The organism is Aeromonas sp. WP2-W18-CRE-05, assembly GCF_014168615.1.
Lineage (GTDB): Bacteria > Pseudomonadota > Gammaproteobacteria > Enterobacterales > Aeromonadaceae > Aeromonas > Aeromonas caviae.
The window spans coordinates 1,747,472-1,862,814 of sequence record NZ_AP021917.1 but is presented as its reverse complement, the minus strand read 5'-3'; the positions used below and the strand labels follow the sequence as shown (position 1 = coordinate 1,862,814).

General features: G+C 57.2%; 92 protein-coding genes, 4 tRNA genes and 4 pseudogenes (2 of these 100 running past the window's edge). 51 read left to right on the top strand and 49 right to left on the bottom strand.

The window, feature by feature from the left end; all coding sequences use genetic code 11:
- The 7 genes from H7R73_RS08890 to H7R73_RS08860 form a co-directional block, all read right to left on the bottom strand.
- Positions 1-562, bottom strand: partial view of a relaxase/mobilization nuclease domain-containing protein gene (locus H7R73_RS08890; protein ID WP_182951668.1) — the beginning only. 1,178 nt of this gene lie to the left of the window's left edge; the window shows 562 of its 1,740 coding nt (coding positions 1-562); its start codon is at positions 560-562; the stop codon falls past the left edge of the window.
- Between the two features lie 244 nt (positions 563-806).
- Entirely contained in the window at positions 807-1,568 is a 762-nt protein-coding gene (locus H7R73_RS08885; protein ID WP_103243960.1) for a lytic transglycosylase domain-containing protein, read from the bottom strand.
- A 3-nt stretch (positions 1,569-1,571) separates the two neighbouring features.
- Positions 1,572-1,919, bottom strand: a complete 348-nt coding sequence (locus H7R73_RS08880) for a DUF736 domain-containing protein (protein ID WP_103243959.1) — start codon at positions 1,917-1,919, stop codon at positions 1,572-1,574.
- Between the two features lie 46 nt (positions 1,920-1,965).
- Positions 1,966-2,511 (bottom strand): S26 family signal peptidase, encoded by a 546-nt coding sequence (locus tag H7R73_RS08875; RefSeq protein ID WP_103243958.1) that lies wholly within the window; start codon positions 2,509-2,511, stop codon positions 1,966-1,968.
- Between the two features lie 175 nt (positions 2,512-2,686).
- Complete coding sequence (locus tag H7R73_RS08870; RefSeq protein ID WP_001809438.1) at positions 2,687-3,718, bottom strand: IS630-like element ISAhy2 family transposase; 1,032 nt, start codon at positions 3,716-3,718, stop codon at positions 2,687-2,689.
- Between the two features lie 227 nt (positions 3,719-3,945).
- On the bottom strand, positions 3,946-5,523 hold the full coding sequence (locus tag H7R73_RS08865) for a methyl-accepting chemotaxis protein (protein WP_103243957.1): 1,578 nt from the start codon (positions 5,521-5,523) through the stop codon (positions 3,946-3,948).
- 83 nt (positions 5,524-5,606) lie between these two features.
- On the bottom strand, positions 5,607-6,881 hold the full coding sequence (locus tag H7R73_RS08860; RefSeq protein WP_011191341.1) for an IS4-like element ISApu2 family transposase: 1,275 nt from the start codon (positions 6,879-6,881) through the stop codon (positions 5,607-5,609).
- Positions 6,882-7,037: 156 nt separating this feature from the next.
- Between H7R73_RS08860 and H7R73_RS08855 the strand changes: the two genes are divergently transcribed.
- From H7R73_RS08855 to H7R73_RS08840, 4 genes and pseudogenes are all read left to right on the top strand, one after another.
- Positions 7,038-7,409: a hypothetical protein gene (locus tag H7R73_RS08855; RefSeq protein ID WP_004099020.1), complete on the top strand. Its 372-nt coding sequence runs from the start codon at positions 7,038-7,040 to the stop codon at positions 7,407-7,409.
- Between the two features lie 317 nt (positions 7,410-7,726).
- A pseudogene (locus H7R73_RS08850) lies at positions 7,727-8,056 on the top strand (IS4 family transposase); the annotation flags it as partial.
- A gap of 103 nt (positions 8,057-8,159) precedes the next feature.
- Positions 8,160-9,581, top strand: coding sequence for an IS66-like element ISKpn15 family transposase (locus tag H7R73_RS08845; RefSeq protein WP_043155065.1), 1,422 nt, complete (start codon positions 8,160-8,162; stop codon positions 9,579-9,581).
- A pseudogene (locus H7R73_RS08840) lies at positions 9,578-10,537 on the top strand (IS4-like element ISApu1 family transposase); the annotation flags it as partial. The gene H7R73_RS08845 and the pseudogene H7R73_RS08840, both read left to right, overlap by 4 nt.
- Here the strand turns inward: H7R73_RS08840 and H7R73_RS08835 are convergent.
- Positions 10,520-11,941 carry an IS66-like element ISKpn15 family transposase gene (locus tag H7R73_RS08835; RefSeq protein ID WP_043155065.1) on the bottom strand — a complete coding sequence of 474 codons (1,422 nt, stop codon included), beginning with the start codon at positions 11,939-11,941 and terminating at the stop codon, positions 10,520-10,522. The pseudogene H7R73_RS08840 and the gene H7R73_RS08835 overlap by 18 nt on opposite strands.
- 287 nt (positions 11,942-12,228) lie before the next feature.
- Here H7R73_RS08835 and H7R73_RS08830 point away from each other — a divergent pair, with 287 nt between their 5' ends.
- Entirely contained in the window at positions 12,229-15,114 is a 2,886-nt protein-coding gene (locus H7R73_RS08830; protein WP_182951667.1) for an SIR2 family protein, read from the top strand.
- A gap of 220 nt (positions 15,115-15,334) precedes the next feature.
- Here H7R73_RS08830 and H7R73_RS08825 read toward each other — a convergent pair whose 3' ends face one another.
- Entirely contained in the window at positions 15,335-16,375 is a 1,041-nt protein-coding gene (locus H7R73_RS08825; RefSeq protein ID WP_101613896.1) for an IS481-like element ISAs19 family transposase, read from the bottom strand.
- A gap of 188 nt (positions 16,376-16,563) precedes the next feature.
- Positions 16,564-17,940: a cysteine--tRNA ligase gene (cysS, locus tag H7R73_RS08820; RefSeq protein ID WP_103260359.1), complete on the bottom strand. Its 1,377-nt coding sequence runs from the start codon at positions 17,938-17,940 to the stop codon at positions 16,564-16,566.
- Between the two features lie 191 nt (positions 17,941-18,131).
- Between cysS and H7R73_RS08815 the strand changes: the two genes are divergently transcribed.
- The 16 genes from H7R73_RS08815 (at position 18,132) to H7R73_RS08735 (ending at position 39,841) form a co-directional block, all read left to right on the top strand.
- Positions 18,132-18,629: a peptidylprolyl isomerase gene (locus H7R73_RS08815; protein WP_010675220.1), complete on the top strand. Its 498-nt coding sequence runs from the start codon at positions 18,132-18,134 to the stop codon at positions 18,627-18,629.
- Positions 18,619-19,305 carry a DUF4269 domain-containing protein gene (locus H7R73_RS08810; protein WP_103260360.1) on the top strand — a complete coding sequence of 229 codons (687 nt, stop codon included), beginning with the start codon at positions 18,619-18,621 and terminating at the stop codon, positions 19,303-19,305. Before H7R73_RS08815 ends, H7R73_RS08810 begins: the two co-directional genes overlap by 11 nt.
- Positions 19,306-19,318: 13 nt before the next feature.
- A complete protein-coding gene (lpxH, locus tag H7R73_RS08805) occupies positions 19,319-20,044 on the top strand; it encodes a UDP-2,3-diacylglucosamine diphosphatase (RefSeq protein WP_103260361.1) in 726 nt (241 codons plus the stop codon).
- 128 nt (positions 20,045-20,172) lie between these two features.
- Entirely contained in the window at positions 20,173-20,421 is a 249-nt protein-coding gene (locus H7R73_RS08800; protein WP_010675223.1) for a GlsB/YeaQ/YmgE family stress response membrane protein, read from the top strand.
- A 157-nt stretch (positions 20,422-20,578) separates the two neighbouring features.
- Positions 20,579-21,214, top strand: coding sequence for an acrylate utilization transcriptional regulator AcuR (acuR, locus tag H7R73_RS08795; RefSeq protein ID WP_103260362.1), 636 nt, complete (start codon positions 20,579-20,581; stop codon positions 21,212-21,214).
- 52 nt (positions 21,215-21,266) lie between these two features.
- The gene (acuI, locus tag H7R73_RS08790; protein WP_103260363.1) at positions 21,267-22,250 is read left to right on the top strand and encodes an acrylyl-CoA reductase (NADPH); all 984 of its coding nucleotides are present in this window, start codon (positions 21,267-21,269) and stop codon (positions 22,248-22,250) included.
- A 557-nt stretch (positions 22,251-22,807) separates the two neighbouring features.
- A complete protein-coding gene (locus tag H7R73_RS24385) occupies positions 22,808-24,097 on the top strand; it encodes a methyl-accepting chemotaxis protein (protein WP_103260364.1) in 1,290 nt (429 codons plus the stop codon).
- A 699-nt stretch (positions 24,098-24,796) separates the two neighbouring features.
- Positions 24,797-26,071, top strand: a complete 1,275-nt coding sequence (locus H7R73_RS08780; RefSeq protein WP_011191341.1) for an IS4-like element ISApu2 family transposase — start codon at positions 24,797-24,799, stop codon at positions 26,069-26,071.
- Positions 26,072-26,639: 568 nt separating this feature from the next.
- Complete coding sequence (locus H7R73_RS08775; protein WP_019706001.1) at positions 26,640-27,587, top strand: IS30-like element ISAs2 family transposase; 948 nt, start codon at positions 26,640-26,642, stop codon at positions 27,585-27,587.
- A 4-nt stretch (positions 27,588-27,591) separates the two neighbouring features.
- Positions 27,592-30,276, top strand: coding sequence for a class I SAM-dependent DNA methyltransferase (locus tag H7R73_RS08770; protein WP_182951666.1), 2,685 nt, complete (start codon positions 27,592-27,594; stop codon positions 30,274-30,276).
- 56 nt (positions 30,277-30,332) lie between these two features.
- Positions 30,333-32,351: a DEAD/DEAH box helicase gene (locus H7R73_RS08765; protein ID WP_182951665.1), complete on the top strand. Its 2,019-nt coding sequence runs from the start codon at positions 30,333-30,335 to the stop codon at positions 32,349-32,351.
- A gap of 1 nt (position 32,352) precedes the next feature.
- Positions 32,353-33,603: a GIY-YIG nuclease family protein gene (locus H7R73_RS08760; RefSeq protein ID WP_182951664.1), complete on the top strand. Its 1,251-nt coding sequence runs from the start codon at positions 32,353-32,355 to the stop codon at positions 33,601-33,603.
- 45 nt (positions 33,604-33,648) lie between these two features.
- Positions 33,649-34,830, top strand: coding sequence for a hypothetical protein (locus tag H7R73_RS08755; RefSeq protein WP_182951663.1), 1,182 nt, complete (start codon positions 33,649-33,651; stop codon positions 34,828-34,830).
- Positions 34,831-34,918: 88 nt separating this feature from the next.
- The gene (locus H7R73_RS08750) at positions 34,919-36,082 is read left to right on the top strand and encodes a site-specific integrase (protein ID WP_182951662.1); all 1,164 of its coding nucleotides are present in this window, start codon (positions 34,919-34,921) and stop codon (positions 36,080-36,082) included.
- A 354-nt stretch (positions 36,083-36,436) separates the two neighbouring features.
- Positions 36,437-36,892: a hypothetical protein gene (locus H7R73_RS08740; protein WP_182951661.1), complete on the top strand. Its 456-nt coding sequence runs from the start codon at positions 36,437-36,439 to the stop codon at positions 36,890-36,892.
- A gap of 60 nt (positions 36,893-36,952) precedes the next feature.
- Complete coding sequence (locus H7R73_RS08735) at positions 36,953-39,841, top strand: hypothetical protein (protein WP_182951660.1); 2,889 nt, start codon at positions 36,953-36,955, stop codon at positions 39,839-39,841.
- Between the two features lie 385 nt (positions 39,842-40,226).
- Here the strand turns inward: H7R73_RS08735 and H7R73_RS08730 are convergent, their stop codons facing one another.
- From H7R73_RS08730 to H7R73_RS08645, 18 genes are all read right to left on the bottom strand, one after another.
- Positions 40,227-41,273 carry a DUF3800 domain-containing protein gene (locus H7R73_RS08730; RefSeq protein WP_182951659.1) on the bottom strand — a complete coding sequence of 349 codons (1,047 nt, stop codon included), beginning with the start codon at positions 41,271-41,273 and terminating at the stop codon, positions 40,227-40,229.
- A gap of 75 nt (positions 41,274-41,348) precedes the next feature.
- Positions 41,349-43,676, bottom strand: coding sequence for a P-loop ATPase, Sll1717 family (locus H7R73_RS08725; RefSeq protein ID WP_182951658.1), 2,328 nt, complete (start codon positions 43,674-43,676; stop codon positions 41,349-41,351).
- A 583-nt stretch (positions 43,677-44,259) separates the two neighbouring features.
- Positions 44,260-44,679, bottom strand: a complete 420-nt coding sequence (locus H7R73_RS08720) for a DUF2787 family protein (protein ID WP_182951657.1) — start codon at positions 44,677-44,679, stop codon at positions 44,260-44,262.
- Positions 44,680-44,741: 62 nt separating this feature from the next.
- Positions 44,742-45,347: a hypothetical protein gene (locus tag H7R73_RS08715; protein WP_182951656.1), complete on the bottom strand. Its 606-nt coding sequence runs from the start codon at positions 45,345-45,347 to the stop codon at positions 44,742-44,744.
- Between the two features lie 122 nt (positions 45,348-45,469).
- Positions 45,470-45,772, bottom strand: a complete 303-nt coding sequence (locus H7R73_RS08710; RefSeq protein ID WP_025201450.1) for a YkvA family protein — start codon at positions 45,770-45,772, stop codon at positions 45,470-45,472.
- A complete protein-coding gene (locus H7R73_RS08705) occupies positions 45,765-46,121 on the bottom strand; it encodes a hypothetical protein (protein ID WP_182951655.1) in 357 nt (118 codons plus the stop codon). Before H7R73_RS08705 ends, H7R73_RS08710 begins: the two co-directional genes overlap by 8 nt.
- A gap of 147 nt (positions 46,122-46,268) precedes the next feature.
- A complete protein-coding gene (locus H7R73_RS08700; protein WP_182951654.1) occupies positions 46,269-47,474 on the bottom strand; it encodes a tyrosine-type recombinase/integrase in 1,206 nt (401 codons plus the stop codon).
- Positions 47,475-47,824: 350 nt separating this feature from the next.
- Positions 47,825-47,911: transfer RNA gene (locus H7R73_RS08695), tRNA-Leu, on the bottom strand.
- A gap of 41 nt (positions 47,912-47,952) precedes the next feature.
- A tRNA-Cys gene (locus tag H7R73_RS08690) sits at positions 47,953-48,026 on the bottom strand.
- A gap of 34 nt (positions 48,027-48,060) precedes the next feature.
- A tRNA-Gly gene (locus tag H7R73_RS08685) sits at positions 48,061-48,136 on the bottom strand.
- 179 nt (positions 48,137-48,315) lie between these two features.
- Positions 48,316-48,870 carry a CDP-diacylglycerol--glycerol-3-phosphate 3-phosphatidyltransferase gene (pgsA, locus tag H7R73_RS08680; protein ID WP_010675229.1) on the bottom strand — a complete coding sequence of 185 codons (555 nt, stop codon included), beginning with the start codon at positions 48,868-48,870 and terminating at the stop codon, positions 48,316-48,318.
- Between the two features lie 213 nt (positions 48,871-49,083).
- Positions 49,084-50,937, bottom strand: coding sequence for an excinuclease ABC subunit UvrC (uvrC, locus tag H7R73_RS08675; RefSeq protein ID WP_103260398.1), 1,854 nt, complete (start codon positions 50,935-50,937; stop codon positions 49,084-49,086).
- A 110-nt stretch (positions 50,938-51,047) separates the two neighbouring features.
- Positions 51,048-51,692, bottom strand: a complete 645-nt coding sequence (gene uvrY / locus H7R73_RS08670) for a UvrY/SirA/GacA family response regulator transcription factor (RefSeq protein WP_010675231.1) — start codon at positions 51,690-51,692, stop codon at positions 51,048-51,050.
- A 210-nt stretch (positions 51,693-51,902) separates the two neighbouring features.
- A complete protein-coding gene (gene kdsB, locus H7R73_RS08665; RefSeq protein ID WP_103260399.1) occupies positions 51,903-52,664 on the bottom strand; it encodes a 3-deoxy-manno-octulosonate cytidylyltransferase in 762 nt (253 codons plus the stop codon).
- Positions 52,661-52,858, bottom strand: a complete 198-nt coding sequence (locus H7R73_RS08660) for a Trm112 family protein (RefSeq protein ID WP_010675233.1) — start codon at positions 52,856-52,858, stop codon at positions 52,661-52,663. The genes kdsB and H7R73_RS08660 overlap by 4 nt, the downstream gene beginning before the upstream one ends.
- A 111-nt stretch (positions 52,859-52,969) precedes the next feature.
- Positions 52,970-53,968 (bottom strand): tetraacyldisaccharide 4'-kinase, encoded by a 999-nt coding sequence (gene lpxK, locus H7R73_RS08655; protein ID WP_103260400.1) that lies wholly within the window; start codon positions 53,966-53,968, stop codon positions 52,970-52,972.
- Positions 53,968-55,737 carry a lipid A ABC transporter ATP-binding protein/permease MsbA gene (gene msbA / locus H7R73_RS08650; RefSeq protein ID WP_103260401.1) on the bottom strand — a complete coding sequence of 590 codons (1,770 nt, stop codon included), beginning with the start codon at positions 55,735-55,737 and terminating at the stop codon, positions 53,968-53,970. The genes lpxK and msbA overlap by 1 nt, the downstream gene beginning before the upstream one ends.
- 134 nt (positions 55,738-55,871) lie before the next feature.
- Positions 55,872-58,100: a DNA internalization-related competence protein ComEC/Rec2 gene (locus tag H7R73_RS08645; RefSeq protein WP_182951653.1), complete on the bottom strand. Its 2,229-nt coding sequence runs from the start codon at positions 58,098-58,100 to the stop codon at positions 55,872-55,874.
- A 28-nt stretch (positions 58,101-58,128) separates the two neighbouring features.
- Here H7R73_RS08645 and H7R73_RS08640 point away from each other — a divergent pair, with 28 nt between their 5' ends.
- From H7R73_RS08640 to H7R73_RS08630, 3 genes are all read left to right on the top strand, one after another.
- Positions 58,129-58,647, top strand: coding sequence for a DUF2062 domain-containing protein (locus H7R73_RS08640; protein WP_043153874.1), 519 nt, complete (start codon positions 58,129-58,131; stop codon positions 58,645-58,647).
- Positions 58,641-59,135: a DUF2062 domain-containing protein gene (locus H7R73_RS08635; RefSeq protein WP_039040273.1), complete on the top strand. Its 495-nt coding sequence runs from the start codon at positions 58,641-58,643 to the stop codon at positions 59,133-59,135. Before H7R73_RS08640 ends, H7R73_RS08635 begins: the two co-directional genes overlap by 7 nt.
- Positions 59,136-59,250: 115 nt before the next feature.
- Positions 59,251-60,756, top strand: a complete 1,506-nt coding sequence (locus tag H7R73_RS08630) for a helicase HerA-like domain-containing protein (RefSeq protein WP_049636852.1) — start codon at positions 59,251-59,253, stop codon at positions 60,754-60,756.
- A 79-nt stretch (positions 60,757-60,835) separates the two neighbouring features.
- Here the strand turns inward: H7R73_RS08630 and H7R73_RS08625 are convergent, their stop codons facing one another.
- The 3 genes from H7R73_RS08625 to H7R73_RS08615 all read right to left on the bottom strand — a co-directional run bounded on the left by H7R73_RS08625 (position 60,836) and on the right by H7R73_RS08615 (position 64,395).
- Positions 60,836-62,026 (bottom strand): amino acid aminotransferase, encoded by a 1,191-nt coding sequence (locus tag H7R73_RS08625; protein WP_182951652.1) that lies wholly within the window; start codon positions 62,024-62,026, stop codon positions 60,836-60,838.
- A gap of 135 nt (positions 62,027-62,161) precedes the next feature.
- Positions 62,162-63,103 carry a hypothetical protein gene (locus H7R73_RS08620; RefSeq protein WP_164882859.1) on the bottom strand — a complete coding sequence of 314 codons (942 nt, stop codon included), beginning with the start codon at positions 63,101-63,103 and terminating at the stop codon, positions 62,162-62,164.
- A 218-nt stretch (positions 63,104-63,321) separates the two neighbouring features.
- Positions 63,322-64,395: a porin gene (locus tag H7R73_RS08615; RefSeq protein ID WP_182951651.1), complete on the bottom strand. Its 1,074-nt coding sequence runs from the start codon at positions 64,393-64,395 to the stop codon at positions 63,322-63,324.
- 254 nt (positions 64,396-64,649) lie between these two features.
- Between H7R73_RS08615 and H7R73_RS08610 the strand changes: the two genes are divergently transcribed.
- The 9 genes from H7R73_RS08610 (at position 64,650) to H7R73_RS08570 (ending at position 78,400) form a co-directional block, all read left to right on the top strand.
- A complete protein-coding gene (locus tag H7R73_RS08610) occupies positions 64,650-66,677 on the top strand; it encodes a type I restriction-modification system subunit M (RefSeq protein ID WP_182951573.1) in 2,028 nt (675 codons plus the stop codon).
- Positions 66,674-67,165: a restriction endonuclease subunit S gene (locus tag H7R73_RS08605; protein WP_182951650.1), complete on the top strand. Its 492-nt coding sequence runs from the start codon at positions 66,674-66,676 to the stop codon at positions 67,163-67,165. Before H7R73_RS08610 ends, H7R73_RS08605 begins: the two co-directional genes overlap by 4 nt.
- 78 nt (positions 67,166-67,243) lie before the next feature.
- Positions 67,244-68,665 (top strand): IS66-like element ISKpn15 family transposase, encoded by a 1,422-nt coding sequence (locus H7R73_RS08600; RefSeq protein WP_043155065.1) that lies wholly within the window; start codon positions 67,244-67,246, stop codon positions 68,663-68,665.
- A 24-nt stretch (positions 68,666-68,689) separates the two neighbouring features.
- Entirely contained in the window at positions 68,690-69,523 is an 834-nt protein-coding gene (locus tag H7R73_RS08595; RefSeq protein ID WP_197971179.1) for a hypothetical protein, read from the top strand.
- A complete protein-coding gene (locus tag H7R73_RS08590; protein ID WP_182951575.1) occupies positions 69,524-72,781 on the top strand; it encodes a type I restriction endonuclease subunit R in 3,258 nt (1,085 codons plus the stop codon).
- Between the two features lie 4 nt (positions 72,782-72,785).
- On the top strand, positions 72,786-74,054 hold the full coding sequence (locus H7R73_RS08585; RefSeq protein ID WP_182951576.1) for an ISL3-like element ISKpn25 family transposase: 1,269 nt from the start codon (positions 72,786-72,788) through the stop codon (positions 74,052-74,054).
- Between the two features lie 418 nt (positions 74,055-74,472).
- A complete protein-coding gene (gene dinG, locus H7R73_RS08580; RefSeq protein ID WP_182951649.1) occupies positions 74,473-76,560 on the top strand; it encodes an ATP-dependent DNA helicase DinG in 2,088 nt (695 codons plus the stop codon).
- A 213-nt stretch (positions 76,561-76,773) separates the two neighbouring features.
- Positions 76,774-77,433 carry a YccT family protein gene (locus tag H7R73_RS08575; protein ID WP_039040268.1) on the top strand — a complete coding sequence of 220 codons (660 nt, stop codon included), beginning with the start codon at positions 76,774-76,776 and terminating at the stop codon, positions 77,431-77,433.
- Between the two features lie 70 nt (positions 77,434-77,503).
- The gene (locus H7R73_RS08570; RefSeq protein ID WP_182951648.1) at positions 77,504-78,400 is read left to right on the top strand and encodes a histone deacetylase family protein; all 897 of its coding nucleotides are present in this window, start codon (positions 77,504-77,506) and stop codon (positions 78,398-78,400) included.
- An 89-nt stretch (positions 78,401-78,489) separates the two neighbouring features.
- Here H7R73_RS08570 and H7R73_RS08565 read toward each other — a convergent pair whose 3' ends face one another.
- Entirely contained in the window at positions 78,490-79,638 is a 1,149-nt protein-coding gene (locus tag H7R73_RS08565; protein ID WP_182951647.1) for an MFS transporter, read from the bottom strand.
- Positions 79,639-79,934: 296 nt separating this feature from the next.
- Positions 79,935-80,885, bottom strand: coding sequence for a ribosome biogenesis GTPase YlqF (gene ylqF / locus H7R73_RS08560; protein ID WP_182951646.1), 951 nt, complete (start codon positions 80,883-80,885; stop codon positions 79,935-79,937).
- Positions 80,886-81,226: 341 nt separating this feature from the next.
- Here ylqF and H7R73_RS08555 point away from each other — a divergent pair, with 341 nt between their 5' ends.
- The 7 genes and pseudogenes from H7R73_RS08555 (at position 81,227) to rnk (ending at position 87,588) form a co-directional block, all read left to right on the top strand.
- Complete coding sequence (locus H7R73_RS08555; RefSeq protein WP_182951645.1) at positions 81,227-82,618, top strand: alkaline phosphatase; 1,392 nt, start codon at positions 81,227-81,229, stop codon at positions 82,616-82,618.
- A gap of 12 nt (positions 82,619-82,630) precedes the next feature.
- Positions 82,631-83,512: pseudogene (locus H7R73_RS08550) on the top strand (alkaline phosphatase); the annotation flags it as partial.
- A 94-nt stretch (positions 83,513-83,606) separates the two neighbouring features.
- Positions 83,607-84,881 (top strand): IS4-like element ISApu2 family transposase, encoded by a 1,275-nt coding sequence (locus tag H7R73_RS08545; RefSeq protein WP_011191341.1) that lies wholly within the window; start codon positions 83,607-83,609, stop codon positions 84,879-84,881.
- A gap of 12 nt (positions 84,882-84,893) precedes the next feature.
- Positions 84,894-85,409 (top strand): annotated as a pseudogene (locus tag H7R73_RS08540) (alkaline phosphatase); the annotation flags it as partial.
- 50 nt (positions 85,410-85,459) lie between these two features.
- Entirely contained in the window at positions 85,460-86,143 is a 684-nt protein-coding gene (locus tag H7R73_RS08535; RefSeq protein WP_182951644.1) for a hypothetical protein, read from the top strand.
- An 81-nt stretch (positions 86,144-86,224) separates the two neighbouring features.
- On the top strand, positions 86,225-86,959 hold the full coding sequence (locus tag H7R73_RS08530; protein WP_180898882.1) for a substrate-binding periplasmic protein: 735 nt from the start codon (positions 86,225-86,227) through the stop codon (positions 86,957-86,959).
- 233 nt (positions 86,960-87,192) lie between these two features.
- On the top strand, positions 87,193-87,588 hold the full coding sequence (rnk, locus tag H7R73_RS08525) for a nucleoside diphosphate kinase regulator (RefSeq protein ID WP_010675253.1): 396 nt from the start codon (positions 87,193-87,195) through the stop codon (positions 87,586-87,588).
- 108 nt (positions 87,589-87,696) lie between these two features.
- Here the strand turns inward: rnk and H7R73_RS08520 are convergent, their stop codons facing one another.
- The gene (locus H7R73_RS08520; RefSeq protein ID WP_182951643.1) at positions 87,697-88,824 is read right to left on the bottom strand and encodes a GGDEF domain-containing protein; all 1,128 of its coding nucleotides are present in this window, start codon (positions 88,822-88,824) and stop codon (positions 87,697-87,699) included.
- A 461-nt stretch (positions 88,825-89,285) separates the two neighbouring features.
- Here H7R73_RS08520 and H7R73_RS08515 point away from each other — a divergent pair, with 461 nt between their 5' ends.
- From H7R73_RS08515 to H7R73_RS08505, 4 genes are all read left to right on the top strand, one after another.
- Positions 89,286-90,074, top strand: a complete 789-nt coding sequence (locus tag H7R73_RS08515) for a transporter substrate-binding domain-containing protein (protein ID WP_182951642.1) — start codon at positions 89,286-89,288, stop codon at positions 90,072-90,074.
- A 99-nt stretch (positions 90,075-90,173) separates the two neighbouring features.
- A complete protein-coding gene (locus H7R73_RS08510) occupies positions 90,174-91,118 on the top strand; it encodes an amino acid ABC transporter permease (protein WP_041201654.1) in 945 nt (314 codons plus the stop codon).
- On the top strand, positions 91,102-91,224 hold the full coding sequence (locus tag H7R73_RS24380; protein ID WP_267894995.1) for a hypothetical protein: 123 nt from the start codon (positions 91,102-91,104) through the stop codon (positions 91,222-91,224). Before H7R73_RS08510 ends, H7R73_RS24380 begins: the two co-directional genes overlap by 17 nt.
- Positions 91,208-91,951, top strand: coding sequence for an amino acid ABC transporter ATP-binding protein (locus tag H7R73_RS08505; protein WP_010675257.1), 744 nt, complete (start codon positions 91,208-91,210; stop codon positions 91,949-91,951). Before H7R73_RS24380 ends, H7R73_RS08505 begins: the two co-directional genes overlap by 17 nt.
- A gap of 123 nt (positions 91,952-92,074) precedes the next feature.
- On the opposite strand, the gene H7R73_RS08500 is transcribed toward H7R73_RS08505, so the two are convergent.
- Positions 92,075-92,446 carry a hypothetical protein gene (locus H7R73_RS08500; RefSeq protein ID WP_041214885.1) on the bottom strand — a complete coding sequence of 124 codons (372 nt, stop codon included), beginning with the start codon at positions 92,444-92,446 and terminating at the stop codon, positions 92,075-92,077.
- A 178-nt stretch (positions 92,447-92,624) separates the two neighbouring features.
- Here H7R73_RS08500 and H7R73_RS08495 point away from each other — a divergent pair, with 178 nt between their 5' ends.
- Positions 92,625-93,464: a sterol desaturase family protein gene (locus H7R73_RS08495; RefSeq protein WP_182951641.1), complete on the top strand. Its 840-nt coding sequence runs from the start codon at positions 92,625-92,627 to the stop codon at positions 93,462-93,464.
- A 66-nt stretch (positions 93,465-93,530) separates the two neighbouring features.
- Here the strand turns inward: H7R73_RS08495 and H7R73_RS08490 are convergent, their stop codons facing one another.
- The 9 genes from H7R73_RS08490 to tadA all read right to left on the bottom strand — a co-directional run bounded on the left by H7R73_RS08490 (position 93,531) and on the right by tadA (position 104,703).
- Entirely contained in the window at positions 93,531-94,940 is a 1,410-nt protein-coding gene (locus H7R73_RS08490) for a basic amino acid/polyamine antiporter (protein ID WP_103260413.1), read from the bottom strand.
- A 9-nt stretch (positions 94,941-94,949) separates the two neighbouring features.
- Entirely contained in the window at positions 94,950-95,852 is a 903-nt protein-coding gene (locus tag H7R73_RS08485; RefSeq protein WP_042879565.1) for a homocysteine S-methyltransferase family protein, read from the bottom strand.
- Between the two features lie 294 nt (positions 95,853-96,146).
- Positions 96,147-96,689: a hypothetical protein gene (locus tag H7R73_RS08480; RefSeq protein ID WP_042017561.1), complete on the bottom strand. Its 543-nt coding sequence runs from the start codon at positions 96,687-96,689 to the stop codon at positions 96,147-96,149.
- A gap of 18 nt (positions 96,690-96,707) precedes the next feature.
- On the bottom strand, positions 96,708-98,027 hold the full coding sequence (locus H7R73_RS08475) for a hemolysin family protein (RefSeq protein ID WP_041213150.1): 1,320 nt from the start codon (positions 98,025-98,027) through the stop codon (positions 96,708-96,710).
- 241 nt (positions 98,028-98,268) lie between these two features.
- The gene (gene phoU, locus H7R73_RS08470; protein WP_029314752.1) at positions 98,269-98,979 is read right to left on the bottom strand and encodes a phosphate signaling complex protein PhoU; all 711 of its coding nucleotides are present in this window, start codon (positions 98,977-98,979) and stop codon (positions 98,269-98,271) included.
- Between the two features lie 179 nt (positions 98,980-99,158).
- Complete coding sequence (pstB, locus tag H7R73_RS08465; RefSeq protein ID WP_010675264.1) at positions 99,159-99,977, bottom strand: phosphate ABC transporter ATP-binding protein PstB; 819 nt, start codon at positions 99,975-99,977, stop codon at positions 99,159-99,161.
- A gap of 104 nt (positions 99,978-100,081) precedes the next feature.
- The gene (pstA, locus tag H7R73_RS08460; RefSeq protein WP_045524164.1) at positions 100,082-101,731 is read right to left on the bottom strand and encodes a phosphate ABC transporter permease PstA; all 1,650 of its coding nucleotides are present in this window, start codon (positions 101,729-101,731) and stop codon (positions 100,082-100,084) included.
- A 17-nt stretch (positions 101,732-101,748) separates the two neighbouring features.
- Positions 101,749-103,986: an ABC transporter permease subunit gene (locus H7R73_RS08455; RefSeq protein ID WP_182951640.1), complete on the bottom strand. Its 2,238-nt coding sequence runs from the start codon at positions 103,984-103,986 to the stop codon at positions 101,749-101,751.
- Positions 103,987-104,154: 168 nt separating this feature from the next.
- Positions 104,155-104,703: a tRNA adenosine(34) deaminase TadA gene (gene tadA, locus H7R73_RS08450; protein ID WP_080770013.1), complete on the bottom strand. Its 549-nt coding sequence runs from the start codon at positions 104,701-104,703 to the stop codon at positions 104,155-104,157.
- A gap of 378 nt (positions 104,704-105,081) precedes the next feature.
- Between tadA and H7R73_RS08445 the strand changes: the two genes are divergently transcribed.
- The 4 genes from H7R73_RS08445 (at position 105,082) to aceA (ending at position 109,238) form a co-directional block, all read left to right on the top strand.
- Positions 105,082-105,158 (top strand) — tRNA-Pro (locus H7R73_RS08445).
- A 256-nt stretch (positions 105,159-105,414) separates the two neighbouring features.
- Entirely contained in the window at positions 105,415-105,555 is a 141-nt protein-coding gene (locus H7R73_RS08440) for a hypothetical protein (RefSeq protein WP_010675269.1), read from the top strand.
- Between the two features lie 692 nt (positions 105,556-106,247).
- Positions 106,248-107,855, top strand: coding sequence for a malate synthase A (aceB, locus tag H7R73_RS08435; protein WP_182951639.1), 1,608 nt, complete (start codon positions 106,248-106,250; stop codon positions 107,853-107,855).
- A gap of 69 nt (positions 107,856-107,924) precedes the next feature.
- The gene (aceA, locus tag H7R73_RS08430) at positions 107,925-109,238 is read left to right on the top strand and encodes an isocitrate lyase (protein ID WP_182951638.1); all 1,314 of its coding nucleotides are present in this window, start codon (positions 107,925-107,927) and stop codon (positions 109,236-109,238) included.
- Between the two features lie 190 nt (positions 109,239-109,428).
- Here aceA and H7R73_RS08425 read toward each other — a convergent pair whose 3' ends face one another.
- From H7R73_RS08425 to upp, 4 genes are all read right to left on the bottom strand, one after another.
- On the bottom strand, positions 109,429-110,391 hold the full coding sequence (locus H7R73_RS08425) for an IS1595 family transposase (RefSeq protein ID WP_182951637.1): 963 nt from the start codon (positions 110,389-110,391) through the stop codon (positions 109,429-109,431).
- A 93-nt stretch (positions 110,392-110,484) separates the two neighbouring features.
- Positions 110,485-111,186, bottom strand: coding sequence for a DnaA inactivator Hda (hda, locus tag H7R73_RS08420; protein WP_010675272.1), 702 nt, complete (start codon positions 111,184-111,186; stop codon positions 110,485-110,487).
- Between the two features lie 102 nt (positions 111,187-111,288).
- Positions 111,289-112,317: a DUF2066 domain-containing protein gene (locus H7R73_RS08415; RefSeq protein ID WP_104454387.1), complete on the bottom strand. Its 1,029-nt coding sequence runs from the start codon at positions 112,315-112,317 to the stop codon at positions 111,289-111,291.
- A 141-nt stretch (positions 112,318-112,458) separates the two neighbouring features.
- Entirely contained in the window at positions 112,459-113,085 is a 627-nt protein-coding gene (gene upp, locus H7R73_RS08410; protein WP_005302745.1) for a uracil phosphoribosyltransferase, read from the bottom strand.
- A 176-nt stretch (positions 113,086-113,261) separates the two neighbouring features.
- Here upp and purM point away from each other — a divergent pair, with 176 nt between their 5' ends.
- Positions 113,262-114,299, top strand: a complete 1,038-nt coding sequence (gene purM, locus H7R73_RS08405) for a phosphoribosylformylglycinamidine cyclo-ligase (RefSeq protein WP_010675274.1) — start codon at positions 113,262-113,264, stop codon at positions 114,297-114,299.
- A gap of 32 nt (positions 114,300-114,331) precedes the next feature.
- A complete protein-coding gene (gene purN, locus H7R73_RS08400; RefSeq protein WP_010675275.1) occupies positions 114,332-114,970 on the top strand; it encodes a phosphoribosylglycinamide formyltransferase in 639 nt (212 codons plus the stop codon).
- Positions 114,971-115,084: 114 nt separating this feature from the next.
- On the opposite strand, the gene H7R73_RS08395 is transcribed toward purN, so the two are convergent.
- A protein-coding gene (locus H7R73_RS08395) for a Nif3-like dinuclear metal center hexameric protein (protein WP_010675276.1) crosses the window boundary here: on the bottom strand, positions 115,085-115,343 show its 3' portion. Its footprint extends 503 nt past the window's final position; only the last 259 of its 762 coding nucleotides appear in the window; its start codon lies beyond the right edge, outside the window — the gene reads right to left on this strand; the stop codon is at positions 115,085-115,087.

The following is a 115,343-nucleotide window of genomic DNA, read 5'->3' as shown; positions in this document are numbered from 1 at the left end:
TGATATGGACATGTGGATTATCCGTGTTCCAGTGATCGACGCCGACCCAGTCGAGCTTGGTGCCGAGGTCTGTCTCCATCTGCCCCATCAGCTCGCGGGCGAAAGTCTTGAGGTCGGACATCTCGGTCGCGTCCTCAGGTGAGACGATGAAGCGGAAGTGATGTCGGTCGTCCTGAGTGCGCTCGGCGAAAGCCTTGGCGTCGGCCGCCTCCGTCTCCGGCCCGAACAACTTCGCCTTCTCCCCATCCCGGGTGACGCCTTCGCGCTGCAGATAGCTGAGGTGGGCGTTGAGCGGCGCCGAGCGAGCGGTGTGCCGGACGACGCGCGTCTTGATCACGGTGTTGCGCGATCGGTTGGTGAGCAGTCGATTGGCCTGGACGGTCGCTCGCTGGCCGCGCCCGAAACGCGAGCGGTTGCCCGAGCTGATCTTGCCGGAGCGCGAGACCCTGCCGCCGGCACGCTGGGCGGCGGCGAGGGCCTGGGCGATGAAGGGCCGCGTTTGCTGTGCGCGGGTGGAGCGGATACGGCCTGGCCGGATGCGGAAGTCGTCCTCGCCGCTCATGGCCGAGGCTCCGCACATCGCGCAAACGCGCGGAAATCCCTCGCGAAATGGCGAATGCGCAGGCTGCGTCGATCAGGCGCACCTCGCGCCAATTCGCCATAAGTCTCTGAAAACACACGACCGCACCAAGCCGCACATCGCGCGCTTTTATCTCGCCATCGTGCGGTTGTGTTGCCTGCTCTCCGTCCTCGGACCGCCATCCCTGCGCCAGAGCACGCCATTCCACGAAATGCCGCGAACACCGTCATCGCGGCCCCCGATCGGCGTTTCGGGCGACAAACAGGCCTGCGGATTGCGGAGCGATGGCTGTGACATCGCGCACCGGAATGGCGGCCGGAGTGTCCTCGGAAGCGCCATTGTTGGACGTCGGAACGGCGGTCGTCGCGTGTTCGGACTGCGCGATGAAGAGCGGAGACCGCGTCCAGGCGTTGGGATCGGCTGCCGCGACCGTAACGGGAGCAAGCGCGTCTGCGCCGCCGATGACGGGTGCGAGCGCGGCGACATAGGCGCGAGTTTCGGCCGGCAAAGGACGGCCGGCGAGATACTCTTCATAGCGGCCGGGACCAGCATTATAGGCCGCGAGAAACCCCGGCGAACCGTAGCGGTCGTGCATCTCGCGCAGATACGCAGTGCCCGCCAGAATGTTGTCGCGTGGATCGTAAGGATTCGCGCCGAGCCGGTGACGGACGCGCAGATCGGCCCATGTGGCGGGCATGACCTGCTTCAGTCCCATCGCGCCGGCCGACGAGATCGCCCGCACGTCGCCAGCGCTTTCGATGCGCATGACGGCACGAATCCAGTGCTCTGGAACGCCGAACCGTTGCGCTGCCTCGGTGATGAATGTGGCGTAGGAATCGGCGCGAGAGGGCCCCTCGACCGACACCGTCTGCGCAGTCGCGGTGGCGCAAAGCGGCGCGGAAAGCAGGAGGCCGGAAAGGAGAAGGAGGGCTGTGCGCCGGGCGGCGTTGGACCGCCCGACGACAGCTTTGAGGTGCGGAGCCGACATCGCTCAGTCCCGCTCGGCCCGCTTGGGCGGGCGGTTCCAGTGCAGGCCCCAGGCGGACTTGTCGTCGGCCGACTGGAAGAGGTTGGCGCGGATCGGATGCCCGAAGGTCGGATCATCGATCTGAAGCGAAACGTAGTCGCCGGCCTTCTCGCCGGTGCGCTTCCAGCCGGCGCCGATCTCCGCGCCGGTTTCGTTGTTCATGCTGTCGAGCACATGGACGCGGAAGTCGGGCGCGTTCTCGGCATCGGACGGTTCGGCCGGAACGATGATGATGTCCTGGTGCAGTGACAGCGTCGTCAGGTGGCCGACGAAGCCATCATTTTCGCGCGTGAATTGACCGATCACGGACATGGGTCGTCTCCTTCAGATTGCGGTGGACAAGGTCATGGGCGTGCCGTCACCGCGTCGGCGCGCGCCAGACGAAGCGGCCATCGCCGTCCTCGTCGGTGTAGAGGGGTGTGGCCCGGCCGATGACCGAGTTGGCGGGGAGAGGCCCGAAATAGCGGCCGTCGAGGCTGTCGCGGACCTGCCAGTTCATCAGGAACAGTTCGCCGTCCGCGACCATGCGGCAGCCCTGCCAGATCGGCAGCGAGCGACCGCGACGATCGCGGTCCAGCGCATCGCCCATCGGCACGGCATCGACCGTGATGGCGAGCCCGGTTCTGCACACACGTTGCCCGGGAAGCGCAGCAACGTGCTTCATCAGCGGAACGCCGCGCGGCAGATATCCGCCATCCGAAAGGAAGGTGGCGAGCGGCTCTGGCGCGCGCACGGCGACCAGATCCGTCACGTCGACCCGGCCGGGTTCGCCGATCGCATACAGACCGATCGGCGTGCTGGCCGAGGCATTCCAGACCAGCTTTGGTGCGAATGACGCGATCGACGTGATGCCGAGCAGCGATACGGCGGCAGTCGTCGCGAAGGCATAGCCGAGGCGGGTCATGCGTCAATCTCCCGGCGCAGGAGGAAGGCGCGATGCTGCTGCATGTCATAGGCGCGGGGCGCTTCACCGACCGTCAGACGGTTGTGGGGGAACCGCAGAATTCGGAAAAAATCGTACGCTAAGCTAACGGTGTTCTCGTGACAGCTCTTTGACTAAATAACTGATCCCAATAGTGCTACACCTTCGCTGTGCCATAGCCATTCCCCGGGAAAGGAGACACGGTATCCATGAAGTGTTTCACTCGGGCCAGCAGGTTTGCCATCCCTCTGCATTGATGATTGCGCGTGATGGTTTCATGTAACTTGTGCCATAGCCGTTCTATGTGATTAACCCAAGGGCTGTAAACTGGCTGGAACACCAGGCAGAACTTGGGATTCTTCTTCAACCATCGCTCGGTCTGTTTGCTTTTGTGAATGATGTAGTTATCGAGGATCAACGTGATGGTTTTGGCTCGTCGGTAGTGGTGGCGCAGCTTTTCCAGCATGGCAATAAACAGCGATGAGTTTTTCTTGATCCCGCTGACGTAAAGTACCCTTCCGTTGCCTGCGTGGAGAACGCCTGCCAGATAATGCTTGGCATTCTGCCCCGGTGTGACAACCCGCTTTTGCTGCGCTCTGAACATCCAGTCGGCTCCTAATTTGGGATTGAGGTCTATATCGACTTCATCCTCATAAAACACCGGATTATCGGCATCACAGCGGGCCAGCGCGGCGTCGATATTCGCCATTTTTTCCTGATAGGCTGGGTCTTTTATCCGCAAGGTCGGCACGGGCCTGCGCCAGACAATGCCCATACGAGGTAACCATCGGCGGAGCGTGGAGGCTGCCACATTTAGCCCTGTTAACCGATTGATTTTTATAGCCAATAGTTCAGTACACCAACGGCTGCGCTGATAACCAAAATCTTGCGGAGAAAACTGCATGAGCAGCACCAGTAAGGTGACAATCTTGGCGATAGGTAAGACTGGGGCACGGCCAGCCGGTAAGGCTTCTAGCGCATCTATGCCTTCATCTCGATACCACCGAAGCCAACGACCGATGGTCGAGCGCGCAGCGCCGGTAAGGTGATGAACATCGGTGATCGTGCGTCCTTCATGTAACAGCAAGATGGCCATCAAGCGACGAGCATGTCCTTTATCACGGGTGGCATGGATGATTTTGTGAATGCGGCGCCGTTGTGGTCGTGGCAGAGGTGGTAGGATAGGCATCAACTCAGTCCTTTGGGTGTGGCTTGTTTTGTTTAGCGACTAATCAGATCGCACAAACTGGACTGAGTTCCCTTCCTCCGGTGATCTACTATTCGGAACAGCTATTTAGGCTTTCTAAGGCCATTCTGATAGCCCTGACTTCCTGAAAAGCCATGGCTAAAATTTGTGCGGCTAAAAGGGATAACCGATGGTAAAGTAAGTTATCCCTGTCGAGATACTGAAAAGCGTTATCCTCGTTTTTCCCAAAACTGTTTTGCCAGTTCGCTCAGAGCGCTAGTTAACTGAGCGACAGATTTCGCACTTTGCAAATTATTCTGCCCGGTCTGTACATTGGTATCAGCAGCATCGCGTATATTGATAATACTGCGGTTTATGTCTTCACTTACTGCTCCCTGCTGCTCGACCGCAGTCGCTATTTGCGCGTTCATGTCGGTAATTTCGTTAACGCGTTGGCCAATTCCATCAAGAGCTGTAGCTGCTTCCTCTGCGTGAGCTACACTCGTGTGCGCTTGCCGACTACTTTGCTCCATGACTGTAACAGCGGATTGCGCTCGCTCTTGTAGAGCGCTGATCATGCTTTGAATATCCGTTGTCGATTGCTGTGTGCGAGCAGCAAGACTGCGAACCTCATCGGCGACAACAGCAAAACCACGCCCCTGCTCACCAGCACGTGCGGCCTCAATTGCTGCGTTGAGTGCCAACAAATTCGTTTGCTCGGCGATCCCTCGTATAACGTCAAGAACTTTTGATATCTCGTTACTTTGACCTTCAAGCTCATGAATAACCTGAGCGGCTTGCCTAATTTCACCTTCAAGGGCAGTGATTGACTGGCTTGTGTAGGCTACCAGACGCTGGCCAGATGCCGTCTCAGTGTCTGCTCTTCCGGCCGCATCTGCAGCATGCTGTGCATTGCTCGCAACCTCTTGAATGCTTGCCACCATTTGGTTTACTGCCGTTGCTATTTGATCTGTCTCTGCCTGCTGCTCAACTGTAAGTACATTGCTTGACTCAATATCCTTTAGTAGGCCTCGGGTGTGTTCGCTAAGCCGATTTGATGCATCACCTATGCGACCTACTATGGCGCCTGTTTCAGCTTGCATCATTCGTAAAGCAAACTCTATTTGGCCAAACTCATCGGTGCGCCCAGTGTAGAGGGATTGACTTAATGGGTTATTGGAAATATTCCTGGCTCTTTCAACCAGTCTTCCAAGAGGAGAGAGAATAGCCAAAACACTAACAGAGCTTAAGCTTCCTGACATTAAAGTGGCTAACAATAAGCTGCTTATTGATGTATCAGTAAGCATGCCGGCAGCCATTGCGCTTGATATAATACTACCCCATATGAGCAAGAGTATTTTCACGGAAAAGCTAGCAGCCAATTTCGGCCTCGCGGCCTTCCCGCTTCTCAATTGAGCATATAATTTTTCCGCAGCCAAAACCTGCTCAGGTTCAGGCTTGGTCCTTACAGACTGGTATTCAACAATCGAACCATTCTTAGCTATTGGCGTTACATAAGCACTTACCCAATAGTGGTCGCCATTTTTACAGCGATTTTTTACTAGCCCCATCCATGAGCGGCCAGATTTTAATGTACTCCACATATGCTCAAATGCAGCAGGCGGCATATCTGGGTGTCTTACGATGTTGTGAGGCTGGCCTAATAGTTCTTCCTCAGTGAAACCACTGATTTTAATGAAGTCAGGATTAACGTACGTGATATGGCTTTGAGGGGAGGTAGTCGAAAGAATATTGGCATCTTTTGGGAGTTCTAAGTTTCGACCCGTCACTGGTAAATTCTGGCGCATAAGAACCTCAAGGGTTGGCTGTTTTATTTTATTGTTTTCGGCATTAAGCCCAATTTCTTGAGCGTTACGACATGTACAGAACCTTAAGCGGCAAGCGAATTAATAATACCGTCTAACGTGTTGTTTTGCTTGGATTTTCTCTGCCTACTCTTTTTGCCGTTTTTGGATAAATACACCATTGCCCACTCCAACTTCTCTGTTATTTCCTGCCACGCACCATGGATGATGCTCGCCAATATCGGCATTAACCAAAGCGCGCTGTTTTTGGCAATCTTCAGCATCGATAACTCCGCGCTGCCAATCAGCGTCAGCGCCAGCCGACGTTTGACCAGCAAGGCCAGCAAACTAGCCCAGATCAAGCCTTCCGCTATCGCTTTTTGTCGTGTCGCGAACGCCTTCAACCGGTTATGTGATTTCAGCTCTTTGAACAACAGTTCGATCTGCCAACGGCAACGATACAATGCCATCACCTTCTCGGCTGGCCATCGCTCACGCGGAAGATTGGTCATCCATATACAGAACCGTTTTTCCTCTGCAAACCAACGTCTTATGAGTCGATATTTATACTTTCCCGAACTCACATCCAGATCCAGAACCTCGGCTCTGCAGCTTCTCCGATCGATATCCTTGAGCTTTTTTCCGAGTAACTTGGGCATTTCCCTGCCGTCCTGTCGGTAAGCTGCCTGTACTTTGGGATTGAGATTTTGACTCCCTCTGACCAGATAGCTTCCTTTGGCTTTGGTCACATCAGCAAAGTACTCGCGGCTGATGTAACCGGCATCCGCCAATAACAGTTTGTTATTTAACGAATTTGCGGCCGGAAGATGCTTGCGCTCCGATTCGGTATCCGCCGTGATACTCATCGATATCGGCGACTGGTCCAGCAAGGACATGGTCATATGACACTCTACCGCAGCGGGGCTGTGCTTATTGAATCGGCCCGGGAAATGTTCTGCCAATTGCGGATGTAACGCGAATGACGACCCGTCCTGCAGCAGTACCTGCTCAAAGCCTGCCAGTCCGTGGGCGTCCGGTAGACACTCCTTGAGGCGTAAGGCGATGGCTCGTTCAACCAGTGCGCGCATGAACAAGGGAAAACCCTGCTTGCGTAACTGGTTGTGAAAGGGTTTATACGCTATTTGGTCAGTATCATGGAGCTGCAACGCATTGAAATGGCGATGCAAACCAGCAATACCATCCACCTTGTCGCAACCAAGCCCTGAGAGCAGAGCCGGGAGTAGTCTCGCAGGCTGGATATCCCGGAGTCGCTGACAAAAACCGGTAAATTTACCGATCCGGTTGAGTTCAGAAGAGCTAAGAAGTTGCTTGAGGTACTGGGTTGCATTGATAATAGTCATGGCTTCGGGCGTGTCGGTTTTTTTTTGCGATTAAATCAGATCACAAACGAAGCCTTTTTTCTATCTATTTCAATTGGTTGTAGCTAAAGATCCTGTACATGACAGGTCACTGCAGCGGCCAAACTGTTGCCACATCTCAGTTCAGGAGGAAACGCAATGACTCAGGAAAGGATCCAGACCCGCTACCCACTCGGCGGCCCCTTCGCCACCCAGGCTGAGCTGGAGCAGGCCATCACCCAGGCCATAACGACCCACAGACAAGATTTCTTCCCTCTGCTGGAACGGCTGGTGGACGTGGGGGACACCCGGGTCAACCTCAGTCAGGAGAACCCGCTGCGGGTGCTCAGCATCGAACTCGCTGACGGCCGTGAAGGAGTGGCCCATATCAACTACGAGTCCAACTTCGCCGAGAGCTGCCTGATTATCAACGAATACGACCAGCACCAGACCAGCCTGGCCTTTCGCCTCGACGGGGATGCACTTATCTTCGACGTCGAACTGCCGATCGCGTGGAATTTCAATAACTGAAGATTCAGCGGTGTAATGCCGCCTGGTTGCTACACCCGGTCAGCCAGCTCCCCTCACCCTAACCCTCTCCCAAAGGGAGAGGGGATCAGCCCGTGCCAACCTCCAGCCGTGGTAGTCACTCCATACTCTGCTGTTATTTCAGGCGCCTGTAATCTTCCCCATATGGCTGTCATCTGAATAGCAATATCCAGCATATAGCCACCATAACCCTCACTCATGTACAGGATCTTTAGCGGCAACCAATTGAAATAGATATAAAAAAGGCTTCGTTTGTGATCTGATTTTATCGCCAAACAAAATCAACACGCGCGAAGCCTATGACTATTATCAACGCTAATTACTATCTGGAGCAACTCTTGGCTCCCGCCGCACTCGAGCGCATTGCTCGGCTCTGCAAGTTTTGTCTGCGTCAGCGTGCCATTACCCCAGCCATGCTCGTACCTGCACTGCTGCGGGCCATGGGAGGCGACCAGGTCAATGACATTGCCGGTTTACACCGCCATTTCAATGCCTTGCAACTGGTAAACACCCATCAGGTTTCTTACAAACCGTTTCACAATCAGCTGCGCAAAGAGAGCTTTGCCCTGTTTATGAAAGCCCTGGTCGAGCGGGCCATCGCCTTGCGTATCGACCATCAACTCAAAGCGTAAGTATTCACCGGAACAGTATTGACACAGGAAAAATGAGACGATCGTCTCTTGATCCCACTTTCCTGCTTGCTTGATCCTGCTCCTTAGATACGCTCCCCCCATGAGCAAAAACACCATGCATTCCGCGGGAATGCCCACCACTCTGGAGCAGGCCAACGAGCTGATTTATAAGCTCCTCGACCGCATCGCCGAGCTGGAGGACCGCCTCAATCAGCACAGCGGCAACTCCTCCAAGCCGCCTTCCAGCGACGGCCCCGGTGCACCGCCGCCGGCCCGCAAGCGTCCGGCGTCCGGCAAGCAACGGGGGGCGCAGCCCGGTCACAAGGGACATCGCCGCGAGCGGCATCCGCTTGATGCCCGCCTGACCCTGGTCCCGCATTACCCTGCCGCCGATTGCGCTTGCTGTGGCGGGGACATGGTGGCCCATGCCAAACCCTATCAGGTTCATCAGGTGTTCGAGCTGCCCGAGGTGAGCTATCTCGTCACCGAACACCAACTGTATCGTGCGACCTGCTCACGGTGTATCGGCACGACCCAGGCCGCACTGCCAGACAACGTCAGCAGCAGCCAGATGGGGGCCAATCTGCTCAGCTACATCGCGCTGCAAAGCGGCCAGTTTCACCAGAGCGTCAGCCAGATACAGCAGCAGCTCAAACAGCATTTCGGCCTGAGTTTTAGCCGGGGCGCCATCAGTGAGGCGCAGGGGCGGGTGAGTGCCATGCTCACCCCGACCTACCAGGCCATCAAGCAGCAGGTGCAGACGGCCACCCACGTTCATGCCGATGAGACCCGGCATCAGCGGGGTGGAGAGCGCCGCTGGATGTGGCTGGCGCTGAGCAAGATAGCCGTCTGCTTCATGACGGCCTATGGCCGTGGTCAGGAGGCGGCCAAGCGGCTGCTGGGCGCCGAGTTTGACGGGGTGCTGGTGACCGACCAGTACGCCGGCTACCGGTTTATCGACGCCGACCAGCGGCAACTGTGCTGGGCCCACGTGGCCCGCAATCTCGCGGCCATCGCCGAGAGTAGCGAGCAGTGCAACCAGCCCATCGGTGCCCGGTTGGTCTTGCTGGCGGATGCGGTGTTTCGTACCCGGCACCGTTGGGAAAGCGGTGCGTTGAGCAAGCAGAAATACCTGCGCAGGCTCGCGCGTTACCGGCAAAGCTGGCGAAGCCAGTTGGAGCGCGGCGCCCTGTTGTGCAGCAAACGCTACCGTGGACGATGCCAGTTGCTGCTGCGGGATGACGAGATGCTGTGGCGGTTTATGACTGACGACGAAATAGCGCTGACCAACAACGAGGCGGAGCGGGCGCTGCGTGGCTATGTGCTCTGGCGCAAGGGTAGCTACGGCGTGTGGTCTCACCGGGGCGAGCTGTTTCGCCAGCGCATCCTGTCGTTGGTGGAGACCGGCAAGCGATTGGGCCGCTGCCCACAGGAGTGGTTGAGGGCCGTGGTCAGGGCGTGCATCGAGAAGACAGATTATCCCATCCCGGCAGAACTGATGCCGTCAACCCCGTCCTGGTGAATAGATACCTCAAAGCAGCCTCCCTCGGCGCGTTCAAGCAGGTGTTACTGCACGATGGCACCTCCTTTGCGGTGCATCGGCGCCTTGCTGCTGATTTTCCCGGCCGGTTCAAGACCATCAGTCCGGCAGCTATCGAGTGCCATATGACCATGTCACTGTCGGAGCAGAGCCCGTTGTGCATGAGTGTGTCTGCCGATACCGCAGGGGAACGGCAATTTCTGCCTGAAGCCCACACGCTGACCAACTGCCTGCTGCTGGCTGACGCAGGTTACATTGACAGGGCTTGGTTTGAGCAGGTGAACGACGCTGGCGGATTTTATCTGGTGCGCGGCACGAAAAGCCTGAACCCCAAGATAATCCAAGCCTGGCGCGGTGATGGACGGGAAGTACCCAAGCTGGCGGGACTATCTCTGAGAGAGGCCGGACGGCGACGCTGTCGGGCCGAGGTACTGGATATGGTGGTGAAGTCCGGCCAGGTCGAGTACCGGTTGATCCGGCGCTGGTTTGCTGAGGAAAAGCGGTTCTGTCTGTGGATGACGAACCTACCGCGAGCAGCATGGTCAGCAGAGCAGGTGATGAGCCTGTATCGCTGCCGTTGGCAGGTGGAGTTGTTATTTAAAGAGTGGAAATCGCACAACCGGCTCAAGGGGTTTGTGACGGGCGAGAAAGCGATTGCCGAGGGGTTGGTGTGGACGAGCCTGCTGTCGCTGGTGATGAAGAGACGGGTCGCGCAGAGTGTGATGAGTGGGGCGCTATCGATGCTGAAAGCGTCGAAGAACAGTGCGACGTGGTGGCTACCGCTATTGGAAGCAGTGGCCCATAGGGCGCTGACAGAAATAAGGGAAAGATTGGAATGGGCTGCCGATTATTTGGCCAAGAACGCCTGCCGAACCAAGCAGAGAAAGTCGATACAGAACAGGACCTTGGAAGGTATCTATTCACCAGGACGGGGTTGACGGCATCAGTTCTGCCGGGATGGGATAATCTGTCTTCTCGATGCACGCCCTGACCACGGCCCTCAACCACTCCTGTGGGCAGCGGCCCAATCGCTTGCCGGTCTCCACCAACGACAGGATGCGCTGGCGAAACAGCTCGCCCCGGTGAGACCACACGCCGTAGCTACCCTTGCGCCAGAGCACATAGCCACGCAGCGCCCGCTCCGCCTCGTTGTTGGTCAGCGCTATTTCGTCGTCAGTCATAAACCGCCACAGCATCTCGTCATCCCGCAGCAGCAACTGGCATCGTCCACGGTAGCGTTTGCTGCACAACAGGGCGCCGCGCTCCAACTGGCTTCGCCAGCTTTGCCGGTAACGCGCGAGCCTGCGCAGGTATTTCTGCTTGCTCAACGCACCGCTTTCCCAACGGTGCCGGGTACGAAACACCGCATCCGCCAGCAAGACCAACCGGGCACCGATGGGCTGGTTGCACTGCTCGCTACTCTCGGCGATGGCCGCGAGATTGCGGGCCACGTGGGCCCAGCACAGTTGCCGCTGGTCGGCGTCGATAAACCGGTAGCCGGCGTACTGGTCGGTCACCAGCACCCCGTCAAACTCGGCGCCCAGCAGCCGCTTGGCCGCCTCCTGACCACGGCCATAGGCCGTCATGAAGCAGACGGCTATCTTGCTCAGCGCCAGCCACATCCAGCGGCGCTCTCCACCCCGCTGATGCCGGGTCTCATCGGCATGAACGTGGGTGGCCGTCTGCACCTGCTGCTTGATGGCCTGGTAGGTCGGGGTGAGCATGGCACTCACCCGCCCCTGCGCCTCACTGATGGCGCCCCGGCTAAAACTCAGGCCGAAATGCTGTTTGAGCTGCTGCTGTATCTGGCTGACGCTCTGGTGAAACTGGCCGCTTTGCAGCGCGATGTAGCTGAGCAGATTGGCCCCCATCTGGCTGCTGCTGACGTTGTCTGGCAGTGCGGCCTGGGTCGTGCCGATACACCGTGAGCAGGTCGCACGATACAGTTGGTGTTCGGTGACGAGATAGCTCACCTCGGGCAGCTCGAACACCTGATGAACCTGATAGGGTTTGGCATGGGCCACCATGTCCCCGCCACAGCAAGCGCAATCGGCGGCAGGGTAATGCGGGACCAGGGTCAGGCGGGCATCAAGCGGATGCCGCTCGCGGCGATGTCCCTTGTGACCGGGCTGCGCCCCCCGTTGCTTGCCGGACGCCGGACGCTTGCGGGCCGGCGGCGGTGCACCGGGGCCGTCGCTGGAAGGCGGCTTGGAGGAGTTGCCGCTGTGCTGATTGAGGCGGTCCTCCAGCTCGGCGATGCGGTCGAGGAGCTTATAAATCAGCTCGTTGGCCTGCTCCAGAGTGGTGGGCATTCCCGCGGAATGCATGGTGTTTTTGCTCATGGGGGGAGCGTATCTAAGGAGCAGGATCAAGCAAGCAGGAAAGTGGGATCAAGAGACGATCGTCTCATTTTTCCTGTGTCAATACTGTTCCGGTGAATACTTACCTTGGAAGGCGTTTTAAATGGACTCGCCGCTTAAGGTCCTGTACATGAATGCCGTATAACGCATAACTTTTAAGGTAAATAAACACGCGATCTAATTAACACGTTCTAGAATATGTGAGCAATGGATAACAAGCCAAGCCACTTTCGCCTCATACATCATAAATAAATATGGAATTAATAAACATGGATGCCAATATCCCATACGCACTGCAACTTGCAATTAAAAACAATAAAATACTACTATTCATTGGTGCAGGTGTATCCAAAATTTCTGGACTTCCACTTTGGAAAGAAATCATTATGGATGCACTAAGAAATCCGTCGATAGAGAAAGGGGAAAAATATCGCTTAGCTCTTGAGGAGAAACTATTCTCTGAACTGGAAGTATTAGATAAAGTCAAAAAGAAAAACATCAAAGACATTTATGAGGAGTTTGAAAAAGCAACAAAAAAGGTTATTGACAATCCACTTTATCAAAAACTTTCTATGATAAGCAGGAAAATAGTAACGACAAACTATGACTCCTTGATTGAGCACAACACCAACATTGAAGTCATTGACCCATCGAGTGATTTTAAATTATCAAAGCTAGATCACTTAGAAGAATTCATATTGAAAATACATGGCAGTTGTAATGCTATAGACCACGCAATAATATTCTCATCCGATTACAATGCGTTATATAAAGAAAGTAACGGACTAGCAAAATTCCAACTTCAAAAAATAATCTCATCACATTCATGTCTATTTATAGGTTTTAGTTTAAGTGACCCATACGTGACAGATTTATTTGACGATTTAGACAGCATGTATAATGGCATGGGATGTGAGCACTTTGTTATATCCACCGAACATATAAATCATAAATTTGTTGATACAATAAAAATTGATAACTTTGATGAGATACCTAGCCTAATAGAAAAATTAGTGGAAATAAAATCTCTAGAGTCATCAGATAGCATCTTAGATAGCGATGTTTCAAACTCTACTCAGGAAATAATAAGTTCAGATCGAGAAATAACATTGCATGGACAAGATACTCCGCCTAAAGTCGAATTTTGGGCAGGGAGATATGATGAGCTAAAAGCTCTCAACCTTCCATACAAAGTCGTTTTTATTACTGGTATCGGAGGTCAAGGGAAATCTGCTTTAGCTTCAAAGTTTTTATCTGAATCAGATAGAAGTTTGTATACTTACTGTGATTGGCGTGACTTCAAAGAGGAGGAGTTAAATCTCCAAACAAAATTATATTCACTTATAGAACTTGTCTCTAAAGGGAAGATTGAACACAACGATATAATTGGGTTAGATACCGAGTCTCTAGTAAACCATTTCTTCCAGCAACTTAATGAACAGCGTGGAATCTTTGTTTTTGATAACATAGATAAATATATAGACTTAGAAAAATTCACGCCAAGTGGAGACATGAAACTATTCTTTGAAAAAGCAATAAAAAATCAACACAATTCAAAGTTTATTTTCACTTGTCGTCCATTTATTCATTATGCAGGTGTAGGTTCACATCAAGTCAGATTAGAAGGCCTTAAAATTGATGACGTAAAAGATTTAATAAAAAAGTACCATAATCAAGTAACAAATGTAGAAATTGAAAACACAGCAATCCGCCTACATAATTGTACACAAGGTCATCCTCTATGGATGGGCTTAATACTCGCACAGTCCAGACTTAATTTCAGCAGCATTAATGATCTTCTAAGAAAAATAGAAGGGAAGGGAATATCTGAATCTGACGCTAACTTTTCAAGTATTCTGTCAGCAACAGTCCTCGAAAACTTGTGGGATTGTTTAAAGGAAAAAGAGCGCATAATATTAAGAACGCTATCAATATGTAACGTTTCAGAATCCGAAGAAGACCTGTCAAAGATAGTAGAAAGAAAAATAAATTACAATCAATATAAGAAAGCTATTCGGGCATTAAAATCTCTGAATTTAATTATATCAAAAGAGAGTGAGGGGTATATTGAACTGCACCCTCTAGTACGAGAGTTTATCAAGGGGAAATATGACAAAAAAGAACAAGAAAGCTATATGTCCTTATACGTTAATTATTTGAATGGCTTTATTTTGCTAATTAAGAAAAAATTTGGAAGAGTTCTTCCCTCTGAAGACATAGAACTTATATCAAAGAAAATTGAAGTTCTTATAAATGCAGATAGAATCAATGATTCCATAACAGAACTCCGATTGGTTTGTGAAAGCTTCTTTATCTCTGGGTATTGTGAGGAATATCTCAGACTATCTGACCTTGCCCTCGATAAAATCACATGGTCTCATCATAAAATAAATCAAATCCAAGGGTTTATGGATTTTATTGATTCATTCTTTACTCGTTCGATTGAATTCGGGAAAGATGAACTTTTTAACAAGCATATGGATAGGTTTACACAAACATTTATAACTCCTGACAAAACAATGATACTAGCAAAATCAGCACTTTGTCATAAAAATTGGATTAACGCCAACTACACAGAAGCCATTAGATATGGAAAAAGTGCATCTGATTTAATTGATGTTTTAGGCGAAAATGATGTGTGGTTTGGAAAGCATAGGTATCACTTAGCTTTACGCGACTCCAAACTAAGAGCAAATCTTGACATTGCGATTAAATTTTTTTGCGGCGATAAAAGCTTAGAGCAAATGTGTTCACGTGAGATTGATAACAACATATTACCTTCATCTTACGGTAATGTAGGAAGATGCTTGTTTTATTTAAACAAGATAGAGGAATCTGTTCATCTGTACTGCAAATCATTTAAAATGTTTTCCTCTGAAAGTCAAAGTTATTTTGGTAAACATAATTTAGGTTATGCATCAAAATGGCTTTCAGAGGTCTTACAATTCCAAAACAATGCTATAGGCTCTTTATACTTCTTATTAAATGCGAGGAATTCCTGGAAAGATGACCTCCCTGGAGAGGCAAATAAAATAGACCAAAAGATATCTGACATGTCTCTCAGTACTGCATCCCAGTCTGTTATTAGCCTGGAGACATGGCAAGTTGACAAGTATTGTTCAGATTGGGTTGACTTATATTTATCGCAACAGTGAACAAAAGATGATCACTATATATTAAAGTCTAAACATATATTTTTATGCTGAATTTATCTATATATAATCGATGAAGTATCCTTCCATTACGTCATAAGTATGACTATGTGTATGAGAATTATATTATTATTAACAACATTACAAAATAACAATAAAGATGTTTACACTACTTGTACAGATCTAGTTATCACCTGACACCGGCCTCAAACCGGTGTCTTGTTTACGCTACTTTAGTGCGCACTTCCTTCGGTATCAATTTCAGACCCTTTTTGAACATGCTGTAGGGGGTTTGACCCTCCATCATCCTGCCCTGATGTGGCCGCTGGGTGTTGTAGTGATCCAGATAGCTGTCCAGGTCTGTCTGCATCTGCTCCACTGATTCATACCAGGTCGTCCTCCCCTTGATACGGAAGTGTTCATCCAGCAGGGTGCGATGTAGCCGCTCGATAAAGCCGTTGCTCTGCGGCCTGCGTACCTTGGTGGTCCGGTGCGCAATCCCCTCCAGTTGCAGGAACAGCTCGTAGGGGTGATGGTCAGGGCGCCCGCAGAACTCGCGCCCGTTGTCCGACAGGATGGTATAGACCCGCGCCTCGTGAGCCTCGAAGAACGGCAGGACCGTTTCGTTGAGCACATGGACCGAGGTCACCGGCAGCTTGCTGGTGTAGAGCCGTCCCCAGGCGTGGCGGCTGTAGCAGTCCAGTACGGTTTGCAGATACACCTTGCCCACCCCCTTGAGTGCGCCGACGAAGAAGGTGTCGACCGCCACCAGTTCCCCGGTGTAGTGAACCTCAATTTGGCGTTCGCGAAACTCGGGGCTGAAGCGCTCGAGCAGGCGGATCTGCTCGTCATTGAGCTCAATCGTCTGTTCCCTGTGGGTTTTCTCGAGGCGCAACAAGCGGTCATGCTTGGAGAGCAAGTCGTGCCGTTGCCATACGCCACGCACACCGCCCGCACTGACGTTGATGCCTTGCAGAGCCAGTTCTTGCGCGACCCGCAGCGGGCCATGGGTTGGTCTGGTGAGAGAGTAATCGAGGATGGCCTGTTCAATCTCGGGAGCGACCCGGTTGGGATGAGCGCCTTTACAGCCGGGGAGTTTGTCGAGCAAGCCCTCGGCGCCATAGGTCTGATAGTTACGGCGAATTTCGTAGAACTGCTGACGGCTGTAGCCGATGAGCTTGCAGGCTTTGCTGACGTTATTGAGCTCTTTGGCGAGCTCTAGCAGGCTGAGTTTACGACGTGCTACTTTCTCGTTGGTGGTCATACGGTGACTCCGGATAACACGGTAGGGGTACCGTTTTGTTATCCGGTTTGAAGCCGTATGACCACTCCCTTTTGTGGGCAACTGTCAGGTGAATACCATCTCCATACACACTACTAAATAAAAAAACCGCAGCCTCGGCTGCGGTTTTTTATTGGCTCAACCGGTTGGCGCCAGCAGCGCCACCGGCCTTAGGCTCGGCGCCAGCTGGTTTTGCCGGCGCTGTCTTCCAGCACGATGCCCATCTCGGTGAGACGGTTACGGGCGGCATCCGCCGCGGCCCAGTTCTTGTCGGCGCGGGCCTGATTGCGCTCGGCGATCAGGCGCTCGATTTCGGCGACCTCTTCGTCCGCCTCAATACCCTTCAAGAAGGCGTCCGGATCCTGTTGCAGGATACCGAGCACGGCGCCCAGTTCGCGCAGGCGGGCACCGAGACCGGCGGCGACAGCGATGTCTTCGGCCTTCTGGCGGTTGATCTCGCGCACCAGATCGAACAGGGCGGAGTAGGCTTCCGGGGTGTTGAAGTCATCGTCCATCGCTTCCTTGAAGCGAGCCACCTGCTCGTCACCACCGGCAGCAGCGGCCAGCGGCAGATCGCGCAGGGCGGTGTACATGCGCTCCAGGGCGGCGCGGGCCTGCTTGAGGTTGTCTTCCGAGTAGTTGAGCTGGCTGCGGTAGTGACCGGACATCAGGAAGTAACGGACGGTTTCGGCGTCATAATGGGCCAGCACGTCACGGATGGTGAAGAAGTTGCCAAGGGATTTGGACATCTTCTCTTTATCCACCATCACCATGCCGCTGTGCATCCAGGTGTTGACGTAGTCGCCACCGTGGGCGCAGCAGGACTGGGCAATCTCGTTCTCGTGGTGGGGGAACTGCAGATCGGAGCCGCCGCCGTGGATGTCGAAGTGGTTGCCAAGGTGCTTGGAGTTCATGGCGGAGCACTCGATGTGCCAGCCAGGACGGCCCGGGCCCCAGGGGCTGTCCCAGGTCGGCTCGCCGGGCTTGGACATCTTCCACAGCACGAAGTCGAGCGGATTGCGCTTGGCATCCACCACGTCAACCCGGGCGCCGGCCTGCAGCTGCTCCAGATCCTGGCCCGAGAGCTTGCCGTAGTCGGCGTAGGACTCGACGATGAACATCACATCGCCGTTGTCCGCCACGTAGGCGTGCCCTTTTTCCAGCAGAGTTTCAACCAGGGCGATGATCTCGCCGATGTGCTGGGTGGCGCGGGGTTCGATGTCCGGACGCACCATGCCGAGGGCGTCGAAATCCTGGTGCATGTCGCCGATGAGGCGCTCGGTGAGATCGTCACAGGTCACGTGCGTTTCGGCGGCGCGCTTGATGATCTTGTCGTCCACGTCGGTGACGTTGCGCACATAGGTGAGGTCGTATCCTGCATAACGCAGGTAGCGAGCGACGACGTCGAAGGCGACGAAGGTACGGCCATGGCCGATATGACAGTGATCATAGATAGTGACGCCACACACATACATGCCCACCTTGCCCGGGTGGATAGGTTTGAATTCTTCTTTTTGACGAGTGAGTGTGTTGTATATCTTCAGCATCTTATGACCACTGCCTGTGAGTAAAATGGCCTGCCATTCTAACCGCATCCGGTATAGAAAACGAGGCAGAAAAAGCCCCCTCTCCCCCCTGCCATCTATGCCGCAGGGCCTTGATGGGCTAGAATTGCCACCACTTTATGCCATACACCTGCGGGCACCTTGCTGCCCGCGTCAAAATGAAAGGACAACTCATGGTTACTCTGCACACCAACCACGGCGACATCACCCTGACCCTGAACGCGGAAAAAGCCCCGGAGACCGTGGCCAACTTCCTGCAATACTGCCGTGACGGTCACTACGACAACACCATCTTCCACCGCGTCATCGACGGCTTCATGATCCAGGGCGGCGGCTATGCCCCGGGCTTCGAAGAGAAAGAGACCCGCGCTCCCATCAAGAACGAGGCGGCCAACGGTCTGTCCAACAAGGTCGGCACCATCGCCATGGCCCGCACCATGGAGCCGCACTCCGCCAGCGCCCAGTTCTTCATCAACGTGAACAACAACGACTTCCTGGACTTCAAGTCCGCCACCACCCAGGGCTTCGGCTACTGCGTGTTCGGTGAAGTGACCGCCGGCATGGACGTGGTCAACAAGATCAAGGGCGTGAAGACCGGCAACTACGGTCGCATGCACCAGGACGTTCCGACCGAAGACGTCGTCATCACCAAGGTGACCCTTGCCGAGTAATCCCTGCCGGCCAGGCTCTGATACCACTGCGGCCCCGGCCGCAGTTTTTCCATCTGCCGCCCCCAACTGGCGCCGCCTCGACTATCTGGCCCAGGGCAACGCACGTCAGTGCTCGGCCCACGCCCTGCTGAGCGGCGGCCTGTGGGATGAGCTTGGCCCCCTGTGCAACGATCTGGCCCTGGTGAGCACGATCGCCATCGGGCTGGATAGGCCCGGCAGCGATCTCGACATCCTCTGCCAGCATCCGGACCCGGCCTTCCTTGCCGCGACACTGGCAGCACAAGGCTGGCAGGTGCGAAGCAAGGGCGAGCAGGTCTGGATCGCCGAGCAGCGACGCCACGGGCCAGATGGCCAGTGCTGGCCAGTCGAGCTCTACCTCACCCCTGATCCCCTCGAGATGTGTCATGGCTGGCGCCACCTCAGCCTGATGGCCGCCCTGCTTGAGCGCTTTGGCGCCCCCTTCCACCGGGAAGTGCTGCGCCTGCGTGTTGATGAAGGGCTCAAGGGGGAAGCGGCCATGTGCCGCCTGCTGGGTCTGTCCGGCGACCCTTACGAGGCGTTGCTGACCCTGGAGGGCGTCAACCTTGCGGGGCTCTGCTGCCCTTCCCTCCCCCACCCGCTCGACGAGCAAGGTCACAGGCCTTGTCCGCACCCAGGCGGGACTCTCTTACCATGATGCCCAGGAACTCATGAGCACCCTCTTTATCAGTGACATTCACCTCAGCCAAGGCAGGCCCGACATGACGGCGGCCCTGGTGCGCTTTCTGGCCGAAGACGCGCCCGGGGCCGACGCCCTCTATGTGCTGGGGGATCTGTTCGAATTCTGGATTGGGGACGACGACCCCAACCCGCTCCACCGCGAGGTGGCCGATGCCTTTCTCGCCCTGAGCCAGCAAGGGGTGCCCCTCTATTTCATTCACGGCAACCGCGACTTCCTCTTGGGGCGCCAATTTGCCAAACGGGCCGGCATGACCCTGCTCGGCGACCCCTGCGTCATCGAGCTGTACGGCGAGCGGGTGCTGCTGAGCCACGGGGATCTGCTCTGCACCCGGGATGAGGGCTACCAGAAGTTTCGCCGCATCACACAACAGAAGTGGCTACGCTGGCTCTTCCTGCGCCTGCCGCTCTCGCGCCGCCAGGCCATCGCCCACAAGATGCGCGGCCAGAGCCAGATGGAGAATGCCCAGAAGAGCCAGATCATCATGGACGTGACTCCGGAGGCGGTGGACGACATGCTGCGCCAGCACGGCTGCCGCCTGATGATCCACGGCCACACCCACAGGCCCGCCATCCACGACTTCACCCTGGATGGGCGTGCGGCGCGGCGCATCGTGCTGGGAGACTGGTTCGAGCAGGGGTCGGTGCTGGTCTGCTCCCCCGCCGGGCAGCGCCTCGACACCCGCGAGCTCGGCTGAGGCCCTCTGCCTGCCATGGTCAGGAGCGAGTCTCATATGACCGTTCCTGACTCACGCCGTGCTGCGGCGGGATACAAACTGGATCCCTGCATATACTCTGGTTCTCTGCACACAACGAGGAGATGACCATGGGATTTCTTACTTGGGTGGTACTGGGGCTGATCGTCGGCATCCTGGCCAAATGGATCATGCCAGGCAAGGATGGCGGCGGTTTCTTCATGACGGTGATCCTGGGGGTAGTCGGTGCCATGGTGGGGGGCTATGTCAGCACCCTACTCGGGATGGGAACGGTCACCGGCTTCAACCTGCCGAGCATCATCATCGCCACCGTTGGCGCCCTGATCGTGCTGTTTGTCTACAACAAGCTGCGCAGCTGAGACGCAGCCAAACATCGATGCGAGGGCGCCACTGGCGCCCTCGCTGTTTTCAGCCCCGCTGGCGCCAGCATGTCTCGACTACCCGATCTCATCCACTCGTTTCGTCCGTTCGATGCCGCGCTTGCATCATTTCTAGTTGAGGCGTCTAATAAGCCCCATGCAAGCCAATGACCCCCTACCCCGCCGCCCTCGCGGCCGCCCTGCCCAGCACGGGCACACCTATGCCGACACCCGGGATCTGTTGATCCGCCGGGGCATGGAGCTGCTGACCGAGCAGGGCATCGCCGCCACCTCCATCGAGCGGGTGTTGCAGTCGACCGGGATCCCCAAGGGCTCCTTCTATCACTACTTCGCCACCAAGCACGACTTCACCCTGGCGGTCATGGATGCCTATCATCACTACTTCTGCCGCAAGCTGACGCGCTATCTGGAGGATGAGAGCCTGCCCCCCCTGGCCCGCCTTGTCGCCTTCGTCGACAGCGCCTGCCGGGGCATGACCCGTTATGGGTTCCAGCGGGGCTGTCTCGTGGGTAACCTGGGTCAGGAGGTGGTGCAACTGCCCCCCGCGCTGCGCCTGCGCCTCGAGCAGATCCTCCTCGACTGGGAGGCGCTGCTCGCCCGCTGCCTGAGGGATGCGGTGACGGCGGGGGAGCTGCCCCCTGATTGTGACTGCCCTGCCCTCGCCCATCAGTTCTGGATCGGCTGGGAAGGGGCCGTACTGCGCGCACGCTTGGTGGGCGATACCGAGCCCATGCTCTCTTTTCTCAGTTTTTTCATGAAGTTAGCAAAGTGATTTTTTTACGAAGATTAATAGTCAGTCAGTCCAATTAATGGGAGTAGACAAGATGTTCAACGGTATTCTGATCGAGAAAGACGAGGCGGGTTATCGCGCCAGCTACCAGAGCCTCTCCGAGGAGATGTTGCCTGCCGGGGATGTGACCGTTGCGGTAGAGTGGTCTTCCCTCAACTACAAGGATGGCCTGGCCCTCACCGGCGCCGCCCCCGTGGTACGCCGCTTCCCTCTGATCCCCGGTATCGACTTTGCCGGTACCGTGCTGGAGAGCCAGCATCCCGACTGGCACCCCGGCGACAAGGTGGTGCTCAACGGATGGGGCGTGGGCGAGACCCACAGTGGCGGGCTGGCGGAGCGGGCACGGGTCCGGGGCGACTGGCTGGTTGCCCTGCCTGAGCGCTTCCAGCCCCGGGACGCCATGGCCATCGGCACCGCAGGGTACACCGCCATGCTCTGCGTGATGGCGTTGGAGAAGCACGGCATCACCCCCGGTGACGGTGACATTCTGGTGACGGGCGCCAACGGCGGTGTGGGCAGCGTGGCGATCACCCTCCTGGCCAAGCTGGGCTATCGAGTGGTGGCCGCCACCGGGCGGCTGCACGAGGCCAACTATCTGACGTCCCTCGGCGCCGCCGAGGTGATCGATCGCGCCGAACTGGCCACGCCGGGACGCCCGCTGGGCAAGGAACGCTGGGCCGGCGTCATCGACACCGTCGGCAGCCACACCCTGGCCAATGCCTGCGCCACTACCCGCTACGGCGGCGCCGTGGCTGCCTGCGGTCTCGCGGGAGGGATGGACTTCCCCTCCACCGTCATGCCCTTCATCCTGCGCGGCGTCACCCTCTATGGCATCGACAGCGTGATGGCACCGCGCCCGCTGCGCCAGCAGGCCTGGGCCCGACTGGCCGAGGATCTCGACCTGACCCGCCTCCATCTCCTCACCCGGGAAGTGCCCCTCTCCCAGGTCGTGACCCTGGGGGATGCCTTCCTGGCAGGCCAGGTGCGCGGCCGGATCCTAGTCAATGTCCAGGGGTGATGACTGACGCGATATGAGCCGGCTCGCCTGACCACGTCAGGCGAGCCTCTCCAGGGCATTTCGCAGCCACACGGAACATCACCCCTCCTTCCCATCGTCCATGACAATGGGCAACAGATGCGTTCAAACACTCAAGTGCAGGTTTCCCGGACAGAGGGACCGAGACATCTCTATAGGCAGCACCTTCCCGCTGCGCGCCCTCCCCCATCGATGCAGACAACCGTCACGCCTCACCGACAAGCGCCCTGGATACCCGTATTCGCCGAAATGAGGCCCTGTTCGCCCACGACTGCGAACCATTGTCTTGCCCACTGACAGACCCCCGTTAAACAATCGATGCATCGAACAAATAATTCAGAATAGGAATACGTTTTATTTATCACCGCATATAAAAAGGGCGCATCATCTTGTATTAAACCTGTTTTTTGTATGGAAAAGCCCGAATCAAATGACAGGGGTGCATTACACTCAAAACGACGCTTCATACCCAGAAAGTGTGAAGGGTTCGTCAACGAAGAGATGTCGGATGATTCTATTTTCTTGGCTGGGGTGTACTTATGTTCGACTCGAAACTTAAAAAAGAGCTGGCAGCAGAACGAGAGAGGGCCTTGAAAAGCGAGGCACTGGATCATGCCATGCACGATCATCTTCCCATGATTGAATTCACTACCGATGGTTATATTCTCGATGCCAGCCCGCTTTTTCTTCATTCCGTCGGCTACTCCCTCAATGAGATCGTGCAGCAGCATCACGCCATGTTCTGCATGAAAGAAGATACCGACTCTCCCTCCTATCGGGAATTCTGGCGAGATCTGGCAAATGGGCACAGCCAGCATGGCACCTTCCACCGGGTTGGCAAACAAGGCAAGGAAATATGGCTGGAGGCCACCTATTTCCCCGTCAGCCAGGGCGGAAAAATAATCAAGATCATCAAAATAGCGTCAGATGTGACGGTGCAACATGATCTGCTCATGACTCAAAAAGCAATATTTGAGGCGCTGGATCGCTCCCTTGCCGTCATCGAGTTTGAACCGACTGGTGTTGTTATTTCCGCCAACCGTAATTTCCTGGATACCATGGGCTATCGACTCGATGAAATTAAAGGCCATCAACATCGCATGTTTTGTGATGAGCTGTTTTATCGGGAACATCCCGATTTCTGGCAGGAGCTGGCTCAGGGGACGTTCAAATCGGGGCGCTTTCAGCGATTTGATAAAAAAGGCCATGAAGTCTGGCTGGAGGCAACCTACAACGCTGTGCGGGGCAGCCATGGCAAGGTGATCAAGGTCATCAAGTTTGCCTCCAATATCACCCCGCAGATCAGCAAAGATCAGGCCGTACAACATGTGGCCAAGGTGGCAAATGAAACATCTGTCACAACCAAATCCTCCGCCATCAAAGGAGAGGAGATGTTGACCACCGTCGTCTCCACTTCGGACAATATTGTCAGGCAGATGGAACATGCCAGCACCTTGATGAGCAAGCTCCACGCTCAATCCCAGAATATCACCGCCATCGTATCCACCATCAGCAGCATTGCAGACCAGACCAACCTGCTCGCGCTCAATGCCGCCATCGAAGCGGCGAGAGCCAGCGAACAAGGCAGAGGCTTTGCCGTCGTGGCCGATGAAGTTCGTCAACTGGCGGCAAGAACCTCCCTATCGACCAACGAAATAGCCAATGTCGTCAGCCAGAATCAGCAGCTCACCAGGCAGGTCAGCGAGCAGATCCAGTCCGCAGCAGACGGTGCCATCCACGGGCAAAAGCAGATCGATGACGTTGCAAAAGTGATGGAGGAGATAAGACACGGAGCAGAAGAGGTGTCGACCATCATCTCGGAACTCTAGATAATTCTGGGAAGCACTCAGGAGCCTGCCATCGAGCAGGCTCTTTGATGTTCACACCAGGGTGTCGTAGCTTGGCACGTGCAGATTCAAGAGATGAACCGACTCTTCAGGTCGCTGCCATTCTGGCTGTCAATTAGCTAGTAACAAAAAGGCCACTATTGCTAGTGGCCTTAGTAACTCTTTGATTTTAATGGTGCCTGAGGCCGGAATCGAACCGGCACGACGCGAACGTCGAGGGATTTTAAATCAAAGGAACTCGTTTGCATCTCATTGCATGAAATAGCAAGCAGATGGAACGAGTAACACCGTAAGTTCGCAACAAATCGCACCCCGTCATAGGCCATCGCATACCGCTTATCACAGAATTCGCAAAGATGAGGGGATTACCCCATCGATGCAATCCTTTGCAGACCGATATCTCAGCCCACACCGCTAGAAAAAAAATGAGGGTAGAAACGCCGGTAGAAATGCGGGTAAAAACGTCGGATGCGGTGTTGACTATCTTGGTAGCCGAACCGGCCTTGACCCTTAAACAGGTAGCCGAGCGAATAGACAAATCGACCAGCATGGTGGAGCGAGCAGTTGCCTAAGACCGCCACATGTACAGGATCTTTAGCTACAACCAATTGAAATAGATAGAAAAAAGGCTTCGTTTGTGATCTGATTTAATCGCAAAAAAAAACCGACACGCCCGAAGCCATGACTATTATCAATGCAACCCAGTACCTCAAGCAACTTCTTAGCTCTTCTGAACTCAACCGGATCGGTAAATTTACCGGTTTTTGTCAGCGACTCCGGGATATCCAGCCTGCGAGACTACTCCCGGCTCTGCTCTCAGGGCTTGGTTGCGACAAGGTGGATGGTATTGCTGGTTTGCATCGCCATTTCAATGCGTTGCAGCTCCATGATACTGACCAAATAGCGTATAAACCCTTTCACAACCAGTTACGCAAGCAGGGTTTTCCCTTGTTCATGCGCGCACTGGTTGAACGAGCCATCGCCTTACGCCTCAAGGAGTGTCTACCGGACGCCCACGGACTGGCAGGCTTTGAGCAGGTACTGCTGCAGGACGGGTCGTCATTCGCGTTACATCCGCAATTGGCAGAACATTTCCCGGGCCGATTCAATAAGCACAGCCCCGCTGCGGTAGAGTGTCATATGACCATGTCCTTGCTGGACCAGTCGCCGATATCGATGAGTATCACGGCGGATACCGAATCGGAGCGCAAGCATCTTCCGGCCGCAAATTCGTTAAATAACAAACTGTTATTGGCGGATGCCGGTTACATCAGCCGCGAGTACTTTGCTGATGTGACCAAAGCCAAAGGAAGCTATCTGGTCAGAGGGAGTCAAAATCTCAATCCCAAAGTACAGGCAGCTTACCGACAGGACGGCAGGGAAATGCCCAAGTTACTCGGAAAAAAGCTCAAGGATATCGATCGGAGAAGCTGCAGAGCCGAGGTTCTGGATCTGGATGTGAGTTCGGGAAAGTATAAATATCGACTCATAAGACGTTGGTTTGCAGAGGAAAAACGGTTCTGTATATGGATGACCAATCTTCCGCGTGAGCGATGGCCAGCCGAGAAGGTGATGGCATTGTATCGTTGCCGTTGGCAGATCGAACTGTTGTTCAAAGAGCTGAAATCACATAACCGGTTGAAGGCGTTCGCGACACGACAAAAAGCGATAGCGGAAGGCTTGATCTGGGCTAGTTTGCTGGCCTTGCTGGTCAAACGTCGGCTGGCGCTGACGCTGATTGGCAGCGCGGAGTTATCGATGCTGAAGATTGCCAAAAACAGCGCGCTTTGGTTAATGCCGATATTGGCGAGCATCATCCATGGTGCGTGGCAGGAAATAACAGAGAAGTTGGAGTGGGCAATGGTGTATTTATCCAAAAACGGCAAAAAGAGTAGGCAGAGAAAATCCAAGCAAAACAACACGTTAGACGGTATTATTAATTCGCTTGCCGCTTAAGGTTCTGTACATGAAGACCGCCAAGAGAGCGGTTACAGTTGCCCATTTTTCGGCTTGCATCAGCGTACAACCGTGTGAGTAACCCCAAGCGCAACGAACCCCATTTGCGCCCATAGGGTGAGCTGTAACTCTCTGTTTTATCACACCAAAAACACAAGGTGTAAGAGCACTATTGGGGATAATCAAATACGAGGCTGCAAGTATTATGTTGAAGATATGCACTATTGGTAATCAATTGATTGATATCTAATCAATTGACGCTCGTTTTTTTTTTGATCTAACCCAAATTTCACCCCGCTAGGGCTTTTTTTACTGCTCGTGAGTTGTATCATGCCCAATTGGCAATGATGCTGTCTTAACCATTGGCCGTTGCCGCCTCGCCCTTTTTATCCAACTCGTATCATCTTGTTTTCTAGGACATTCAATGGCCGTCAACCAGGCGAAGATTTTTGAACAACTCGAGCGGGAATTCAGATAATAAGTGCGACACTCATGGATGAATGGCGAGAGGTGGCCAACTGCTGATTGGTGGTACCCTTCTGCTCGCCAAAGTAAAAGCAGTATCACCATGAGCTATCAGCAGTTGACCGAGGGGCAACGATACCAGTTATCGGTGCTTCGCGCACAGGGGATGTCCATCCTTGCCACCGCACGCGCCATTGGCGTTCATCGCTCCACCCTCTACCGGGAGCTGCGTCGTAACGCCGGGCCGCAGGGCTACCAGCCAGACAATGCGCATCAGCACGCCACCCACCGACGGGCCAGTGCGGCCAAATCTCGGCTATCTGCCGATGTCATCCAGTTTGTCGAGCTGACACTCGCCTGGTGGTGGAGCCCGGAGCAGATAAGCGCGGTGGGCAAGCAGATAGGCCTCATGGTGAGTCACGAGTGGATATACCGCCATGTGGCCGCCGACAAAGCCCGGGGTGGCCAGTTGTACCGCCATCTGCGCCAGGGCCACAAGCGCTACCGCAAGGGGGCGAGCAGCCTGCGTTCTCCCATCAAGGAAGCCCGCTCTATTGATGAACGGCCGGCTATCGTCGATAGCCGGGAGCGGCTCGGTGATTGGGAGGCGGACACGGTGCTGGGCAAGCAAGGCACAGGTGCACTGGTCACCCTGGTGGAGCGCAAGAGCCGGCTCTATCTGGTCAAGCGGGTCGCGAGCAAACAGGCTGGGGTGGTGCGGGATGCGATAATCGAGATGTTAACGCCCTACATCGAGCAGGTGCATACCATCACCTTTGACAACGGCGGCGAGTTTGCCGAACACAAGGCGATAGAGGAAGCGCTGGGTGCCGAGACTTACTTTGCGCACCCTTACTCTTCGTGGGAGCGCGGTCTGAACGAGAACAGCAATGGGCTGTTGAGGCAGTTTATCCCAAAGGGAACAGACCTGAGAGAGGTCACGGACGAGGATGTCAGGAGAGCGGAGCAGTGGCTCAACCTACGACCTCGGAAATGTCTCGGATTCAGGCAGCCTGTCAAGGTATTCGAAGAGTACCGTCAGGCGGCATAGGCGAGTGTCGCACTTCGAAGTTGAATTCGCGGAGCAACTTACCAGTGAGCTCTATCGCGATGAGTTTATTTACGGCTTTTTGAGCGCATTCGATTTTCCGAAAGCGACGATAACCCAGGTTCGTCAAGGAGGGGCTCGAAACGTTGCCAAAGAAGCGTGCCATGTTGCGCTGAAGAACAAACTTTACTTCCAGCCCGTAGTAGAAGGTTCTGATCTCAATGTGCTGTTGGAAACGCGCTTAAGCGATCCTGGTATCGCCAAAAATAAGATTCGTTTTGTGCTGGTTACCGACTTTATTCGGTTTCTGGCGTGGGATACGTTAAGCAAAGAGTTACTCGATATTGATCTGGATGAGCTGCACAGCAACTATGGCTTCTTCCTGCCGCTGGTAGGCCTTGAGAAGGCTATCGTCAGCAGCGAAAATCCTGCCGATGTCAAAGCTGCTGAGAAAATGGGCAAGCTGTTTGATCTTATCCGCACTCAAAATGACCTTAGCCAGCCTGCTGACATCCACGCTCTGAACGTCTTTTTGACTCGCTTGCTGTTTTGCCTGTTTGCCGAAGATACGGGCATTTTTGGCAAAGGGCAGTTTACTTCTGCCATCCAGAGTTACACAGAAGAAGATAGTCGCGATCTGGATTTCTTCCTCGATCAATTGTTCACGGTGCTCAATAGCGAACCAGGCAGTGCTAAGCGGCAAAATTTGCCTGTGCATCTGACGGCATTCCCCTACGTCAATGGCGGATTGTTCTCTTCGGATCAACCAATCCCTGAACTGGGTAAGAAAGGCCGCCGGATCCTGCTTGAATGCGGCACCATGGATTGGAGTGAAATCAACCCTGATATCTTCGGCAGCATGTTCCAGGCCGTTATCGACGTAGAGCAGCGCAGTCGGCTGGGCCAGCACTACACCTCCTACAGTAATATCATGAAGGTGATTCAACCGCTGTTTCTGGACTCGTTGCAGGCTGAACTCGATAAACAGCAACAGGTTGCAACGAGTAAACGTGCTAAAGGGTTGCAATCCTTATTGGTTCGAATGGGCAAGATCAAAGTATTCGATCCGGCCTGCGGTTCGGGTAACTTCTTGATTGTTGCCTATAAGGAACTACGCAAGCTTGAGATGGCCGCGATCAAAGCGCTAGAGGAAGTGGACCCACAAGGATTTGCAATGAGTGGGCTGCATCTGTCGCAATTTTACGGCATCGAAATAGATGATTTTGCCTGTGAGATTGCCCGTTTGTCGCTATGGCTGGCAGAGCACCAGCTTAACAGCCTGTGGCAGCAGGAGTTTGGTTTTGCTCCCCCGGCACTCCCTTTGCGCGAAAGCGGCAATATTCACAGCGGTAATAGCCTGCGGCTGGATTGGAATTTGGTATGTCCCAAAGGTCCTGAAGATGAGGTCTACATCATCGGCAATCCGCCCTTTTTGGGGACTCTAGGACGTAGTGATGGACAACGCGCGGATATGCAAGCGGTATTTGATGGATTCAAAGCATTAGGTGCTTTGGATTTCGTTGCTTGTTGGTTTTGGAAAGGTGCTAAATATATAAAAGATTCTCGCTCAGAGCTTGCTTTAGTATCAACAAATTCAATTTGTCAGGGTGAACAGGTCGCTACATTATGGCCAGCAATATTTAAGCTTGGATTGCGAATCCATTTTGCTTATCCGACATTTCCATGGGCAAATAATGCTCGGGATAAAGCAGCCGTGCATGTAGTCATTGTCGGTCTTTCATCAATCGCTAAGCAATGTCACATCTATCGTCAAATTGAAGATGATTTACAATATGAACGAGTGAGGAATATAAGCCCGTACCTTATAGAGGGCAACAATACTGCAGTAACACCACAAAACACCCCTATAGTATCCGATGTTCCACCACTATTATTCGGGAATAAACCTACTGACGGTGGTAATTTGTTGCTAAATCGCAATGAATATGAGGGCTTAATCACTAATGAACCTCAATCAGAGAAACTATTGAAAAAGGTATTGGGGGCTGATGAGTTTATAAATGGTATCGAAAGATGGTGCTTATGGCTTGTTGATGTTAACGAAAATGAATTGAAAAAATCTCCACTAGTCTTTGAAAGAGTTCAAGCTGTCAAGGACTTTAGAATGAGAAGCCCTAAAGCGAGTACAAAGAAAAAAGCAAACACACCTCATTTATTCGATGAGAATAGGCACCCTCAGTCTGGGGAATATATTTTGGTGCCAAGTGTCTCTTCGGAACGAAGACTTTATGTTCCACTTGGAATATTTGATTCAAATGTGGTTTCAACAAATCGAAATTATATAATTCCTAACGGGACATTATATGAATTTGGCGTATTATCTTCACTTATGCATAATGATTGGATGAGGCTGGTTACTGGGCGGCTAGAAAGTCGATATAGTTACTCGTCATCTGTCGTATATAACACATTCCCTTGGCCTGAAAAGACAGAATTGCAACGCAAAGAAATTGAATTTCTTGCTGAAGAGGTCTTGCTAACCCGAGCAGAGTTCCCTGGGCGTACCCTTGCTGAGCTCTATGATCCGGACAAAATGCCTACTGCATTGTTGGCAGCACATCAGGCGCTTGACAGAGCTGTTGATCGTCTTTACCGCGATCGACCATTTAAAGATGCAACAGAACGATTAAGTTGCCTCTTGGCTCGTTACGAGGCTCTCGTCGGAAATTGATCAATGACGCAGGCTTAGGGCCTGCGTTGTGTCACCATTATTTGGAAGGGTTCACGATGAACAATTTGTTGCATGTCGAGTACGGCCAGACAGGCCAGAGTGCCAGCTTAAACGAAATGGGGATGCGCGAGATGCAGGCACGTGCCTTTGCCGAGCGTAATAGCCAGTATTTGTTGATTAAGGCACCGCCTGCTTGTGGCAAGTCTCGTGCTTTGATGTTTCTGGGGCTCGACAAGTTAGAGCGTCAAGGGCTGCGCAAGGTGATCGTGGCTGTGCCAGAAAAGTCCATCGGTGGATCTTTCCAGAATACGCAGTTAACCGAATATGGCTTTTTTGCAGATTGGGTGGTGAGCGCAGAAAACAATCTCTGTGTTGATGGTAGTGACAGCGGCAAGGTCAACGCTTTTCAGCGCTTTATGAACGGCGACGATCGCATCCTGGTCTGCACCCATGCCACTCTGCGGTTTGCGTTTGATAAGTTACCAGTGGCCGTCTTCAATGACTGTGTTGTGGCCATCGATGAGTTTCACCATGTGTCCGCAGATGGTGATAACCGGTTGGGGGGCCTGATCGATGATCTGATGAATAAGTCGAGCGCCAATATTGTCGCGATGACGGGGTCTTATTTCCGCGGTGATACAGTTCCGATCCTGCTCGCAGAGGATGAGGCCAAGTTTACCAAGGTCACTTATACCTACTACGAACAACTCAATGGCTACCAGTACCTGAAATCCCTTGGCATCGGTTACCACTTTTATCAGGGGCGTTATATCGATGCTTTGCCTGATGTGCTTGATGCCAGCAAGAAAACCATCATCCATATCCCTAACGTCAATTCAGGTGAATCGACCAAGGACAAGCACGGTGAGGTAGATGCCATTCTCGACGTGTTGGGTGAGGTTGCCATGCGTGACCCGGAATCGGGCATTTTGTATATCACTGCCAAAGATGGGCGGATGCTGAAAGTGGCCAACTTGGTAGATGACAATGCTACTGAGCGACCAAAAGTTCAGGCCTATTTACGAGATATCAAACAGGCCGATGATATGGATATCATCATTGCCTTGGGAATGGCCAAGGAGGGGTTTGACTGGCCTTACTGTGAACATGTGTTGACCATTGGTTATCGCAGTTCGTTGACCGAAATTGTGCAGATAATTGGCCGTGCGACCCGTGATTGCAAGGGCAAGAGGCATGCTCAATTTACCAATCTGATCGCCCAACCTGATGCGCAAGATGAGGATGTTCGGGCATCTGTAAACAATATGCTCAAAGCAATCACGACTTCGCTGTTGATGGAGCAGATCCTCGCTCCCAGCATTCAGTTCAAGCCCCGTTCCCAATGGGATGGTAAACCACTGCCGCCTAATACCCTGATTATCGATGACACTACGGCTACCCCCGTTTCTCAGAAGGTATTGGATATTTTGAATGGTGACAGGAATGAGTTGATGGCTGCGCTTTTAACCAAAGAGCAAGTGGTTAAAGAGGCGATCACAGATACCACGCCAATTGAAGCTGTGACACAGGTGGCGCTACCTCAGGTGATCCAGACCCTCTACCCAGAACTGAGCGAGGAAGAGCAGGAACAGGTACGGCAAGGATTGCTGCAAACCATATTGATCAACCAACAGGGAGGCTTGATTGATGGCAAAGACTTGCCAGAAGGTGCGGACGTCGATTTAGGTAGTGAAGCAGGTCATCAGGATGGCAGCACTGGAAGTGGTGTGGCGGGTAAACAGTTTTTGAAAATGGGTGAGAAATTCCTCTGCATCGACAATTTGAATATTGATCTCATCGATACCGTTAATCCGTTCCACGGTGCTTATGAGATCCTGTCAAAGCAAGTTACCGCAGCCATGCTGAAAACGATCCAACAGGCGGTAAGTGCAACCAAATCACAGGTATCTGAAGAAGAGGCGGTGATCCTCTGGCCCAAGATCAAGCAGTTCACTCGGGAGCACGGGCGTGAGCCATCGCTTAATGCGAGTGATCAGATTGAGGTGCGCTATGCAGAAGCGTTAGCCTTTGTACGCAAGATGAAGCAACAACAGATGGCAGCACAGGGACGTTAAAATGATCCGCTTATCGACAGCCAGGCTCTCTACTAAGTCGAGCTTGGGAGATATCCTCGGTGAAGACGATGACCTGGGGTTACTGGATGTGCAACCGTTGAAAGCCAAAGCGGCTCCCATCGATCTCGCCAGCGCACAGTTTGCTGAAATTAGCGCGTTTTATGAACTGCATGGCCGGTTGCCCGATGAGGGAGGTGGTGCGCAACTCGATGAGAAATTGCTGGCAAGACGACTTAAGGGGATTTTGGCGAATCCTGCACAGTGCGAACATTTGCAGGCACAAGATAAATTCGGGCTGTTAAGTCATGCCGTTAATGGGCAGTGTGAGCCAGGTTTGACTGATGAATCTGATCCGGTGGCATGCATCGATAAATCTGAATTGGTGACCTCACTGGCGGATATTTTCGCCGATGATGATGATGGGTTACTCGATTTTGATGAACCCGATATTTTTAACTTTCAGCACATATCTGCCGAGAAAAAAGAGCAACCAGATGAGATTGCTCAGCGCCAGCCATGCGCGGATTTTCCCCGCTTTGCCCCGCTGTTTGCTGCTTTCCATGAGGGATTGCAGGCAGGTTCCTTCAATCTGGTTCGCTTCGCTCACAAATTGAAAATAGCCAAGGGGGATTTCTTCATTCTCAATGGATTGGTCGGCTATGTTGTCAGTGAAGGTGAGCGTCTTGCGCAATACACCGAATACAACGCCAGGCTTCATTTGGTGTTTGAGAATGGCACGGAAATGCACATGCTCTATCTATCGTTAACCCATGGCTTGGTGCGCGATAAAGAAGGCCGAAAAGGGGTGTTGCATGGACAGTCTTTGCAGCCATCTCAAGAGGCAGTGCCGACCGGTATTGTTTACATCCTCAAGACGTTGAGTGCTGATCCGGTACTCGGCCCCTACAAGCAAGATCTCTATAAGATAGGCTTTACCGAAACGTCAGTGGAAGATCGGATCAAAAACGCAGAGTTGGATAGCACCTTCCTTGAAGCGCCGGTCAAGATTGTTGCAACCAACCAATGTTTTAACCTAAATGCACAAAAATTGGAGGCCTTGGTGCATGGATTTTTTGCTCCGAGGCGCTTGAATGTGAAACTCAAGAGCCATTGCGGACAAATTTATACCCCGAAGGAGTGGTTTAATGTTCCGCTGGAAAGCGCTCTGGCAGTGATTCAATACATTGTGGATGGGTCTATTTCACAATACCGGTTGGATAATACGACAGGGAAGATTATTGCAAAAACATAGATGCATACAACGGATTTTCACTGCGGCCACGACATCGTGTTTTTGGTGTCAGAAAGAAAAATACTATTAGAAGCTGTTATTCTCACCTTAGGATTTTTTATGCAGCACAAATGTCTAATTGATGATAACGACCCAGATATCACATACGTTCTTGAAAATCACCCTGATTATTCCCCTGATCTCGTATTTGACGTCACTGGCGATAAAGTTACGTTAAAGAAGCAGTCCATATATATTTACTCTGCGAGTAAAACTTCTCGTCTAGAACAATACTACAACTTAGAGCTACTTAGTAAATACCTGCACTACCTTCATGCCGAAAGTGTTAAAAAGACTAATGTGCAGGCAAAAACTCTCGAAAATTTAATTTCTTTTTGCTTAAGCCTTTTTGGAAAAACTGACGTAAGAGAAAGTTTAACTGGAGAAACTAAACGCTTGTACGTTGCACTATTAGATGAGTTTGAAAAGTGCGACCAAGTTTATAAATCAACAACGGATGCCTATTATTATCCTGAGCATAATGAACTCACCGAATACGCAACAAACCTTTCCACCCTGCTGATATCATTCTTAGATAGAGTAGACATTCCCTCATATATTAAAATTAAAAGTGATCAAACAAAGAGAATGAAAATAAAAGCGCACTTTGCTCGAGGACTGTTTATTGAGCATGCGATTCGTGTGCTAGCTAAGATAGATGTAAACACTTCCACTGCCTACGCAATTGATAAAGCCGGGTTTATAGGAACGGTTTTTAGCATCGCAGCTTTCCAGGTTCTGACAAAAATCGCCGATGTTGGGAAACTTCAAGACCACAGGTCGCGGATTAAATCCCCTGATGCATATGCAATTTCAAACATGAGGAACGAGCGATTCCAAGGAACAAAAAAACCCAACAGTGCCGTTCGAACTATCACAAGAAACCTATACATCAAGTTAGTCATATATTATTTGGAAAGAAATTGGGAACACGTCTCAGCACTATACAGTACGCCAGGGAAGCCCTTTACATACACTATAAACAACCTATTGCTTGTTTTGATAAGCATTTGTGATGATGTTTTTGTTTATGAAGGTGCCACACCAATCGACCTCTCTTCTAGGCCGAAACTCGACAACCTTAAAACCCGGCATGAAAATAGAGTGATGCGGCGTAATCTTAATAAGATTATCGGAAAAAATGGACCACTCCTGTCTGAGCCGAAAAATAATGAGAATGCTACTTAACAAAAATGGCATTTCCTGAATGCATGTGATGTCAATGATGTAACCATCCTCGATGGCCTAGCATCCTCCTTTTTCTGAAGGAGGATCTATGTCCATTACTACTCTGAAACTGACAAAACGAGCTCTTGAGACCTTACCACCGCCAGCCAATGGCAAGCAGCAGGTATATCGTGATGCTGACGTAAGGCAGCTATACGTGTACCGGTACGCTCTATCTACGTCTTTCGTCTTCGACACAACTCATCGTTACAAACGGGTCTTCGAGACCATTGGCACCTATCCGCAGCTCTCCATACAAGAAGCCAGGGACGAGGTGCATGCGAGGCTCCATAAACTTGCCCGCAATACGTATCCCTTGGGACAAAACAAAACCCTCCAAGAGATCTTTGAAACCGCCTACCTCGACGATATGCAACTGCATAAGCGCAATACGCAGTCAGAGCTGTCCAAGGTCAGAAAACACATCCTGCCGGAGTTTGGAAGCTGTCGTCTAAAAACACTGGATCGCCAAACCATTTTGGCCTTCCAAAGGCGACTTGCTGAACACCTCAAGCCTGCCACCGTGAACAAGATCTTGTCTGCCCTGTCAAGGATGCTGACCTTGGCCGTGGAGCACGGATACCTCTCTGTCTCACCGATGAATGGGTTACGGCAACTCAAGGAAAATAATGAACGCAAGCGGATCCTGAGCCTTGATGAACGGTCACGTTTTATCGATGCATGTTATGCCCAAAACTCGGAAGCAAGTCGGTCGCTATTACTGTCTCTCTACACAGGGATGCGAATTGGGGAGGTGTGCTCCATAGAACAAGCCCACTTGCACCTCGATGAGGCTTACCTGATCCTGCCTACGACCAAGAATGGATTACCTCACCAAGTGGCCCTGACGTCTCATGCCATCAGGCTCATCGAAACACAGCAACTACTGGTCAACAAACAGAGGTTCCTTTTCCCCTCCTCCCAATCCTCTTCGGGGTACATGAGCTACCCACGGCATGCCTTTCAGCGGATTTGTGCTGCAGCAGGGATCAGTGACCTTTGCATTCATGATCTCCGCCGAACCTTTGCCACGGAACTGATGCTACAGACGGGTGACATTGCCATGGTTGCACAGGCCCTGAACCACTCATCACTACAGATGGCGATGCGATATCAGCAACGCACCACGACCCACTTACTCCCTCATATCAATGCCACTCAACAGCAATGGCTCTCTGAAGACATATCACTGCCCACAGCGTGTTGCAGTTGAGTTGCGCGGAACGCCACAAAGACCCATTCGCAACCAAAATGCACAAAATTCCGCAATGCATGTGTTGTCAATGCTTTGGGGGGTCAACTTCTGAATACTGCAATCCAGTCGAACGAACAGCACAAACGAGAGGTTGCGATGGACGATGTACATATGTTGACACGAAGCGAACTAGCTATGCGGTGGCGCGTCAGTAAAAGCACCATCGATAAGCAGATGATCATCGCCCCTGAGAAGCTACCCCCGTTTGTAACCATCGGTCGGCAAACCCGGTTCCCACTAAGTGAAGTGGAGAAGTGGGAACGTAAACAACTGCAAAACCTAAATTAACAACCCTAACTACAGGAGGCTCTCATGAGCACAAATAACACCCAACATGCTGCTGTCTACCAAATCGTAGGTGCATTCATCAAAGTGAACGATGGTTTGACGAACCTCGGCACGATCAGTCGCGTTGCACACATGCAGCTCAATGATCCCGACCAGCCACATGCGCTGATGGCATGGTCCGACAGCAACTCATACCCGGCCATTATGTACAGGAGCAGTGACCGTCAAGAAATCGAGGAGCGCTTCAAAGAGGTCTCTAGTCTCGTGCTCAAGCAAAAGAAGCGCAAGTTCATCCGAACCAAGAAGTTACTGGTCGCAACAGACCTGATTGCCGGTTGCACCCCGATCGTAAAAGACGCCAATGTCTGGATAAGTATTTCCCTTCTGTTGCCAGACACCAAGCCCCTGTGGGTTGCATGCGACTCTAAAGAAGAACTTGATGCGGACATGGAGGCTATCGAACGCCAGCTAAGCGCCTAACCGTATTCCTTTTCAATAAAGGGTCTCCAAGGAGGCCCTTTTTTTTACGAGCCAACACGCATGAAAAGACAAGAACAACCTACACATAATGCTGGAGACACGGCGGTGAACTTTTCCTACGCAGATACCGACCTGCTGCCGGAGCTTAATAACAGCCCCCTTCCCGATGACTACGGCATGCTCAACGACGAGCAACACCAGAGTGCATTGGCGCTCGCGATTGAAAGCGCACTCGACCCCTGCCAGTACATGAATGCTCCCTCACGCCTTCCTGACTGGATGATAGATGGCCTGAGTTCTGATGTGATTGCGGGAGACCCCGACATACCTGATTACCTGCTACCCGTGCAGGAGAATTCTACCAACAAGGCACTGCGGTTACGCACTCAGCATTATCTCAAACCGGGAGAGACAGTAACCCCGGCCAAAGGGGCTAGGCTCCATATCGGCATAGACAGCGAGTACGTTTACAATCCCGCGACAAAGCGTAACGACATTCTCTCCTACCAGTTCTTTGCTATGACAGAGAAAGGAGAACATTCAGACATCATTTACCCCGCATCCAATCGGATATCTGATCGCCTGAGTTTCGATAAATTCCTCGGCCACATCGTAGTGGTATGTAAGGAAAAAGGGTTACTCACGGAGTGGCCGAAACATGTCTTTGTGTATGCCCATTTCCTGCGGGCAGACCTTGCCTCGTTTGGCGACTTCTGGCAGTTCAAAACTCAGGTTAATGGCATTCGCCGAACAGTGGCGTCAGTAAACAATGCCTATGGCATCGATCTTGAGAACGTCTTGCACCGTCAAGCCAAACCTGCCCCGCTGATTTTGCGAGACAAGCAGCGTAAAGCCCAACGAACCTTGATCACCTTTGTCGATACTATGTTACACACCCCTGGTGGTGCGGGCCTTGCAGCCGTTGGTGAACTCATTGGCTTACCCAAATTGTCTCTCCCTGCGGGTCACTCTATTGATCGCATGGATGAACTACTTGCCAGCAACAAGGCAGCCTTTGAAGCTTATGCCCTGCGCGATGCCGAAATTGCAGTCAAATATGGCCTACAACTCCATGCATTCGCTAAGACACTGGGGCTTTCATCCCTGCCAAAGACGATTGGAGGCTGCGCCACATCGGTGTTCCTGAAACATCTGCGCGAAACGGGCCAAGACCGGGATCAGCTATTTGGAACTCATGAGGTGGTGCAAACTGGATGGAACAAGAATGCATCCAGACCTGTGACCAAGAAGGCCCGGGAAATGGCCCCTGAAGCAAAGCTATTCGAGGGTTTTGCCATCGATTGCTACCACGGTGGACGGAATGAATGCTTTTGGGGTGGCCCGACCCCACTATCGCTCTTCAACGATTTTGACCTCAGCGGAGCCTATACCACAGGGCTCGTTGACCTTTTTCCCCTTGATTATGGGCGAGGGCGAATGACCACCAACACAGCCGAGTTCTGTGGCCATGTCTTTGGTCTTGCTCGCGTTAAATATAGATTTCCATACGGGACACGTTATCCCAGCCTACCGGTGCGTACTGAAATTGGCCTGCTGTTTCCCCTCACTGGTGAATCGCTCTGTACCGCACCGGAGATCGAGGTCGCACTCCGCATGGGTTGCCAGATTGAGATACATCAAGGTGTCATCATCCCTTGGACAGATACGACGCAGCGCCTGTTTGAGCCCTTTGTCTCGCAGGTTCGGGAAAAACGCCAATCGTATGTGAAGAAATCCTTCGAAGAGCTGCTTTGGAAAGAAATTGGTAACTCTCTCTATGGCAAGCTGGCACAAGGTCTGAGGGGCAAGTCAGCCTTCGATACATCCAGTGGATTGAGCAAGCCCATTGAGCGCTCAGCCATCACCAACGCATTTTTTGCCGCGCATACAACCGGTCTGATCCGTGCCGTACTCGGGGAAGTCTTGGCTTCCATCCCCGCTCACCGAACCGTAGTGAGCGTCACGACGGATGGCTTTCTCACCGATGCAACCTATGACGAACTTGTGCTGAATGGCCCGATATGCCGCCGCTTTCAGGAACTGGGCGAGCGACTGGATGGCCCTGGCTTTCGGATGCTGGAGCAAAAACATCAGGTTAAACAGGTCATCGCGATGAAGACTCGTGGTCAACTTACTCCCGAAGGCGTTGAGGGTCAGCCCCAGATCCTGGCCAAGGCTGGGGTTAAGCCCCCCTGCTCTAAGGAGCTGCATCAGGCGTACATGCTTGACCTGTATCTGAATCGTACCCCCGGTCAAAAAGTCGAGAGTGACCATTTAATATCTACGGCTGAAATGTGGATCAATGAACACGATCTCGTCTCAGTGAGCAGGTCAAAGACCCTGAATCTTGAGTTCGACTTCAAGCGGCAACCCATGCTGCCATCAATGCAGAGCGTGCTAGGCACCGAACACATCTGCTTTGATACACGCCCCTGGCCGACGGTAGCAGCCGCTATGGAGCAACGGGTGGTATTCGATAACTGGCGGCGAACGAACTGCCTGAAGACCCTCAATGACTGGGAGAGCTGGGAGGATTACTTCGTCTGCAAGACGTCGATAAAAGGATTGCCAATGCGTGTGACGGATGAAGGTTCGCTTGGCATCCTAAAGCGGGTTTTCCTGCGTGCTTATACCCAGTCCGCCTTCGGTATGACGAAAACGATGGGGTACGATGAGCTGGCCGAATGGCTGACCATCAATGGCTGCCCAACCAGCGTGGATGACTGCAAGTCCGCCAAACGCGCCAAACTGGTCGGGCAGTGTGTACCGGTGACGACGCGCACCGTCCGCCTGGTGCGGGTGATCCTGCAAGAGTGCCCAGGGTTAGAGCTGGGGGCGCTGTTCAAGCCCGAGGACATGCCACAGCTCCAAAGCCGGTTGAATAACCCCAAGACCGAGATAGCGCAAATCACGCAGGATGCGCCGAGTCATGAGGTGATAACCGACTGATTGATATAGCAATATCTGGTTAGTGTAATAAGGCGATTGGGGAAGCAACATAATGGTTGCTTCCCCTTCTCTTTTTACAGGCTCTGTGATGATGGCATGTGCTCCTGAATACTCACCCCCAGAGCCGTTTTAGACGCCCAATAGCCTGTCAGTGTGACCCATGGGCATGAATGGCAACAACGCAGGGGAAAACGGCTGGATGGGTGTTTAGAATCGCTTCTAGTGGAGCAGTTATACTGCTTTCCACGCCATTCGAAAGTGATGTGTGACGTCATAGCTAACAACACAACGGCGAAGCCAACCGTCCATACAATATCCCGACACTGAGCTCGGTCGCACGGTTGTTTCGCATCGGTTGCTGCGCGTTGTTAGGCTGCAACCTTCTTCAATCACTAAACTGCGAAAAGTAGTCGATTACCTCTGCAGCCTGCGTCCCTTTCCGAAATCGACGTTGTGCCTCGAAGTCTAGCGACGGGAGCAAATGTATGAGCTGTTCATTCGCGTATAGCGCTAATACCATCTCTGGGTCCAACCCTCTGGGCTGCTTCATCTTTAAGCTATTCGTCATTTCAATGGCCGCACCGATCATCACATCAGCCAGCTGAACAGCTGGACTGGTCTTTGAATCAACCTGACTGACTGACACAAGTTTAAGCGGGAACTTGATACTGGCGATTTCTGTCTGCCGGAACTCGACCTCGTCATCATGGTTAATGTACCGTTCGAGCAGATCATGATAAGTAAGCAGGTTTTTTGACTGGTCGTGTTCAACCCGATACGGTCCTTCAGACATGACTTCCATCCGGCTAATTAGCGACTGCAACACGATGAAAGCAGCATCGGTACCGACTCCTGGTGTTGCTATCGCTGACAGGCAAGAGGGTGCCGCATGGAACGCCAATGGTCCAAGGGCTTCTGGTAGTTCACGCCAGTTTGTGTTGCGTGCTGCGATGACGAGATCGGACAACGCCTCTGGGGTCTTTTCTTTCATTGCTCGCTGAAAGGCTGCCAGCAGCATGTCAAAGGCATTCTTACCCAACAGCGTAGGGCCAACGTAATACAGAAGCGATGCCAGCGAATAATTTTGTCCGTCCGCATAGAAATTTATTCCCCGCTCGTAGTAGAACGGCTCGACTGCGTAGTCCACGAACATCAGCAGCAGCAGGAAACGCTTGTCACAGACGTATGTTACACACTTGTAGTTTTTCAGGACGTCACTGAGCAAAGCGAGCAGTCGGGGGTGGTTCTTAGGTCTTCGTGCAAGCGACCTGTATTTGAGTTCTGGCGCCTGTAGCCCCGGGAAGTGTGTATTTATGAGAGACCTAGCATGCTCATCGCTGATCGCAATTGTAGCAGCGCCCTGAAAGGGCTGTTCAGCATTTAACAAATCAAAACCAGTATATCCGCTTTCATCGATCCGAAAACACTCCATTGGAAAACCTCCATTTTCTTGGGCTATCAGAACTCGTCCGAAAATGTTCTGTCCACTATTTCCCATGAAAATATTTTATGAATTGATCATCAACGCAGGCCAAAATGCTTGATTAATGCATATTGTACACGACTTGGACCTGTTTTTTACGCCATCCATAAGCTCTTTATTATAAGAGAAATCGTATATGAACTTAGGTTCATCATCATTAATCTTGATTCCTAAAAATCCATACCAAAGCAACAAACTAAAAATTCTTCTTGCCTTCCCATCATTATCCTCACTGCTTGAGATCATTATTATGACCTCGTCTTCGCTGAGTTCTGACTTACACCCAATGAATGAATAAAGAATATTCTCTGTATCTGCCGCTACGTCCCTTAACTCATAGCCTATATCCCTGAGCAGGTCTGAAGAATATGCAGATAGACCTTTATCAATATCTGACTCACAAATGAGATCATGATTCAAATTAATAGCAAAGCTTTTGCAATGATTAATCAAATTAAGTAAAAAACGAGGTCTCATCAGTGATCTTTCAATCAAATACTGTGATGTTTCCTCACCTTTATAGTGACTAACAATAACTTTTAACCAAGCATCAGAAAACTTAGTGTTATTATCTAACCCATTTGCGACTATGCGCAATCTAACCATCTCCCTTAATAGATCAGGATCAGTCCAGTCTAGAAGGACACTAGCTTCTTTCCCCCTATCAGCCGTTTCCTTAACCAACAATTCATAGACGTCATTCCTAAGGAATACTGCAGTTTTTACATCAAGATCTTTTTTACCAAAGACCCTCTCAATTTTTCTAGTCGCATCAATCAGGGCGCGTATCATTAAAAGATCATTATGCTCTAAACCAGATGTGGGCCAGCCATTATCTATGTTATCAAACAATAACCATAACGTACCCTTGTTCTCCATATAAGACAGCAACTCTTGTCTTAATGATTTCACGTCATGTTTATAAAGAAGCTCAGTAACCTGTGAGGCAGATAGACTTACTTTTGTTTCACCCGAATGTAAAGACTCATATTCTGAGTAAATTTTTTCCATAAGCCCCGACATTCGCTCTGAAAAATCACCATCAGAATCATATTCCTCAACATTGTAAATTTGAGATAAACGTCTATATCCATCATACAAGGTGTGATCATGGATATGTCTTTTTTTGTCTTTTTCTAAAACCTTATAACAAATTTCCAGAAGTAAAACATACTCCCAAAAAGCTGTAATTGTGTGTAGATACGTCCCCTCTTCTAAGAAAGACAATATCCTTTCTTTAAACTTTATCAACTTATATCCGTCAGGTTTTAAATCCAAGACAATATTTAAACTTCGATTTCTTTCTCTTTCTATATCTCTAATCTGTAGAAATATTGCAGATTTCCCTGAGCCTTTCCTACCTATCACTAAGTGGGCTTCACCTCTTAACGCTTTTAAGTATTGATCTGTTTCTAAGTAATACGAGTTTAAGTCTCGCATTTCATTTTCAGCAGATGATGAGCCTAAGTTCAACTTTTTCAAGAAAGAACGTTCTGGCTGAATATGTTCTTCTGTTTGTACTTGGAAAGCCCGTGCCACATTACTAGCAAACTCTGCTATAAAATCATTGATTTCGTCCGGATGATAAGTGACATTTACAAAGTCACGATAATCAAGTGGGACTGGATCATCACCGTTTTGTAAAATACAAATTGCTTTCTGCATACCCTCTGCTAAACCAGCTATGAATGCTGCTCTCATATTGTGACTATCACTACCAGCAGATATCTTTGATAGTAACGGAACGATGACACCGTATGACGATCCGACTTGGTTTATTGCATCGTATGCTGAAAGTCTTGGTTGCTCATTAGGATCAAAGTTTCTAAAAATGTAGCCTGACTTCTTAATTCTGGAAACTATGCGTCCAGACCAATCTGTTTTAAATGGTGTTTCTAGCAAATAAATTGGTGCTTTGCGATTATGCTTTTCTTGTATTTCCAGAGGTGCTTTTTTTGAAGCCTCAAGTATAAGTCGCTTTAACTCATATGAGTTTTGATATTCACAAAAGCCAAGTGTATCAAATATTCCGACTTCTTCTATTGTTACTCCCATAGCATCAATGCTTTTATTTTTTGTCAGCAGTACTCTTTTCGCACTGCCTATCGCATAGCCTATCTCGTAAGTTACATTAAAATTTAGAGTTGTAATATCAGCAATAAGAAAGTCAGCCTCATCAATACCTCTCAAAACCTCTGTAGATATGAAGTGACCAACAATGTCCAGTTGTTTCCAAGTCTTGACCTCTATCTTCGACTGAGAACGATTGTAGTCTTCAACTGCCTGCTCTATACATTGCCCTATCTGAGCCGGTGTAGATGCATAAGCATAAAACCCAACAAGGTCACCCATTCTGTATCTTCCTCTGATCTGTATTTTCTTATTGTTGGCTTACCATTAGCCCAAGCCTAATTGCTCAGACTTCCGATTGTGGAAAACACTAACTCATGATGCGTAAGAGTCCTACCTTATCACCTCATTGAGTTGATGAACATTTGCGAATATCACACTATGAGTAGTTGCTCAAACTTTCTTGATTACCGATGTTCAGGGGGCAAAGATGTTCAGGGTCTAACTGCGCAAACCATCCCTGCTGCGGAATAGAAAAACCCCATAACCTATTGATATTTAATTAAAATAATGCAAAGTGGAATAACCCCATTGGGGATGCACACATAATCTGTCTTTCTCCCTCCCCGCCGATGACAAAAAACAAGCCTCCCAGCCACGGGCCGGGGGATACTTGTTTTGGGGGTGGTGGCTGAGAGGGGCACCTGAAACAGACGAGGGATGGACTAACCTACTGAGCCGCTGACCGGTTTCGAGTTGGGTTAGTCCATGGCTCCTTGCCCTGCATGGAAAGGTGAACACAGCAGCACCACTGCCAGAACCAAACCGCCGCTGATTCCTGTTCCTCTCCTGTCCGGTGCGACGGTTACGCAGTCACTGAGACGGTAAACGCGCCCATCTGGTAGTAACTGACGAAGTTCGACTCCCACATCGTATAGAGCTCCCTGGCCGACTCTGGCCCCATCTGGCCGTAACGGATCAGGTAGTATTCTTCGCTCAAAAAGTTGAAGTCGATCTCTTTGACCAACTCAGCCATCTCTTCCGGTCCCTGATAGCTAAAGTCCGTCACGTAATCGAATTGCCACCGATCTTTATGCTTAAGCAGCCGTATTTCTACCGGATGAAACCCGCCGCGAACCGGGCCGTAATCCGGGTCTCGGAAGTTGAAGACCAGACTGGATTTTCCCTTCAGCACCATTCCAGATCTAACCAGTTCCTGGTCCAGAATACTCATCAATGCCTGACTGACAGGCAGGGCAAAATCGCCCGCAAATGGGATCGTCATAATCACCTCAGATTGATTGTTTAGGGGGGCTCACCCTTGGACAGGTGAGCACTATGCAGGGGTTATTCGATGGTAGAAGTTACGGTAGAGAGCTCATTGGTTAGCGAACCCCAGCGCTCAAGGTAATCAGGCACCAGTTCGTGCAGCATCGGATTGCCGTCAGCCTTCTGGATCAACTTCAGCCCGTCCGAGCGCAGAATGGCTGATAAGAATCCGGCATTGTTGGCGCTGCCCCCTTTAAACAGTCGCTTCATGACGCTGGATTTAAAGGGCTTGTCTGCGGGCAAGGAGCGCAACACATCGTCAATCGCCGACAGCACAATCCACTCCTTGCTATGCAGACCCCCACCCTGATTGCCGGTGATTTTCAGGAACAGCTCGCCACTCTCTTCATGACGACCGATGGCATAGAAAATCAGCCCTTCTGATCGGGCACTGAGTTTCTCGGCGGTATGGTTGAGCAAGGTGTGTATGGGTGCAGGGCCGCCGGGCACGGAGTCTGCGGTGTCGCCGGGTCCAGGCCTGGCCTTGTCGGCGTCAGCCGCAAGGGCTGGCGAGAGAGGCTCGGCGCAGCCGCTTGCTCCGGATGTGAGAGGGCTCTCGTCGGCTGGCGTGGTGCTGGCAGGTTTAGGGGTCTCTTCAACGCGGTTTTTACGGGGTCTTGCCATGATAGTTTCCTTACAACGTCGTTAGATAACCGGAGATTGCGATCTCCAGTTCATCGCTAGATGGGTCATAGATAAAGGGTCATAGAAAACGCGATAGCGTGACAGGACCGACTCCATCACTGTCACAGTGATCTCATTCGGTCCTTGGCGGATTGACGGTGGTGTGACTTAACCGGCAGTGCGGCTAATGCCGAGGTGATGACCGATAAGTCATCCAGATAACCGGCAAATGGAATGGGATCGGGTACCACGTCGAACGGGTTTACCAGATAAGCCAGCGCACCGATGATGAGCGCATAGCACCAGACCGGCAGATCGCCATCCGTGAGCAAGACATACAAGAGCACGGCCTTCTCCAGCAGCTCCTTAATCCCCTTGATCTCTTTTAACTTGCGCATGATGTCGCTATGGCTGGGATTACTCATGGTGCATCACCTCCAGGGTGTTGTTCAGCGGTGCATCTGAGTGGATCAATAGGTAAATCCCCGCCCCCTCATCGTTGAGAATGGCCAGCAGCAGACGCCAATCTTCGGATATGGCGAACTCTTGCTCCGGGTAACGCAAACCGAACATCACCTGATTCTGGGTATGCTGTGGCATGGCCTGAAACTCATTCACCGAGTCCGTCATCTCGATAATGACCAGACTACAACCGGTCGCGTCCCAGAAAGCCCTCGCCTCCTCTACTGATGAAAAGGGCTCGATAATTTGCTCCATGACCGAGACATGGAGTGCCGGGTAAGCCGCGAGCAATGTCTCCTCCGGCCATTCCATACAAGTTTTCATCGTGTTTCTCTCCAACAAAAAGGCCCTTAAGCTCAGATGAACTTAAGGGCCTGGGAACTGTGAAATGTGGACCAACAGCCGATGTGACAGCGCTGTCTGGTTATTAATATCTGTTTATAAACAATACCTTTTCGGTCACTCCGCTTGGATCATAGACGAGAGACCTTCGCTGATATTGCGACTGCGCTCAGAGGTCAGCTTTGCATAGCGCTGGGAGGATTGAATGCTGGCGTGGGCCAGTTGTGCCTTGACGTCATACAGGCTGTATTGCCCGGAAGAGACCAAGGCGCTGGCGACAGAGTGGCGAGCCGTATGGAAGCAGACCTCATCGAGGTTTTCGATACCGGCCTTCTGCAACACCCGTTCATAGGCACATCTGGGTTCACCGATGGGCTTGCCCTGACATCGAATACGCTGGCTCGCGAACACATAGGGATTACCGGCTATTCTGGGGAGCTTCTCCAGAATATCGATAGCCAATGTGCTCAGGTAAATGATCCGGCTCTTGCCATTCTTGGTCAGAGGTACGAACAGCGTCTTATCCTCCCAGTTCACATGTTCCCATTTAGCGAGTAACACCTCTGACTTTCTCGCCCCCGTCAGGTAGAGCATCGCGATGAAGCTGCCTGCGGCTTGATTGCGATCCTGCAATGCCACCTCAATGACCCGTTTCATCTCTTCAATCGATAGGAAGCGCGTCCTGGCATTGTCCTCCTTCAACAGCTTGATCTTGGCCGCCTCATTAGTGTCCAGAATGCCCCAGCGCACCGCATAGCTGCCCATGGTCTTTAACTGGGCCAACACCCTGTTGGCGGTACTCGGCGCGTAGGCCGTCTGCTGAGGGTTGTTAGGGTGAACCATCTCCGATTGCAACTGCAGGACATCCATCGCCTTGAGTTGCCGGTAACGCATGGCCCCAAAGCGTGGTTCTATGTTGTGTTTAAACCGCTGAATGTCGCTGTTGATCGACCGTTTGCCGATGGTCTTGAGGTGCGGCAAAAAGGTCTGCCAGAAGAACTCCGAAAGGGTGGGCTCAGTTTTGTAGCTATCCCGCTCTGCTACCGGGTCGATGCCTTCTGCCAACATCGCCTTGTACTTGCGGGCAATGGTCCTGGCTTGGCTCACATCGATATCGCCGAATCGTCCCAAAGCAATGCTGCGCTTCTTGCCCTGGAGGGTATAGCGCAGTAGGAAACGCTTACTGCCTTGGCTTTTTCCTGACAAGAGTTTTAAGCCGATGATCTCTGTATCGGAGAACTCCAGTTCAGTAGCGCCAGCCTCTCGTTGTTGTGCGGGCAAAGCCTTGATGGCTGCATTGGTAAAGCGAAATTTGGTCTGCATAGATACCTCCGATGATGGGTTAGATCATGGGATTAATATCTGTTTCAAAGAGGATTCAATGCGGGTTTGGGAGGGGTGAAGACGAAGGGGTAACGGTGAGCGGCACTTGCTTCAGCACCAGAAACAGACCCCGGAAAAGTCCGGAGCAGTAGCCTACCAAACGTCCTTGGTTATGTTGGAAGACTGAGCAGGTTGTTCGCAACAAGTCGCAGGAAGTAGTAAGTCGCTTAGACAAGAAATGGACAAGAAAGGAAAAGTTGGAGAGAAATCTTGGAGAGAGTTAAAAACAAAAACGACGCAATGAAGCGTCGTATCTGTTTAATCTGAAAGGATTTTTTCTTTAATCTTAATGGTGCCCGAGGCCGGAATCGAACCGGCACGCCTCGAAAAGCGAGGGATTTTAAATCCCTTGTGTCTACCGATTTCACCACTCGGGCACCGCAATCGGTATCAAGCTCGCGTGGCGGGCTTGTCAATATGGAGGCACGTTCCGGAGTCGAACCGGACTAAACGGATTTGCAATCCGCTGCATAACCGCTTTGCTAACGCGCCATGCAAAAGAGAGGAACTCTCTATTGTCTGAATTTGGAGCGGGAAACGAGACTCGAACTCGCGACCCCGACCTTGGCAAGGTCGTGCTCTACCAACTTAGCTATTCCCGCATCGGTCTGGCTGACTGCCTGACTGTGAGAACGCATTCTAGCGATGTTCCCCGCCCAGTCAACCAAAAACATTTAATACGCTGATCGTTCGGGTGTTTTTTACCCTTTTCCCACACTTTTGCAGCTCATGGCCGTTTCTCGGCGCCAGTGGCAGAGAAACGGCCATCTTCCCGTTTGGACTAGAACCTGGAGTGGTAGCTGAGATCGCCCCAGGCAGCCTTCATGTACTGGAACATGGACCAGAAGGTGAGCACGGTGGCCACGTAGAGCAGCACATAGGCGAGCCACACCATCCAGATGTCGTATTGCCATATGAGGCCGGTGAGCGACACCATCTGGATCATGGTCTTCCATTTGCCAATCCAGCTGACCGCCACCGAGGAGCGCTTGCCAAGCTCGGCCATCCATTCACGCAGGGCGGAGATGATGATCTCACGGCCAATCATGGTCATGGCGGGGATGGTGACCCAGACGGTGTTGTAGTGCTCGACGATGACTACCAGGGCCGCCGCCACCATGATCTTGTCGGCTACCGGATCGAGGAAGGCGCCAAAGGCGGTGGACTGGTTCAGCTTGCGGGCAAGATAGCCGTCAAACCAGTCGGTTGCGGCCGCCAGGATGAAGACGATGGCCGCCGCCATGTAGGACCACTGATAGGGAAGGTAGAACAGGATGACGAAGACGGGGATGAGCAAAATCCGAAAGAACGTCAGCAGGTTAGGAATATTTGTCATTATTTTCAGCCACTTCTTGTATGCCGCTACATGGTAGCCCCAAGCCGATCGCGGATGCAACCGAACTGGCGCCCGCCTTGGTCCATTAATCCATCAATAACCTCAGGATGCCGGTCATTATGGCATTTGGGAGCCCCCTGCGTCACGGCTCTTGTGCGCAGGCGGCACGCCCTGATGCCCCCTGGTGTGACCTCCTTCACACCAAAGGCAGCGCTAGAGCGAGTGCAATGCGTCGTGGATGGACTGGGCCAGCTCCTGGCTGATGCCGGGCACCTTGGCGAGCTCGTCCACCCCGGCTTTTTTCACCTCCTGCAAACCCCCCAGGTATTTGAGCAGCGCCTGCCGCCGTTTCGGCCCCACCCCGGGAATCTCTTCCAGGGTACTGGTGGTGCGGGCCTTTGCCCGCCTGGCCCGGTGGCCCGTGATGGCAAAGCGGTGGGATTCGTCGCGAATGTGCTGGATGAGGTGCAAGGCGGGCATGTCCGCCGGCAAATGCAGCTCTTCGTGGCAGTCCCCCAGGATCAGGGTCTCCAGCCCCGCCTTGCGGGTCACCCCCTTGGCGATGCCCACCAGCAGCGGGTATTTGCCGCCGAGAAACTCCAGCTGGCGCGCCAGGATCTCCTCCGCGCGGCGCAACTGGCCGAGACCGCCGTCGATAAACAGCACATCCGGCACCTTGTCCGGCTCCTGCTGCTTGCCAAAGCGACGCTCCAGCGCCTGCTCCATGGCGGCATAGTCATCCCCGCCGGTGATACCGTCGATGTTGAAGCGGCGGTATTCCGAGGAGAGCGGCCCCTCCCGGTTGAACACCACGCAGGAGGCCACGGTGCGCTCCCCCATGGTGTGGGAGATATCGAAGCACTCCATGCGGGCGATGGGGCTCTCGAGCTCCAGCAGCTCCTCCAGCTGATCGTAACGGGCGCTGATGGTGCTCTTGTGGGCGAGGCGCGAGCGCAGCGCAGTCTGGGCGTTGATGGAGGCAAGCTTGATGAAGCGGGCCCGTTCGCTGCGCGTCCGGCTCACCACCCGCACCTTGTAGCCGGCGGTCTGGCTCAGGGTGTCGGCGATGACGCTCTCATCCTCCAGCGCCACGTCCAGCAGCACCTCGCTCGGGATCTGCCGTCCCCCCTGCCCCGACAGATAGAACTGCAGCAGGAAGGATTGCACCACCTCGTCAAGCGGGGTATCGGCCGGCACTTTCGGGAAGTAGCTGCGCGATCCCAGCACCTTGCCCTGGCGGATGAAGAGCACATGGATACAGGCGGTCCCCTGCTCGAAGGCCACCCCCACCACGTCGAGCTCGTCCAGCACGTTGCCACTCACCGACTGCTGCTCGGTGACCCGGCGCAGGGCCTGGATCTGATCCCGGTAGCGGGCCGCCTCCTCGAAGCGCAGATCGCCGCTGGCGGACTCCATCTTGCCCACCAGTTCGCCGATCACCTGCTGGTTCTTGCCCGCGAGGAACAGCTTGGCCAGCGCCACCTGCTGGGCATACTCGGCCTCGCTTACCAGCCCCGCCACACAGGGACCGGCGCAGCGCTTGAGCTGGTAGAGCAGGCACGGGCGGGTACGGTTGGCATAGACGGCATCCTCGCACTGGCGCACCGGGAAGATCTTCTGCATCAGGTGCAGGCTCTCGCGTACCGCGCCACCGGAGGGGTAAGGGCCGAAATACTCCCCCTTCACCTTGCGGGCGCCGCGATGGACGCCAATGCGCGGGTGCCGATGGTCGGTGATGATGATCCAGGGGTAGGACTTGTCATCCCGCAGCAGCACGTTGTAGCGGGGCTGGTACTGCTTGATGAGGTTGTGCTCGAGGATCAGCGCCTCGGTCTCGGTGTGGGTGACCGTTACCTGCACATCGGCAATCTGGCGCACCAGGGTGCGGGTCTTGATGCTGTCGACATTGGCCCGAAAGTAGGAGGCGAGCCGTTTCTTGAGATCCTTGGCCTTGCCCACGTAGATGACGGTGCCGCCGCTGTCGTACATGCGGTAGACACCGCTCTGGTGGGTGACGGCGCTCAGAAATGCCTTGCTGTCAAAATGGGGCTCGGGAGAGAGGGTCATCGGCAACTCGACTCAACGGATGAATGCAAAAAGACGGGGAGAGCATACTGCCCACAGCCTGCAAAAAGCAAAAGGCGGCCGGTGCCGCCTTTGGTGTCCACACGCCCCCGTTACAGGGTATCGGCATCCAGCATGCCATAACGAATGGCCAGATGGGTCAGCTCCACGTCACCGTTGATCCCCAGCTTGCTGAACAGGCGGTAGCGGTAGCTGTTGACCGTCTTCGGGCTCAGGTTGAGCTGCTCGGAGATGTCGGTCACCTTCTGCCCCTTGGTGATCATCATCATGATCTGCAGCTCCCGCTCGGAGAGGGACTTGAAGGGGTTCTCGTCGGCGGAGGCGAACTGGCTCAGGGCCATCTGCTGGGCGATCTCCGGGGAGATGTAGCGCTGACCGGAGTGAACCAGGCGAATGGCGTGGATCATCTCGTCCGGCGCGGCCCCCTTGGTGAGGTACCCGGCGGCGCCCGCCTGCATCACCTTGGTGGGGAACGGATTTTCTGAATGAATGGTCAGCACTATGATGCGTACATCGGGGCGGATCCGCAGGATCTTGCGGGTCGCTTCCAGACCGCCGATGCCCGGCATGTTCATGTCCATCAGGATCACATCGGGGTGATGTTGCCGACAGAAGGCCACCGCGGTTTCCCCGCTCTGCGCCTCGCCCACCACCTTGATCCCGCGGACGTCTTCCAAAATGCGTCTTATCCCTGTACGCACCAACTCATGATCATCGACCAGGAATACATTAATCACCCAAACACCCCGTTTTTTATCTCGTTATATGCCAGTTAGGGTTAACACGGCGTCTTGCATCATAACCAAACTCGATGATTTGGCAAACCATGGGCGGGAAAAGTTTGAAATTGCTCGTAAAATCCGTTTTAAATCAAATTCTTATACAAAGAATCAATTAAAAAACGGCGCCCTGGGGCGCCGTGTTGCATCAAAGCCGTTCCGCCAGCCTCAACCGGCCAGCAGCGCTCGCACCTTGTCGAGATCGGCCTGGGTGTCCACCCCCACCGGCGGGGCTTGCAGCGCCTGGGCCACGTGGATCTTCTCCCCGTACCAGAGCACCCGCAGCTGCTCCAGGGCTTCGACCTGCTCGAGCACGCTCGGTGCCCAGTCCACGTAACGCTGGATGAAGCCTGCGCGATAGGCGTAGATGCCGATGTGGCGCTGGTAGTGATCGCCAATCTGCTCGCGGCTTTGGGTAAAGCGGTCCCGATCCCAGGGGATGCTGGCGCGACTGAAATAGAGGGCATACCCCTCCCGGTCGGTCACCACCTTGACGGCATTGGGATTGAACGCCTCTTCGGCATCCCTGATCGGCACCGACAGCGTCGCCATGGGCGCGCTGGCCGCGGCCAGGTTGTCCGCCACCTGGCGGATGATGACGGGGGGAATGAGGGGCTCGTCCCCCTGCACGTTGACGATGATGGTGTCGGCGGCAAAGCCGTAGTGACGGCACACCTCGGCCAGACGCTCGGTGCCGGACTGGTGATCCGGTGAGGTCATGCACACCTCGAACCCGGCAGCGGCGGCAAAGGGAGCCAGAGCCTGCTGCACCCGCTCGTCATCGGTGGCGACGATCACCCGATCGGCGCCCGATTGCAGGGCCTTCTCCACCACGTGCTGCACCATGGGCTTGCCGTGAATGTCGGCCAGCGGCTTGCCCGGCAGCCGGGTGGAGGCGTAACGGGCAGGAATGACGACGACGAAACTCATGGCTTCAGCTCTTCCAGCGCCAGGTGACGGGCCCGGTTCTCCAGCAGCACCGGGATCCCCTCCTCCAGGGGATAGGCCAGTCTGTCGAAGCGGCAGATGAGCTCCTGAGGGCCCTCGGCGTGCGCTTGATAGTGCAGTTTCCCCTTGCAGACCGGGCAGGCGATGATGTCGAGCAGTTTAATATCCAGTGCCACAACGAAACTCCTTTAACGATTTCCCACAGGCGATCTTGCCTGGCATGTCAATGTGCAGGGCCAGCCCCCGAGTCCGGGCGCTGGCCGTCTGTTCCAATCCGGTGGCGCCCGTCAGGGCGCCTGGTGCCCGTCCCTTCTTCCGGGCTGCGGGCCCAGGGTGCGCAGCAGCGCCTCCCCCAGGGCATCGGGCAGCTCGGCGCTGACCGGCAGATACCACCAGTTGTCCGGGGCGAAGGGGCGGCACTTGACCGCATCCTTCTCGGTCATCAGCAAGGGGCGCTGGCCGAAGCGGGCCAGCAATTCGGCGGCGTCGAACGCCTGGTGATCCCCGTAGCCGACGCTCTGCACCAGCTCGTAACCAAGGGCGGTCAGGGTGGCGAAGAAACGGGGGGGATGGCCGATGCCCGCCAGGGCATCCACAGGCCCCGAGAGGGGGGCTGTGAGAGGCGCATCGTCGCACACCCGGCGCAGGGTGTCCGGCACCAGGCGCATGGCGTACTCGCCACGGGCGGGTTCGCCGCCGTTGCAGATGATGGCGTCCACCCGCTTGAGGCGCGTCGTGGGCTCGCGCAGCGGCCCCATGGGCAGCAGACAGCCATTGCCAAAGCGGCGCGCCCCGTCCACCACCACCAGTTCGATGTCACGGGCCAGGGCATAGTGCTGCAGGCCGTCGTCGGTGACGATGATGTCCACCTCACCGCCTTGCTCCAGCAACCGCACCGCATCGGCCCGTCTGGGGGCAACCGCCACGGGGCAGCCGCAGCGCCTTGCGATGAGCACGGGCTCATCCCCGGCCTCGGCCGGGGTGCTGCTCTCATCCAGTCGATAGGGGTAATGGGGCGCCTTGCCGCCATAGCCGCGGCTGACCACGCCTGGGCGCCAGCCCCGGGCCTGGAGTTGTTCCACCAGCCAAACCACCACCGGGGTTTTGCCGTTGCCCCCCACCGAGAGATTGCCCACCACCACCACCGGCAGGGTGGCCCGATAGGCGCTGAACCAGCCTCGGCGATACCCCAGACGGCGGACGCCGCTAATCAGGGCAAACAGCAGGGCGAAGGGGGCCAGCCCCCAGCGCCAGAGGCTGTTCCCGTACCAGAGTCTGGCCAGCATCAGCCCTTGTTACCCGTGGCAGTATTACCAAACTGAATGGCCCGCAGCTGGGCATAAGTACCATGCATGTCCATCAGGGTTTGGTGGTTGCCGCGCTCGACGATGTGTCCCTCGTCGATCACCAGGATCTCGTCCGCCTTCTCGATGGTGGAGAGGCGGTGGGCGATCACGAGGGAAGTGCGCGCCTTGCACAGCTCGTCGATGGCCGCCTGGATGTGGCGCTCGGACTCGGTGTCCAGGGCCGAGGTGGCTTCGTCCAGCAACAGCACCGGGGAGTCCCGCAGCAGGGCGCGGGCGATGGCGATGCGCTGGCGCTGGCCGCCGGAGAGGGAGGCGCCGTTCTCGCCGATGACGGTGTCATAGCCTTCCGGCATCTTGCTGACGAAGTCGTCCGCATGGGCGATGCGGGCCGCCTGCTGGATCTCGTCGCGGCTGTACTTCTCTTCCGCCGCGTAGGCGATGTTGTTGGCCACGGAGTCGTTGAAGAGGTGCACGTGCTGGGAGACCAGGGCGTACTGCTTGCGCAGCTCGCTCAGGCGGTATTCGCGGATGTTGACGCCATCCAGCAGGATCTCCCCCTGCTCGATGTCGTAGAAGCGGGTCAGGAGGCTCGCGATGGTGCTCTTGCCGGAGCCGGAACGACCCACCAGGGCCACCGATTTGCCCGCCTCCACCTTGAAGCTGATGTTGCGCAGCGCCGGTGTCTCCTTGGTCGGGTAGGTGAAGGTGACGTTGCGAAACTCGATTTCACCTCGGGCACGTTCCAGGGTGCGGGTGCCGGTGTCCTGCTCCGGGGTGGAGTCCAGCAGACCGAACAGGCTCTGGCAGGCGGTGATGCCGCGCTGGAACTGGTTGTTCACGTCGGTCAGGCTTTTCAGCGGCTTGAGCAGCATCATCATGGAAGTGACCATGACGGTGAAGGTGCCCGCGGTCAGGGTCGCCTTGACGCTGTCGATGGTGGCGACATAGAGGAAGACCGCAAGGGCCACGGAGGCCACCATCTGGACGATGGGGCTGCCGATGGCGTCGGCGGCGACCATCTTCATGGTCTGCTGGCGCATCCGGTTGCTCACCTGGTAGAAGCGCTTGTCCTCCACCTCCTGGCCACCGAACATCAGCACCTCTTTGTGCCCCTTGAGCATCTGCTCGGTGGAGGTGGTGATGTCACCCACCGCCTGCTGGATGTGGCGGCTTATCTTGCGAAAACGTCGGCTGATGATGCTGATGAGGATCCCGACCAGGGGCCCCACCACCAGGAAGATCACCGACAACTGCCAGGAGTGCCAGAACATCAGGCCCAGCAGGCCGATGACGGTGGCCCCTTCCCGCACCAGGGAGACCAGGGTCGAGCTCGCGGCGGACGACACCTGACCGGCGTCATAGGTCACCTTGGAGAGCAGGTTGCCGGTGTTCTGGCGGTCGAAGAAGCTCATGGGCATGGCCATCAGGTGGCTGAACACCTGCTGCTGCAGGCGCATCACCACGTGGTTGCCGACCCAGGCCATGCAGTAGTTGGAGAGGAAGGCGGCGCAGCCGCGCAGAGCCACGATGCCGAGGACGAAGAAGGGCATCCACTTGAGCACGCTGCTGTCGTTGCCGTTGAGCCCCTGATCGATGAGCGGTTTGATGGAGTAGACGAAGGTGGTATCCACGGCCGCGTAACCCAGCATGCCAATGATGCCGCCCACCAGACCCAGCTTGCGATCCCGGACATAACCGAGCAGGCGCTTGAAGACGGTCCAGCTCTCTTGTGAGGTTTCTTGTTGCATGAATAGCCGTTAATAAGGGAAATGACGGGCTATTCTAGCCAAACCTTGGAGCTACACCAAGCGCCGCTGGCGCGATGGCTACAACCCGGGTCACAAATGAAGGCCGCCCCTTGCCGGGCAGGCTCATTGGATCCTCACTCCCTTCCCCATACCTGCGGCTGCCACCAGGGGCCGCCACGCCTGTACCAGGGCCCCTGCTCTCGCTCGGCCCGGATCCTGAGCCCCGCGTCCCCCGGCTCGATCAGGATGGCGCCCGCCTCCCCCGTGACCCACTGCCGCGCCCCCTGGTATCGCGCCACCACCTCGGGGCGGGGAAAGCTCCACTGGTTCATGAAGCCTGCGCTGTGCACCACGAAGGCAGGTTGCACCGCCGCCACGAAGGGGGCCGTGGAGGAGGTGCGACTGCCATGATGCGGGCTCACCAGCAGGGTGCTGGCCAGCCCCGCGCCCTCACCCTCCTCCAGCGCCAGTGCCAGCAGGCGGCGCTCCGCCTGCTGCTCGATGTCGCCGCTCAGCAGCAGCCGATGGCGCCCGTCGTCCAGCTGCACCACGCAACTGTCGTTGTTGCGCCCCGCCCCGGCTGCCAGGGGCCAGAGCATCCGCACATCCAGTCCCTGCCAATGCCACTGCTGACCTCGGCGGCAGGCCTGGGTAGCCGGTGCAAAGGGGAAGGAGGAGAGCTCCCGGCGCACCGCCATGCTCTGCAGCAGAGCCTGCCGGTTGCCCGCGTGATCCCTGTCTCTGTGGCTGATGATCAGGGTGTCGATCACCCGGATGCCGAGCCGGTTGAGCAGGGGCAGGATGGCCGCATCCGCCATGTTGTAGCCCCCGGGGTAGCGATCCCCGGTATCAAACAGGATGGCCCGCTCGCCCCGGGTGACGAGCACCGAGAGCCCCTGCCCCACGTCCAGCACCCGCACCTGCCAGGAAGCGGGAGCAGGCCAGAGGGCGAGCAGCAGGGCCGCCGCCACCGGCCCCCCCAGGGCGCGCCCTCCCGGCAGGTGCCATCCCGTCCACAGCAGGATCAGCAGGGCGCTGGCGGGCATCAGCCAGCCGGGCACCGGCCACCAGAGCTGCAGGCGATCCGCCAGCTGCGTGAGCCCCCACAGCACCCACTCCAGGCCGAAGGCGGAGACCCAGAGCAGGCCGTGGGCCAGCAACGTGGAGAGGGGTGCCACCAGCACGCCGATGAGCGCCAGGGGAATGATGACAAGGCAGAACAGCGGCAGTGCCAGCAGATTGAGCAGAAACGCCAGGGGCGCCATCCCCTCGAACAGCAGCAGTTGCAGGGGCAGCAATCCGAGTAGCAGCAGAAGTTGCAACCGCACCAGGCCAGGGCGATCGTGCAACAGGCTCGCCAGCAACAGCAGGGCCACCGCCAGAAAAGAGAGCCAGAACCCCGCCGAATAGAGGGCGAGAGGGTCCCACAATGTCAGCACCACAAAGGCCCACAGCCAGATCCGGTGGCTCGGCCAGTCCCGCTTTAGCCAGCGCAGCAGGCTCCACACCAGCACCATGATGAGGGCACGCTCGGTGGCCACCGCAAACCCCGCCAGCCAGCTGTAGGTGGCCGCGAACAGGAGTGACACGCAGATAGCCCCGCGCAGCCCGAACAGCCGCCCGAGCCACCAGCCGAGCACCGCTACCAGAGCGATATGCTGGCCCGAGATGGCGATGATGTGGGTCAGGCCGCTGCCGCGAAAGAGTTCCCACTGGGCATCCGTGATCCCCCCCTGTTCCCCGAAGGTGAGGGCCGCCAGCAGGGGGGCCTGCGCCATCCCCTTCCAGGCGCGACTCGCCGCCGCCAGCCAGCGATCGCGCACACCCGGGGGCACGGCATCCAGGGCGATGACCCGACGCAGGTTGCCGGTGGCGGTGATTCCCTTGCCAAGGAGCAGGCGCCGCCCATCCATCCCCGCTTCGTTGGCCAGGCCATGGGCCGGCTTGAGAGAGGTCACCAGGGTGACGCGGCTGCCGGCAGGCAACGGCGGCAACACCTGATAGGCATTGACCCGCACCAGGGGTGGCACGATGAGGGGGCGATCGTCCAGGGTGTCGAGGCGCAGCAGCAGGCGCGCAAATTTATCCCCCTCTTTCTCTCCCGAAGACTCCGTACTTTGCACGTGTGCGGTTATGATGTGGCTCGTTTTTTTGCCAAGCTGATCCAGCCAGGCAAGCCGGTAGTGCAAATTCACCTGCATCCAGAGGATGCCGAGCAGCAGAAACAGCAGCCGCCAGCAACGACCACCGGCGAGGGGGAGCGCGAGCAGCAGCATCAGGCCACCCCATTCCCATGAAGGCAGCCATGGCCAAAGCAGTGAGGAGCTTGCCCCCAGGGCAAACGACAACAGACGCAGATCCATGGAGCAAGTATTTAGCAAGGTTCAGAACATGCCCAAACGAATCATACAGCGCTGGCTACCCGACCCGGCGGCCCTCAAGGAACACAAGCACTTGCGACTCTTTGGCAAGCTGCTGCTGGATGCTAACCTCTGGCATCTCAACCGGCGCTCCGCCGCCGGTGCCTGTGCGGTCGGCCTCTTCATGGCCTGGGTTCCCCTCCCCTGCCAGATGCTGCTGGCCGCTGGCGGCGCCATCGCCTGCCGGGTCAACCTGCCCCTCTCGGTAGCCTTGGTCTGGCTCTCCAACCCCCTGACCATGCCACCGCTGTTTTATGGCGCCTATCTGGTGGGCTGCCAGTTGCTGGGGCAACCCTCCCAGCACATCGAGATCACCTTCACCTGGGCCTGGCTGGTGTCGGTGTTCGAGACGGTGGCCCCGCCGCTCTTGCTGGGCTCCCTGGTGCTTGCCCTGCTGAGCGCCCTCGTCGGCTATGTCCTGGTTCGCGCGGGCTGGCGCCTGAGCACGGTGCGCCAGTGGCAAAAACGCAAGGTGGCGCGCCCATGCTGAATCGCTGGTTGGCCCGCTTCAAGATTGACCCCGATACCCTGCGCCAACAGAAGTGGTTCGCCCTCTTTGGCGAGCGACTGCTGACCCCCGCCCTCTGGCAAGGGGGAACGCGGGCCCTCTGTGGCGCCGTGGCGGCCGGGCTGTTCGCCAGCTGGGTCCCCATGCCCATGCACTCCCTGGTGGCCGTCGCCCTGGTGCTGGCGTTCAGCTTCAACCTGCCGCTGGCCCTCTTGGCGGTCTGGTTCAACAACCCGCTGACGCTCCCCTTCATGTACCTCTACGCCTATCGTACCGGTTGCCTGGTGCTGAACGAGACGCCAGCCCCCTTCCATCTCACCTGGTCCCTGCACTGGCTGGAGCAGGAGGCAGCCACCCTGGTGCCCCCCTTCCTGCTCGGCAGCCTGCTGCTGGCGGTGCTGAGCGCCGCCGCCGGCGCCTTGCTCACCCTGCTGCTGTTACAACTGGGCAAGCTGACCCGCCCCCGCTAGGTTGCCAGCACGCCGTCCTTGTCTCGGGCGGCGTGCCTTGCCATCGTCTGCCTCTGCCACCACACTCCTTGTAACCCGTTGTTTTTCGACCCCCATTCGAAACAAGGAGCCCACCATGGCCGAACCGCTCACGCTGGCCCATGCCAATGGCAACCCCCTCTCCCTGCTCCCCGCCATGGCCAATCGCCACGGCCTTATCACCGGGGCCACCGGCACCGGCAAGACAGTCACCCTGCAGGTGCTGGCGGAGGGGTTTTCCCGCCTCGGCGTGCCGGTCTTTCTGGCAGACGTGAAGGGGGATCTGAGCGGCCTGGGCGCCGCCGGCACCCCCTCTGCCAAGCTGGATGCCCGTCTGGCCCAGCTCGGCCTTCAGGCACCCGACTTTGCCGCCAGCCCCACCCTGTTCTGGGATCTCTTCGCCGAAGAGGGCCACCCGGTGCGGGCCACCGTCTCCGACATGGGGCCTCTGTTGCTTGCACGCCTGCTCGGCCTCAACGACACCCAAAGCGGGGTGCTGGAGCTGGTGTTCAAGGTGGCGGACGACGAGGGGTTGCTGCTGCTCGATCTGAAAGACCTGCGGGCCATGGTGCAGTTTGCGGGGGAGCACGCCAAGACTCTCACCACCCGCTACGGCAATGTGTCGACCGCCTCCATCGGCGCCATCCTGCGCAACCTCCTCACCCTGGAGAGCGCGGGCGGCGATCACTTCTTCGGCGAGCCCATGCTGGACATCCAGGATCTGATGCAGACCGACGAGGCGGGCCACGGCCATATCAATGTACTGGCCGCCGGCAAGCTCACCCAGTCCAGCCGCCTCTATGCCTGCTTCCTGCTCTGGCTGCTCTCCGAGCTGTTCGAACAGTTGCCCGAGATAGGGGATCCGGAAAAGCCCGTGCTGGTGTTCTTCTTCGACGAGGCCCATCTGCTATTCAAGGATGCGCCCAGGGCACTGCTGGAGAAAATTGAGCTGGTGGTGCGCCTCATCCGCTCCAAGGGGGTGGGCGTCTATTTCGTGACCCAGAGTCCGGCCGACATCCCCGACAGCGTGCTGGGGCAGCTTGGCAACCGGGTGCAGCACGCCCTGCGCGCCTTCACCCCGAGCGATCAGAAGGCGGTACGCATCGCCGCCAACACCCTGCGGGCCAACCCTGCCTTCGACGCCGCCGGAGCCATCACTGAACTGGGGGTCGGGGAGGCGCTCATCTCCCTGCTCGACGAGAAGGGGCGGCCCAGCGTGGTGGAGCGCGCCTTCATCGCGCCCCCGGCCAGCCGCATCGGCCCCCTGAGCGCGGCCGAGCGCCAAGCGCTTATTCAGGGCTCATTGCTCTACGGCAGATACGACACCCAGGAGGACAGGGAGTCCGCGTTCGAGCGGCTTCAGGAAGCATCGCCCGCCGCCGGTGACGAGACCGCTTCCCCACAGACCGACCAGGGCGGCGGTCTGCTGGATGCCTTGAATGGCATCCTGTTCGGTCGCACCGGCCCCCGTGGTGGCCAGCATGACGGGGTGGTGCAGACCGCCGCCAAGAGCGTGGCCCGCACCCTCGGCAACGAGGTGGGACGCCAGCTGATGCGCGGGGTGCTCGGCTCCCTGCTGGGAAGCAGCAAGCGGCGCCGCTGATGCCGGAAAATGAAAAAGCCCGCCGTGTCGGCGGGCTTTTTATGGCTGAAGCAACGCGCTGGGCACAGATGCTTCTCTCTTACAACACCTTGGCGATGGCGTCGCAGAGGGGATCAATGTTGGCGCGGGTGATGCCTGCCACGCTGATCCGGCCGGAGCCGACGATATAGATGGCGAATTCGCTCTTGAGGCGCTCCACCTGATCCTTGGAGAGACCGGAGAAGGAGAACATGCCGTTCTGTTCGCGGATGAAGCTGAAATCCTGGTTCACCCCCCGCTCAGCCAGCTTCTCCACCAGCAGCTCGCGCATCTCGCGAATGCGCACCCGCATGGCGGCCACTTCTTCCACCCACTCCGTATAGAGGGCCGGGTCGCTCACCACGGTGGTGACAACGGCAGCGCCGTGTGATGGCGGGTTGGAGTAGTTGGCACGAATGACGGTCTTCACCTGGGTGAAGGCGACGTCGGCCACCGCCTTGGTCGCGCAGACCAGGGTGAAGGCGCCGACCCGCTCGTTGTAGAGGCCGAAGTTCTTGGAGAAGGAGCTCGCCACCAGCAGCTCGTCGTGGCACTCGGCGAAGATGCGAAGGCCTTCGGCATCCTCTTCGATACCCCGGGCAAAGCCCTGATAGGCGAAGTCAAAGAGCGGCAGCCAGCCGGCGGCGGCACTCTGACTGGCCAGGGCGCGCCACTGCTCGGTGGTCGGGTCGATACCGGTCGGGTTGTGGCAGCAGCCGTGCAGCAGCACCAGATCCCCCGCCTGCGCGTCAGACAGGGAGGCCTGCATGGCGGCGAAGTCGAGTCCCTTGGTTGCGGCGTCGTAGTACTTGTACCACTTGACGGTCAAACCGGCCGCCTGGAACACGCTGACGTGGTTCGCCCAGGTGGGATCGGAGATCCAGATGGTCTTGGCGAGATTGTTGCGTACCACGAACTCGGCGGCGATGCGCAGGGCACCGGTACCGCCCGGCGCCTGCGCCGTCTTGGCGCGGCCGCTGGTCACCAGGGCGGCATCACGGCCGAACAGCAGTTGCTGCACGATGCGGCCGTATTCGATATTGCCTTCGATACCGAGGTAGTTCTTGGTCTTCTCGTCGGTCAAGAGCTTCTGCTCGGCTTGCTTGACGCAGTGAAGGATAGGAGTGGCACCGGTCTCATCCTTGTAGATACCGACCCCCAGATTGATCTTGTGGCTGCGAGTGTCGGCACGGAAGGCTTCGGTCAGGCCCAGGATCGGATCCGCTGGGGCGGCAACAACCTTTTCAAACATGGTATTCCCTGTAGTCCGTTGAGTTCGTTGGCTGGCAAAGTAGGTTGGCAAACAAAAGCGCCCGTCCAGGGAGCACTTCGTCAGCTCTTTATACCACTGCCTTCCATAGGGGAAAACCGCTTTCTCGGCGCCGCCTCAACCAATCCCGTGCCAATCCGGTGCCAGGGCACACACCTCGACCGACAGACCCCGATTCGACTCCACCAGATCATTGCACTGTCCCAGCAGCGCACGGGGGATACGGCTCGGCTCCCAGGGCCGACCATCCCCCAGGGGAGCCCCGTAAGCCGCCTTGATGGGCACCAGATCCCGGGGCAGCCACCAGCTCGCCGGTCTCCCCAACCGCTGGGCCAATGCCAGTACTCTGTCGACCCCGGCCGGATCCAGGGCAGTGAGGTGGCTCCAGAGGGTCTGGGGCGGCAAGGCGGCGATCAGGGGCTCCAGCGTGCCGGGATCCTCGGCGGGATACCAGACCAGCAGAGCGTCGGCGGGCAGTGGCAACTCGGCGAAGGCGCCGATGGCATCGGTCGTGATCACCCGCTGTATCTCCCCCTCTCCCCAGAGGATCTTGCCAAGCTGCGCCAGGGTGCGGGCTGGCAGCGCTACCTCCCCCAGGGTCTGGAGCCAGGGGGCGGCATCCAGCAGGGTGCCGCCGCTGAGAAACAGGCTGAACGGCCGTGCGGCCCGCAGACGAAGGGGCAGATCAGTGCAAAGCCGGATCCCCTTGTCTTCGAAGTCGATCTGCTCGATGGGGCTGAAATGACCCTCCCCCTTGCGATACAGGGCCGCCAGCACCCGCTCGTTGACCCTCTCCCCTAGTTGCCAGCCGTGGGATTGCAGCCACTCCTCGGGTTCCGGCGGGGCACTGGCCATCTTCGCCAGCATCAGCTCCCGGGTCAGATAGCGGTGCCCGGCAGAAGTGAGCGCATAGTGATGATTGCCAAGGGCCAGCAGCAACTGGTTGTCCCGAAGCATGCCGATCAGCGGCTGCCATTGACGACCGCGAACAGCCTGGGGACCGCCGCTCAGCAACTGCTGTGCCAGCGCGCGCCACTCGGGGTGACTGAAATCGATCACACGCATCCTTCCCTGTCGGCAGACCATCCTTCAACGAATTGAATAATCTAGCGATTTACGACGAAGGAGCCAAGGGCGGAAAAGAGACAACGTGACCTGGCGCAGCACCGGACGTCGAAAGGAAGCGAAAGAGGTGAAAGGCAGATAAAACAAAACGGCCAAGCAAGCTTGGCCGTTTCATCAACTCTTTCACGATTCCCTAAGAGAGGGAGCCTTGATTAGAAGTTGTATTGCATACCAACAGTCCACTCGTCATCTTGCTGACTCAGGCCTTGGATTTTGTATTCGGTGTAAGCTTTCAGCTTGGAGTTGAAGGCGTATTCAACACCCATGGAGGTGAAATCTACGGTGTCTTCGTAAGAAGTTACACCTTCCACTTTCGCTTCAGCGAAGTTGTAGCCAGCCAGGAAGGTCCAGGCGTCTACGTTGTAGGAAGCAGCCAGCTCGTAGCCACGCGCCTTGGCATCGTTGAAGCCGTCGAACTTGTAGGTGGATTCGTTATACAGGGCAGCGAAGTAGAAACCCTGATAGGTGTAGCTTGCGGCAACAGCCCAGTCATTCTTGTCGGTCAGATCAGCGCGACTGAAAGTATCGTTTTCGGAAGTGATGGTGAGGCTGGAGGCATCTTCGAAGCTCTTGGACTCGTAACCTGCGGCCAGACCCAGACCAAAGTCGAAGTCATAGGTTGCGCCCAGGGTGTAGCCGTGGTCCATTTTACCTTCAACACCAGACCAGTCAGCGTAGTTCGCATCATAGCTGCCGTTGTTGGTGATGTAGCCACCTTTCAGGCCAAAACCGTTCCACTGACCGTTATAGATAGCCTGACCTTCTTGACGATCATCATAGACGTTGGCCTTGTCACCGTAGTCGTTGAAGATATCGGTCTTGGCGACGGTTGCATTGTAGAAAGCAGTTTCTGTCTGACCAAACAGGAACTGGCCATACTGGGAACCATCGAAGCCAGCATAGATGTGACGAGCCTTCAGCTCACGCTTGTCGCTGCCATAGGAGTTTTCGGAGGCCAGTTGCCACTCAGTTTTGGCAACGCCAGACCAGGTGTCATTCAGAGCCATTTTACCGGACCAGCCCAGACGGGCATAGGTGGTCAGCTCACCATCATTCTTGGAGTAAGAATCTGCGTCTGCATCGTAGGAGTCGTACTCGCCGAAGTACTGGGCATGTACACGACCGTAGATGTCGAAGGTGGTACCGTCTTTGTCATAGATGACGGCAGCGTTAGCTGCGGATGCGAACAGAGCCGGGATAGCAATAGCCAGAATTGTCTTTTTCATAGTTTCCAATGCCTACTGTAATTAAACACTAAGTCCTTGTTATTCCCTGTGTTAGCGATGTTCTTTGCATCACTATGGCGCCGAGACTATCACCGGGTTTTCGAATCCGCAATGAAAAAACGGCTATTTGCATTCTGAGGTAGGATCGCAGATTTAACCTGAAAATGGAATTCAGCCTCTTTTGTGCAAAACATGGTTGACGATCATGTTTAGGTTATAGTACCGTTTCGTGCAAAAAGTGGTTGGAGACCAGAATGAACGACTTTACGGGATCGGCAGCTTCACAGGCTGATTTTATTTGGAAGAACGCGGAAGATCTGTGGGGGGACTTCAAGCATACGGACTTTGGCAAGATCATCTTGCCGTTTACCCTGCTACGCCGTCTGGAGTGTGCGCTGGAGTCGACCCGCGAGGCGGTGAGAGAAGCGCATACCGCCTTCAAGGATGCCGATATTGAGCTGGATACCATTCTGCGTTCTACTGCTAACTACCCTTTCTACAACATCTCTGAATACTCGCTGGCTACGCTTGGTAGCACCAAGACGCGCCGCAATCTGGAAGACTACATCGCCCTGTTTTCGGATAACGCCCGCGCTATTTTCGAGGAGTTTGAGTTTGGCAATACGGTGATCCGACTGGAGAAAGCGGGCTTGCTGTATAAGATTTGCCAGAACTTCGCCAAGATCGACCTGCACCCGGACGTGGTGCCGGATCGGGTGATGAGTAACATCTACGAACACCTGATCCGCCGCTTTGGTGCTGAGGTCAATGAAGGAGCCGAGGACTTCATGACGCCGCGTGACATCGTTCACCTGGCGACCGCATTGCTGCTTGACCCGGATGATGCCCTGTTTGAGGCCAGCCCAGGTTTGATTCGTACCCTGTATGACCCGACCTGCGGCACGGGTGGCTTCCTCACCGATGCTATGAACCATGTGGGGGACTACGGTAACCGCGACAAGATCCCGCCAGTGCTGGTGCCGCACGGGCAGGAGTTGGAGCCGGAAACCCATGCGGTTTGTGTGGCCGGTATGCTGATCCGCCGTTTGGAGTCCGACCCTGGCCGAGATCTGTCGAAGAACATTCGTCAGGGCAGCACGCTGTCCAACGACCAGTTTGCCGGTGAGCGTTTCCACTACTGCCTGTCCAATCCGCCTTTTGGCAAGAAATGGGAGAAGGACAAAAACGCCGTCGAAGCGGAACACAAAAAAGGCGAATTGGGCCGCTTTGGGCCGGGCCTGCCAAAAATCAGCGATGGCTCCATGCTGTTTTTGATGCACCTGGCGAGCAAGCTAGAACTGCCGATCAACGGCGGTGGCCGCGCCGCTATCGTGCTGTCGGGTTCGCCACTGTTTAACGGCGGTGCCGCGTCTGGCGAATCGGAAATCCGCCGTTGGTTGCTGGAAGACGACCTGATTGAAGCCATTGTGGCTCTGCCAACGGATCTGTTCTTCCGCACCAATATCGCCACCTACCTGTGGATTCTGTCCAACAAGAAGCCTCAGGAGCGCAAAGGCAAGGTGCAGTTGATCAACGCCACCGACCTGTGGACTTCAATCCGCAACGAGGGCAACAAGCGCCGTATTGTCAGCGATGAGCAGCGCCGCCAGATTCTGGACATCTACGCAGCAGGCGAAACCGGTGCGCTTTCCCGGATGCTGGACTACCGTACCTTTGGCTACCGCCGTATCAGGGTCCTGCGCCCGCTGCGCATGACCCTAGAGCTGGATAAGGTGGGTATGGAGCGGTTGGAAGCCGAAGCTGCCTGGGAAAAGCTCTCTGACGCGCATCAGACATTCTGGCGCGAAGCCCTCAAGCCGCTGATCGGGCAAACGCAGCCCTATAGCTGGGCAGAAACCTTTGTTAGCAACTCGATCAAGTCCGATGAAGCCAAGCAGCTCAAGGTCAAATCCAACAAGACATTGATCACCGCGCTAATCAACGCCTTTGGTCACAAAGACCCGAAAGCCGAGCCAGTCACGGATTCAAACGGCGAGCTGGTGCCAGACACAGATTTAACTGATTACGAGAACGTCCCCTATCTGGAGGACATCGACGACTACTTTGCCCGCGAAGTGCTTCCTCATGTGCCGGATGCCTGGCTGGATGAGAGCTTTACCGATGCCAGGGATGGTCAATTGGGCCGCGTTGGCTACGAGATCAACTTCAACCGCTTCTTCTACCAGTACCAGCCGCCGCGCAAGCTGCATGATATTGATGAAGACCTGAAGCAAGTAGAAGCCGAGATTGCCGCGCTACTGGCGGAGGTGGCCAGCGAATGAGCCAGTACAGAGCATATCTCGCATATAAGGATTCCGGTATTGAGTGGATTGGGCAGGTGCCGGAGGAATGGAAAACAGGAAAATTAAAGCATCTAGGAACATTGAAAGGAGGTTCTGGATTTCCAACTGATATGCAGGGGCAACCTGATAATGAATTACCATTCTATAAGGTAGGCGATTTATCAAAATCACGAGATAACATCTCGCTGAATGGGTCTTCTAATACAATATCAAGAAAAGACGCTAAGGAGTTGGGTGCGACTGTATTTCCAGAAAACACAATCTCATGGGCAAAAATTGGGGCTGCTTTATTCCTTAATAGAAGAAGGATCTCAAAAACAGCATGTTGTTTAGACAACAACATGACAGGATTTGTTGTTGACTCTAAAAAGGTACCTATTCAGTACGCTTTTTATTTGATGAATGCCATCGATTTTTCGTTCTTTGCTAGGCCGGGAGCAGGTAAGTATTCACCGGAACAGTATTGACACAGGAAAAATGAGACGATCGTCTCTTGATCCCACTTTCCTGCTTGCTTGATCCTGCTCCTTAGATACGCTCCCCCCATGAGCAAAAACACCATGCATTCCGCGGGAATGCCCACCACTCTGGAGCAGGCCAACGAGCTGATTTATAAGCTCCTCGACCGCATCGCCGAGCTGGAGGACCGCCTCAATCAGCACAGCGGCAACTCCTCCAAGCCGCCTTCCAGCGACGGCCCCGGTGCACCGCCGCCGGCCCGCAAGCGTCCGGCGTCCGGCAAGCAACGGGGGGCGCAGCCCGGTCACAAGGGACATCGCCGCGAGCGGCATCCGCTTGATGCCCGCCTGACCCTGGTCCCGCATTACCCTGCCGCCGATTGCGCTTGCTGTGGCGGGGACATGGTGGCCCATGCCAAACCCTATCAGGTTCATCAGGTGTTCGAGCTGCCCGAGGTGAGCTATCTCGTCACCGAACACCAACTGTATCGTGCGACCTGCTCACGGTGTATCGGCACGACCCAGGCCGCACTGCCAGACAACGTCAGCAGCAGCCAGATGGGGGCCAATCTGCTCAGCTACATCGCGCTGCAAAGCGGCCAGTTTCACCAGAGCGTCAGCCAGATACAGCAGCAGCTCAAACAGCATTTCGGCCTGAGTTTTAGCCGGGGCGCCATCAGTGAGGCGCAGGGGCGGGTGAGTGCCATGCTCACCCCGACCTACCAGGCCATCAAGCAGCAGGTGCAGACGGCCACCCACGTTCATGCCGATGAGACCCGGCATCAGCGGGGTGGAGAGCGCCGCTGGATGTGGCTGGCGCTGAGCAAGATAGCCGTCTGCTTCATGACGGCCTATGGCCGTGGTCAGGAGGCGGCCAAGCGGCTGCTGGGCGCCGAGTTTGACGGGGTGCTGGTGACCGACCAGTACGCCGGCTACCGGTTTATCGACGCCGACCAGCGGCAACTGTGCTGGGCCCACGTGGCCCGCAATCTCGCGGCCATCGCCGAGAGTAGCGAGCAGTGCAACCAGCCCATCGGTGCCCGGTTGGTCTTGCTGGCGGATGCGGTGTTTCGTACCCGGCACCGTTGGGAAAGCGGTGCGTTGAGCAAGCAGAAATACCTGCGCAGGCTCGCGCGTTACCGGCAAAGCTGGCGAAGCCAGTTGGAGCGCGGCGCCCTGTTGTGCAGCAAACGCTACCGTGGACGATGCCAGTTGCTGCTGCGGGATGACGAGATGCTGTGGCGGTTTATGACTGACGACGAAATAGCGCTGACCAACAACGAGGCGGAGCGGGCGCTGCGTGGCTATGTGCTCTGGCGCAAGGGTAGCTACGGCGTGTGGTCTCACCGGGGCGAGCTGTTTCGCCAGCGCATCCTGTCGTTGGTGGAGACCGGCAAGCGATTGGGCCGCTGCCCACAGGAGTGGTTGAGGGCCGTGGTCAGGGCGTGCATCGAGAAGACAGATTATCCCATCCCGGCAGAACTGATGCCGTCAACCCCGTCCTGGTGAATAGATACGGGAGCAGTTCCAAGTTTGTCTGAAGGTGAGCAATCAGCCATCCCCATTGCAATCCCATCTTATGAAGAAAGTTTTTCCATCGCCGCCACCCTTGACCGCGAAACCGCCCGTATTGATGCGCTTGTCGAGAAGAAAACCCGCTTTATCGAGCTACTGAAGGAAAAGCGCCAGGCGCTGATTACCCATGCTGTCACCAAGGGCCTAGACCCCAACGCGAAGATGAAGGATTCCGGCATTGAGTGGATTGGGGAGGTGCCGGAGCATTGGGAGGTTAAACCCTTCTTCGCTTTGGTTACAGAACTGAACCGAAAGAATGTTGGCCTAGTTGAAACCAATATTCTGTCCCTCAGCTACGGAAACATCATCCAGAAGCCTGAAACTAGAAATATGGGGTTAACGCCAGAGTCTTATGAAACCTATCAAATCGTAGAGTCTGGCGAAACTGTATTTAGATTCACCGATCTGCAAAACGACAAACATAGCTTGCGCTCAGCCCTGGTTACGCAAAGAGGAATCATTACCTCTGCGTATATGGCCGTAAAACCGCACAGTATTGATTCTACATATTTTGCATGGTTGATGCGTTCGTATGACCTTTGTAAAGTCTTTTATGCAATGGGTGGAGGATTAAGGCAGTCATTGAAATTTGAAGATGTCAGAAGGCTTCCAGTACTTATCCCTCCGGTCGATGAGCAGAGCGCAATTACCAATACAATCAATGCTGGAACTGCTCGTATTGATGCCCTAGTCGAGAAAACAGAACAAAGCATCACTCTGCTCAAAGAACGCCGCGCCGCCTTTATCACCGCCGCTGTCACCGGCCAGATTGATTTGCGAGGAAAACAATAAATGCAATCAGCAGCACATCAGGAAAAACACTTCCAGCAATACATCATCGACCGGTTGGTAGAGCAGGGCTGGAAGCTGGGTGATTCCAAGTTCTACGACACCGAGCGGGCGGTGTACCCCGAAGACCTGGAAAGCTGGATCAAAACCAGCGGCCAGCAGGAAAAATGGGACAAGCTGGAACGGCTCAACGGGGCCAAAACCCTTGAAGTGCTGATGGATCGCTTGGATAAAGCACTGGAGAAACAAGGCACCATGCAGGTGTTGCGCCAGGGTTTTTCCATTGCCGGTTGCGGCCTGATCGAGATGACCGAGGCCGCGCCGGAAGACAGGCGTAATGAAGCGGTGATCAAGCGCTATCAGGCGAACATCCTGCGCGTGGTGCCGGAGCTGAAGTATCACCCCGCTCGTGAATTTGCCATTGATCTGGTGCTGTTTATCAACGGCCTTCCCGTGGCAACCGTCGAACTGAAGACCGACTTCACCCAGTCCTGCGAAGCGGCAATGGATCAGTACCGCAATGATCGTCTGCCGTATGACGCCAAGACCAAACGCCGGGAGCCATTGCTGACCTTCAAGCGCGGGGCGGTGGTGCATTTCGCCATGTCCGACTCTGAAATCATGATGGCGACCAAGCTGGATGGAGAAAACACCTTTTTCCTGCCGTTCAATAAGGGGCGCAAGGACGAAAACGGCACGGTACATGCGGGTAACCCGCCAGGTGAGATTAAGGCCGATGGTACTCAGGAATACCCGGTAGCCTACTTCTGGGAGGCGGTCTGCCAGCCGGATGCCTGGCTGCGGATTTTCCATAGCTTTGTCTACGTCGAGAAAAAGGACGTTGTAGATATTCAGGGCAACTGGTCGAAGAAAGAAACCCTGATTTTCCCGCGCTTCCACCAATGGACGGCAGTGAACCAGATGCTGGCCGATGCCCGCGAAAACGGCGCTGGCATGACCTACCTGTGTGACCACAGCGCCGGTTCCGGCAAGACCAGCACCATTTCCTGGACGGCCCATGACTTGGTGAAACTGCGCGAAGATAACGGCGACTCGGTATTTAACAGCGTGATCATTGTCACCGACCGTAATGTGCTAGACGGCCAGCTTCAGGACGCGGTGAAACAGATTGACCATCAGTTTGGGGTGATCGCCGCTATTGACCGGCAGAAGTCATCCAAGTCCAAGAGCAAGCAACTCTCGGAGGCCTTGTTGTCTGGCACGCCGATTGTGGTGGTCACGATCCAGACCTTCCCCTACGCGATGGAAGCCATCATCACTGACAAGGCCCTGAAAGGGAAAAACTTTGCTGTGATCATTGATGAGGCGCATAACTCGCAGACAGGCTCTACCGCCGCTAAGCTGCAAGCCGCGCTGGGGATGAGTGGGCAAGGCAAGATGTCCACCATGACGGTGGATGAATTGCTGGAACAACTGCAAAAGTCTCGGGCCCGCCCGGACAATATCAGCTATTTCGCCTTTACCGGTACGCCGAAGCACTCCACTTTGATGCTGTTCGGTCGCCCAACAGACCCGAGCCGGCCAGCCTCGAACGATAACCCTCCACAAGCCTTCCACCTGTACACCATGCGCCAGGCCATTGAGGAGAAATTCATTCTCGATGTGCTGAAAGGCTATGTGCCCTACAAAACGGCCTTCAACCTTTCCAAGCAGCTTGAAGACAGCAAGCGGGTAAGCGGCAAGGCCGCCAAACGCGCCCTGGCACAGTGGATGTCATTGCACCCCACCAATGTGACCCAGAAGGTGCAGTTTATCGTTGAGCACTTCACCAAGAACGTCGCGCACCGGCTCGATGGCAAGGCCAAGGCGATGGTGGTGACCAGCTCCCGTGCCGCTGCCATTCGCTACAAGAAGGCGTTTGACCGCTATATTGAGCAGCACAGCGAGTACGGCTTTATTCACTCACTGGTAGCCTTCTCCGGCAAGATGACTGGCAAGCAGGTGATGCACCAGGATGACGGTGAGTTTAAGGACGATGTATTTATCGTCGATGAGAACGAGGAGTTCACCGAGCAGAGCATGAACCCGGATATCCACGGGCAGGATTTGCGTTTTGCCTTTGACCGCCCTGAATACCGGGTGATGTTGGTGGCTGACAAGTTCCAGACTGGCTTTGACCAGCCCAAACTGGTAGCCATGTATGTAGACAAGAAAATCGCCAACCATGTGGAGATTGTGCAGACCTTCGCCCGCCTCAACCGGACGGCCCCCGGTAAGGATGAGGTCTTTATCATCGACTTTGTGAACGACCCAGAGAACGTGCGTCAGGCCTTTACCACCTATGACAAGGGTGCTCACATCGACGAAGTGCAAGACCTTAATGTGGTCTACGAGATCAAGGAGCGCTTGGACGAGCACGGCCTGTACGACGATAAGGACTTGGCCGCGTTCAAGGAAGCTCGCTTCAAGACCATTCGGGACATCACCCATACCAAATCGCCGCAGCACAAGGCGCTGTATGCCGCTACTGCTGGAGCGACGGCCTTGTATAACGACAAGATGAAAATGCTGCGTGATGGCATGGCGACCTGGGAAGCGGCTTTTGAGAAGGCCCGTGCCAAGGGTGATGAGGCAGGTATGAAGTCTGCCGATCACCATCAGGATGAGTATGCCGAGCAAATCAAGGCGCTGATTGGCTTCAAGTCGGATTTGGGGCGTTTTTGTCGTACCTACTCTTATATCGCCCAACTGATTGATTTTGGCGACCCGGAGTTGGAGAACTTCGCCGCGTTCGCCAAGCTGCTGCAAAAGCGTCTATTACACGAAGCTCCGGAAACGGTGGACTTGACCGGCCTGGTGCTCACCGGCTTTGACATCAATGCTCGTTCAGATAACGCGGAAGACGAAGGCGAAACCCCGGTACTGCAACCGATAGGTGCAGGCGGTGGTGGCGCGGCAGGCGACAAGCCGAAATTCGTCAAAGAGATTATCGAGAGGCTCAACAGCCTGTTTGGTGAGGCGACGCCGATCCAGGATCAGGTGGCTTTCGTTAATCAGATTTCAGCGATTACCGGTGAAAGCGATGTCGTCATGGCTCAGGTGGAAAGCAACACCCGTGAGCAGGCTATGAAAGGCAACCTCCCCGGTGCGGTTCAGCAAGCGGTGGTTCGTGCTTTGTCCAGTCATCAGAAGCTGGCAACCCAGGTGCTCAAGTCTGACCGTCAGGGCATGACCGCATTGGTTGATATGGTGTATGACCTGCTGCGCGAAGGCAAAGACATCGACCTGGATATGGATTAAGCCGATGCTTGACCTGCTGAATCTGCCAGGCATCAAGCCTGTCGATATGCGCCACGAAGGCAAGTGCCTTGTGATAGTTGCTGAGCCGGTAACGGTCGAGGTGCCATTATGTGGGGACTGCAACACCCCTATGCACAGACACGGTACGCGCAAAAACAAGTTCATGGACACGCCGTTGTACATGGAGCCCGTCCGCCTTGAAGTTCAGCGCCCGCGCTTTCGCTGTGAGTCGTGCGGAAAAATGTCCATGCCGGAGTTGAGTTTTCTGGATGACAAACGCCGAGCCACCAAACGGCTGGTCGATGTTATTCGGCAACAGTGCCTGGGAACCACCTTCCATGCTTTAGCCGAGCAAACCGGTGTGGCGGTGAACACCGTCAAGAACATCGCTCACGATCTCATTGAGGAACTCTCCCAAACCGTTCGTTACGAAACCCCTGTCATCATGGGAATCGACGAAGTGAATCTGGCCGGCGGGTATCGCTGTGTAATCACCAACCTGGCAACCAACAACGTCTTTGATATGTTGGAGCATCGTACTCAAGAGCACCTGAAGCCCTTCTTCAAGGATTTGCCGGATGCTGACAAGGTGGAATGGGTCTGTACGGATATGTGGCGCCCCTTCAAGCGTTCCTTTGCTCAGTATCTGCCCAACGCCAAACTCGTGATCGACAAGTTCCATGTCGTCAAGATGGCCTCTGAAGCCCTGGAAGCGGAGCGCAAGAACTATCAGGCACAGTTAAGCAAAGAAGATCGGATTTATGTCAAAAAGTCCATTCGCTGGCTAACCCTGAAGCGGCCCGGCAACCTGACGCCCGCGGAGCAAAAGGCGCTGGAGGTTGTAAAGCAGGCGATCCCAGAACTTGCCGTGGCCTATGACTTCAAGGAAGCATTCTTCTGCATCTACGACGAACCCGACAAGCAGAGCGCTCAGAACGCCTTTGAGGCTTGGGAGAATAGCCTGCCGCCTTATGGCATGGAGCCTTTCAAAAAACTGGTGAAAACGGTACACAACCATTACGACGACATCTTTGCCTACTGGGATGCGCCGTTCTCAATCACCAATGGGTATACCGAAGGGCTCAACGGCTTGATCAAGATGTCCAACCGGTTAGGTCGGGGTTACAGCTATGACATCATCCGTGCAAAGACGTTGTACTCCAAAGAAGCCCGCAAGGTCGGCAGTGGTATTCGAGCAGGACGAGGCAAGGTCGAGTATGGGCCGCACATTCCGACATTGTTGAAGCAGGCAGAAGGTGGGGAGTTGGATTAACGCGAGAGAGGGCGCGTCTGAGAATCCAACCAATGTTAGATTTTCGCAGAGTGGTGAAAAACAGAAAAATCCAACCAGAAGCACCTTTTTGTCCGACTAAGAATCTAGGGTTAGAATGGATGTATTCCAACCCTAGAATGCAAATAGCCGAAAAAACTTGGAACTTTTTATGAAAACCATAGTCACAGGGAAAAATTTGTGAGCTGTATCTCACAATGTTTGCCCCATCAGGGAAAACGTTTACAGCGATACTCTCTGCCTGAATCCCTCTTTTTTGGTGGTTTATTGCAACCCCCTGTTCCCTCATAACATATGTGCAAAGCCGGGGCTGACCCGACTGCTTCTCCCCTGCCTCGACCCGGGCCGCCTGTTGCGGGTATCCTGTTGCCATCCACACCGACACGGCCACACCTTCTTTATGCTATCGACTCGCCTCAAAGCCACCATCCGCAATACCTATCGCCAGATTGCCGATGGTTTACCCGGTTTTGTGCCGCGCAAGGAGCAGAATTTCCTGGTTGCCGAAATCGCCAAGACCCTGACGGGAGAATATGACAGGAGTCGCCGCATCCTGGTGGCCGAGGCAGGCACCGGCATCGGCAAGTCCCTCTCCTATGCCCAGGGGGCCATCCCGGTGGCCCGGCTCACCCAGAAGAAGCTGGTGATCTCCACCGCCACCGTGGCCCTGCAGGAGCAGCTCATCCACAAGGACCTGCCGTTCTACCATCGACACAGCGAGCTGCCGTTTCGCTTCATGCTGGTCAAGGGCCGCCAGCGCTACTGCTGCGAACACCTGCTGGAGCAGGCCGCGAGCGGCAGCGAGATGGCCAACTTCGAACTCGACTTTTTTTTGCAAAATACTGGCGCACTGAGCAAACACAAGCCGTCTGATACCGACAAGGCGTGCTATCAGGCGCTGTGGCAGGCCTACACCGAAGGCAAGTGGGACGGGGATCGGGACAACTGGCCCAAACCCATTACGGACCCTTGCTGGGATCGCATCGCCGCCGACCGCCACACCTGCAACAAGGCCCTGAGCCACCATCAGCACTGCCCCTTCCATCGGGCCCGCAACGACATGGACGCAGCAGACGTGCTGGTGGTCAACCACGCCCTGCTGCTCTCCGACCTCACCATGGGGGGCGGCATCATATTGCCGCCGCCGGACGAGTGCATCTATGTGCTGGACGAAGCCCATCACCTGCCCACCATCGCCCGGGATCACGGCGCCGCCAGCGCCAGCATCAAGGGATCCCGCCGCTGGCTGGAAAAGCTGGTGCAAAGCGCGGGCAAGCTGGCAAGGACGCTGAACAAGGAGAGCCTCCTCGACCCCCAGCTCAAACTGCAGGATGCCCTGGCCTCTCTCCAGCCGGATCTCAAGGCCCTCGAACAGTGGCTCGCCAGCAATGCTCACCTCTTTGGCGGCGAGCCCCACCACAGATTCGCCGATGGGGTGCTGCCGGATCCCCTGCCCATGCTGGCGGAAAACCTCAAGGAGGCGAGCAAGAAGGCACTGAGGGCGCTGGACAGAATGCAGGGGGCCATCGGCGAGGCGCTCAAGGATGGCGACATCCGTCGCAAGGAGGCCGAGCCTCTGCTGGCGGAGAGCGGTTTTCACTTGCAACGGCTCGAGAGCTTCTGCGCCCTCTGGGAGATGCTGAGCCGCCATGTTCCCACCGGCAAGACCCCCCTCGCCCGCTGGATGGCCAGAAGCGAGGACGGGGACATTTGGCTGCACGCCTCCCCCATCGAGGTGGGGTATCTGCTGGAGGAGTGGCTCTGGTCCCGCTGTCTCGGGGCCGTGCTGGTGTCGGCGACCCTCACCGCCCTCTCCTCCTTCAGTTATTTTCGCCACCAGGTGGGGCTCAAGGAGCATGACGGCACCCGCTATCTGCGGCTGCGCTCCCCCTTCGACTACCACAAAGCCGAACTCTATCTGCCCAAGATGGCCCATGAACCCAGTGCCCCCGCCTTCACCCAGGAGTTGATCGATACCCTGCCCCGCCTGCTGGCAGGCAAGGAGGCCAGCCTGGTGCTCTTCTCCTCCTATCGCCAGATGAACGAGGTGGCGGTGGGGCTGCGGACCAAGGGGATGTCGCTCCTGGTACAGGGGGAAGCGTCCCGCAGCGCCCTGCTCCTCTTGCACAAACAGAAGTGCGACGGCGGCCAGGCCAGCATCCTCTTTGGCACCGGCAGCTTCTCGGAAGGGCTGGATCTGCCTGGCCACTACCTCACCAACCTGGTGATCACCAAGCTCCCCTTCGCGGTGCCCAACTCCCCCGTGGAAGAGGCAACCGCCGAGTGGATAGAGCAGCGCGGCGGCAACCCCTTCCTGCAACTGACGGTGCCGGAGGCGTCGCGCAAGCTCATCCAGGCCTGTGGCCGCCTCATCCGAAAAGAGGCGGATCGGGGGCGGGTCACCATCCTGGACCGGCGCCTGCTGACCAAGCGCTACGGCAAGGGGCTGCTGGACGCCCTCCCCCCCTTCACCCGACGCATCGAGTGACACGGCTGACGCCCGCCATGCGATCCCCTGTCTCTCATGTCAGGAGGGGGCAGGAAGATAGAAGAGCACGCTGCCCGCAGGACTCGGGGCAGCGGGATCCACACCCCGCACACCGGAAGGCGCCATAAACGGCTATTGCCGCTGTGGGGCAAACCTGTAAAAATGACCCCCTATTTTTCAGTGGGCAATTGCCTGACTGTTCAAGGAGATGAAATGAAACTGACTGTTCTGGTACCGGCCCTGGCTGGTCTGTTGTGGGCAGGTAGCGCCCTGGCCGCTAGCCAACTGGAAATTACGAATCCCTATGTCATCCAGCTGCTCGATGGCGAACCCGTCAACCCCCAGCTGCTCGACAAAGCCACCGTCTTCTCCCTGGAGCCCGGCAGGCACCAGGTCGTGGTCGCCTTCGAGGGCAACTACTCCAGCCGCAGTGAAACCAAGCTGGTCACCGCCGAGCCCCTGGTGATCAACTTCACCGCCGCCGACAACCAGCAACTCTTCCTCGACTTCAAGAAGCCCCGCAAGGAAGAAGAAGCCAAGCGTTTCGTCAAGGAACAGAACGTCGTTCTGAAAGACAAATCCACCGGCCAGGTCCTGAAATCCGAGCAGTTCGTCATGCCGACCGTGGGTGGCTTCCAGCTGACCCGTGACTATCAGCAGGAGCTGCTGAAGATGGGCAAGGCCTTCAACCAGCCCAAGACCGTTTCCGTCTCCACCGCCGCCGTGATGGCTGCCGCCAGCGCACCGGTGGAAGTGGCCCCGAGCAAGGCCATGAGCAACCCGGAAGCCCTGACCCAGCTGCAGAGCTGGTACAACAAGGCCGATGCGGAGACCCGCAAAGCCTTCCAGATCTGGGTGATCCAGCAGCAGTAAGGCGCATCGCACGCCTGCATCGAGGGGAGCCTGGCTCCCCTTTTTCATACCCGTTCATGGCCGATGCTTCATGTCACTGCGCATCTTCTATCACCCCCACTACTCCGCCCTGACACTGCCCGAGCGTCACCGCTTCCCCCTGGCCAAGTACCAGGCGCTGTTTGAACGCCTCGTCGCCCTCGACTATCCGCTGGCACAGGCCACCCCTGCCAGCCGTGAGCAGATAGAGAAGGTGCACGATGCGGCCTATGTACAGGCCGCCCTCGCCGGCACCCTCGATGAAGGGGCCATTCGCCGGCTCGGCTTTCCCTGGTCTCCCCTGCTGATAGAACGTACCCTGCACTCGGTCGGCGCCACCCTGGCCGCCAGCCGCCACGCCCTTGCGCAGGGCTGCGGACTGCAGATCTCCGGCGGCTACCACCACGCCCACCGGGGGTTTGGCAGCGGCTTCTGCCTCTTCAACGATCTGGTGATCGCGGCGCGAACCTGCCTGGACGAGGGACTCTGCGAGCGGGTACTGATCGTGGATCTCGATGTCCATCAGGGAGATGGCAGCGCCGCCCTGTGCACGGGCAGCCGCGACATCATCACCCTCTCCCTGCACGGGGAACACAACTTCCCCCGCCACAAGCCGGCCTCCCATCTGGACTTTCCCCTGCCAAGCGGCATGGAGGACGACGCCTATCTCGAGACCCTGGACCAGGCCCTCGCCCTGGCTCATCGCCTCTACGCCCCCGACTTCATCCTCTATCAGGCCGGGGTGGATGTGCACCGGGACGACGAGCTGGGCTACCTCTCCCTGAGCGACTCCGGCGTGCGCCAGCGCGATGCCATGGTCTTTGACTCTGCGCTTCGCCACGGGCTGCCCATCGCCGCCGTACCGGGAGGGGGTTACCGGCGAGACTGGCAGCAGTTGATCCCGCTGCACCTCTCGCTCTTTGAAGTAGCAAGGCACCGGTTTGGTTGAGCGGCACTACCCGGCCCATGACGAAAAAGAGGCGACCCTTGGGTCGCCTCTTCTATATCCGTGCACAGGGATGATGACGCCGTCTGCCCTCAGGCATGGGCCATCGGCGTCGGGTGCTCGCCCATCTTGCGCAGCAGCATCAGCAGATAGACAAGGGAGACCCCGGCAATCACCATGAACAGCAGATGATCCGAGTAGTGCTGCATCAAGAGCGCGGTCAGGGTCGGCCCGAGCAGGCTGCCGATGGTGTAACTCAGCAGCAGCGCCTGGTTCATGGCCACCAGTTGATGCTGCTCGACCTTCTCGCAGGCCCAGGCCATGGCCACCGGATAGAGCGTGAAGCCCGCGGCCCCCAGAATGAACAGCGTCGGTCCCATGGCCGCGTTGCCGAGCATCGCCATGGCCCCCAGGATCACCACCAGCACCTGTACCCGCAGCACCGGCAGGCGCCCGAAACGATCCGCCAGACGTCCCACAGGCCATTGCCCCAGGATGCCGGCGCTCACCATCATCGCCATCCAGTAGCCGATGGCCCCGTCGCTCACCCCCTGGTGGTTCAGATAGAGCGGCATCAGACCATAAAGCACCCCCAGCACGATGCCGGAGAGGATGCAGCCGTTCACCCCCAGACGCGCCTGACGCAGGCGCAGCATCGGCCAGACCGGAGTCCTGGCCTGGTGGTTGCCTGACGGACTGGCGATGCGGGTGAACAAGAGCGGCAGCATGGCCGTCAACACCAGGGCGGTCACCCAGGGCAGCACCGCCATCAGCGACGTCGGCACCTTGCTCACCAGCAGTTGCCCAAGCACGGTGCCCACGTAATAGACCATCATGTAGGCGGCCAGCAGGCGACCCCGATTGCGGGCGTTGCCGCTGCACATCAGCGCGCTCTCCACCACCACCCAGATCATGGCGCAGCCGACCCCGGCGATGAATCGCCAGGCGAGCCAGCTCCAGAACGCCAGGGTAATGCCGAGCCCGACGCAGCCTGCGGCAAAGAGCGCACTGGCCAGGTAGTAACTGCGATTGAAGCCGCAGCGGGCGATGAGTCTGCCCGCCAGCAGGGTTCCCAGCAGGTTGCCGGTGAAATAGGAGGAGCCGACCATGCCGACCTGCCAGGTGGGCAGATGCTCATGGGCGAGCCAGAGCGGCACCAAGGTATTCAATACCGCGATGGCCAGGGTCAGCAACAGCAGGCCACAGAGCAGGAGCAGCACCGGGCGGGAGTATGTGGTCATGGATAGAACCGTGGGGAGAGGCAAAATGCGAGCGCATCATGCCACCGCCTGTGCCTTTGTCAATCGGCACTGAGGCCGAGTCGCAAGGTTTTTCTGCCCACCGTGATGGCAACGCGGCACGGCCCTCCCCTGACGGGAGCCTCATCCCCTTGATTGGCCGGCACGTTGGTCATGATGAGGGGAAGCGGGCCGTTGAACATCGACCCTCACGCCAGAGGCCGAGGCCATGACAAGAAGAGGCGGCCCAGGGCCGCCTCTTCTTTCTATCAAGCACAACCTATTGTGCACAACGCCGGTCAGCGCTGGCGCTTCTTGGCGTACTTGCGACGAGCCCGGGCCTGGCGCTCCTCTTCCCGCTCCGCCTTCTCCCTGGCTTTCTGCTCAGCCTCGGCCTCGGCCTCCACTATCTCGACGCTCACCATCTCTGGCGTCTCCAGGGAGATCCGCCCCAGCATGCCGGACCGGAATTCATTGACCAGAATTTCCGAGGCCTTGTGCAGATCCGCAAGCCCCCCCTTGCGCATGAAGCCGCGCTGACGGGCAATGAGATCCAGCAGCTCGATCTCGGTCTCCGGCAGCTCGCTCAGCTGGTAGCGTGCCTTGATGCGCTCCGGATAGGCCTTGATGAAGTAATCGGCGGCAAACATGGCGATGTCGGCGTAATCGAAGACGGTATCCTTGATGGCCGCCGTGATCGCCAGTCGATAACCGCAGGAGGGCGGGTTGAGCTTGGGCCACAGGAAGCCAGGGGTGTCCGTCAGGATGACGTGGTTGTCGAGCTTGATCCGCTGCTGGGACTTGGTCACCCCCGCCTCGTTGCCGGTCTTGGCGATGATGCGCCCCGCCAGGGTGTTGATCAGGGTGGACTTGCCCACGTTGGGGATGCCCATGATCATGGCGCGCACCCCGCGCAGCTCGAAGTTGCGCTCCGGCAGCATCTCGTGGCACAGGGTCAGCAGTTGCTTGATCCTCGTAGGCTCCTGCTGGGTCAGGGGCAGTGCCTTGATCCCCTTTTCCTGCTCCATGTGGGCCACCCACAGCTCGGTGATCTCGGGGTCGGCAAGGTCTGCCTTGTTGAGCACCTTGATCACCGGCGTCTCCCCGCGCAGCTCCGGCACCAGGGGGTTCTCGCTGGAGAAGGGGATGCGGGCGTCGAGCATCTCGATGATGACATCGACCTGGGGCATGACCTCTGCAATCTCTTTGCGGGCCTTGTGCATGTGGCCGGGGAACCAGTTGATGGACATATCCGTTACTCTCTCATTGGCATGCGGTCCCCTCTCGGGGCTGCGGGCGCTCGGGGTTGCGGGTGCGTGGTGATGCGCCAGACCGCTGGCACTCATCGCAAGGGGGCGCATTTTACCTGCTGCGGCCCCGATTTGACAGGCTATTCTGGCCGGGTGTTGTCACCCGGGTGGCCGGATGCCCGCTACGCCACCGGGAGGTGAGTGGCAGAACACAATCAACATAACCCATTGATATAAGATAACATTTCCAAGGTGCTTTCACCGTATTGTCATCTCTCTTCACTAAAAGTGTCATCTGCCCCCTCTAGGCTGCGCTCAGGTTTCACAAGGAGCGAACCCCAATGAGAAAGATGGCAGGACTTGCAGTGATGATAGGCGCCGCCCTGGCCGCCGGCTGCAACTCCAACAACGACAGCAACACCCCGGAACCCAGCGCCAAGAACGTGATCTTCTTCCTCGGCGACGGCATGGGTCTCAACACCCTGACCGCCTCCCGGATCTATGGCGTCGGTGAAGAGGGCAGCCTCACCATCGACACCCTGCCGGAAACGGCCTTCATCAAGACCTTCTCCCACGATGCCCAGGTGACCGACTCGGCCCCCTCCATGGCGGCCTACATGACCGGGGTCAAGAGCAACAACGGCGTCATCAGCATGGACAGCGACGCCACCCAGGAGAGCGATTGCAGCCAGAGCGGCGGCAAAGCGGTGACCACCCTGCTGGAGCTGGCCAAGGCCGATGGCCGCGGCACCGGCGTGGTCACCACCACCCGGGTCACCCACGCCACTCCGGCCGCCACCTATGCCCATATCTGCAACCGGGATCTGGAGGCTGATATCGCTGTCCAGATGGTGCCGGGGGGCAGCGGTTACAACAGCGCCCTGAAGGAGGGGCTGGACGTGGTGCTCGGCGGCGGCAGCAGCTTCTTCCTGCCCAGCGCCGACAAGGGCAAGCGGACCGATGGTCGCAACCTCATCGACGAGATGAAGGCGAAGGGCTATCAGTTTGCCGCCACCCTGGACGAGCTGAACCAGGCCGATGCGAGCAAGCCGCTGCTGGGCCTGTTTGGCTCAAGCCACATGAAATATGACCTGGACCGGCCCGCCAGCGAGCCATCACTGGCCCAGATGACCCTGGCCGCCATCAAACAGCTCAAGGACAAAGAGAAGGGCTACTTCCTGATGGTGGAAGGGGGGCGCATCGATCACGCCCTGCACGACACCAACGCCAAGCGTGCCCTGCAGGATACCCTCGCCTTCGACAACGCCATCCAGGCCGCCATCAATGAAGTGAAGAAAACCGATCCCGAGCTGAAAAACACCCTGATCGTGGTCACCGCCGACCATGACCACACGCTAGTCCTGAATGGTTATGCCAAGCGCACCGGCAAGACCACGGCAGGCAATGCGGGCGTGCTCGGGCTGGTGAAGAACTACGACACCGGCGAGCCGAGCAAGGATAGCGATGGCATGCCCTACACCATCATCGGCTTTGGCAACGGCTACAACCGGGTGGATGGCCCGCGCAGCAGCGTGGCGGCCCTCGACGACGCCACCGTCTCCGCCGACGACTATCACCAGGAGGTGGTGGTCAAGGTGGGCGAGATAGGCAACGAGACCCACGGCGGTACCGATGTCTTCCTCGGCGCCATCGGCCAGGGAGCGGAGCGCTTCCACGGCTCTCTCGACAACACCGCCGTGTTCGGCAAGATCAAGGCTGCGGCCAAGCTGTAAGGGATTATCAGGATGAACATCACCATGAAAAAGACGCTGGTCTGCACCGCCCTGCTCGGCATGCTTGGCGGCCTCTCCCAGGCGCACGCCGCCGATGCCAAGAACGTCATCCTCTTTATCGGTGACGGCATGGGTCCCACCGTGCTCACCGCCACCCGCCTGTTCAAGGTGGGGGAAGAGGGGGATCTCGAGATGATGAAACTGCCCCAGAGCGCGCGCATCAAGACCTTCTCCCACGATGCCCAGACCACGGACTCCGCCCCCTCCATGGCGGCCTACACCACCGGCGTCAAGATGAACAACGAGGTGATCGCCATGAGCAGCGACACCAGGGCCGTGGCACCGTCCAAGGATGCCAACGGCAACAAGGGCATCAACAACTGCACCAGCGACAACGGGAGCCCGGTGCCCACCCTTCTCGAGCTGGCCAAGGCAGCCGGCAAGTCGGTGGGTGCTGTCACGACCACGGAGCTCACCCATGCCACCCCGGCGGCCACCTATTCCCATATCTGCCACCGGGATGCGGCCTACGCCATCGCCGAGCAGGCGGTACCGGGCGGCGCCGGCTTCAACCAGGCGCTGGGGGATGGGGTCGATGTGCTGATGGGGGGCGGCGCCAACCACTGGACGCCCTACAGCGCCAGCAACAAGGGCGGCCGGGCCGACGGCCGGGATCTCACCGCCGAGCTGACCGCCCGGGGCTACCGCTATGTCACCAACAAGGATGAGCTCTCTGCCGTCAACTCGGGCAAGGTACTGGGGCTGTTCAGCACCAAGTCCCACCTCGACTACGAACTGGACCGCGTCGCCAAGGGGGCGGCCAGTACCCAGCCGTCCCTCTCCGAGATGACCGCCAAGGCGATCGATCTGCTCAGCCAGAACAGCCACATGTACAGGATCTTTAGCTACAACCAATTGAAATAGATAGAAAAAAGGCTTCGTTTGTGATCTGATTTAATCGCAAAAAAAAACCGACACGCCCGAAGCCATGACTATTATCAATGCAACCCAGTACCTCAAGCAACTTCTTAGCTCTTCTGAACTCAACCGGATCGGTAAATTTACCGGTTTTTGTCAGCGACTCCGGGATATCCAGCCTGCGAGACTACTCCCGGCTCTGCTCTCAGGGCTTGGTTGCGACAAGGTGGATGGTATTGCTGGTTTGCATCGCCATTTCAATGCGTTGCAGCTCCATGATACTGACCAAATAGCGTATAAACCCTTTCACAACCAGTTACGCAAGCAGGGTTTTCCCTTGTTCATGCGCGCACTGGTTGAACGAGCCATCGCCTTACGCCTCAAGGAGTGTCTACCGGACGCCCACGGACTGGCAGGCTTTGAGCAGGTACTGCTGCAGGACGGGTCGTCATTCGCGTTACATCCGCAATTGGCAGAACATTTCCCGGGCCGATTCAATAAGCACAGCCCCGCTGCGGTAGAGTGTCATATGACCATGTCCTTGCTGGACCAGTCGCCGATATCGATGAGTATCACGGCGGATACCGAATCGGAGCGCAAGCATCTTCCGGCCGCAAATTCGTTAAATAACAAACTGTTATTGGCGGATGCCGGTTACATCAGCCGCGAGTACTTTGCTGATGTGACCAAAGCCAAAGGAAGCTATCTGGTCAGAGGGAGTCAAAATCTCAATCCCAAAGTACAGGCAGCTTACCGACAGGACGGCAGGGAAATGCCCAAGTTACTCGGAAAAAAGCTCAAGGATATCGATCGGAGAAGCTGCAGAGCCGAGGTTCTGGATCTGGATGTGAGTTCGGGAAAGTATAAATATCGACTCATAAGACGTTGGTTTGCAGAGGAAAAACGGTTCTGTATATGGATGACCAATCTTCCGCGTGAGCGATGGCCAGCCGAGAAGGTGATGGCATTGTATCGTTGCCGTTGGCAGATCGAACTGTTGTTCAAAGAGCTGAAATCACATAACCGGTTGAAGGCGTTCGCGACACGACAAAAAGCGATAGCGGAAGGCTTGATCTGGGCTAGTTTGCTGGCCTTGCTGGTCAAACGTCGGCTGGCGCTGACGCTGATTGGCAGCGCGGAGTTATCGATGCTGAAGATTGCCAAAAACAGCGCGCTTTGGTTAATGCCGATATTGGCGAGCATCATCCATGGTGCGTGGCAGGAAATAACAGAGAAGTTGGAGTGGGCAATGGTGTATTTATCCAAAAACGGCAAAAAGAGTAGGCAGAGAAAATCCAAGCAAAACAACACGTTAGACGGTATTATTAATTCGCTTGCCGCTTAAGGTTCTGTACATGAGAACAGCCAGGGCTACTTCCTGATGGTGGAGGGGGGGCGTATCGACCACGCCCTGCATGCCACCAACGCCAAGCGATCGCTGACCGATGCGGTGGCGCTGGACGAGGCGGTCAAGACGGCTCTCGGCAAAGTGGATTTGAGCGATACCCTGATCGTGGTTACCGCCGACCACGACCACACCATGACCATCAACGGCTATTCCGCCAAGGGCAACAAGGTGCTGGATCTGGTCAAGAACGCCGATGGCTCGACCCAGAACGACGCGGACGGCAAGCCGTTCACTACTCTGGTGTTCGGCAACGGCCCCAACCGCCAGGACCAGCGCCCCACCCTCACCAGCGATGAGGTGATGGCGGATGACTACCTGCAGGAAACCGGAGTCAAGCTCGGCTCCGAGACTCACGGCGGCGGCGATGTGATGCTGTTCGCGGGCGGCGCAGGCAGCAGCCAGTTCAAGGGCACCCTCGACAACACCCGGGTGTTCGGCAAGCTCAGGGAGGCCCTCGGCCTGTGATAAAGGTGCCCGGCACCGCGCCGGGCACCTTTTCCGTCGAGCGAGAGACGATGATGAAATATCTGCTTTCTTTATGGCTGCTGGGCAGCGCCCTCTCCTTTCCCCTCCAGGCCGACGAGGTGCCCGATCTGGCCGCCCGCATCCGCTACGTGGACAGGGTGACCGGCAGCGACGGCATCACCCGGGAGAGCCAGTGGCAGGAGAAGTGGCTGCGGGTCGGTGACCAGGTGTGGAGCCAGCGGCTCATTCCCGTTCCCCTGGCCCGTGCCTATCACGCCACCCACGATGCCCGCCCTGGCCACAAGCACTTCACTCACCAGATGGCGGCGCGCTGGGTGACCCGCAGCGAGGGAGACGCACTCCAGTTGCGCTACGCCGATGCCTGGCACAACCAGCTGGTAGAGGTGCCGCAGGAGGAGTACGGCCAGGTGGCCTTCAAGCCGGAGTGGGCGCGGATCCGCCACCTCATCAACCCTTCCCTGCTAGAGGGAATGACACCACTGGATGAGGCCGCCCCCGACCAGGCGAACTGGTACGAGACCCGCGAAGGTCGCCAGCGTACCCGCATCCTCTGGTCGAGCCGCTGGCAGTTGCCCCTGGTGGTGGAGTCGGCAAGCCTCGACGGTTATCGCAGCTACCGGATGGAGGTGACGCTCAAGCCGCTGCCAAAGACCCTCCCCTGGCATCAACTGGCAGGGTACCAGACCCTGGACCTGCGGGATTTCTTCGACTGATCCCCCCAGGCGGCAATCGCCTGGCTGACATGGCGTAACGGGATGTTACACTCTCTGTACTCATCCCGGATCCGAACATCCATGCGCCTTGTTACTCTGCTTCTGCTGCTCTCTCCCCTGATCGTCTGCGCCTTTTCGGCCCGTGCCGTGGTCGTCGTGGCCGCGGACATTCCCCCCTATGTGATCCGCGCCCAACAGGGTGCGCCGAGCGGCATGGCCATCGAGGTGCTGGAGGAGGCTGCCCGCCGCCTCGGGGAACCGCTCGAGATCGAGTTGATGCCGCTGGCTCGCGCCCTCAGCCAGGCCAGCCACCGCCCGGATGTCCTGTTGTTGCCCCCGGCCCGAAATCCCCAGCGCGAACCACTGTTTCTCTGGATTGCCCCCCTGCTGGAGGAGGCCTTCGTGCTGGTCAGCCATCGCCGTCACCATCCAACGCCGCTCTCCATGAAGACGCTGCCAGGCCTCACCGTTGGCGTGATGCGTGGCTCCCATAGCCAGAGCCTGTTCCAGCCGCTGACAGGGGTGACCCGGGAGCTGGTCACCGAGGAGGTCAGCAACGCCAGAAAGCTGGCGCGCGACCGCATCCAGGCATGGGCGGTGGCCTGGAACACCGCCCGTTACAACCAGCAGCGGGCGGGTCTGCCGCTCCCGGACCTGGTGCGGGGCGAGACCTTGCAGCAGAGCACCCTCTACCTGGCCGCCAGCCCCCGCTTCTCCCGCAGCGAGGCGCTGCGCTGGCGCCGGGTCATTCAGGAAATGAGGGAGGATGGCAGTCTCGCGCGCATCCTGCACCAGTACGATTACCAGGCTCCCTGATGAGACAGTCAGCCCAATTGCCAAACCACCCCAGAATGGTTATGGTATCTCCATGAAAGCAATCATGATTTTTTCCAGTACGCTCACACCCCGCTGAGCCCCCGCCCTCGCCCCGCTGCGCGAGTCGCTCGGGGGCATCGCTGTTGCTGTCTGCTTTTTACCCTTGCACCGTTTTTTGTCGACCAGTCTGCCCGTCATCCTGGTCCCTTCAGTCATTGATAAGGAAATACCCTATGAAACAGCCTCATCTCGTCATCTCCAGCCTGGATCTGGATCGCATCGAACAGCTGCTTGGCAACCACCCCCAGCACCTTGCCCTGCAAGAGGAGCTGGATCGCGCCGAGATCCGCGAACCCGCCGACATGCCGCCGGACGTGGTGACCATGAACAGCACGGTGCGCTTCAAGATGCAAAACAGCGGCAACGACTTCTGCCTGACGCTGGTCTATCCAAAGGATGTACAGGGGGACGAATCGAAGATCTCCGTGCTGGCGCCAGTGGGCAGCGCCCTGCTGGGGCTCAAGGTGGGTGACAGCATCGCCTGGCCGGGGCCGGCCGGTCGCACCATCCAGGTGGAGATCCTGGAAGTGGTCTATCAGCCGGAACGCGCGGGGGAGCTGCACCGCTGACAGGCCGCCAGGCGGCCACTCTGGTCTGATGCGACCAGGTGGCTGACTCGGTATGCCTTTGTCCGGTCGGAGCCAAGGGCCACCGGCCGGGCATGACCTGACGGGGGATCAGGCCCCCTGACAGATCCGGTTCTTGCCCTCCCGCTTGGCCTGATAGAGAGCGCGATCGGCCTGGCTGAACAGGGTGTCAAAGTGCCATTCGCGGGCGCTGGGCGCCCACCCCAGGCTGGCCGTCACCCGGACCCCCTTCAGCCCCAGCGTTTCTATCCCCTGGCGGATCTGCTCGCAGCGCGCCTGCTGGGCCAGGGGGTCCCGCTCGGGCAACAGCAGCACAAACTCCTCCCCGCCGAAGCGGCTGGCCACCAGATCCCGCTGGCCGGCAAGATAGTGACCCACCGCCTCCAGCACCCTGTCCCCGGTCTCGTGACCGTGGCGATCGTTGATCTGCTTGAAGTCGTCGAGATCCAGCACCACCAGCGCCCCCTGCCTTGCCATCGTCACGCAGTGGTCCATGAAGCCGCGCCGGTTCAGGAGGCCGGTCAGGGGATCCTGGCTGGCCTGTCGACGCAGGGCCAGGGCCCGGTACTGGGTACAGAGCAGCAGCACCCCGAAGGTCGACAGATAGTTGCCCATCAGCATGGAGAGGAAAGGGAGCACATTGACCGCATGCTGATCCATCAGGACCCGCACCTCGCCACCGAGCAGGGCCCCCATGCGCACCAGATTGAAACCGTAGAGCAGGATATTGACCACGGTGAACACCAGCACAGCGGGCAGATAGTCAGGGTAGCCATGACGCCAGATGAGCCAGACAATCACCGCCCCCACCATCATGTAGCTCAGGCAGGCCAGCAGCACCCGGGGGGCCATCTTGTCGTTGAAGATGACGCTCCAGCAGAGGATAAGTAGGTAGACCAGCATGAAGAGGGTGAATGCTCGCCAGTTTGGCGGCTCCCCGAAGAAGCGCTGGATGGCGAGTGGCATCAGGGCGAGGCAGAAGGTGATGAGCAGGTTGGCCAGCCAGATCCCCGCGATATGGGGGGCAAATGCCTGCATGAAGAAGAGCGATTGCGCCGCCAGGGCACAGAGGCTGGACCACCACCAGAGCCCGAGACCGGGTATTTCCCTGTGGGTCCACCAGATGATGGAGAGGGTGATGAATCCCAGACTGTAGCCCCCGAGGGCCATCAACATCAGGGTAAATACGTCCAGATTGAGCAGAATTGAGGCGTCCATTCCCGAACCTTCCAATGGGGATGGCTGAGTATATGGGAAGCCCATGACAAGACACAGAGGGAGCCTATGGGCCGGGCAAAAATATTTGCCCGGCTCGCACGCCCTACTCCCCTTGAAGCGGGCCGGACAACGCCCTGTCTGTACCCGGATTTTCCACCGAGACGGCCGCCGGATATTTTGCACTTGAACCGGCGCCATTAGATAGATATGTTGTTTTCATGTGGTTTTATGAGTCACCACGACGGATAAAAGTCTCCATAACTTATTGAGTCTTCTGGCACAAACAGGTTTTGGTACATTTTTCATCCAACGAACCATTCATAGAATCTCATATGGGGCTTTTGCCCCGACCAAGACAATAATCCTGTCTTGCCTGCTGCCGGATGCAGCAGTCTCTTGTGCCATGGAGTCGCACGGGAGCAGGTTCAAGGCCGACCACATTTACGACAGAGACGTCATTTATGATCAAAAAACTCATTCTCTCTACCCTGCTGCTGTGCGGGCTGGCCAACGCCGCGCCCACTTCCACCCTGGATGCCGTGCTGGAGCGCGGTGTGCTGCGGGTCGGCTTCGATGCCGGCTATCAACCCTTCGAGATGACCAACAAGCAGGGCCAGTACATCGGCTTTGACGTGGATCTCGCCAAGATGGTCGCCAAGGAGATGGGCGTGAAGGTGGAGTTCGTCAACACCGCCTGGGACGGCATCATCCCCGCGCTCTTGACCGACAAGTTCGACGTCATCATGGGCGGCATGACCGTCACTCCCCAGCGCAACCTGCGCGTGAACTTTGCCGATCCCTACATCGTCGTCGGCCAGACCATCGTGCTTCGCAAGGACAAGGCGGGCGAAATCAAATCCTTCCAGGACCTCAACGATCCCAAATACAAGATCGGGGTCAAACTCGGCACCACCGGCGAGCAAGCGGTCAAGCGCATGATCCCCAAGGCCACCCTGCTGCAGTTTGAAACCCAGGATGACGCCAAGCTGGAAGTGATCAACGGCAAGGTGGATGCCTTCGTCTACGACCTGCCCTACAACGCCATCTTCGCGTCCCAGAACCAGGGCGCCGTGGTACACCTCGACAAGCCGTTCACCTTCGAGCCGCTGGCCTGGGCCATCCGCAAGGGGGATCAGGACACCCTCAACTGGTTCAACAACTACCTGCGCCAGATCAAGGGCGACGGCAGCTACGACCGTCTCTACAAGAAGTGGTTTGAATCCACCGCCTGGCTGAACCAGCTCAAATAACCTCTCAAAGGGGCGGCATGCCGCCCCTTCACGCAGACTCCCCACACGATAACGACAAAAGAGGTTGTGACAGTGATCAACCCCAAACTCACAAGACAGATGGAAAAACAGCCCAATCAGCTGCTCTGGCACGGGATCTTCCTGCTGCTGGTGCTGGCCGCCATTTTCGGCATCTACAAGGCCGTGCAGGCAGTGGATTACACCTGGCGATGGGAACGCATTCCCCAGTACATCGCCTATCAGGCAGAACAGAAACACTATGCCGAGTTTGACGGCACCGTGGTCGCGGACAAGGGACAGCTCTTCCTGCAAGACGATCTCGACCCCAGCCGCCGTCAGGCCATCGCTCCCAAGGGCTCCCAGCTGGCTGAAGGGGATACCGTCTTCCTCGGCGATACCCTGGATGTGCAACTGAGCTGGACCGCTGGCCCCATCGCCTGGGGCGTCTGGGTCACGGTCAAGCTCTCCCTGGTGGCAGGCATCTTCGCCATCCTGCTTGGCACCCTGGCCGGGCTCGCCCGCCTCTCCCCCAATCCGGCCCTGCGCAACCTGGCCGTGACCTATGTGGAGCTCATCCGTGGCACCCCGTTGCTGGTGCAGATCTTCATCGTCTATTTCTTTATCGGCACCGTGCTGAACCTCGACCGATTCACCGCTGGTGTGGCGGCGCTCGCGGTCTTCACCGGCGCCTACGTGGCGGAAATCGTGCGCGCCGGCATCAGCTCCATTCACAAGGGGCAGATGGAAGCGGGCAGAAGCCTCGGCATGACCTCGGCCCAGACCATGCGCTACGTCATCCTGCCGCAGGCGTTCAAGCGGGTGCTGCCGCCGCTCGCGGGCCAGTTCATCAACCTCATCAAGGACTCCTCCCTGGTCTCCGTCATCTCCATCACGGATCTCACCAAGGCGGGGCGCGAAGTGGTCAGCTCCACCTTCAGTCCGTTCGAGGTGTGGTTCACCGTGGCTCTGCTCTATCTGGTGCTGACCGGCACTCTCTCCTTCCTGGTGCGTCGTCTGGAGGTGAAATATGCGCGCAGCAACTGATCCCGTTATCAAGGCGCCATCGGTGTCGAAACGTTCTGCCATCACCGGCACACCCTGCCCCTTCCCGGTGCGTCGTCCGGAGGTGAACTATGCGCGCTGCAACTGATCCCATCATCAAGGCGACCGGTGTAGAGAAGTTCTACGGCACCGAGGTGCACGCCCTGAAAAACGTCAGCACCCAGGTGGCCGAAGGGGAAGTGGTGGTGATCGTGGGGCCGAGCGGCTCGGGCAAGTCAACCTTCCTGCGCACCCTCAACCAGCTGGAGACCATCAACGATGGCAATATCGTGGTCGACGGCATCAGCCTCACCGAACCCGGGGATGTCAACAAGCTGCGGGAAGAGGTGGGCATGGTGTTCCAGTCCTTCAACCTCTTCCCTCACCTGACGGTGCTGGACAACATCACGCTGGCCCCCCAGAAGGTGAGAGGGCTCTCTCGCCAGGAGGCAGAGGAGCGGGCCAAGGCCCTGCTGCTCAAGGTCGGTCTCTCCAACAAGGCCCAGAGCTACCCCTCCCAGCTCTCCGGCGGCCAGCAGCAGCGGGTGGCCATCGCCCGGGCGCTCGCCATGCAGCCGCGCATCATGCTGTTTGACGAGCCCACCAGCGCCCTCGACCCCGAAATGGTGGGAGAGGTGCTGGACGTCATGAAGGGGTTGGCCCGCGAAGGGATGACCATGGTGGTGGTGACCCACGAGATGGGCTTTGCCCGGGAAGTGGCGGACAGGGTACTCTTCATGGAAAGCGGCGAGTTGCTGGTGGACGAGAAACCCGCCGACTTCTTCGACAATCCCCCCTCCCCGCGCCTGCGCCAGTTCCTGAGCCAGGTACTCTGACGAGCGCACCGATATTGGCAATCCGGTAAAGGGGCAAACCCGGGTTCGATCAACCGCGCAGCGGTGTCATGCAAATCAAGAAGAGGGAGCCCAGGCTCCCTTTTTTGTTCCAGGTGGCTCGCCCTAGAATCGATACATGCCCGTCAGGCCGGCGAAGTGCTGCTCGGGCAGCACCACGGGTGCCAACAGCCAGCGATCCGTCCCGTAGGCACCGGCGGCGGCCCCCAGCGCATTGGCCCCCGCATCCAGGGCGGAGAAGGGCCCCTGACCACTGGCCCGCTCGATCAGCTCTGCGGCGATGCCGATGCCGGTCGAGATGCCAAAACCAATCCAGCCCCTGTGTTCCCGATAGCCATAGTGATCCGCGATGGCCGTAAAGCCCGCCCCCATGGCCGCACCACCGACAACATGGCTCAACTCGCTGTTGAAACTGTCATTGGCCATCGCACTCGCACTGAGCAGGCCGAGCATGAGACAAACAGGCGTCCCGTTCATTTTCTCTCCCTCCCAAGGTACTGCCGCTTGCGGTAGATGCCGCGCGCGCTCCTTCTTCAGTGTAAACAGAGAGGGCAAGGCCGGGCCGCGTCAGACAGGAGGATCACCATCAAATGTTAATGAGTTTTTAACATCATCCGGTATGCTGACATCCAACTGGTCCAAGCGGATGCCTCACATGGATGTGCAACTGCTCCTGCTCTACCTATCCCCCCTCTTTCTGGCCTTTATCGGCTGGGAGATGCTCTACCTGCGCAAGCATGGCGCCGCCTTTCCCACCGCCGGTTATCAGTGGAAGGATCTCTTCGCCAACGCCACCCTGGCGCTGATGCATCAGGGGGGCGATGCCCTGGCGGCCATCGCCATCGCCTACCTCTACGACGCCCTCTGGGGCTGGCGGCTGCTGGACATAGAGCTGAACGTCTGGAGCCTGTTGCTGCTCTTCCTGCTGCAGGATCTCTGCTACTGGCTGTTCCACTTCGCGAGCCACCATGTGCGCTGGTTGTGGGCCTCCCACGTAGTGCACCACAGCTCGGAGCGGCTCAACCTCTCCACCGCCTTTCGCCAGAGCCTGATGTATCCGGTCTCCGGCATGTGGCTGTTCTGGATCCCCATGATCCTCATCGGTTTCCCGCCCGAGGCGGTGGTCACGACCGTGCTCTTGAGCCTGGGCTTCCAGTTCTTCGTCCACACCCAGGTGGTGGGCAAGCTTGGCTGGCTGGAGTGGATCTTCAACACCCCCTCCCACCACAGGGTGCACCACGCCAGCAACGCCAGATACATCGATCGCAACTTCGCCGGGGTGCTCATCATCTGGGACCGGCTGTTTGGCACCTTCGTGGAGGAAGACCCCGCCGAGCCATGCCGCTTCGGCATCACCAAGCCCATCTACAGCTTCAACCCCCTCACCCTCACCTTCCACGAGTGGCGCGACATGCTGCAAGAGGCCCGGGGCCTGCCCTGGCGGCAGAAGCTCGCCGTGCTGTTTGGCAAACCGGCGGGCCCCACCAGCGGTTGACCCACCGACCAAGATAAAAAAGAGCGCCCAGGGGCGCTCTTTTTCATGACAGGGACAACCCCCAGGTCAGACGTGAACGAAGGACCAGACGGCGGGGATCAGGCTCAGCAGCGTCACCCCGGCCAGCAGCCGTTCGCGACCGCTGAGCCGCTGTTCGGCGCCGAGCTGGCGACGGCTGTAGAGAAACAGCAGCAGACCCGGCCCGTAGAGCAGAAGCGACAGCAGCAGGTACTCCACCCCGGCGGCGTAGAGCAGCCAGAAACCATAACCGCTCGACACCAGCGCCACCACCCGCATCAGGCCGCGGCCCTGCCCACCCTTGCCACCGAAGACCAGCTTGAGCAGGAAGAGGCCGATGAGCAGGTAGGGCACCAGGATCATGGAGGTGGAGATGAGCAGCAGGTTGGTGTACCCCTTGCCAAGCAACCACACCAGCAGCAAGCAGCCCTGCACGGTCAGGCTGGTGAGCCAGAGCGAGGCGATGGGAGTGCCGTTGCGGTTCTCGCGCCGGAAGATGGCCGGGAAGGCCCCGTGACGCGCCGCGCTGAACGGCACCTCGGCCGAGAAGAGGGTCCAGCTCACGTAGGAGGCGAGCACCGACACGATGAGGCCGGCGCTGATGAGCAGCTTGCCCCATGAACCCGTCATCTGGGCCATCAGTCCCGCCATGGAGGGGTTGGGCAGGGCCGCAAGCTCCGGGCGGCTCAATATTCCGAGCGCCAGCACCGAGATGAGCACATAGAGCAGCAGCGCCAGCACCACACCGAGCACGGTGGCTGTGCCCACGTCCCGCTTGTTTCTCGCCCGGGCCGAGAGCACCGCTGCCCCTTCGATGCCGGTGAAGACCCAGAGGGTGATGAGCATGGTGTTGCGCACCTGCTCGGAGACCGGTACCGCCAGGGTGCTGCCCTCCTGATCCGCCGCAAAGGTGACCGGATCGAACCAGTAGCAGGCGAACAGGATGAACAGCAGCAGCGGCAGGCTCTTGGCCAGGGTCGCCACCAGATTGAACAGGGCCGCCTGCTGCACGCCGCGGGCCACCAGCAGGTGCACCGCCCAGAGGATGCAGGACTCGCCGACAAAAGCTGCCAATGTGTTGCCCTCGCCAAACCAGACCCGCTCCGGCGTGTCGACGAAGCTGCCCAGCGCCGCGAAGGCGATCACCAGATAACCCACCACGCCGATGGTGGCACAGAGCCAGTATCCCCAGGCGGAGAAGAACCCCACCAGCTCGCCAAAGCCGGCTCGGGCATAGCTGTAGATGCCTCCGTCGAGCTCGGGTTTGAGCCGCGACAGGTAGAGGAAGCTCATGGCCAGCGCCAGTATGCCGACCCCGGTGACGGCCCAGCCGATCAGCACGGCGCGGGCGCCCGCCACATCGGCCATGTTCTGGGGCAGGCTGAAGATGCCGGCCCCCACCATGGAGCTGAACACCAGCGCAGTGAGGGACCAAAGCCCGATCTTGCTCTCTTTCATGGGCGCTCCTTAACGCAGCCTGCTGGCCAGCGCCTCGATGTGTTCCGGGCCGATGCCGCAGCAGCCGCCGATGAGGTTTGCCCCGGCTCTGCGCCAGCGCTCGGCCCAGCCGAGGTAATCCAGCGGCCCCAGATCGCCGCGGATCTCGTCCAGACCGTCATTGGCAGTCGCCTCCTTGGGCTGGGGCGGGAAGGCGTTGGCATAGGCGCCGAGGCGAACGTCGGTGCGCCCCTGAACCTGCAACGCGGCGACGGCCACCTTGAGCGCCCCTTCAATCACCTCGGGCTGGCAGCAGTTGAACAGGATGGCATCCACCCCGGCCGACGCCAACGCGGTCACGGCATCCGCCACCCGCTCGCCGGAGCGCAGGGTGGGCTCGCTGCCCGGCGCCTCGTCTTCCAGAGTAAAGGAGACCCAGAACGGCTTGCCGTCCTGTGGCAACAGGGCCTTGAGGGCCAGGGGCTCGGCGATGAGGCTCATGGTCTCCGCCAGCCAGAGATCCACATGGGGTGACAGGGCACGGATAAGCGGTGTCGCCAGCTCGCTCACCCGCTCGGCCTGATAGAGGTCCGCACGATAGGAGCCAAAGAGCGGCGGCAAGGAGCCGGCCACCTTGACGGCTCCCCCCTGCTCGTCGGCCACGTCTCGGGCCAGTTGCCCGGCCAGAGCCGCAAGTGCCTCCCCTTGGGCGGCAAAGCGCGCCTCGCCGATATGGAAGGGCACCAGGGCATAGCTGTTGGTGGTGATCACCCGGGCACCGCTCGTCGCATAGGCCTGGTGTACCTCGCGCACCGTCTCGGGCGCTTCCATCAGCGCCAGCGCCGACCACTCCGGTTGACGGAACGGCGCACCACGCCGCGCCAGTTCACGACCCATACCGCCATCGAGTACCCACAAATCCTGCTTGTCCATCTCTGTCTCTCTGCGTCTCCCCGCCATGACGGGTGTTTATTGTGTGAAACCACATTAAGCCATCAAAACATCTAGACGGCTAAAAATCCCAAATATCATGACCCAAAGTAGAACAAGAGGCAATCGGGGGCTACGAACAAATCCGGGCAAGCTCAGGATGATGACGGCAAAGGGAAGTCTCCCCGGCACAGGCATCACCTGGCCAGGCACTGAAACGACAAGAGGCCACCCCGGGGGGGTGGCCTCTTGTGAAACAGGGGATCAAGGCGGGCACAGCCGCCGATAACCAGGGGCTCAGCGCCCGGCCAGCACCCGCTTGGTCTGCTTGACCCAGTCGGAGACCCGGCCCTGCTGGGGATAGCCCTGCCAGATCTGCTCCCACTGGGCGGGGCTGAGCGGGCGGCCCAGCCGACGCTGCACCCCGGCATAGAGGTAGTCGTGGGCCGTGGTGCGTGCCTGGGCCGAGGTGAGGAACTTGGCAACAGGGTCGGTGAGACGTACGTCCCGCATGCCGAGCAGCGGATAGTCGCTGTGCACCGCCGCCAGCATGGTCTCCCGCATGGCGGATTCGATGTAACCCCGGGCAAACAGGGCGGTGACCGATTCAAGCGACCCTTGATCCGGGCCGTGATACTCCTCGTCGAACACCGGGCTGGGCTCTGCAACGGCGCTTTGCACCACCGCATCGGGATCCTGCTGCGGGACCACCACGGCAGGCTCGGGGGTAACGGGTTTGGCAGGCGTCACTGGCTTGCGCGGTGCGCTCTGGCTGCAGGCACCCAGTGCCAGGGCGAGTGCCACACAGGCCAGCGCACGGGAATGAGTCTTCATCTTCATGATTGCTAACGAACTCCTTTAGGATTCCTGAGCGGGCTTCTCATTGCTCGCAGGTTCTACCCGGGTGACCAGCAACTGGTCAATCTTGTAACTGTCGATGTCCACCACTTCGAACTTGTAACCGGCATATTTGACCGAGTCGGTGCGCTTGGGGATCTTGCGCAGCATGTACATGATGAAACCGGCGATGGTCTCGTAGTTTTGGTTTTCCGGGAACTCCTCGATGTCGAAGGCGCGCATCACGTCGGAGATGGGGGTCACCCCGTCCACCAGCCAGGAGTTCTCGTCCCGCTGGACGATCTGCTCTTCCACCACGTGGGTGGCCCACTCCCCCATGACGGTACTCATCAGGTCGTTCATGGTGACGATGCCCACCACCAGGGCGTATTCGTTCATCACCACCGCAAAGTCCCCGCGATGGTTCTTGAAGTACTCCATCGCCTCGTAGAGGTTGAGGGTGTCGGGAATGATGATGACGTTCTGCACCAGGGAGCCGCTGTTGAGATCGATGCTCTGGCCGCTGATGACGCGGATCAGCAGCTCCTTGGCATCCACGAACCCCTTGATGCTGTCGAGGTTGTGGTCGCACACCAGGAACTTGTTGTGGGGGTGCTCGGCGATCTTCGCCTTGATGCTCTCCTCCCCCTCTTGCAGGGTGAAGTAGATGAGGCTCTCCCGCGCCGTCATGGCGGAAGTGACACCCAGAGACTGGAGCTCGAACACGTTCTCGATGAGCTGGTGCTCCTCGCGCTGGATGACACCGGCTTCGGCACCTGCATCCATCACCGCATAAATATCGTCGGAGGTGATCTCGTCGTTGCGCACCATGGAGATGCGCATCAGCCGGAACAGGCCGTTGGCCATGCCGTTGAACAGCCACACCAGCGGCATCAGCAAGGTGACGCACAGCATCATGGGACGCACCACCACCACGGCGATCCGCTCGGGCATGGTCATGGCAAGGCGCTTGGGCATCAGGTCCGCTATCAGGATGAACATGCCGGTGACGAAGACGAACGAGGCCGCGGAGCTAATCTGGCCGAGCCAGGGCCCCTGGTAAAAGCCGGCTATCAGCTCCCTGATGGCGGGATTGAGGGCTGACTCCCCCAGGATACCGCCGAGGATGGCGACGGTATTGAGGCCTATCTGCACCACGGTAAAGAAGTTGCCCGGCTGGGCCTGCAATGCCAGCACCTTCTCGGCGTGGCGGTTGCCCTCGTCGGCCATCACCTGCAACTTGATCTTGCGGGAGGCGGCAAGGGAGATCTCGGAGAGTGAGAAGAACACGCTGCCGGCGACCAGCAGCATCAGAAAGAACAAACTATCGGCAAAACTCATGATTAACCTATTGCTACAGCCGCCTTAGCACAAGACGGCAAACTGGGCCCGGGAAACCGGACCGTGATTCCATCCGGGACTCACACAGGGGCCATATTCTAGCAGAAAAGCGCCCGCTGGGTGGCGTTATCTTGAACTGCCGTGCCATGCAATGAAAAAGGCGCTCAAAGCGCCTTTTTATTCAATCAGGGCTGGATTCCCGTCGTGCAGCCGCGACGGGAGCTCCACCCAAGGCGCCCTATCAGCCCTTGCCCAGCAGATCGCTCAGGTCATCGGCCTTGGTGTGACGCACATCCTTGCCCTTGACGTAGTAGACGATGTACTCGCAGATGTGCTGGCAGCGATCACCGACCCGCTCGATAGCCCGTGCCGCCCACAAGACGTTCAGCACCTGCGGTATAGTGCGCGGATCTTCCATCATGTAGGTCATCAGCTCGCGGATGATGGACTCGTACTCCCGATCCACCTTGTCATCTTCCTTGTAGACCGCCAGGGCGGCATCCAGATCCATGCGGGCGAAGGCGTCCAGCACGTCGTGGAGCATCTTGATGGTGCGACGCCCCATGTTCTCCAGCGACACCAGCGGTGGCTGGGGCTTGTTGGCGTTGTCGGTCAGCATGCGGGCAATCTTGTCCGCCACGTCGCCAATCCGCTCCAGATCCGTGATGGTCTTGATGATGGCCATCACCAGCCGCAGGTCGGACGCGGTGGGCTGACGCTTGGCGATGATGCGGGTGCACTCCTCGTCGATCGCCACTTCCATGGCGTTGACCTTGTGGTCGTTGGCCACGATCTTGCGCGCCGCATCCAGATCCTGGCCATGGATGGCGGCGATGGCGTCGGTGAGTTGCTTCTCCACCAGCCCCCCCATCACCAGTACCTGGTTGCGCACGCTCTCAAGCTCGGCATTGAACTGACCGGAGATGTGTTTGTTGAGGTTCATATTGTCCATACCAGTAATCCTTGTTGCTCCGATTATGCCTTAGCCGTTGAACTGACTGCCAATCTGTTTGTTGATGCCCATCTTGTTCATCTCAATCACCCTTGTTGCACCAACATGCCTTAGCCGTTGAACTGACTGCCAATCTGCTTGTTGATGCTCAACTTGCTCATCTCAATCACCGGCATCCCTTAGCCGTAACGACCGGTAATGTAGTCTTCGGTCTTCTTCTTGGCCGGGGTGGTGAAGATGGTGTTGGTATTCGAGTACTCGATGAGTTCCCCCATGTACATGAACGCGGTCTGATCCGAGACCCGCGCCGCCTGCTGCATGTTGTGGGTTACGATCACCACGGTGAACTGGCTCTTGAGCTCGTTGATGAGCTCCTCGATGGTGAGGGTGGAGATGGGGTCCAGCGCCGAGGTCGGTTCATCGAGCAACAGCACTTCCGGCTCGATGGCGATGGCACGGGCAATCACCAGACGCTGCTGCTGACCGCCGGAGAGACCAAAGGCGTTGTCATGCAGACGATCCTTCACCTCCTCCCACAGGGCGGCACCGCGCAGGGAACGCTCGGCGGCCTCGTCCAGAGTACGGCGGTCATTGATGCCCTGCAGGCGCAGGCCGTAGACCACGTTCTCGTAGATGGACTTGGGGAAGGGGTTGGGGCGCTGGAACACCATGCCCACCTGGCGGCGAAGGGCGGAGACATCCACGCTCTTGTCATAGATGTTGTGGCCGTGCAGCTGGATCTCCCCCTCGATGCGGCAGATCTCCACCAGATCGTTCATCCGGTTGATGCAGCGCAGCAAAGTGGACTTGCCGCAACCGGACGGGCCGATGAAGGCGGTGACCTGACCCTTGGGGATCTTCATGTTGACGTTGAACAGCGCCTGCTTGTTGCCGTAGTACAGGTTGAGATCCTTCACCTCCAGCGCAGTCTGCTCCGGGGTCAGGTTGAGCAGGTCGGTGGCGGTGTGCGGGGCCGAACTCGGTGTTACGTTGATCATCTGTTTACCTCAAATTCTCTTGGTGGCAGCGGGCAAACGTCTTGCCCGCTGCCGGAATATCTGGTTGGCAGGGAAGACCCCTGCCCGTCTCTGTAATGGCTGGATTAATGTTCCAGCGACCGGAATTTCTCGCGCAGGTGGTTACGAATACCGATCGCCGTCAGGTTGAGGCCGACGATCACCGTCACCAGCAGGAAGGAGGTGGCGTAGACCAGAGGACGCGCCGCCTCGACGTTCGGGCTCTGGAAGCCCACGTCATAGATGTGGAAGCCCAGGTGCATGAACTTGCGCTCCACGTGCAGGTACGGGAAGTTGCCGTCCATCGGCAACGTGGGAGCAAGCTTCACCACCCCCACCAGCATCAGCGGCGCCACCTCGCCCGCCGCACGGGCGATGGCCAGGATAAGGCCGGTCATGATGGCCGGGCTTGCCATGGGCAGCACGATGCGCCACAGGGTCTCGGCCTGGGTGGCACCCAGCGCCAGCGAACCCTGGCGAATGGTGCTCGGGATCCGGGCCAGCCCCTCTTCGGTGGAGACGATCACCACCGGCAGGGTCAGAATGGCCAGGGTCAGAGCAGACCAGATGACACCGGGGGAGCCGAAGGTCGGGCTCGGCAGCGCTTCCGGGTAGAAGAGGCGGTCGATGCTGCCCCCCAGGGTGTAGACGAAGAAGCCCAGACCAAACACGCCGTAGACGATGGAGGGCACCCCCGCCAGGTTGATCACCGCGATACGGATGATCTTGGTCAGGCTGTTCTTGCCCGCGTACTCGTGCAGGTAGACCGCCGCCACCACCCCGAGCGGGGTCACGATGATGGCCATCAGGATCACCATGAAGACGGTGCCGAAGATGGCCGGGAAGACGCCGCCCTCGGTGTTCGCCTCCCGGGGGTCATCGGAGACGAACTTGCCAATCTGGTGGAACCAGTGACCCACCTTGGCCATCAGGCTCATGTCGTTGGGCCAGACCACATCCAGCACCCGGGACATGGGCATGGTCACCAGCTCGCCGCGCATGTCCTTGACGGTGATGCTGTCTCTGTCCGCCTGGGTACGCAGGGAGAAGAGCTCTTTCTCCAGCACCTGATAACGGTCGTTGAGGGCCTGACGCTCGCTCGCCAGCTCGGCTTTAAGCTGATCGGTCAACTTGTCATCCAGCTCGGCCTTGCGCTCTTTCAGGCGCAGGCGCTCCAGCTGATAGTTGATGCTGCCGATGGCCCCTTTTTGCAGGTCGTTGGCTTGGCTTGAGAGGCCGTTGGCACGGGCCAGCACCCGCTGCAAGGCGGGATGCAGATCCGTGGTCAGCTCCTGGCCATCTTCCTTCACCGAGGTGATGTAACCATAGAAGTTGCCGTTGGTGGCGCGTTCCACCATGGCGAGCTCCGCCGGCTGGGCGCGCGATTTGATATCGGTCTCCAGCACCCAGCGAAAATCGAGGTCCACGAACTCCCGGTTGCCGGTCTTGACCAGATAACGGGTAATCTCTTCGCGATCCTCCCCTTCCAGCGCCTGGCCTGCGGCGCGCAGGCGCTCCACCGGCACCAGCTCCCGGTCGTTGATCTCGCCAATCAGGACGCTCTTGTTGCCGCTTGCATCTTCAAGTTGCCACTCATAGATGGGATGGGGCCAGAAATAGACCAGACCACGCCAGCCGATCAGCAACAACAGACCCAGTACGGCCACCAGACTCAGGCTGACGGCGCCCCCCGTCATCCAGATCCAGGGGGCCCCCGATTTAAACCACTTACCCATTGTCGATTCCTTAGTCCTTACAGAGAGCTGTACTTTTCACGCAACCGCTGGCGGACGAATTCGGCCAGGGTATTGAACAAGAAGGTGAACACAAACAGCACGAAGGCGGCGAGGAAGAGCACCCGGTAGTGGGAGCTGCCCACTTCCGATTCCGGCATCTCCACCGCGATGTTCGCCGCCAGGGTCCGCAGCCCCTGGAACATGGAAAAGTCCATGATGGGGGTGTTGCCGGTGGCCATCAGCACGATCATGGTCTCGCCCACGGCGCGGCCAAGGCCCATCATCACCGCCGAGAAGATGCCTGGGCTCGCGGTGAGGATCACCACCCGGCTCAGGGTCTGCCACGGGGTCGCCCCCAGCGCAAGCGAGCCCTGGGTCAGGTGCTTGGGCACCGAGAAGACCGCGTCTTCGGCGATGGAGAAGATGGTGGGGATGACCGCAAAGCCCATGGCGATACCGACCACCAGTGAGTTGCGCTGGTCAAACTTGATGCCCATGTCGTGGGTCAGCCAGATGCGCGAATCACCGTGCATGAAGGCGTTCTCGATGATGGGACTCAAGGCGAAGGCGCCCCATCCGATGAACAGCAGCACAGGGATAAGCAGAATGGCGTGCCAGCCTTCCGGCAGCCAGGTGCGGCCACGCTCCGGCAGATAGTTCCACACCAGGGCGGTGAGCAGCATGCCCATGGGCAGCAGGATCAGCAGCAGGATCACCCCGGGCAGGGCCCCTTCGATGATAGGCGCGAGCCACAGACCCGCCAGGAAGCCGAGGATGACGGTCGGCAGCGCCGCCATGATCTCCACCGTCGGCTTGACGTATTTGCGCAGCCCCGCCGACATGAAGTAGGCGGTATAGATGGCTCCGGCGACACCCAGGGGCACCGCGAACACCATGGCATAGAAGGAGGCTTTCAGGGTACCGAACACCAGGGGCACCAGGCTCAGCTTGGCTTCGAAGTCGTTGCTGGCGGAGGTGGACTGCCACACGTACTGGGGCTCGGGATAGCCTTCATACCACACCTGTTGCCAGAGGGCAGACCAGGTTACCTCGGGGTGATCGTTCTCGACGTCAAAGACCTTGAAGTCATCCCCCTGCTGGGTCAACAGCAGGTTGTGGCGAGGAGAGATGGCAACGGCAGCCAGGTTGCCCCCGTCAACCTTCTCGCCAAGCAGCTTGGCTTCGCCGGTGGCATGGAAGAAGTTGATGGTGCCGTCGCTGCCTGCGCTGATGAAGCCCTTGCGAAAGTGCTCGGGGGTCAGCAGGGCGACCGGCGCGTCACCCTTGAAGTCACGGATCTGGGTGAACTGGCGCTTGCCATCCTTTGCCACCTCGAACCACTGGGAGATGACGCCGTTGTCGTTGCCCACCAGCAGGGAGGACGCACCGGAGAGCAGGGCCACCTGGGTCACGCTGGCATTGGGGGCGTTGATCTCCATGACATTGCGCAGGGAGATGTCGCTCAGGTTGTGGATGTCATAGACCGACAGGCGGTTGCCCTCGCGCACGAACAACAGACGCAGGTTCGGGGTCAGCAGCATCTGGTCAACATGGCGTGGCAGAGACGGAATGGTGTAGGTCTGGTTGCTCCACTCGATTTCGCCGGAGAGGAAGTTCTCCTCGCCGCTCATCACCATCAGCACACCACGACCATCTTCGGTCACGGCCGCGGTCGCCATCTTGTCCTTGGTCGCCTCGAAGACCATGCGCGTCAGCGCCTTGCCCTGGGGATCGATCACCACGGGGGTCTCGCCGAAGGGATATTGCAGGCTGGGCTCGATGACGCGCACGTCATTGGGATAGGAGATCTTGAAATAGGGTTGCACCACCTGAGCCTTGCCGTCGGCAAACCCATAGGCGATGAGTTTCTGGCCCGGCGCAGGCGGCGCGACCGCCGTGATCTCGCCGTTCACCTGTGCCTCGCCAATCACCTGTCCGGTCTTGATCTTGCCATCCGGTTGCACGGCAAAGAATTTGACCTTCCCCTGGTCGCTGAAGCGGTAACCTATCTCGTTTTGCTCCTCGACCCCGAGCCAGGCTGTCTTGCCCTTGATGGGCAGGGTGAAGGAAGCGGTGCTCTCCATGCTTGCGCCATTGAAGATGGGCTTCACCACATAAAGCAGGTAGAAGAAGATAAGCAACAGCGCCACCAGCACCAGGGCTCCCCCTGTGGTGACGCCATATTTGGCCAATTTATCCTTGATCCGGCGTTTTCGACTGCCCGCCATGACCAGATTTAACGATTCCGATGACATGCAAGACCTCAATGTGAGCTAGGCTTGGCGGCATTATATGGCGGATGCATGACAGTTTTGTTACATCAACAGCGGCAAAGAGCGCGGGCTTCATCGCAGGGGTGGCAGTTGATATTCGGTGGGAAGCAGGCCGCCGGTCTGGCAGTGAAATAAAAGCAAACGGGGCCATCAGGCCCCGCTGTCATCTTGAGGAAGCGCCTCTTTCGCGGCGAGTCTGGCCGCCTTCTTCTCGGCGCGGCGCCGTTTGAAGAAATCCGACAGCTGGGCCGAGCAGGCGTCGGCGAGCACCTCCCCCGTCAGTGCCACCTGGTGGTTGTGGCGAGGATCCAGCAGGATGTCGAACACAGACCCTGCCGCCCCCGTCTTCAAATCCCGGGCACCATAGACCACCCGCTTGACCCGGCTGTGGATGAGGGCGCCGGCACACATGCAGCAGGGCTCCAGCGTCACATAGAGGGTGGTGTCGAGCAGGCGATAGTTTTCAAGCTGCTTGCCCGCTTCCCGAAGCGCCATCACCTCGGCATGGGCGCAGGCGTCGTGCTCGCTGATGGAGCGATTCCACCCCTCTGCCACTATCTTGTCCCCCAGCACCAGCACGGCGCCTACCGGGATCTCGCCTATCCCCTCTGCCCTGGCTGCCAGGGCCATGGCATGGCGCATCCAGCGTTCGTCCTGCTCGCGCTGGCTGATCTGTGCTGCAACTTCAGATGGTTTCACGCCCTGATCCTCTCGTCGATATGATGTCAGCTTGCCTGGCCCCTGCACGGCATCGGCCGCGCACTCCCGGATTGCTGCGTCCCGGCCCTGGGCACACCGGGCCCCTTCCCCCTCGCGCTAGCCGGTAGCCCACGGCAGAAGATGCTGTCAATGAAAGAGAGGCCAAAGGCCCCGGCGACATCGGAACGCCCCGAGTTGGGTGTTCGCCACCCTGTGCCCGCCTAAGGGGGCGGCGATTATGCCAAAACTCCGGCCAGGGCCCAAGTTGCATCTTGGCTGAACAATAAAGAAGCAATCGGCATCTCCCTGATAAAAAAGGAGTTGCGCCCGCCAAATCATCCGATTAGACTTCTTCCCCGTCAGCCGAGCTGACTCCGTCGGTGTGTAGCGCAGCCAGGTAGCGCATCTGCATGGGGTGTAGAGGGTCGGAGGTTCGAATCCTCTCACACCGACCAAATTCCCCGAAAATAGCCCAGTCAAACGACTGGGCTATTTTTTTGCCTGCACGCCCGACGCTTGCCTCTTTTTCCTCTCGCCTCCCCCGTTCATCGGGTCGCCACTTTTATTGGCATGAATTTTATACAGAACCACTTGAAGCTTTCATAAAGTGCCGCTAGGATACGCAACTTTTCCGCCGGCCATAAAAACAGGGAGGTGGACACAAGGGTGATGGAATCACCGACCGGCTTGCAATCAATGAGGCAAGCATCCATGACCCAAGCTGTTGACTCCCAGCCCGTTCAGCCCCTGATCTCCCCCACGCCCTCCGAGCTCGATTCCGCAGAGCACGGGTTTGGCAGTTCAGTGCACCTCGATGTGATCGATCTCGCCGCCCCGGATGAAGATTACTGAGACGAGCCCGTGCCATAGTGCGGTTCAAGACGCCGGTTTTGCTGTCCGGCACCGCCCTTGACCCAGGCCAACAGACCGCCACCGCAAATAACGACAAAATGCTAGTTTTTCTTCAAAAATCAGTTTAATTGACCATCTACTGCGTTCCAACCTCCCTCTCCTTCATGGACACGCCTTGATACAAACCTACGTTATTGCTCGTCATTTCCCTCCCTCCTGTTCGCCTTCGCCATTTTGACTCAATTTGACATTTTAGTTTTAAACGCCAGTTCACTACCCGGTTACTTCATAGCCCCCATGCAGGCTGGATTGAACGAAGGCATTTCATACAGCTGTTTTTGCAAAGCTTGGAGTAATGTCGGGATTTGTTTTTGCATTTGTAATTTTATTACGTAATTAATTACATTTTTAACCCATCCCCTCTACCGAAATTCTCCCCCCTGCCGCCCCGGCAACCCAAGAGCATAACCATCTGCAAAGAGCTTTTGCACCAATCACATAAATCCATTTAAAACAGCATCTTAACTATCATCAAAAAACACCTGTTTTAAAAATCAAGTTGACGAATCCGCCATTCTTTTGCACCTTATGAATCGTGTTACCCCGCTGTTATGGGGAGTTTGAAAGAAAGGGATATAGACGTTAGTCGTAGTTAATAAATTCAAAATGTAACTTTTGGAGGAGTACCCACTATGTCGGCACCGGCCCAGACCATCAGCAGCACCCGCCTGCGCATTCAAGGCGAGATGCTTCCCGATTACGCGCAGATCCTGACGCCGGATGCGGTGGCCCTGGTGTCCGAACTGGTGGAACGTTTCGCTCCCCAACGCAACGAGCTGCTGAAGCAGCGAGTCGCACGCCAGGCCCGTATCGATGGCGGCGAGTTGCCGGACTTCCTGCCAGAGACCGCCCATATTCGCGATGGTGACTGGACGGTGCGCGGCATTCCCGCCGATCTGCAGGACCGCCGTGTGGAGATCACCGGCCCGGTCGAGCGCAAAATGGTGATCAATGCCCTCAACGCCAACGTCAAGGTCTTCATGGCCGACTTCGAGGACTCCCTGGCCCCGGCCTGGAACAAGGTGATCGAGGGCCAGATCAACCTGCGCGATGCGGTCAACGGCACCATTGCCTACCAGAGCCCGGAGGGGAAGGCCTATACCCTGAATCCCAACCCGGCCGTGCTCATCTGCCGGGTGCGCGGTCTGCATCTGCCGGAGAAGCACGTCACCTTTGATGGAGCCCCCATTCCCGGCGGCCTGTTCGACTTCGCCCTCTATTTCCTGCACAACCACAAGGCGTTGCTGGCCAAGGGCTCCGGTCCCTACTTCTACGTACCCAAGCTGCAGAGCCATCTGGAAGGGCGCTGGTGGAGCGAGGTATTCGCCTGGACCGAGGACAAATTCGGTCTGCCCCGCGGCACCATCAAGGCCACCGTGCTCATCGAAACCCTGCCGGCGGTATTCGAGATGGACGAGCTGCTCTATCAGATGAAGGATCACATCGTCGCCCTCAACTGCGGCCGCTGGGATTACATCTTCAGCTATATCAAGACCTTGAAGAATCACTCCGATCGCGTCCTGCCGGATCGTCAGGTGGTGACCATGGACAAGCCGTTCCTCTCTGCCTACTCGCGACTCCTTATCAAGACCTGCCACAAACGCGGCGCGCTGGCGATGGGGGGCATGGCCGCCTTTATTCCGGCCAAGGACGCGGCAGTCAACGAACAGGTGTTTGCCAAGGTGCACGCGGACAAGCAGCGCGAGGCCGACAACGGCCACGATGGCACCTGGGTCGCCCACCCCGGTCTGGCCGATACCGCCATGGCGGTGTTCAACGCCACCATTCCGGCGGGTGCCCAGAACCAGATCAGCGTGCTGCGCGAGCAGGATGCCCCCATCACGGCCGCCGACCTGCTGGCCCCCTGTGAGGGTGATCGCACCGAGGCGGGCATGCGCACCAATATCCGCGTCGCCCTGCAATACCTGGAAGCCTGGATCAACGGCAATGGCTGCGTGCCCATCTACGGCCTGATGGAAGATGCCGCCACCGCCGAGATCTCCCGCACCTCCATCTGGCAGTGGATCCGCCACGGCAAGACCCTCTCCAACGGTCAGGCAGTGACCAAGGCGCTGTTCCGCCAGATGCTGGCCGAGGAGCAGGAGGTGGTCAGAGGCGAAGTGGGCGAGGCCCGCTGGCAATCTGGCCGTTTCGCCGAGGCAAGCGCCCTGATGGACGAGATCACCTGCGCCGACACACTCATCGATTTTCTGACGCTGCCCGGCTACGAGCGGCTGTGAGACCCGGGCCGGTAACGGCCCCCATAACAAGTCAATGGAAACGTGAAATCAATGAAAGAGGGAACTGATATGGCACTGACCCGTGAGCAACAGATCCAGGCTATCGAGAAAGACTGGGCAGAAAACCCCCGCTGGAAAGGGATCAAGCGCGGCTACAGCGCCGAGGACGTGGTGAACCTGCGTGGCAGCCTGCAGCCGGCACACACTCTGGCCCAACGCGGCGCCGACAAACTGTGGGAGCTGATCCACGGCGGCGCCAAGAAAGGCTATGTAAACTGCCTCGGCGCCCTGACCGGCGGCCAAGCGGTGCAACAGGCCAAGGCCGGCATCGAAGCCATCTATCTCTCCGGCTGGCAGGTGGCGGCGGACAACAACCTCTCCTCCACCATGTACCCGGATCAGTCCCTCTACCCGGCCAACTCCGTCCCCTCCGTGGTGGAGCGCATCAACAACTCCTTCGCCCGGGCCGACCAGATCCAGTGGGCCAACAAGGTTGGACCAGAGGACAAGGGCTTCATCGACTACTTTCTGCCCATAGTAGCGGATGCGGAAGCCGGTTTCGGCGGCGTGCTGAACGCCTTCGAGCTGATGAAGGGGATGATTGAAGCGGGCGCCGCCGGCGTGCACTTCGAAGATCAGCTCGCGTCCGTGAAAAAGTGCGGCCATATGGGCGGCAAGGTACTGGTCCCGAGCCAGGAAGCGGTGCAAAAGCTCATCGCAGCCCGTCTGGCAGCCGACGTCTGCGGCACCACCACCCTGGTGATCGCCCGCACCGACGCCAACGCAGCGGATCTGCTGACCACGGATGCCGACCCCTACGATGCCGGCTTCCTGACCGGTGAGCGCACCAGCGAGGGCTTCTACAAGGTGCAGGCTGGTATCGAGCAGGCCATCTCCCGCGGCCTGGCCTATGCCCCTTATGCCGACATGGTGTGGTGCGAAACCGCCAAGCCCGATCTGGACGAGGCGCGCAAATTTGCCGAGGCCATCAAGGCCCAGTACCCGGACAAGATCCTGGCCTACAACTGCTCCCCGAGCTTCAACTGGAAGAAGAACCTGGACGATACCACCATCGCCCGCTTCCAGCAGGAGCTCTCCGACATGGGCTACAAGTACCAGTTCATCACCCTGGCGGGTATCCACAACATGTGGTTCCACATGTACGAGCTGGCCTACCAGTACGCCCGTGGCGAGGGGATGAAGCACTATGTCGAGATGGTGCAGCAGCCCGAGTTCGCCGCTGCCGAGCGGGGCTACACCTTCGTGGCACACCAGCAGGAAGTGGGGACCGGCTACTTCGACAAGGTCACCACCGTCATCCAGGGCGGCCAGTCCTCGGTCACCGCCCTGACCGGCTCCACCGAAGAAGATCAGTTCCACTGATAGCTGTGTAATGCTCGCAAACAAACCCCGGCCAAGTCCCGGGGTTTGTCGTTATGGGGCTTAGAACCTATCCCAGTAGGCGTAATCGTTGAAGGCAGTTTGAACACGGACAGCGCGCAGAAACCGGAGCGTACTGTAGTACGTGAGGATTTCGAGCACTGCCCAGGTTCAAAATGGCGAATAAGATAGGCTATGTCCCAATTACGTGTTGCATCGGGTGCCCTAGCGCCTCATGCAAACACATCTTGGTATTTACCTCCCTGCCGTAACGTTCCAGCATCCTGCGCCAGCCCAGATAATTCCTCAGGTAGTGGGTTGCGACTCCATGGAATCGTTCCATCCACTCCTTCAACCGCCGGTGATATCCGTTCACATGCTGGATGTGGTATGCCCCAATGACTCGCTCACCTCGACGGTTGTACACCACCTGATGTGTTATGCCCCGCGCTTGGCTGAAACTGGCATACACCCCTGCACCATCACTGCAGAGCACTGCATCGGGCGCGATGAGTGGCTGCAACACCGCTTTCACCGTCTGCGCATTCAGCCTTTCCAGCTGAAAGTCGGCTTGATGGCCCGCCCTGTCCTGCACCACCATCACCGGGATGTAATCCCGCCCGGTCCCCCGGGTACGCCCTTTCCCGCCACGATGTCTTGCCGGACGAGGCAACCCTCGCTGCCCCTTGAACGATTCGAGGAAGAAGGTTTCATCCACTTCCACAATGCCTTCTTCCCGTGTTGCCTGGTGGCTTGCCATCGCCTTCAGGAAGCGGTGACGCCACAAGAAGGCGGTGTTCTTGCAAACACCGCAGCGGACGGCGGCCTGGCGGACAGTGAGCCCGTCGATGAGAGCCTGGGCGTAGTCCTCCCAATGCTCAGCCTTACGTAATCTGGCCAAAGGCGTCTTGGTGAGGAGGGAGCTGGTTCGCCGACACTGCTTACAACGGTAACGACGCAGCCCACGGCTCCAGCCCCAGGGGGCCAGCTGGGTGGCATCCGCCTGGCAGTGGGGACAGCCGCAGCATGTGGGTAACTGGGCATGGAGGGACGTAATCGGGTGTGGAGCGGCGAGCTCATGCTGAGCGACACGGCGCTGACGCAGAGTAAGTAATGGAAAGAGGGACAACAGGTGTTGGAAGGCTGGCGTATCCATGATGAAGGTCCTCGCGGTGATGACCTACTTCCAGATTAGCCTTCCAACACATAATTGGGACAGCGCCATAAGATAGCCTAATGGGATAGGTTTTCAGAGCTCGAGTATCTCTTTGACAAAGGGGATGGTCAGCTTGCGCTTGGCACGGAAGGAGGCGTTGTCGAGACGATTGAGGGTGGCAAGCAGGGTGCGCATGTCGCGGGAGAGGCGGTTGAGCAGGAAACGGCCCACGTCGATGGGCAGCTTGAAACCCCGCAGCTCGGCGCGCAGTTGCAGGGCGCTGAGTTTGCCCTCGTCGTCCAGCTCGTCAAGGTGGAAGCTCACTCCCCAGTCGAGACGGGACGCGAGATCCGGCAGTTGCAGCCCCAGCTTGCGTGGCGCGCTGCAGCCGGTAACGATGAGCGTCCCCTCCCCCTTCTCCTTCCAGCGATTGTAGAAGTCGAACAGGGCCCGCTCCCACAGGGCGTTGCCAGCGATCGCCTCCAGGCTGTCGAGACAGACCAGGGGCAGGCTCTCCAAAGCATCGAGCATGCTGGGGTCAAGCTGTTCGAACTGATCGAGGGAGAGATAGGCCGCCGCCGCGTCGCGGGCGTTGACCTCGGCGCAGGTGGCATGGAGCAGATGGGAGCGGCCCGACCCCTTGGCTCCCCAGAAATAGAGGAAGGGCGAGCCCTGACCGATGGCCGCATTCTTGAGGGCGGTGATCAGATGGGCGTTGTTGCCGGGATAAAAACTGACGAAGGTTTCATCATCCGGTAGTTGTACGGCTAAAGACAGTTGGGCCGGTTGCTTCACTCGTTGGGCTTTGACTGTGATATTTGCGGGCAAGTGTATCACCAGCGGGGCAGATAGAGAACCGCCCGGACCATGCCGGGCGGTCAGGATCCTTCCCCGGGATCAGGGCTGCGACCATTGATAGCGCAGGCCGCTCTCGTTGTCTTCCACCTGATGCAGGCGGCTCTCCAGTTGCAACCCCCTCACCAGCTCGGCCTTGTCCCCCTGCAGCGAGAGGTTGAAGGTCACCTTGTCCCCTTCCAGCTTGCCGATGGCCACCTTGGTGACACTGGCCATCCCCTGCAGCAGCTTCTGGATCTGGATCATGCCATCGATATCGGACAGCCCCTCCACCACCAGGGTCTGGCTGGAGGCGACACCGGAGAGACGGGTACCGTACTGCTGCACCAACCAACCGGCCAGGGCATCGGCAAAGCCCTTTGCCACCTCGGCCTGGGTACCTGAACCCGAGCCCTTGGTCAGCTCGGTCAGCTCTCCTGCCTGCGCCCCCGGCTTGGCCCCATAAAGACCCCAATCGATGCTCCAGGCCTCCCCCTCCGGGGTGAGTTTGCCGAGCACCACCATTTCAGCGCCGTAACGCTGGCTCGCCTTGAGCACGGGATCGGCAAAGCGGCCCCAGACATCGGTGGCATTGACCGCCATGTTGTCATCCAAGTCCATCAGCGGGAGACTGACCGGCAGCCCCATGGCCTGGGTCTGGGCACGCAGCGCCTCGGACCAGCCATCGCCGGACTGATCCGGCAGAATGCGCCGCTCCCCTTCGTCGACCACCAGCCAGATGGCGACCTGCGGCCGCACCGGGCCAAGCAGGGCAAACTTGCTCTGGCCGACCAGGGCGTTCACCTTGGCCACATTGAAATCCGCCTTGAGAAACTTGACCGAGCCGATGTCCTGATAGCTGTATTGCTGCACGTAATCCGCCGGCGCCGCCAGGGCCTTCACCACATCCGGCTGGGTGAGGATATCGCGCTTGCCCGTCACCTTGACGAGCACATCCCCCAGCGCCTGGGACTGGGCGGCCGTCATGTCGCCACTGGTGGGAGCCTTGCCCTGATAGAGGTCGGTTACCTGGGCGGCCGACACCACGAGAGGCAGACAGCAGCAGAGGAGAGTCGCTAAGCGTTTCAGCATAAAGAAGATTCTCGAAATGGGGGATGGTGCTTATGGTAGCGGCAAGGCGCGCATGGCAGCAAGCAAAGGGGGGGAGAAACAGCGGAGCCGGCAGGATGCCGGCTCCGTTTGCGCGCCTTGGGCGCGGCGATGGGGTGATGCTTACTTGGTGCCGAAGATCTTGTCGCCGGCATCACCCAAGCCCGGGACGATATAGCCCTTCTCGTTCAGCCCCTGGTCGATGGAGGCACAGAACAGCTCCACGTCCGGGTGAGCGGCTTCCAGCGCCTTGATGCCTTCCGGCGCGGCAACCAGCACCAGCACCTTGATGGACTGGCAACCTTTCTTCTTGAGCAGATCGATGGTGGCGATCATGGAGCCGCCGGTGGCCAGCATGGGGTCGATGACCAGGGCCAGACGCTCTTCGATGTTGCTGACGATCTTCTCGAAGTAGGGGACAGGCTGCAGGGTCTCTTCATCGCGATAGATACCGACCACGCTGACGCGGGCGCTCGGCATGTGCTCCAGCACGCCATCCATCATGCCAAGACCGGCGCGCAAGATGGGCACGACGGTGACCTTCTTGCCCTTGATCTGGTCGACTTCCACAGGGCCGTTCCAGCCATCGATGGTCACTTTTTCGGTTTCGAAGTCAGAGGTCGCTTCGTAGGTCAACAAACTGCCCACTTCCTTGGCCAGTTCACGGAAACGCTTGGTGCTGATGTCGCCTTCGCGCATCAGGCCGATCTTGTGCTTGACCAGGGGGTGTTTGACTTCAACGACTTTCATTATTATCTCCTCTAACCGGCGCCAAAAAAATCGCGGAATCATACAACAAAAGCCACGGCTTGTAGAGCTTTTCGATTCAAAAACGCGCAAACGATTTTCTTTCTGGTTTTTCGTGCCCGCTGGTAGAATACGCCCCGAATTTTACCCTCCACTTCTTTATATGACGGGGAATACGCGTGACTGACAAAACCTCACTGAGCTACAAGGATGCTGGCGTAGATATCGATGCCGGCAATGCACTGGTTGAACGTATCAAGGGCGTGTCAAAACGCACTCGTCGTCCTGAAGTCCTTGGTGGTCTTGGCGGCTTTGGGGCCCTGTGTCAAATCCCTGCTGGCTACAAGGAACCGGTACTGGTCTCCGGTACCGACGGGGTGGGCACCAAGCTGCGTCTGGCCATCGACCTGAAGAAGCACGACACCGTGGGGATCGACTTGGTCGCCATGTGCGTCAATGACCTCATCGTGCAGGGCGCCGAGCCCCTCTTCTTCCTCGACTACTATGCCACCGGCAAACTGGACGTGGACACTGCCGCTGCCGTGGTCACCGGCATCGGCGCCGGCTGCGAACAGTCCGGCTGTGCCCTGGTCGGCGGTGAAACTGCCGAAATGCCTGGCATGTATGAAGGGGAAGATTACGACATCGCCGGTTTCTGTGTCGGCGTGGTGGAAAAGAGCGAGATCATCGACGGCAGCAAGGTTGGCGAAGGGGATGCCCTGATCGCCCTGGCCGCCAGCGGTCCCCACTCCAACGGCTTCTCCCTCATTCGCAAGATCCTGGAAGTCTCCAAGGCCGACGTGCAGCAGCCGCTGGGTGATACCACCCTGGCCAACGCCCTGCTGGAGCCGACCCGCATCTACGTGAAGCCCGTGCTCAAGCTCATCAAGGAGTGCGAGATCCACGCCCTGTCCCACATCACCGGCGGCGGCTTCTGGGAGAACATCCCGCGCGTGCTGCCCGCCAACACCCAGGCGGTCATCGACGAGCAGAGCTGGCAGTGGCCGGCGGTGTTCAGCTGGCTGCAACAGGCAGGCAACGTCACCCGCCACGAGATGTATCGCACCTTCAACTGCGGCGTCGGCATGATCATCGCCCTGCCGGCGGATCAGCTGGACAAGGCACTGGCCCTGCTCAAGGCCGAAGGCGAGAACGCCTGGCACATCGGCCACATCGCCAAGGCGGCCGATGGTGAGGAGCAGGTCATCATTCAATGAATGATCGGATCAACGGCCAGATGACCTCCCCTATGAAACGCATCCTCGTCCTCATCTCAGGCAGCGGCAGCAACCTGCAGGCCATCCTCGATGGCTGTGCCGGCGGCAAGATTGCCGGTCAGGTGGTCGGCGTCATCAGCAACAAGGCTGATGCCTATGGCCTGGTGCGTGCCAGGGAAGCCGGGGTGGCAACCGCCATCCTGGCCCAGCAGCAGTTCGCCAGCCGGGAGGAGTATGATGCCGCCCTGCTGGCCCTGATGGCGGATTATCAGCCGGATCTGGTGGTGCTGGCCGGCTTTATGCGGATCCTGAGCGCCGACCTCGTGCGCCACTTCGCGGGGAGGATGATCAACATCCACCCCTCGTTGCTGCCGAAATACCAGGGTCTGCACACCCACCAGCGCGCCATCGAGGCCGGTGATGACGAACACGGCGCCAGCGTCCACTTCGTCACCGAAGAGCTCGACGGCGGCCCGGTTATCCTCCAGGCACGGGTCCCCATCTTCGAAGGGGACAGTGCAGACGAGGTCGCCGCCCGGGTCCAGGTGCAGGAGCACAGCATCTACCCCCTGGTGGTGCAGTGGTTCTGCGAAGGGCGCTTGCAGATGCGAGAAGGGTCTGCCTGCCTCGATGGCAAGCAGCTTGGCCTGGCAGGCTATGCCAGCGAGTAACCGCGAGCAGCAGTAAGACACCACAAGGGAGGCTCAGGCCTCCCTTGTCATTTCTATCGACCAGCGCAATGGCTGTCATCACGTCCGATGACGCCGCTGCGCGGCTAATCGGCCCTACACCGGATTGTCGATATCGATAAAGGTCACCTCCAGCCCGTGCACGGTGGCGAGCCACTCTCCCAGCGCCTTGACGCCGTAGCGCTCGGTGGCGTGATGGCCTGCGGCGTAGAAGTGCATGCCCATCTCGCGGGCAGTGTGGATGGTCTGCTCGGAGGCTTCGCCGGAGATGAAGGCATCGATGCCCTGCTCCGCCGCCTGGCTGATGTAGCTCTGGCCACCGCCGGTGCACCAGGCCACGGAGCGGATGAGCTCG

Excerpts from the sequence above, each read along its gene's own strand:
- H7R73_RS08730 (WP_182951659.1), bottom strand. The coding sequence starts at position 41,273 with ATGGAGTGTTTTCGGATCGATGAAAGCGGATATACTGGTTTTGATTTG.
- pstB (WP_010675264.1), bottom strand. The coding sequence starts at position 99,977 with ATGATCAACGTAACACCGAGTTCGGCCCCGCACACCGCCACCGACCTG.
- H7R73_RS08600 (WP_043155065.1), top strand. The coding sequence starts at position 67,244 with ATGAGCAAAAACACCATGCATTCCGCGGGAATGCCCACCACTCTGGAG.
- H7R73_RS08605 (WP_182951650.1), top strand. The coding sequence starts at position 66,674 with ATGAGCCAGTACAGAGCATATCTCGCATATAAGGATTCCGGTATTGAG.
- H7R73_RS08520 (WP_182951643.1), bottom strand. The coding sequence starts at position 88,824 with ATGGACGCCTCAATTCTGCTCAATCTGGACGTATTTACCCTGATGTTG.
- H7R73_RS08775 (WP_019706001.1), top strand. The coding sequence starts at position 26,640 with ATGAGCTATCAGCAGTTGACCGAGGGGCAACGATACCAGTTATCGGTG.
- H7R73_RS08715 (WP_182951656.1), bottom strand. The coding sequence starts at position 45,347 with ATGGCAAGACCCCGTAAAAACCGCGTTGAAGAGACCCCTAAACCTGCC.
- H7R73_RS08495 (WP_182951641.1), top strand. The coding sequence starts at position 92,625 with ATGGATGTGCAACTGCTCCTGCTCTACCTATCCCCCCTCTTTCTGGCC.
- H7R73_RS08735 (WP_182951660.1), top strand. The coding sequence starts at position 36,953 with ATGAAAAGACAAGAACAACCTACACATAATGCTGGAGACACGGCGGTG.
- lpxH (WP_103260361.1), top strand. The coding sequence starts at position 19,319 with ATGAGCACCCTCTTTATCAGTGACATTCACCTCAGCCAAGGCAGGCCC.
- H7R73_RS08870 (WP_001809438.1), bottom strand. The coding sequence starts at position 3,718 with ATGCCTATCCTACCACCTCTGCCACGACCACAACGGCGCCGCATTCAC.
- H7R73_RS08760 (WP_182951664.1), top strand. The coding sequence starts at position 32,353 with ATGATCCGCTTATCGACAGCCAGGCTCTCTACTAAGTCGAGCTTGGGA.
- purN (WP_010675275.1), top strand. The coding sequence starts at position 114,332 with ATGAAACGCATCCTCGTCCTCATCTCAGGCAGCGGCAGCAACCTGCAG.
- H7R73_RS08800 (WP_010675223.1), top strand. The coding sequence starts at position 20,173 with ATGGGATTTCTTACTTGGGTGGTACTGGGGCTGATCGTCGGCATCCTG.
- H7R73_RS08640 (WP_043153874.1), top strand. The coding sequence starts at position 58,129 with ATGCCCAAACGAATCATACAGCGCTGGCTACCCGACCCGGCGGCCCTC.
- H7R73_RS08710 (WP_025201450.1), bottom strand. The coding sequence starts at position 45,772 with ATGAGTAATCCCAGCCATAGCGACATCATGCGCAAGTTAAAAGAGATC.
- H7R73_RS08830 (WP_182951667.1), top strand. The coding sequence starts at position 12,229 with ATGGATGCCAATATCCCATACGCACTGCAACTTGCAATTAAAAACAAT.
- H7R73_RS08645 (WP_182951653.1), bottom strand. The coding sequence starts at position 58,100 with ATGGATCTGCGTCTGTTGTCGTTTGCCCTGGGGGCAAGCTCCTCACTG.
- H7R73_RS08625 (WP_182951652.1), bottom strand. The coding sequence starts at position 62,026 with ATGTTTGAAAAGGTTGTTGCCGCCCCAGCGGATCCGATCCTGGGCCTG.
- rnk (WP_010675253.1), top strand. The coding sequence starts at position 87,193 with ATGAAACAGCCTCATCTCGTCATCTCCAGCCTGGATCTGGATCGCATC.
- H7R73_RS08565 (WP_182951647.1), bottom strand. The coding sequence starts at position 79,638 with ATGACCACATACTCCCGCCCGGTGCTGCTCCTGCTCTGTGGCCTGCTG.
- H7R73_RS08815 (WP_010675220.1), top strand. The coding sequence starts at position 18,132 with ATGGTTACTCTGCACACCAACCACGGCGACATCACCCTGACCCTGAAC.
- H7R73_RS08555 (WP_182951645.1), top strand. The coding sequence starts at position 81,227 with ATGAGAAAGATGGCAGGACTTGCAGTGATGATAGGCGCCGCCCTGGCC.
- H7R73_RS08535 (WP_182951644.1), top strand. The coding sequence starts at position 85,460 with ATGATGAAATATCTGCTTTCTTTATGGCTGCTGGGCAGCGCCCTCTCC.
- aceB (WP_182951639.1), top strand. The coding sequence starts at position 106,248 with ATGTCGGCACCGGCCCAGACCATCAGCAGCACCCGCCTGCGCATTCAA.
- H7R73_RS08515 (WP_182951642.1), top strand. The coding sequence starts at position 89,286 with ATGATCAAAAAACTCATTCTCTCTACCCTGCTGCTGTGCGGGCTGGCC.
- H7R73_RS08880 (WP_103243959.1), bottom strand. The coding sequence starts at position 1,919 with ATGTCCGTGATCGGTCAATTCACGCGCGAAAATGATGGCTTCGTCGGC.
- H7R73_RS08875 (WP_103243958.1), bottom strand. The coding sequence starts at position 2,511 with ATGACCCGCCTCGGCTATGCCTTCGCGACGACTGCCGCCGTATCGCTG.
- H7R73_RS08475 (WP_041213150.1), bottom strand. The coding sequence starts at position 98,027 with ATGAGTTTTGCCGATAGTTTGTTCTTTCTGATGCTGCTGGTCGCCGGC.
- upp (WP_005302745.1), bottom strand. The coding sequence starts at position 113,085 with ATGAAAGTCGTTGAAGTCAAACACCCCCTGGTCAAGCACAAGATCGGC.
- H7R73_RS24385 (WP_103260364.1), top strand. The coding sequence starts at position 22,808 with ATGTTCGACTCGAAACTTAAAAAAGAGCTGGCAGCAGAACGAGAGAGG.
- kdsB (WP_103260399.1), bottom strand. The coding sequence starts at position 52,664 with ATGAGTTTCGTCGTCGTCATTCCTGCCCGTTACGCCTCCACCCGGCTG.
- H7R73_RS08590 (WP_182951575.1), top strand. The coding sequence starts at position 69,524 with ATGCAATCAGCAGCACATCAGGAAAAACACTTCCAGCAATACATCATC.
- H7R73_RS08725 (WP_182951658.1), bottom strand. The coding sequence starts at position 43,676 with ATGGGTGACCTTGTTGGGTTTTATGCTTATGCATCTACACCGGCTCAG.
- H7R73_RS08505 (WP_010675257.1), top strand. The coding sequence starts at position 91,208 with ATGCGCGCTGCAACTGATCCCATCATCAAGGCGACCGGTGTAGAGAAG.
- H7R73_RS08575 (WP_039040268.1), top strand. The coding sequence starts at position 76,774 with ATGAAACTGACTGTTCTGGTACCGGCCCTGGCTGGTCTGTTGTGGGCA.
- lpxK (WP_103260400.1), bottom strand. The coding sequence starts at position 53,968 with ATGCTGGCCAGACTCTGGTACGGGAACAGCCTCTGGCGCTGGGGGCTG.
- H7R73_RS08545 (WP_011191341.1), top strand. The coding sequence starts at position 83,607 with ATGACTATTATCAATGCAACCCAGTACCTCAAGCAACTTCTTAGCTCT.
- H7R73_RS08885 (WP_103243960.1), bottom strand. The coding sequence starts at position 1,568 with ATGTCGGCTCCGCACCTCAAAGCTGTCGTCGGGCGGTCCAACGCCGCC.
- H7R73_RS08765 (WP_182951665.1), top strand. The coding sequence starts at position 30,333 with ATGAACAATTTGTTGCATGTCGAGTACGGCCAGACAGGCCAGAGTGCC.
- H7R73_RS08455 (WP_182951640.1), bottom strand. The coding sequence starts at position 103,986 with ATGTCATCGGAATCGTTAAATCTGGTCATGGCGGGCAGTCGAAAACGC.
- aceA (WP_182951638.1), top strand. The coding sequence starts at position 107,925 with ATGGCACTGACCCGTGAGCAACAGATCCAGGCTATCGAGAAAGACTGG.
- H7R73_RS08480 (WP_042017561.1), bottom strand. The coding sequence starts at position 96,689 with ATGAAGATGAAGACTCATTCCCGTGCGCTGGCCTGTGTGGCACTCGCC.
- acuR (WP_103260362.1), top strand. The coding sequence starts at position 20,579 with ATGCAAGCCAATGACCCCCTACCCCGCCGCCCTCGCGGCCGCCCTGCC.
- pstA (WP_045524164.1), bottom strand. The coding sequence starts at position 101,731 with ATGGGTAAGTGGTTTAAATCGGGGGCCCCCTGGATCTGGATGACGGGG.
- H7R73_RS08740 (WP_182951661.1), top strand. The coding sequence starts at position 36,437 with ATGAGCACAAATAACACCCAACATGCTGCTGTCTACCAAATCGTAGGT.
- H7R73_RS08630 (WP_049636852.1), top strand. The coding sequence starts at position 59,251 with ATGGCCGAACCGCTCACGCTGGCCCATGCCAATGGCAACCCCCTCTCC.
- H7R73_RS08585 (WP_182951576.1), top strand. The coding sequence starts at position 72,786 with ATGCTTGACCTGCTGAATCTGCCAGGCATCAAGCCTGTCGATATGCGC.
- H7R73_RS08425 (WP_182951637.1), bottom strand. The coding sequence starts at position 110,391 with ATGGATACGCCAGCCTTCCAACACCTGTTGTCCCTCTTTCCATTACTT.
- H7R73_RS08510 (WP_041201654.1), top strand. The coding sequence starts at position 90,174 with ATGGAAAAACAGCCCAATCAGCTGCTCTGGCACGGGATCTTCCTGCTG.
- H7R73_RS08750 (WP_182951662.1), top strand. The coding sequence starts at position 34,919 with ATGTCCATTACTACTCTGAAACTGACAAAACGAGCTCTTGAGACCTTA.
- cysS (WP_103260359.1), bottom strand. The coding sequence starts at position 17,940 with ATGCTGAAGATATACAACACACTCACTCGTCAAAAAGAAGAATTCAAA.
- H7R73_RS08500 (WP_041214885.1), bottom strand. The coding sequence starts at position 92,446 with ATGAACGGGACGCCTGTTTGTCTCATGCTCGGCCTGCTCAGTGCGAGT.
- H7R73_RS08825 (WP_101613896.1), bottom strand. The coding sequence starts at position 16,375 with ATGACCACCAACGAGAAAGTAGCACGTCGTAAACTCAGCCTGCTAGAG.
- H7R73_RS08845 (WP_043155065.1), top strand. The coding sequence starts at position 8,160 with ATGAGCAAAAACACCATGCATTCCGCGGGAATGCCCACCACTCTGGAG.
- H7R73_RS08855 (WP_004099020.1), top strand. The coding sequence starts at position 7,038 with ATGACTCAGGAAAGGATCCAGACCCGCTACCCACTCGGCGGCCCCTTC.
- ylqF (WP_182951646.1), bottom strand. The coding sequence starts at position 80,885 with ATGTCCATCAACTGGTTCCCCGGCCACATGCACAAGGCCCGCAAAGAG.
- H7R73_RS08610 (WP_182951573.1), top strand. The coding sequence starts at position 64,650 with ATGAACGACTTTACGGGATCGGCAGCTTCACAGGCTGATTTTATTTGG.
- H7R73_RS08835 (WP_043155065.1), bottom strand. The coding sequence starts at position 11,941 with ATGAGCAAAAACACCATGCATTCCGCGGGAATGCCCACCACTCTGGAG.
- H7R73_RS08490 (WP_103260413.1), bottom strand. The coding sequence starts at position 94,940 with ATGAAAGAGAGCAAGATCGGGCTTTGGTCCCTCACTGCGCTGGTGTTC.
- acuI (WP_103260363.1), top strand. The coding sequence starts at position 21,267 with ATGTTCAACGGTATTCTGATCGAGAAAGACGAGGCGGGTTATCGCGCC.
- uvrC (WP_103260398.1), bottom strand. The coding sequence starts at position 50,937 with ATGACCCTCTCTCCCGAGCCCCATTTTGACAGCAAGGCATTTCTGAGC.
- dinG (WP_182951649.1), top strand. The coding sequence starts at position 74,473 with ATGCTATCGACTCGCCTCAAAGCCACCATCCGCAATACCTATCGCCAG.
- H7R73_RS08860 (WP_011191341.1), bottom strand. The coding sequence starts at position 6,881 with ATGACTATTATCAATGCAACCCAGTACCTCAAGCAACTTCTTAGCTCT.
- H7R73_RS08635 (WP_039040273.1), top strand. The coding sequence starts at position 58,641 with ATGCTGAATCGCTGGTTGGCCCGCTTCAAGATTGACCCCGATACCCTG.
- msbA (WP_103260401.1), bottom strand. The coding sequence starts at position 55,737 with ATGCAACAAGAAACCTCACAAGAGAGCTGGACCGTCTTCAAGCGCCTG.
- H7R73_RS08530 (WP_180898882.1), top strand. The coding sequence starts at position 86,225 with ATGCGCCTTGTTACTCTGCTTCTGCTGCTCTCTCCCCTGATCGTCTGC.
- H7R73_RS08720 (WP_182951657.1), bottom strand. The coding sequence starts at position 44,679 with ATGACGATCCCATTTGCGGGCGATTTTGCCCTGCCTGTCAGTCAGGCA.
- H7R73_RS08415 (WP_104454387.1), bottom strand. The coding sequence starts at position 112,317 with ATGCTGAAACGCTTAGCGACTCTCCTCTGCTGCTGTCTGCCTCTCGTG.
- H7R73_RS08570 (WP_182951648.1), top strand. The coding sequence starts at position 77,504 with ATGTCACTGCGCATCTTCTATCACCCCCACTACTCCGCCCTGACACTG.
- H7R73_RS08780 (WP_011191341.1), top strand. The coding sequence starts at position 24,797 with ATGACTATTATCAATGCAACCCAGTACCTCAAGCAACTTCTTAGCTCT.
- pgsA (WP_010675229.1), bottom strand. The coding sequence starts at position 48,870 with ATGACAAATATTCCTAACCTGCTGACGTTCTTTCGGATTTTGCTCATC.
- H7R73_RS08615 (WP_182951651.1), bottom strand. The coding sequence starts at position 64,395 with ATGAAAAAGACAATTCTGGCTATTGCTATCCCGGCTCTGTTCGCATCC.
- H7R73_RS08700 (WP_182951654.1), bottom strand. The coding sequence starts at position 47,474 with ATGCAGACCAAATTTCGCTTTACCAATGCAGCCATCAAGGCTTTGCCC.
- H7R73_RS08440 (WP_010675269.1), top strand. The coding sequence starts at position 105,415 with ATGACCCAAGCTGTTGACTCCCAGCCCGTTCAGCCCCTGATCTCCCCC.
- H7R73_RS08485 (WP_042879565.1), bottom strand. The coding sequence starts at position 95,852 with ATGGACAAGCAGGATTTGTGGGTACTCGATGGCGGTATGGGTCGTGAA.
- phoU (WP_029314752.1), bottom strand. The coding sequence starts at position 98,979 with ATGGACAATATGAACCTCAACAAACACATCTCCGGTCAGTTCAATGCC.
- H7R73_RS08865 (WP_103243957.1), bottom strand. The coding sequence starts at position 5,523 with ATGCGCCAGAATTTACCAGTGACGGGTCGAAACTTAGAACTCCCAAAA.
- H7R73_RS24380 (WP_267894995.1), top strand. The coding sequence starts at position 91,102 with ATGCGCGCAGCAACTGATCCCGTTATCAAGGCGCCATCGGTGTCGAAA.
- H7R73_RS08705 (WP_182951655.1), bottom strand. The coding sequence starts at position 46,121 with ATGGAATGGCCGGAGGAGACATTGCTCGCGGCTTACCCGGCACTCCAT.